Genomic DNA, 115,343 nt, shown 5'->3' on the forward strand with positions numbered 1-115,343 from the left:
TACGAAGCCGAAGTTATGGGGCAAAAGTTCCTGCTAGTCTCCTTTATTGGCGAAAGCGAATTGCGCAGGGATTCTCTCAAACATACGCTCAACCAGTTGGAAATCACAACCGCAATGCCTGTCGCATTCGCCTTCGACACCCTGAACGATTTCCAGCGAAAGAACCTAATCGAAGAAGGCGTTCCCTTTGTCACGGCATCTTCTATTTTCTACCTGCCATTCCTCGGAATCGCCTACCGCAGGAGAAAATACACCGCATCACAGAAGCCGTTGAAAAAAGGAGAAATCCTCCCGAAACTGACCGCCTCGGCCCAGGCTTTTTTCCTGTTCATGCTGTACAAGGTCAAGGAAACTCCAATTTCCAAAAGCAAAGCTGCCCGAGCAAACGGACTCACCCCGATGTCGGTTTCACGCTACTGTAAGGAACTCTTGGACCGCGGACTCATACAGGAAACCAAAGAAAGAAATACTCAACAAATCTGTTGTTCTGCAACAGGAAGGGCCCTATTCGACAAGGCTCTCCCGTATTTGATATCGCCCGTCAAAAAAGAAATCATACTTCTTCCATGCGAAGCTTTTGAAAAATATCCAAAAGCCGGAGAAACCGCCCTTTCCCAAATCACCATGCTAACGCCACCCAAAGCGGAAGTTGCCGCCTGTGGCACACATGACTCTCTTGCAAATATGAAAAGCCTTCCTAAAGAAAATCTTGGCTTTTTCAAAAACAATTTTGTACAATTGCAGGTGTGGAAATACGACCCGCAACCGCTAATGCAAAACAACCGGATAGACACGGTGTCGCTCTACATGTCTTTAAAAGACTCGCCCAACGAACGCGTTCAAGCATGCATTAAGGAAATGTTGGAGAAAGAACAATGGTAAACGGACTCAATCTGTTCAAGGAACGGTTCCAATCTTTCAACGACTGCTACACCGTAATCGGCGGCACGGCTTGTTCCGTGCTAATGGAAAATGCAGCTTTGGGATTCCGCGCAACGCAAGATATAGACATGATCCTGCTCGTCGAATCAGAACGCTTCAATGAATTTGCAGATCAGTTTTTGAAGTTTATAGCCGATGGCGGATACAGTTGCGAAGAACGCAAAAACGGTTCCAAAAGACTCTATCGTTTTATAGAGCCCAAAACCACCGGATACCCCACCATGGTAGAGCTGTTTTCTAAGAACGCATTGGACATGAAAGGAAATCGGCGCATCACTTACGTTAAAACGGACAAGGACCCCTCGGGACTCTCTGCCATGCTGCTTTCGGACGAGTATTACAATCTTGCAATGCAAGGTCGAGAACAAGTTGACGGAGTATGGACTCTACAAGCTTCTCACTTGATTCCCTTGAAAATGCATGCTTGGCTCAACTTGAATAAAGACTTCCAAAAAGGGAAGGCTATTGACGAGAACGATTTACTTAAGCATAAGTATGACGTTTTCCGACTGTTGCTCCTTTTAAGCGAAGATACAAGGGTTGCCTGCAACGCCAGGATTCGCAAGGACATAACCGCATTTATTGATTCCATGAAAAACGAGGATCTGCCAGCAGAAAGCATCTTTGGAGATTGGGCTCCGGAAGAATTCCGTGCGAACTTCAATAAGGAACAAGACCTAGAACGGTTAAGATATATCTATCTAAGGCAATAAAACCGTTTGCTGTTCAAATGATCCCCATCCGGGATTGTATCTGAGATGCTCAACAAGGCTTTCGTCAGCCCAAAGTTCCTGCGCTTTTACGTAGAACACTTCGATATTAGCGTCTGTCACTGCATTTCGAATTTCTAGATAGTCCTTGTCGGAATTACCTACAGAACTCTTTTCTAGAGCGAGAATCAGATATTCTGACGATTCATCGGGGCGGAAAACACGACCAACCAGTTTCTTAAAGTTACTTTCGACAAAGGCATTAACTTTATCAATGGTTTGCGGTTTCGTGAATAGAGCCCAGAAATAGTATTTCTCATCCAATAGCGTCAAGAAATTCTCGCGGAACTTCTCTCGGGCATCGCGCTTGAATTCATCTCGCAAAGAAGAACGCTTAGATGTGTAAGCCTTCAACACATACAAGAAATTCACATTGTACACTTGCAATAAAAGCGTGTCACGGTCAAAGAGGCGGTTCTCGAAATGACGATTGCGCAGGTCCCAAAGAGACTGTCCTTTATTGGAACCGATTGGATTGCCCTCATCGTCTATGAGCTGATAGCTATTAGAATCTTCTTCGTTCCTTATCAATTCTTCCGATGTGTCATTTCTGAAATAGGGCTCACGGAACTGCGGCGATTCCTTATCGCCATCGCTATTCGGCAGATACCCGCGGATAAAGAAGTTCGGCGTAACGCTGTAACCCTCGGTCAATTCATCGCGATAACGCAAGCCTTTGAAACCATTCCCCTTGTCCAACAGCTCGTCAATGTTATACTGAATGATGTTCTTCGCATAGGTGAACTGCTTGTATATGGAAGAACCCTCAATCTTTTTGCCATCGCTATAGTATTTGCTATCGCCAATGAACCAAATCTTCTGTTCTTCGTCAGCGAAAATGAGTTGACGGTCCTTGTAGAGGTGGTCGACTTCCTTGTTGTCTCTCTGCGATTTTAAGTACTGCATCTCGTGGGGCAACTCATCCCCCACCAGCTTGTCGATCATCGCCTCAAACACGTTGTTGTACTTGCTCGTGAGCAGGTATTCGCTGCTGTAATCGTTCGCGCTGAAGTTACCACCCCACTCGAAGAACGCCTTCACGATGTTGTAGAGTTTCAGGAACTTGTCGGCAAAATACTTGTGCTTTATGCGGCGCAGTTCCACGAGGCCGCGGTGGCCCAACAGGCGGCGGAATTCGTTCACGCGCATGGGGGCGTAGAATTCGGAATGCGGCATCTTGAAGCCGAAAGTCTCTTCGATGTAGTGCATCGCCGAAAAGTACAGCACCAGCAGGCGATCGTCCAGGTCGAAAACTTTCTTCTTGTTTTCCAGCTCCATGTAGATGGGCGCGGCACCTTGCATAAAGGGCTGCGTATGCGCCACCGTGCGGCGCCAGTCGATGCGGTTGTTGCCGCTGTGCTTGTTCTTTGCAGTGAACACAAACAGATTCCTGTTTTCGGCGTAGAACAGCTTCATCGCATTCATCACGTCGATGAGAGTCGGGGCAGCGGCATCGCTACCGAAACGGTGGACGTTCGGAGATTCTATAGCTCTGTCATTCGGATGCAGTTTCTGGTATTGCGCAATCGAGGAGCAGACCCACATCGAAAGGTTCGCTAAAAAGTCCTTGGGTGCATTTTCAAGAGCGAAATTGGCGTCACCTTTTACATCTTTGCCAAACGCCTTTCCGCCCTCTTCCAAGAACACCTTGGGCAGCACAAAAACGATTTTATCGTCAGAGTTCTTCGCGGAGCCTTTTGCGGACTTGTTATAAAGATACCCTACGCCATCCAGCACGAAATCGCCGGACTTGCTTTTTGTAACAAAACCCTTCGGCAAGTCCCAATTACCGCCCTTCTTTTCTAACGGAAGGACACTTTGCAGAAATTTTTCGCTATAGGCAAACTGTTCGAACAGGAAAATCATCTTTTTCAGCAGAAATGGCTATTTTTTTCGATTTTTTAGACATAAATCGCCTAACGTGTCTATTTTTTGCGATTTTTTAGACATAGATTGCCAAGTATGTCTAATTTTTGCGATTTTTTAGACATAGACTATCTAGCATACTTTTTCCTTTTCGGGTTATTTATCCTCTACATTTGGCTGATTTATAAACAAGTCTATTAAACGTTGATTGATATAATAATTGCTATTTCCAACTTTTTCTTTATTCAACAACCCCATTTTTACCAACTCATCAAGGTATTTTGCCGCAGTAAGGCGATAGACCTCGAGATCACGGACAATATACTCAATCTTCGTATAAGGGTGTTTGAACAAGTTGTTCAGCAGTTCATGGTTATACTTTGCACCAAAGGCCGACCGAATCTTTTGCTTGTACTCCTGCATCAGTTCTCTAATCTTCCCAACCAGGATTACGTTTTCGTTTGCGGTTTCCTCCACGCCCTTCAAAAGGAAAATAATCCACGACTCCCATTCTTTTTCATTATCGGGAGCCTTTTCCCTAATTTCTTGTATCAGGGAATAATAACGCGCCTTATTATGGTTGATATAACGACTCAGATAAAGAATAGGAAGGTCCAAAAGGCCGTTCGTAACTAAGTACAGGATATTTATTATTCTGCCTGTTCTACCATTGCCATCATAGAATGGGTGGACGCTTTCAAACTGGTGGTGAATAATTGGCAATTTGATCAACGGGTCAAGATCAGAAACTTCAGGGTCGTTAATGAACTTTTCCAAATTGGACATCAATCGTTCAATTTCATCTTTTGACTGAGGCGGAGTATAGATTGTTTCGCCATGTCCATTCTTCAATGCCGTGCCAGGAACGGCTCGAAAGCCGGCCTTGTTCTGTTCCAGCACCTGTTGAATTTGCTTGATTACTGCATTCGTAAGCAAATGGTTAGACCTGACAAGGCCAAACCCTTTATGCATAGCCTCTCGATAGCGCAAGACTTCTTTCTGCGCAGGCTTGGAAAGCGTTTCCTGAATGTCTAAATCAGCCTGATAGACTTCATCCTGCGTCGTTACGATATTCTCTACTTCGGAACTATCTTTAGCCTCTTGCAAAACCAATGTGTTCAGCAGAATGTTCTCGTTAGGAATTGTTTGCGCGACTCCCTTTAATTCGGCCAACGCTCTTGACGCTGCAGAAAGTTGCTTGTATATCGCAACGGATTCAAACTTAAAAGGTAAAGGCAAGGATGGAATCTTATAATCTGACATCGCCTACTCCTTCTTTAACAACTCGTCCATAAACAGCTTTAAAAGGTCCTTTTTCTTGTAAAGGTCCTGGAAAGTAAAGAAATCTTCCTTGTCATTGATTTTTGCACGGAAGAATGAGCCGTTCTTGTGTTCGTCTTTGCAGACCTCGTTCCAAAGGTAGAACATCACCTTGCCGAGGAAGCGTTCCTTAGAAATGACATTGCCGCTATCGGGCTTGATAAAGAATTCGCCGAGTTGCTTGTCTTCGGATTCGGTGAGGTCCAGAATCTTATCATTGACGGCTTCGACAAAATTTTGCCAAGAATACTGAGAACCGTCGATGTCGATTTGATAATTGGCGGCATCCTTGCCTTCAAAACTGATCGGCACATACTCCCAGTCAAAGCGGCGCTTGAACGCACTGTCCATGGGGAATAGCGACTGGTCGCTGGTGTTCATGGTAGCGAGAATGTTCAGGTTCGGCGGGAGCCTGAGTTTGCCATCGCCAACTTTAGTTTCGTAGTCGCTCCAAACGGTTTTCAGGACGGAATTTTCTTTGAGCCATGTTGCAAAATCGCAATCTGCATCTATAGAATATTGCGAGAAACCTTTGTCAAGGCCATCGCTAATGCGATCAAGCAATTGGAAAATATCTCCGAAGATCTGGGCGCAGTTCCCGCGGTTGATTTCTTCGATAACGAGATAGACTTGAATATCTTTCCCGCTGTCATTCTGGAGGGGCGAAGCCCCGATAGAATCACGGGAATCTCCCTTAGCTTCTAAATACAGCTTCCAAGCCGCAGCGTAAGCCTTTGCGAAAACCTGCGGAACAAAGGAATAGGTGATTTTTTCGCCCTCTTTCTTGGGCTTGTAAGCGCCTACAAATTGAGCGTAATCGTAATCCGGGTGAAACGTGGTGCGGAACTTACAGGATTCATCAACATCTTTTAAGCCATAGCCTTTTTCGGGGTCATCAATCTTGAAAGACTTACCGGTGCCAGGAGCACCAAAGAAAATCGATTGAATTGGAGTGTCGATTTCTTGATCAAATTTCTTTGATTCTTTTAACAAATCCTTTAAAAAGGAAAGAAGAACCTTGGATGCATCTGCATCGAAATATAGATTTTGGGAAACACCTCCAGTATTATTCCCCGTTGTGAGGCCGAATGACATTCCATCAACAGATATTTGTAAATCGCGAGCATCTTTCTGAGAAGACGCAGGTTGCTTATAAGAGCGTGACGCGATCGCCTGTGTTATGATTTCACCTGTAATCTTAGACATTTTGACCTCTAAATGGCTTTTCCTTAAGAAAATATACCTTTCATAATGTATTTTATGTTTAAAAGACCTTTATTTTCCAGCGCAAATATAGCTAGGACTAGCACTGCAGGCCACCCTTCGGTACGTCATCCCTTGTCATAAGACGTTTAACAAAGGCCTCTTTTTTGAAAGTAAATCTCACCCAAATAACGGGCTTTTTTTTATTTATTTAGTCATATTATCTAAATTTTTTCTAAAGAACAGATTTTCAAAGATACCCCAAATAAGAAACATATGTTGACATTTATTGATTTATTTGCTGGCGCCGGAGGCCTTTCCGAAGGCTTTATAAGAGCGGGTTTTACTCCTCTTGCTCATATTGAAATGGACAAGAATGCATGTAACACACTAAAAACAAGAGCTGCTTATCACTGGTTAAAATCAAACAATAAACTTAATTTATATAAAGAATATCTCGAGACCAAAAAAGAAAAAGACGATGGTACTTGGCTATGGGAAAAAGTGCCAAAGTCCGTCATTGACACAGTTATTCAAGAGGCTATCGGCAGCAAGACAATAAAAAAAATTTTTAAAAAGGTTGATGCACTTGTTGACTCTAATAAGGTAGATGTTATTATCGGAGGCCCTCCCTGCCAAGCATACTCTCTAGCCGGACGAGCAAGAATGGGAAAAGATGTTGAAAAGGATCCTCGAAACGAATTATATCGCTATTACGTGAGTTTCTTACGACGCTACAAACCCAAAATGTTCGTTTTTGAAAACGTAAAAGGACTATATTCTGCAACCGTAAATGGGGAAAAACCTTTAGATCGCTTGCTCGCGCTAATAAGATCATGCGGTTATAGAGTTGACTTAAAACTTCACAACGCATCTGATTATGGAGTTCTGCAAAATCGTGAAAGAATCATTATTGTTGGATGGAAGCAAAAAATCGAAGGCCGTAAAACTGATTTTAAATATCCCATTCTTACAAAAATTTTGGAAAAATATAAGATAGGCAAAGATCTTTTCTCGGATCTTCCTTCTAGATTAGCTGGGGAAGGCTCGTTAACTAAACCTATTCAGTATACAAAAAATTTAACAGACAATTCTTATCTAAAAGCTTTTGGCATTCGCACTTCAGATTTTACAACTCAGCACAAAACAAGATCCGTCAATGATAACGATCGACACATTTATAAAAAAGCAGTAAATTTGTGGCTTACTAAAAGAACTCGCTTAGACTATTCAAAGTTACCCGAAAAATTTCAAACGCATCAAAACAAAAAATGCTTTTTAGACCGCTTTAAAGTGGTCGATCCTTTTAGTTGCTCGCATACGGTTGTTGCCCACCTTTCTGTTGACGGACACTATTTTATTCATCCAACACCGAACCCAACATTGGAAACCGTGCGTTCAATCACCATTCGTGAAGCAGCCCGTATACAGTCCTTTCCTGATGACTATTTTTTTGAAGGATGTATGAGCGCTGCATACAAACAAATTGGAAACGCAGTTCCTGTTTTATTAGCTGAAAATATCGCTAACGAAATAAAAAAACAACTTTTAAATTTTGCAAACAATATGTGAGTGACTTATGAAAGATTACGCTCTTCCCAAATATGACGATTGCAGAAAATGGATAAGAAATGCCCGCGAAAAGGGTTTCTCATGGGAAAAAATCTTCTTGGCGAATAAATCCAGTGAAGAAGAGTTGATTGTATTTCTTCGTCATAAAACGGAGGATGATTTTTGGGAAGTAAGTATCGAAGATTGGAGAAATATTGTCTCTTTGCAGAAAGAGGAAGAAGAAAAAGAAGAAGAACTTGATTTGACCGGAACTCAAGCCATAATTTACAATGAAGATCGAAACAACGATTGTACAGTTCCGAGTGACCCTTATTCTTCATGGATACTTTATAAAAAGAAGTTGAAAAAAAATGGCTTTACAGAGGAATCAATAAAAGAAATAGAAAAGGCTACTATAAAAATATTAAAAAGGTTAAGTCGCGATACAACACAAAGTGGCCCAGTAAGAGGGCTTGTTGTCGGAAATGTCCAATCGGGAAAAACTGCGAACATGGCTGCATTAATGGCGATGGCTGCAGATTGGGGTTGGAATTTTTTCATAATTTTATCAGGCACAATTGAAAACTTGCGCTTGCAAACTCAAGACCGTCTTTTTGGCGATCTAAATGAAAAAGGGAATTTGAATTGGCGAGCTTTGCAGCATTTGTCAAAAAGAACAGAAATTGGGCAACAGCCGCAGCATCTGCATTTTGGCAATGGCGATCGGGACCGCTATTTTACCGTTTGCTTGAAAAATTCATCCCGTTTAATGAAATTGATTCAATGGCTGCAATACGATGTAAACAAGCAAAAACAGATGAAAATTCTGGTAATTGACGATGAAGCAGATCAAGCAGGAATTAATACGGCTGATATCTCTGAAGAAGAACGACGAAGAATAAATAAGTTGATTTGCAATTTAGTAAACGGGAAAACAGAAACATCCAAAGAAGCAAAATCCAAATACCAAGCGATGAATTACGTTGGATACACTGCAACGCCTTATGCGAATATATTAAATGAAGCCGCACTTGAATCTCTTTATCCCAGAAATTTTATATCGACTCTTAAGGTTTCAAATGAATATTTTGGGCCACAACAAATATTCGGGTTATCCAATTACGAATATGAAAAAGATGGACTGGACATTGTCCGAATAATTAGTGAAAAAGGGGTTCGCGCTATTCAAGATGTTTATGAAGGATCATTGCTACACGGTCTTCCTAAAGAATTTGAGGATTCGCTATGTTGGTTTATATGTGGCGTCGCTTGTTTAAGGGTTTGGAAACATAAAAAACCTATAAGCATGCTCGTCCATACAAGCCAAAAAACAGAGCATCACGAGACAATCGCAGAAGCCATCAAATTTTGGTTTGAACAAGATAAAGATATTATTCTAAAAAAATGCGAAAATATTTGGCATGAAGAAACAAAAAAATTCACTTTGAATGATTTCAAAGTTCAATATCCCGATTACGGTTTACTGTCAACCATAAAAAATTATCCAAAATTTGAAGAAGTTCGTAAAGAGATCGAAATTCTTCTAAGCCATGAACTGACAAATATTCCGTTAGATAATGAAAGTGAAGAACTTAAATATCATAAAGGAATTCATCTCTGCATAGACAACTGCAAAAATAGTTTCATCAAAGACGATAATGATTCAACAATGTTTGTGAGATTAGCATATCCTCCTAAAGAGAAAATGCCGTCTCCAGCACCTGCATTTATTGTAGTTGGCGGAGCAACACTATCGCGTGGATTAACTATTGAGGGGCTCATTAGTACTTTTTTCCTGCGTTCGTCCAAACAAGCAGATTCCTTGATGCAAATGGGTCGGTGGTTTGGCTATCGGAGAGATTATGAGTTAATTCCAAGAATTTGGCTTACTAACAATGCGAAAAAACAATTTGAATTTCTGTCTGTTTTAGACCAAGAGCTAAGAGATGAAATAAAAGATATGGAAATTCGAGGAATTCGGCCTTCTGAATATGGGCCGAAAGTAAAAAACTCGCCCAAATTAAGCTTTTTAAGAATTACTGCAAAAAACAAAATGCAAGAAGCTACTGCCGCAGAGATGGATTTTAGTGGTTCCTACAGTCAAACCTACCTCTTCGACAATAACAAAGATATTCTTGAAAAAAACCTTGAAGTAACGGCAGAATTTATATCGTCTTTAAAAGCTCCTGAAACTAGAAAGGAAATCAACACTCATGCAGACGGCTCTTATATTTGGCGTGATGTTGATTTTTCCTTAATCAGCGATTATTTGGAAAATTACAATTTTCAAAAGCGACAAGAAATTTTTAATGACATTGAAGCTTTGCGCAAATGGATTGACAAGTTAACAAAAAAAGAAAAACTAAAAAAATGGAATATCATTTTAGTCGGAAAAGCATATAAAAATGAATTACCATCAAATACTTGGAATTCACCCGTAGGCCCTCTACTTCCTGTCATCCGTACAAAAAAAATACGTTTTAAAGAAGACGGTATTATTGACATCGGTGTTCTAAGAGATCCATCTGACATTGTAAAAGATGTTGATCTCGAGGGACAAAGCGACGAGGTAAAAGAAGGAATAAGAAATTTCAAATCAAAATTCGCCAAAGAAATTAGACGAAAAGCGAAAATGGACCAAATCCCCCAATTGCTGATTTATGTGATTGACAAGGATTCTAAAACTCGCCCATCTTCCAAAACGGCAGACCACCCAACACGATTAGACCTTGAGGCCCCCTGCAACATTGTTGGTATATGTTTAAATATTCCCGAAACCATTGGTGAGCCTGGAGCCAATAACGTAGCGAGAATTTCTATAGATATGAGTAAATATAGAACTAGTCTAGGAGATGATTATGCAAATTGAAATTGCCGAACATGGGCGAATGACACTAACAGGTAGTTCGTTATTTGATTCTATTCAAAACAAGCATACTCCTATTTTGGATCTTTTGGTTAGAGAATCTATCCAAAACAGTCTTGATGCTGCTGTGCCAAATATAGATTGCGTAAAAGTCGGTTTTTTGTTGGGACAATTTACTCCATCTAAAGTGAATAATTTACTTGAGGGCGTATCAAGAAAGTTAGACGAACAATACCCCAACGATTCATACAGTTATATTGCCATCTGTGATTCAAATACCGTTGGTTTGACGGGGCCCTTACATATAGATGATGTTGATGATAATCAAAATTATGGCAATTTGATAAAGTTGATTTATGAAATAAGCAAACCCCAGACACAAGAAGGTGCGGGCGGTTCATGGGGCCTAGGAAAAACCATATATTTCCGAGTTGGCATCGGACTTGTTTTTTATTATAGCCGAATAAAAAATGAAAATGGCAAATATGAGTCTAGATTAGCAGTGGCTTTTGTGGAAGATGAACGGCAAGATAATTCCGTTATCCCATTGCTAGAGGGGTCTAAAATAAAAAGAGGTATCGCTTGGTGGGGGCAAGCTCGAGGTACGAATTCTACGTGCCCTCTGACAAACGAAGAAGAAATCAAAACCATTTTGTCATATTTTGGAATTAGTCCATATCAAGATGAGTCTACAGGAACAATTGTCATTATTCCTTATATCAACGAGCGAAAACTTCTTGAGAATAACCGGCCAAATGTACGGGATGAAGATGATTTTGTTGAGGAATACTATCCTGCTCCTTGGTACGATAGTATTGAAGAATACTTAAAAATAGCGGTACAGCGATGGTATGCTCCACGTTTAAATAATTCTTTATACAATGGGACATATCTAAATGTAGCCATCAACGGCAAAAGAATAAAGAAAGACGATTTCGATCCGATTTTTTCAATATTTCAAGAGCTCTATAATATTGGCATTGATCCCAAGCAAAAAGATTGCAGTGAATGTCATTGTGAAGATATATTGATTCGTACAGTCCTGTCAAAAGGATCTGTTGCTGGGCGAGTTGTTTTCAAAACGGTATCGCAACAAGATTTGAAAATGTGTAATCCAGATAACAAACAGAATCCGCAAACATATTGTAATCTTGAGATTCATAATGAAATCACAAATAAGCCATTGCTTGCTTTCACAAGAAAACCAGGAATGATTGTGGCATATAAAAATGCAGGCGCTTGGTTAGACGGCGTTCCGTCAACAGAAGAAGAACGATTCCTTATCGCATTATTCATTCTGAATTCAGATAACGCATTAAAGGATTGTAACGGCATTTCCTTGGAAGAATATATTCGTAAAAGTGAGCATGCAGACCATTCTTCATGGAACGATCACTCAAACCAAAGGATCGTTTCAAAAATAAAAAATGGCGTTAGCAAAAAATTATCAAATGCTCTTAAAAGAGACGAAAAAGAAATAGGATCTACAAAAGATTCCACATTTTCGAGAATATTAGGCGATCTAATTCTTCCTAAATCTGGATTTGGGAAAAAGCCCAATCCTGACAATAAAAGAAATAACGGAAAAGAAAAGACGTCAACTAATAGCAATTTATGCTTTTCTATTGATTTTACAAAAACAAAATACGCAGACTCTTTTATGGAAATCCATGCAGATTGGTCGTCAAACGCGCATTTAACAAATGCTATGCTTGCATTGGCTATAGAATCTGAAAGTGGGGCTATCAAAGCCGAAGAATGGGAAAATGGAATGGGCCTAAAAATGCCTTTCGAAATAGAAGAAGTTTCTTTATTCTTCTCCAAATCAAAAGGCTTTTCTTCAGAAAATAATCTTAGTGTTTCAAAAAATAAAAAAATTGACTCTATAGATTCTTGTTCTCTAGAAGTGCGACAAACGCCCAAGGGATATAGCGATGTCATAAACCTGCATTTTGACAACCCGTCGTCATTCAAAGCATCAGTCAAAATTAAAATCAAGTTTTTAGATTTAGAACGAAATAAGAAACCAACATTTTTGCTGGGAAAGGAGCAATAAATGTCCAAAGATCTCGCATTATTCCCAACATTATCAGAAGAGCTAAAACAAAAAATACAATTTCATGAAGCTCCATATGATTTTTTTTATCAAGATGGTGAAAGACGTGAACTAAAACGTAATGATTCTGACGATTCAAAAACGTTTAGCTTGTTTGAAGAAAACGGCCCTTGGAATGTTGACGCATACAACTTTGGCTTTTCAAGGACATACTCCATCAAATTTCACCATTTTTTATTCGGCGAGAACGGAATTGCTTGCAAAAACTCCGTTCTTGGTATTGCTATTATTTGGACATCTCCCGAATCAAAACAGAGAGGAGTAATCACCGCTGATGGGGAGATAAAATCAACAGACTCTTCCACAAGAATCACAATAAACCACACGTTTGAAAAGGCTCAATTAAGAGGTTGCGTCAACTTACAAACCGTTCTATATATTAAAACAAAAGGGTCTCCTAATAAGGATGAAAAACACCTAGCTAACACCTCTGGGCTCATTTTAGGCGAATTAGATAATGAAAATCTGCTTTTAGATGGCAACGGCTCATCATTTCCAGTTATTATAACACAAGAGCCAAATCAGCCGTTGTGGTGGGTAAAATGCGATTGGGAGGATCCTACTTCAGATTTATTTTCCGAATCTGTTGCAATCTATTTAAATGAAAAACACAAAAGCTATACTTTTATTGATCGTAAATCCGCGAAATATAATCCGCAAATGGTGCAAGAAATTTTCTCTCAAGCGTTACTCATTATAATAACCAAATTAAAACAGAATGAAGATTATTGGAATGATACAATTAATGAGAACCATTTGGGCCCCGGCAGCGTTTCAGAGGCAATTGCGTATTTTTCGAACGCATTAGATTGGAACCTGCAAACCATTGAAAACACTTCATTGTCCATTCGAAAATTTTTTGAAAAGGAATTGTCATGTTAATTCAATATTTAACAAAGCAACAAGCCGCCTCTGCAATGAAGGAATGGCGGGAATCCGGGAAAGGACTTCCCAAAGTAGATCATGATTATGAAGTAATCCGTGGTAAAATTGAGAAATTGTATGAAAATACTACTTGCGAAAATAATTACAAAGCAGACACCGCTCTAGGTCTAGAATTATATAAGTATTTCAGTGAACTAGATTTTTTCTCATTAAGAATCGCTGCAAACGATGATTTTTGGAGATATTTATCTGTAAAAGTAGTCCCCCATATAGTTGCAAAACGTTGGGGTGATGAAAATGACGATCACTTTTGGAAGAAAAATGTTCGTATTTGGCTAAGATCTATTTGGTGGTATGTACATCTTTCATGGCGTGGCTCGATTGAAGACACTAAAGATGTTTTGACTTCACCTAATTTTTCTACTGACTCTATTTTGAATTTGGTTGAGCGATCTGGGCGACGAGGTACATTTATTGAAGTGTATCGATATATAATGTATTTTTATAGCAATATCCCACAAGAAAAATTGAACCAATTTAATAATTCAACCCAAAAACATGATGATCTTTTTAGAATTGTAATGAAGCTAAATACAGCTCGAACCTTAGTTATTGATCCGGCGCTTTATTTGGGAGGCGAACAGGAATACGTAAAATCTCTATTTGCAGAAGCCGGATGCCCAGTATAAAACTCCCCAAAATCATCGACTTGTTTTCGGGTTGTGGTGGCCTTGCTTTAGGCTTTCAAAAAGCCGGATTTGAGATTGCTGCAGGTATAGAACTTATGCCGGAAGCATGCAATACAATAACAAGCAATCTCTGCTGGCGTTATGGACGAGATGAAACACATATATGTGGCGATATAACGCAAATGGATGGAAAATTATTTAAGGATAAATTTGGTGACGAAGGCTGTATTGTTATCGGAGGCCCTCCTTGTCAGGCATATTCATTAGCTGGTCGAGGTAAATTGAAATCTCTTGGAGAGGATCGTATCAATACCAATGATGCTCGAGGTTATTTGTATCAAGATTTTCTGCGATTTGTCTTTGACTTGAATGCAAAAGCCGTTGTCATGGAGAATGTTCCCGAATCAACCAATTACGGCGATAAAAACATACCTGAAATTGTTTGTACGACATTAGAAAAAAGAGGCTATAATGCATATTGGACTATCTTAAACGCCGCAAATTATGGAGTTCCTCAAAAAAGAGAACGCGTTTTCATAATAGCAATAAAAAAAGACGAAAATAGAAATATCGAATTGCCAATCCCTACAAACAAGCCAACTACGAAAAAATACGCCCTATATCCAAAAAAATTTACAGACACAGATGACGGTCTACATTTCAAAGAACCGATTAGACCCGACGACAATCAACCTGCTTGGGTGAGCGTTAAAGAAGCCCTTGATGATCTGCCCGCATTATTTCCTACACCCAAATCACAATATAAATTACAACCGCTAAATATTGACCTTCCATACAAATGTCCGGCACAAAACAATTTTCAACAATTAATGCGAAATTGGTATAATCAAGAAACTGAAGCCGTTTCTGCAAATGCTTTTAGGAAAAATACAAGAGATTACGAAATTTTTGACAAAATGGAACCCGGCGCGAACTATACGAAAGCAAGCGCCATTGCAGAAGAACGCTTTAAAAAAGAAGCTGCAATGTTCGGCTATGAAAAAAATTCTGCTTCATATGAACAGTTACATAATAAGATGGTCCCCCCCTATACAACTGAGTCTTTTGAAAACAAGTGGTTCCGACTAGATCCAAACAAGCCTTCGCCAACATTAGTTGCCCACTTATCAAAAGATTCCTATAGCCATATTCATCCTTGGGAACCCCGAGGAATATCCGTTAGAGAAGCAGCACGTTTGCAATCGTTTCCAGACGATTTTTATTTTAATTGTGCTATGAGCGATGCTTTTAAACAAATCGGCAATGCTGTACCTCCACTATTAGCTTATAACATTGCAAAATGTATTTCAAACGCATTCCAAAGGTAAATTATGACACTGTTGGATGAAATAAGAGAGTGCTTTGCTGCAGTAAAAGCAGGAGCAAAGAGAAAACTAAGCAGTCTTCCTGCAGATTTTCCCGCATGGATAATAAGAACCGGGAAGGACTTTGGTGTTGCTATTGAATACGAAGGCCCAATTATTTGCGAGAAATTTTCCAACTGTAAAATCCGATCTGAACAACGATCATCTACAGGAACGACACATCAATATCTTATTTTAACGTGTTCACAAGAAAAATTACGATACGAATTCGCTTCTGTTTGTGCGCAATTTGTTGATCCTGGAGAAAACGGTATTGAACGTAATAGAATATTGGCAAATCCAACGGAATGGTGGGAACAGTGGCGTTCTCTAATGGGAAATGCAGTTGTAGACCACCAAGTTTATAGTGTCATTGCGGAGATGCTTATTTTAAATCATTTATTTAAAAAAGACAAATCTATTGAATGGACAGCCGCCAAAGCAGGAAGTAAAGATATTGAGAACCCGAACGAGTCTTTTGAAGTAAAATCAACAATTGTTCGTTATGGTTCATTGATAACAATCGCAGGGCAATTCCAATTACAACAGACAAAGCCTTTACACCTTTTCTTTTGTCGAATGGAAGATTCTCCAACGGGTTATTCCATCGATGATGTCAAAGATTTGTTAGTACAAAATGGCTATGATAATAATAAGATAGAAACAGAGTTAGAACATCTAGGTTTTGAAGAGGGGACAAACGACAGAAAGAAAAAATACAGGGTCCTTGAAATTAGGGAATATAATGTTGACAAAGATTTCCCGAAAATAACACTTGACTCTTTTGTCAATAAACAAATGCCAACAGCCATTGTACAGTTTTCATATACAATAAATTTAGATACCGTGACAAATTACAGTGTAGTGTCTTTACGAAAAGACGAAGACAACTCGTTGTATTGAAAAAATGACATTCCGGAATGGCGGAAACCGCCTGACCGGAATATAGGAGCCCCCCCCTTAAACAACTCTAATCAATTCCGTCGATTTCAAGAGAGTTGAAGGCGCGCAAAATTCTCGAACTAGCTCATTTAAAAATCTGCTGCCACAACAAAAACTTTGCCGCCATACTTAACAAGTATATGCCAAATTGGACTGCAAAAAAACTCGATGAGTTTATTATTTTAGCGATAAACTAGGTATTTTGTTAGTTTTTCCTAGTCACATTTGGTGGGAAGCCGAGTGATTTCCACATTCTCGACATAATGCAAGTTTTTTCATCTTTTTGATAATTCCATGGAGTCCCAAGACAGTCGAGAGTCATTCTTTCTTCCTTAGTTTCGTCCTCAAATTTTTCGCAAAACTTACGGAAAGGACAATCAAAAGCGCTTTTGTCAAAAAGTACGTCTACGGCTGACTGTAAAGCAATCAAACCATACATATCCCCATCACCATCAAATTTGACGCCATACCCGAAATTATTTTTTCCATCACGAACCACGGGCAGCCCATTATTTTCAACAAACGAGTTAAACTCTGATGCAGGGGACAACATATTGTCTAATAAAGCAATAAACTTATCATATTCGTCATATTTTTCATTTTGCTTTGTACAAGTACTGTACCACTTGACTATTCCTGGAAAATTACACCCATATAGCCATGACATTTTCTTCAACGTTTCAGTTCTAAAATAATCCTTTATTTTCATCTTGCTCTCATACACCATTCTCATCATCAAATTTATCTCTATTTTTGGTACAAATTTAAGCATCGTATAAAAATCTATTCCAGGGAATGTATTGTTTAACGAAACAAAAGACAAACGTGCATAATCATATTTTGTCAATTTATAGCCAAAATATTCGTTAAATTTTTCCCATAGTGAATAAGGATATTCATCGCATGGGGAATATAAAGGATGTGTCGATTCACAACATTCAGCCATAATTTCTTCTATTTGATACGCACCAAATAACGTTTCACGAATACCATCAGGAGTTTCAAGCTTCAAAACAACTCCTCTTTTTTTATCCTCTATTATTTCTAATATTTTGTATTCTTTCCAGTTATAATCATCATGGCAATCCATTATCTTCTCTATTTCTTCATTTGGTCCCCATTCCTCATTTTTTATTTCATAGGGAATGAGAACTTCACTTTTTCCATGCAATTCTCGACAAAGATAATCAATTTTTGCCAACAGATTAAATAACCTTTCATATCCTGCCGTAGTTGTTATATCCTGCATAAAATGAATATATTCGTGAAATAATACATTATCAGTCAATAACGACGCAGAATATATATCTTTACACGAATTGACTTTGATATTAAAAAAACTTGGGCAATAGGAGCCTGCAAGAGAGCGTCGTTTATTTATTGATGTCATATAGAAACCTCACTAGATAAATTTTTATTTTTTATAAAAAAGACTGTCGAAGAATGCAGCTCGGTTCTCCCAAACAAAGCGTTCCGTCTTATCACTAGGTTTTTTCTCGTTCCACCAAATAAAATCTCGAATGCGACTTATAACATCGTCCCAATACACATCGAAAATTTTTTCTTTTTTCTGATTTATTATGTTAGAAATGCCTAAAAAATCAGACAAACCTTCACTATTTTCCTTATCCACACAAATAAAATAATCCGGTCGTTTCATCGCAAGCAATCTTGTCGCCGTAGACAATTTCACTCTTTCGAGTTTTCTAAATCTCTTAACAAACTCGTTATATTGTTCACGTTCTACAGCCCCCTCTCTAGGAATACATTCAAGTGCATCGGATATTTTTTCACTCTCATTAACAACGTACCAATAAAACTTTCTTGCGCCATCCATGCTTCCGAAAAGGCCCCATTCCAGTATTTTGCCGTTTTCGCCCTTCAAGTCAACATCCAAACCTGCAATCAGCTTGCGATCCTCAAGGGGGTAATCTGAAAACCGTTTGAAACGTCCGTTCGCCTCTTTCTGCTGGAACAATTCCTTCACCTTTTTCAAAAGTTGTACTCTTTTTTCGAAACGACCCTTTTCTTTTTTGTTTTCATTTAGGACATTTGCGAAAAAATCCTCCCATGACAAGTCACGTAAGAATGTAGGACGAGAAGCATTTTTTGTGGAGCCATTATCTTTACGGCCGTATTCGCTCGAAAGGCTGCGGATGCGTTTCTGTTGGTGAGCCCATGTTGCCTTATAACTTTCAAACTTTTTCCTGTCAAATGACTCTGCTTGATTTTTGTATTTGCACAATATATCCAACGCATTGTACCCAATCATATCATCATTGTCATCGTCTTTATTCTCTATATAAATACATACTTCACTATTTTCAGAAAACGCAGCATTCGTAAGATTCGCGCTTCCAACAATCAATCGCCATTCCTCATCTCTTTGAAACAAATAAATTTTGGGGTGAAATGTTCCCGATGTTTGCATGATGAATTTCACCTTTTTATCATCAATAAACTCTTTGATAAAATCAGGATGTGTTTGATAAAAATGAATGCCAACGACACCTAACTTTATTTTTTTTCTTTCTTCAAGCAATTTCTCAAACAAGCCCTTTATCGGGCTTGCCCATGCCGTTGCGAAGTACAAACTATCGCACCATTTGAGGTTATCTTGGAACAGGAACTTCAATTCTTTAGATTCTGATATGAGCTTCATACATCTAATATAACTTATTTTATATGCAATAGTCCATATCATAATTGAGTTTTTTTTGTTATCAATAGTGACAAAAAAAAACGCCCAGCCTAAAGGCTGGGCGCATATATGAGGTATAATTTAATCTTTCCAATTATTTAAGATTTCCTTGGCCATCACTTTAATCTGGATTCCACTTAAATCTATCTGATTTTTGCTCAGATTTGTTATATCCATTTCTAAAACACGCTCTAAATAGTATTTGTGCAAGTTTCGAGTCTTGATGAAAACGCTTATGCGATTTTTATAGGTTGATGTTTTTTGCCAATTAAAGTGGCTCGGTTTAATTCTTTTGTAGTAGCAGTAGGAAACAAACCAACACGCTCCCATTGTCGTGAGGTCTCCGCCACCTTGGAAAGTAAATATGTGTCTCGCCATATTAAGCCCCTTATGTTAATAGCGTCTCTATCTAAATAAGTAATAATTTGCAAATCAATTTTTTTTCCAAAAATTGCAATAGAAATGAATGTTTTTTTTTCGAGGCTTCTTCTTAACATACAAAATTTCTTTTCGCTAGGCCTCTTTTTTTAGCATTTCGGGGTTTTAGGGGCGGAGCCACTAGGCGAGGGGGTGTCCGGAAGACGGTTTGGACGCGGATTGGAAAGGAGATCCCCACCTTGGTGGCCATGCGCACTAAGCACTTCCCCAAAGAGGATAACTCTACTATGGCAACAAGTTGCCAAGTATCGTATAAAAGTGCTAAGTGCTGTCCGCCCGCCTGCGCGGGGATGACGAGAGAAAGTCGCGGGGATGACAGTCTGCGGAACCCGCGGACAAAGCGGCTGCAGGCAGGGGGAGGCTTCCCCCAACTGGATCCTTCGACTCCACTACGTTTCGCTCAGGATGACGATGCAGTCGTCCTTGTCGAAGGCGGTGCCGAAGGCTTGCCGGTAGCTCGATTCCAGCGCCTCTCCGGGGGTGCAGTTTTCCCTGAACAGGGCCATGCCGCTGTCCAGGCATTCCATGTCAAGCTCGCCGTCGGTGTCGATGCATTCCGGCCGGAACGTGGACCATAGGCAATAGTCGGTGAACCCTTCCCGAATGTCTTCTTCGAGCAGGTTGTCGCCGGTGCCCGCCTGGACTTTCAGGAACGCCTTCGCGCTCTTGACCCATGCGAGTATCGCGCCGCCGAACGTGTCGTTTTCCATAGTGCCTCCGCCCCGAAAGATAGATAATGTTTGTGACAGAAAATGTCTTTTCGAGGGCTGCGATTTTTTTGCGATTTTGCTCGGGGAGGGGGTTGACAAATTTCAAATGCGAATTTATATTTTATAGTGCACAAATGTATAGAAAGTACTATGCGGTGCCATTTTGTGCTTGTTGGTGCCGACGGAGGTATAGATGATGTTGACCGAACCTGCAAATAAATGTAGATTATGGGGGTATTATGGCTCTTGAAATAAGAAATATCCCGGTTCTTACAGGCTCTACGGCAGAGTCGTTCGTTCGTGCTGCCGAAGAACACGAAAAGAATCCGCGTCGTCTCGGGCTCAAAGTTTCCTTCGCCCAAATCGACGAGATGGCCGCCCGCGCACGTTCTTACAGAGAGGCCCATAATGGAAAGAATCCGTTTAGCATCTAATTGCACTCTTTACCCCATCGACAAGAATACCGACCTGTCCTCTTTCTGCTGCGGCGATGAGGATCTAGACGATTTCTTTCGGAACGATGCATGACAGCATCAAATCGACAATGATTCCCAAGTCTTCGCGGAACCGCCTAGAACGCAAGGTGCCCAATGCAAAGCATACGCGTACGTATCCTGCGCTCCTGATTGGACGATTGGGAGTTAACGGCCAGTTCCAACGCAGCGGCTTGCACTTGGGGAGTCAGGTCATTGATTACCTGATTTCCTGGTTTATCCACCCGGATAACAAAACTGGTTGTCGCTTTATGGTTGTCGATGCCTACAACAGGCCCGAAACGATAAATTTTTACCAAAAGAACGGTTTCCGTTTTTTGTATTCGGACGAAAATCTCGAGAAAGAAGCCTTCCGTGTTGATTCAAGCCAGTCGTTGAACACCAGGATGATGTATCTGGACTTGATCGACTTCGTGTCGTAGAGATTTTGACACCACTGGTGACAGTGGGCACGAACACGTTTTTCTTCAATCCCGATTTTAATGTTACGGGATTCACGACATTAGATAGATAATGTTCGCGACAGAAAATGACATGGTGATTATGGCGAATTCGCCACAATTAATTTTCAAGAAATCTCTTGACAGGGGCCGCGCGAGGATGTATATTTAGTGAACGGGTGTGCAGATTCATTCCTGCGCACCCAACCTGAGATTACGACAATCCCTGCGACAGTCGGCATAGGCCTTGCGGCCCGTACATGCATCCGCGGTGGGGTTCATCAACCTTCTTGTTGATGTTGTTGGATAGCTGGCAGGAGAAACAGCCTGCTCGAGTGTGTGGCGAAAGCCGCGCCAGGTAACGCCAGGCCTGCAACCACTTAGTGCTTTAGCACTTAGTGGGCCATGGTCCCCTTTAGGGGAGAAAGCCCCCGCCAACAGCACCGCAAGAGCATCCCTTATAGAAATACGATAATCTTGAAATCACAAAATGTGATTTCAAGTTGGCTTCAAAGTCACAAACGGGGATTTTGAACGAAAATCTTGCTAAAAAAGGAGTTTTTTGATGAAAAAAGAAGTGGCTGTAGCGCAAATCAAGCCGGGAGTATCCCTGATAGATGAAAACCTGCTCAAATCGCGGATTTACACCATCCGCGGGGTAAAGGTCATGCTAGATGCCGATTTAGCAGAGATTTATGGGTATGAAACAAGGTTCTTTAACCGTCAAGTAAAAAATAACATTGAGCGATTTGCAGAAGACTTTCGATTCCAGTTGACAGAAGATGAAATGCAAAACTTGATGTGCAAAAATTGCACATCAAGTTGGGGTGGAACCAGAAAACGGCCATTTGCCTTTACTGAACAAGGCATTTACATGCTCATGACCGTGTTGAAGGGTGATTTGGCGATACAACAGAGTATGGCGCTCATTCGGCTTTTTAAGAAGATGAAGGACTACATCATCCACGAAAATAGGCCTCTGCTCGAATCAGACGGCATTGCCCAGGTTGCCGCCCATACGATTCAGAATACAAAAGAAATTGCCGAAATCCGTCAAGATGTCTCCGCTATGAAAACAGATCTCCAGAAGGTCATGACGAATTTCATTGACCCGAGTACGCACAAGCATTTCTTAATTCTAAATGGCCAGAAATTGGAGGCGGATATCGCCTACACGCAAATTTACGGCATGGCGAGGAAGTCAGTGATAATCGTGGACAACTATATGGATGTCAAAACGCTTGATTTGCTGCGCTGCGTCGCGAAGGGCGTTACCATCACGATTGTCAGCGACCAATACGGTCAAACGCGTTTAACAGATAGTATGCGAGATGACTTTAAGGCTACCCGTCCAGATGTAGTGCTAGAGGATGTAAAACCGGCTGGCAATATTTTCCACGACCGATACATCTACCTAGATTGCGGAACTCCGGACGAAAAGCTGTTCCACTGCGGGGCGTCAAGCAAGGATGCCGGCAACAAGATCACGACGATTGTCCGACTAGAGGACGTCGCTGGATACAAAGCGATATTTGAGAGATTTATGACGCCTTAAATCCATCTAAACAAAAAATGAGGTAAGCAATATGAGCAAAATTCCTTCTGCCACCACGCAAGACAACAGTCGGCTGATGCAAGCCCTGTACGCGCTCAACGACGAGGCTCACAAAAACGGAACCGCCGGGATGAGCGAAGAGGAAATCGAGGCCGAAATAAAGGCGGCAAGAGCAGCCCGAAAAAAATGATCACCCCCCAAACCCTTCCAAAACCTTGTACAGCAGGGTGTAAAGCGTCTTTGCTTCGGCATCGGAGAGGTTCACGCAGCTGGCCATGGACTTGGGGATGCTCGCGGCCTTGCGCTTGAGCGATTCGCCTTCGGCGGTGAGGCTTACCGAGAGGCAGCGCTCGTCGCTCTGTTCGCGGGTGCGCTGGATGTAGCCCTTGGCTTCGAGCTTTTTTAAAAGCGGGGTGAGCGTCCCGGAATCGAGAAACAGCTTTTTGCCGAGTTCCGAGACGTTGCACTTCTTTTCTTCCCACAGCACGAGCATCACTATATACTGCGTGTACGTGAGGTCGAGCGGTTCCAGGTACGGAGCGTAGCGGCGCGTGATCTCCTTGGACGCGGCATACAGCGGGAAGCACAGCTGGTTTTCGAGTTTTAGCTGGGGGCAGTTCACGGTAGCTCCTAGAGCAACTTTTCTACACAGGCGCGCACGTCGTCCATGTCGGCGGTGGGTTCGAAGCGCGCGACCACGTTGCCTTCGCGGTCCACGACGAACTTGGTGAAGTTCCACTTGATGTCGGGATTATTCTTATAATCCTTGTCGATGCTCTTGAGCAAAAGCGCCATGGCGGCGGCCTTCACGCCAAAGCCGAATCCTTCAAAACCCTTCTGCGATTTCAGGTAGGTGTAGAGCGGCAGTTCGTCGGGGCCGTTCACGTCGGACTTTTTCATCTGCGGGAATTCGGTGCCGTAGTTGAGCGTGCAGAATTCGTGGATTTCTTCGTCGGTGCCGGGGGTCTGGCCCTTGAACTGGTTGCAGGGAATGTCGATGACTTCGAAGCCCTTGTCGTGAAAATCGGAATACATCTGCTCGATGGGCTTGTAGTGCGGGGTGAAGCCGCAGCCGGTCGCCGTGTTCACGATGAGCATCACCTTGCCCTTGAAGTTTGCGAGCGGGACCTGGTTTCCCTTGCCGTCGGTGAGGGTGAAATCATAGATGGTTGCCATAATGAGCCTCCGTTTTTGTGGGTGTTGCTGACGGTGTTTCGTCGTATTTGATTGTATACAATTCAATTTTATAAAATTCATTCTCAAAAGTCAATAGGTTTAAGCAAAAAATAAGCTTTAGACCGTCTTTTTTGCCATGGAGGGGTGATTTTCGCATTTTTCCGACGGAACGCATTATTTTATATACAAACGGGTGTACTGCCGGGCCCCGCTTAATCTATATTCAATATCATGAGACCCGCTAAACTTTCCATACTCGCGCTTTTGGCATTCTGTGCGCTGCTCCATACCGGCTGCGCGTCCGTCTTTTTTTCGACTGTCAATATCCAACCTGTCACCATCGTGGCCGACGACGATGACGAATACGACTTCTATGTCAACGGAGTGCTGAAATGCGAGAACACGAGCGAGTGCACAGTCTACCGCAGCACGTATGGACGCTGCAAGATGTCCATCGAAGCGTCACGCGACGGAGTCATCCTGGGGTCGGAGAAATACGGCTACTGGCACGAACCTTCTTTCATCGAGCAGATGTTCCGGGACAAGGATGACGACGAAAAAGAAAAAAAGTGCCCCGAGGGCTTTTTCAGCGGGGCGCAAGCGGTCGTAAGAATCGACCAGGAAATCAAGGAACGCGTGAACGCCGCCAGGGAGAAGGCCTGGAGAGAAGGCCCTAACGCCTCATGGGATACGTCGCCTTTGAGCCCGGGTTCCGGGGAATAGGCGACAGGATTACTTCGCTGCCTTCACCTGCTCGAGTTCGTCCTCGAGTTTCTTGGTCTGCGCGTTGTTCGCGTCGATGATGTTCTTCAGGTTCTCGATCTCGGTCTCTTTGTTTGAGAGCTTGTCCTCGAGTTCCTTCACCTTGGCTTCGGATTCGTGCTTCTCCTCGTTGCTCTTGCTCAGCTGGGCGAGCAGGCTGTCGGTGGAGCTGCGGAGCTTTTCGGCCGTCTCCTCGGCGTCCTTCACGGCGGAGCTGTCACAATCGGCACCTTCGGCGCACTTGCACCCGAAGAACTTCTTGTTGATGGCGATGGCGGCGACGGCACCGAGGGCGAGTCCGGAAATAAAGCTGCTGGTCTTCATAGAAAAACTCCTTGGTTCAATTTACTCATGTAATATCTATAAATTTTTCGCGGAAAACAAGTGACCCCGCGCAAAAAAAGGCCTTTTTTACACCTATGGCTCTATAAAGCACTCGTCGTATGGAATATGGCCCCTATGGATTGCCCGAACTGGTCTTTTTTTTATTTGTCGTAGCAAACATCTTTGTCAACCATAGGCAATATCGCAACACAATAACCGTCAAAACAATCTATCCTTTTCCACGCATCTGCTGGCCCATAATAATCAAAATAATCCCTCAAAGTAACAGCGGTATAGCTATACCACGCCGCTGTATCCTGTTCCGCAATTATGTTATAGTGATTTCCGTTAGCAATTTTAATCCCTATTTCAATTTCTTCGCTTCTATTACTCGAAAATATATGTACCTTCAGCTTTGACGAACCAATCGTCTTCTTATACATTTTTTCATTTATTCTGCAGTCAAAAGTCTTCCATATAGGAAACTCCTCCGACGCAACGCAACTATCAATGAACTCGTCACCAAATGACAAAGAACTATACGACTCATCCTCGGCTGAGGTTCGACATCTTATATTCTCAAAAAGATTCCCTTTTATTTTGGCACAATTTGTACATAGTCCATCTTCAATAATCAACCGTTCATAACATATTCGTTCACTGTTCAAATAAAAACGAACGCTATCTACATCCGATGTCGAATTAAGATAAAAATTGGCTCCTGGCGGAAAACAATCCGTTTCGCCCTCATAGCAACCGCAGAACAATCCGCAAAACGCGGTTGTCAAGACGAGGCTTATTATAGATAACTTTTGCACCACATTACCTCTTTTTACTTGTCGTAGCAAAATTTTTCTTTTACAATTGGCAGCGTTGCGACGCAATAGCCATCATAGCATCCATTGCGAGTTGTGCGATCAGGAACATTATCAATGAGATCTAGCGGATTATTTTTGTAACTAAACCACATAGAACTATCTTGTTCTGGGATGATATTGACATTATATCCACCCGCTACAACATAATCCGTTTCTATCCTGACTTCTTTTTCATCTGAAAAAACTTGCAAACTTAATTTACTCTTACCTAATTCAACATCATCAAACGGACCTACCTCGCAAAAAAATCCATTCCAAATAGGATAAGCCTGCGATACAACGCAATTATCAGGATTATATTCGAATGATTGCAATCGCCTTAGGCCATCATTATGTTCCATACATATCCACAATCCTGCTCGCAGTTCGCAACCACTAGGAACACTATCTGAAGATGGCTGAATATAAACCGGAACCTTTTTGGTGGAATCATTACATAAAAACCATTTTTGGTTAATACTTGTTTCTTTATTGCATACACGTTGATCATTCAGAATAAAATGTACGCTATCGATATTTGTAATTGACACAATCCTCAAGAATACATACTGATTTGAATCATAGCACTCCATTTCCCCGTCATAGCAACCACAGAACAATCCGCAAAACGCGGTTGTCAAGACGAGGCTTATTATAGATAACTTTTGCACCACATTACCTCTTTTTACTTGTCGTAGCAATATTCTTCTTCTACAATTGGAACCGTCGCAACGCAATAGCCGTCATAGCAACCGGCACGATTTGACGCAGCTGGTGAATCAAACACACTGGCAAAAGGCCTTATTGGATTTTCCTTATAACTAAACCACATAACTGAATCTTGTTCGGAAATGACATTAATATTATTTCCACCTATAGCTGGTATGATTATTTTTTGTTCTTTCCTTTGCGGTCCTTCAAATACATGCATAGAAACAAGGGTGTCTTGGGCCCTGATTTTATTAGGGGGTTTTCTCAAATAGCACCCCAAATCATACCATGAAGGACATTCTTCTAATGAGTCGCACAGATCTTCGCCACTCAGCGTCTTATGAAAATCTTCATCATAAAAATACTCATTATTTGCAGGCTTAACAAAATGATATGCGTAATCTATATGACACACTTGCTCCCCATTTAAATATATATCCACGCTATCTATCTTTGTAGTGGATAGTATGCTAATAGATATATATTCCTTTGTATCATAGCACTCCGTTTCTCCGTCATAGCAGCCACAGAACAACCCGCAAATTGCGGTCGTTAAGATGAGGCATATTTTAGACATTTTCTGCATGAGTTGCTGCTAATAATTTATATGCTTTTAATTGGATAAATCGTAGCAAAATTCTTCTTTTACAATCGGCAGCGTTGCGACGCAGTAGCCGTCATAGCAACCGCCACGATTCGACGAAGCCGGCGAATCAAACACATCAAAAAACGGTCTTATTGGATTTTCCTCATAACCAAACCATTCAGCAGTATCCTGTTCGGGAATGACATTAATATAATTCCCGCCAATTACAGTGAAGTCCGTCTCTATATTATTTATGTCTCCTTTTATAAAAATCTCTATGCTCATCTTACTTGAATCAAAATCAACATTCTCCAAAGGACCGAGACCACAGGAAAAAACACTCCATACAGGGCAATCATTCTCTGAAACCTTTAGAGTAGAATCGTCGCACTGGTATTTGTTTTCGCTTAATCCAACCACACAGACCCGCCGATTATTGAGAAAAAAATGAACACTATCAATATCTGTCATAGATATAATTTTCAAAAATACATACTGATCTGAATCATAACATTTCGTCTCAATTCCCTCATAGCAACCCCAGAACAATCCGCAAAACGCGGTTGCCAAGGCAAGGCCTATTTTGGATAACTTTTGCACCACATTACCTCTTTTTACTTGTCGTAGCAATATTCCTTATCTTTTATTGGCAACGTTGCTACACAATAACCATCATAGCAGCCAGCACGATTTGATGAAGCCGGAGACCTAAAATCTTCAGAAAAGGATATCATGGGATTGTCCTTATAACCAAACCATATAACTGAATCTTGTTCAGAAATGACATTGATATTATTCCCGCCCATAGCTGGTATGATTATATTTTGTTCTTTTTTTTGCAATCCTTCAAATAAGTGCATAGAAACAATGGTATCTTGGGTTCTGATCTTATTAGGAGGTTTTCTTAAATAACAATCCAAATTATACCATGAAGGACATTTTTCTAACGAGTCGCAAAGATCTTCACCGGTCAACACCTTATGAAAATCTTTATCATAAAAATACTCTTTACTCGCAGGCTTAACAAAGTGATATGCATTGTTTATATGACACACCTGCTCCCCATTTAAATAGATATCTGCACTATCTATCTTTGTAGTAGATAATATGTGAATAGAGATATATTCCTTTGAATCAAAGCACTCAACATCTACACCCTCATAGCAACCGCAGAACAATCCGCAAATTGCGGTTGTTAAGACAAGGCTTATTTTGGATAACTTTTGCACAACATTACCTCTTTTTACTTGTCGTAGCAAACATCCTTATCAGCCATTGGCAACGTCGCTATACAATAGCCATCATGGCATCCTACACGATTTGACGCAGCTGGTGATTCATAATCATCAAAATATGGCCTTATTGGATTTTCATCATAAGCAAACCACGAAATTGTATCATGTTCGGCAATAATGTTAACATTGCTACCTTCAAAAGATTCCAAAGGCAATTCAACTCGAGATGATTCGTTCTTATAAAAAATACGCAACCATATTTTTGCAGAGCCAACATTTACTCCATCAGATGGTTTTCCAACAAAGCAATGGACCGCTTTCCATATTGATTTTTCATCCGAAAGAATACACTTGTCAGTATCAGACTCCGTTGCAATCATTGCGGTTAAAAAAGCGTTTGAATCTTGATAACATAAAATTTGGTCATAATAAACACCAATATTTCCATCGCAAACTCTATCTTCATTTAAATAGAAATGAACGCTATCCAGTTTACCGGTCGTCAAAAAATTCAAGCTCACAAACTGGCTCGAACCGAAGCACTCCGTTTCCCCGTCATAGCAACCACAGAACGATCCGCAAAATGCGGTTGTCAAGACGAGGCTTATTATAGATAACTTTTGCACCACATTACCTCTTTTTACTTGTCGTAGCAATATTCTTCTTTTACAATTGGAAGCGTCGCAACGCAATAGCCGTCATAGCAACCGCCACGATTCGATGAAACCGGTGAATCAAACACATCAAGAAACGGTCTTATTGGATTTTCCTTATAACCAAACCATTCAGCAGTATCCGATGCTGGAATTATATTGATAATTTTTTTTCCAGAAAGCGGCTTATCAATATTGATGTTTTTTTCTTGGAGGCCATCAAACAAAAGTACAGAAACGTAATTTGCATTAACGTCAATTTTATCAGAATGACCTAGAATACATCCCGCAGATTGCCACGATAAACATTTTTCTGCTGAGTCGCAATGCTCTATGTCAGCTACTTTTTTATTTATCCCATCATCATAAAAAAATTTTTCATCTTCCCGTTTTACATATAACCGAATTTCATTCAAATAGCATTTTTGAGATCCGTTTATATTGATTATCGCGCTATCAATATTTGTAGCGGACAAAACATTTATTATCAAATATTCTCTCGTATCAAAGCATTCCGTTTCGCCGTCATAGCAGCCCCAGAACAACCCGCAGATTACCGACATGCAAAACAGAACGGTCTTACGCATAGACAATCTCCTCAAAAAAATTCTGGTTATTACCCCGCACTTTCTTGAAATATATAACTTATACGTAAAAACCGGCGTTTTTTATGCAAAAAGCCGGTAAAATATCAAAAACAAAAATCCCCCGGATTGCTCCGGGGGACCTTTGCAGCGGGAAGAGCGAGATTCGAACTCGCGATAGGATTAAGTCCTATACGTCCTTAGCAGGGACGCGCCTTCGGCCAGCTCGGCCATCTTCCCATCTTGGGGACACTAATTTTACTTAATTTTCGGCCGATTTTCAAGGGGTGACGGCAAAAAAAGCTATATTCGACTAAAAAAAGAGGCTCTGCGCAACCCGCAGGGTCCTTTTGGCGATTTGTAAGGCTCATATGGCAAAAGATAGAAAGAAGAAAAAGAGTTCCAGGCTCGTGAAGTTTTTCAAGATCGTGGCGGCTTTCGCCCTCGTGGGGCTCATCTGCTGCATCCCCGCCTACATCGTGGTGTTCAAGGTGCTCCCGGACCGAGACCCCGACAAGCAGTTCAACCGCGAGACCATCCTCCAGGTGCTCTCGGGCGAGACCCGCGTGTACTACCGCGACGGCGACAACCTGCTCGGCGCCTTCTTCGACGCGAACCACCGCCTCTACGTGCCCTACGGCGACATCCCGAAGGATATCGTGAACGCGCTCGTGGCCGCCGAGGACGCGGGCTACTGGACGCACAACGGGTTCAGCCTGCAGGGGTTCCTCCGCGCGATGGCCGCTAACATCAAGAGCGGCCACATGCGGCAGGGCGGTTCCACGCTCACCCAGCAGACGGCGAAGAACGTGCTCGGCCGCGAGGAGAGGAGCATCAAGGCCAAGTGGAAAGAACTCATCGACGCGCTCAGGCTCGAGAGGCACTTTTCCAAGGAAGACATCCTCGAATTCTACCTGAACCAGTTCCACGTCTCGGGTACGGGCAAGGGCGTGGCGATCGCCGCACAGTATTTCTTCGACAAGGAACTCAAGGACCTGACGCTCGCGGAATGCGCGTTCATCGCGGGTTCCGTGAAGGGACCGTTCAACTACGACCCGTTCATCCAGCGCACGGAGGAGCGGCGCGAGAGGGCCATCAAGCGCGGCGAGGAACGCCTCCGCTACGTGCTAGGCCGCATGGTCGAGGAAAGCTATATCGACCAGGAACAGATGGACGACGCGCTCGCGGAACCGCTGCACTTCAAGCACGGCAACTTCCGCTTCAGCGTCTCGACGACGCTCGAACGCATCGACGAGAAGCTTTCGGGCGAATATTACCAGCAGCTGTTCGAGGAAAAGGGCATCGGAGACTGGCGCAAGGCGCAGCTCGAGATCGTGACGACGCTCGACGCGAAGAGCCAGGATGCAGCCAAGCGCGCACTCCAGAACAACATCAGCAACCTGCAGATGCAGCTCGGCGGGTTCGTGCTCCCGAAGGCGCAGTTCGCGAACAAGGCGGTAAGCGCGCGCAAGGGCGACTACCTCTACGGCGCGGTCGATACGGTGCTGTACAACGAGAACGGCTCGCTCAAGGCGCTGCGGCTCGGGTTCGGGCAGCTCAAGGGCGAGGTGGGCGAGGAATCGCTCAAGGAGTTCGGCAAGCAGGTGGGCAAGGACCCGGCCGCCGTACTCGGCAACCAGATGAAGAAGGGCGCGATTCTCCTGGTGAGCGTCGCGGACGAGAACAAGGTGAACGGGTTCGTGCCCTGCAAGATAGAGACGGAACCGGTATTGCAGGGCGGCCTCGTGGCCATCCAGAACGGCAGGGTGCTCGCCTCCCAGGGCGGGTTCCACAACACGGACTTCGACCGCAGTTTCAAGGCGCTACGGCAGCTTGGTTCCAGCTGGAAGCCTATCCTGTATGCGCTCGCGCTCAAGTATAACTGGAACTACATGAACCCGCTCGAGAACGACTTCAACGTGTTCCAGTACGTGAACCAGTTCTACTTCCCGCGCCCCGACCACAAGAACAAGGGCGACGTGGTGAGCATCGCGTGGGCGGCGACCCGCTCCGAGAACATCGCGAGCATCTGGCTTCTGGACCACCTTCTCGACAGGCTCAACCAGGAACAGTTCGACGCCGTCGCCGCGGAGAACGGCTACGCGCAGCTCCCCGACGAGGATTCGAAGGCTTACTTCGCGAGGCTCCGCGACAAGTTCGGGCTCACCATGAAGGAAGACGTGAAGCGTGAAATCGAGTTCACGAAGGCACAGTACAGGCTTGCGGCTCTCTACGAGAGCGAGGACAAGTTCGACAAGGCGATGGACGTGAGGAACCTGCGCTACGGCACCTACAACGACGTGGCGATGAAGCAGGCGAAGAAGGACGAGAAGATCAAGGCGTTCATCGCGCACAACTACAAGAACTACTCCGAGATACTCCGTGCCCGCGAGATGCAGGAGCTCGACCCCGACGTCTCGGAAAAGCTCCCGCCGCTCGATTCCGTGAAACTGTTCCGGAACTTCACGCTCGCCGACATGAAGCGGCTTTCCGCCATGATCGACCCGGTGAATTCCGAAATCGACTACCTGCTGCCCGACAACATCCGCTACTGGCCGGACTTCCGCCGTTCGCTCTCGATGGCAGAATACGCGCGGTTCGCGCACGAAATCGGCATCCACCAGAAACTACAGAAGGTGTTCAGCATGCCGCTCGGCGTGAACGAGATTACGCTCGGCGAAATCAGCACGGCGTACCAGACCATCCTTTCGGGAAAGGTGTACAAGTGCAAGGACGGCGAATGGAACGAACCGTGCTTCATCAAGGAAATCCGCGACAGGAACGGACACGTCATCTTCAGGAACACGGTGGAGTCGAAGGTCGTGCTCGACGAGAACATCACTTCGCAGATGGGCGCGATGCTGCGTTCGGTGTTCACGAACGGTACGGCCAGGAGCCAGAATTCTTCCATCGCGGTGGTGAGTGCCGACGGGAAGACGAAACTGCGCTACCCCGTGGTAGGCAAGACCGGTACCACCAACGACTACAGGAACGTCGCGTTCATGGGCGGCATCCCGACGTACGTCTACGAGAAGGAGGGCTTCGCGCTCGATTCCGTGATTGCCGTCGGAAGCTACGTGGGCTTCGACAACAACAAGCCGCTGAAGTCGGGCAAGACGCGTATCGCGGGCGCCTCGGGCGGCCTTCCGCAGTGGGCGTCTTTCGCGAAGGAAGAAATCGAGATTCTGAAGATTCCCGACATGGTGGACTTCTACGACATATCGATTCTCGCGACGGGCGAGGTGCCGCTGCAGCTCGCGAACGAACGCGGCGAGATTACGGTCGACCCGATGACGGGCCTCTACGTGACCGAAGCGGGGACGGCAGGTCGCCCGCTACCCTGGCTCGAGGTTCCGGGATTCGTACCGCCGCAAGTGCAGGAGATGGCCGCCGAATCCATCGCGGAATCGGGAATCATGACGAGCCTCCCGATGCCTGCGGCCGCTGCCGTCGTGGAATCGTCGGCTAGTGCGGACGCGCAGGCGAACGCACCCGTCGGTTCCGAATCGGCGCATACTACCTTGGATTCGATTCCTGCGGTGCAGGCGGCGCAGGTCCCGGTGGCTCCGGCTGCAAAACCCGATTCGACGCCAGCTCCGGCTGCTGCATCTGCCGCAGCTTCCGTTCCGGCTGCGCCTGCTCCGGCCTCTGCGCCCGCTGCAACTCCCGCACCCGCCGAACCGAAGGCTGCCGCAATGCCCAAGGACGACGACTGGGATTTGCCGGAAGGGATGGACGGAGGTGCCTTCGTGCCTATCGAGGCGGAATAAGTAATCAGAAGCGTGTGATGTGAAATGGGAAACAAGATGAACAACAAGTTTTTTAGCAAGGTGATTCTCTCGGCCGCGACATTCATGCTCGCCGCCTGCGCAGGGAATGCCCCCTGTCCCGCCACGGATGCCACCGTGCAGCAGGCAGGAATGCCTGCCGCCCCGGCGGAATCCTCCGCCGCGCCGGGCCAGGCGGCGCCCGCGCAACAGGCTACGGCCCAGGACGCGAAAATGCAACCGGCAACCGCGACAAAGAAATCCACGGCGGAACCTTCCGCGACAAACGAAGGCCGGACATATTTTACTTCGGACGTGCTCGACAGCTACAGGCTCTCGACTCCGGATTCGCTCCCTGCCGCAAACGGCGGTGACGGAAGTGTGGATGTGAACAACGTTGTCTGTGAAAATCCGGCCGCGACGGCTGCCGCGGCTCCCGACCCCTATACCGACTTCCCGGCCCTCGCCGCCCGCGTGTTTGCACACGCCGACTCGCTCTACGCGACAGGCCTCACCGATTCCGCCAGCGCCTACCTGCAGCGCTTCCGCATCATCAAGCCGCTCTGGAACACCTGGGAAGCCCAGGCAGATTCCATGCTGAACGAGTTCGGCAAGACGCGCGCCGAGAAGGCGAAGGCGTTCGAGCCGCTGGTGCTCACCATCCAGAACATGAACCGCGTGAAGTCCGCCTACAGCATGGTGGCAGAAATTGCGGACAGCCTAATCGCGCTCGCCCCTGGCGATTCACTTGTGAACTGGGCCAAGGTCCAGAAGCAGAACGCGTTCGCCAATACGCTCGAGAAGGCGAAGAAGGAATTTGCGCAGATCAAGGCGCTGGCCGATGACCAGGCGCAATTCGCCGAAGCGCTCAAGAAGATCGAAGAATTCCGCATGCGCTATGGTGACTTCGAACAGGCGCTCCGCATCCAGGAATACACCGACCACGTCAAGGAAATGATGCAGTCCGCCGATTCCGAAGCTGCGAAGTACTGGGAATCGCATGACCCCGCACAGGCACTCGCGAAGGCCGACACCCTCATAAAGGCAAGCAAGTTCGCCGAAGCGAAGGATATCCTCACCAAGCTCAAGGCGAGCAAGCTGCGCAAGGAGGCGGGCGAGAAGTACCAGGAACTCGCCAACACGTTCTGCAATGCGCAACGCAAAACCACATCGCAGATATTCGCGAAGGCGCAGAAGCAGAAGGACGCAGCAAAGAAAAAGAAGTTGCTCCAGGACGCCATCGGGCCGCTTGACAAGTGCCTCGCGGAATACCCCGAATACACGCAGAAGCAGAAGGTCGTAGACAACAAGAGCTTCCTCGAGAAGGAACTCGCGAAATGATAGATTCCGAAGTGTGGCAATACGCGCAGTACCCCGCATTCTTTGTGCTGGGGGCAGTAGTTAGCCTCATCAACAGCATCGCGGGCGGCGGTTCCACGCTCAGCCTGCCCATCATGATTTTCCTCGGGATGCCCGCGACCGTCGCGAACGGCACGAACCGCATCGGGCTTATCATCGGGAACTTCAGCAGCGCGTTCAACCTGATGAAGCACGGCTACCTGAACAAGAAAATCTTCATGCAGCTTGCGGTTCCCACCTTCCTGGGCGCTCTCGTGGGCGCATGCTTCCTCGTGCGCATCGGTGACAAGATGTTCCAGGCGATTCTCGCGGTCGTCATCTGCGTCGTGGTGGTCATGAGCAACCTCCGCAAGGACATCCTCGGCAAGCCTCCCGCGACACCCCCCGAAAAGCTCACCTGGAAAGGCGCGCTCGGATTCTTCGGCATAGCGGTTTACGGATGCATCGTGCAGGTGGGTGTGGGGTTCGTGCAGATTTTCGGGCTCACGCGCTACACCGGAATGGACGCCGTCCACGTGAACGCGCTCAAGAACTCGCTTACCAACGTGTTCCTGCTCGTAAGCACCGTGGCACTCGGCATCATGGGGAAGATTGACTGGCCCATCGCCATCGTGATGGCGGCGGGAGCCTGGCTCGGTGGCTACCTCGGGAGCTTTACGCAGAGGAAGAAGGGGAACGCGTTTGTCCGCCGCTTCGTGAGTGTCGCGAGCGTCATCATGGCCGTATTCCTGGTCGTGGATTTAATTGTCAGCTAGTTCTTCGAGCAGCTTCTTTGCAAGTTCTGGGTCGCCCGCTGCGAGAAGTTCCTTTTGCGGCCGCGGCAGCTTCTTGATGCGCGCTTCCAGGCGCAGGGCCATGCCGTGGCTTTCGAGTTCGAACTTGCGCAATATGCATTCCGGCGGGAATGCCTTCGTGAATTTCGCGCCCTTGCCGGATTTGTGCTGCTCGAACCGCGCCTCGACATCGACAGCGTAGCCCGTGTAGATGCGGTTTCCTGCGCAGCGGAGCATGTAGACGAAATGGGGCATTCTTTCGGCGGACCTAGGCCGCTTCGCTCTTCGCCTCTTCGGTTTCGTTATGCGGCTTTGACACGATGTTCATGTATATCGTACCGAGGATTGCCGCGCAGAAGCTTCCGAGCAAGATGCCGAGTTTCGCGGAATCCTGGCGGTCGCCCACGTCGAAGGCGAGGTTCGCGACAAATAGCGCCATGGTAAAGCCGATACCCGCGAGCATACCGCCGCCCCACAGCACCTTCCAGCTGTAGCTGGGCTTCACCGACACGCCGATCTTCACGGCGAGCAGGCTGAAGAGGAATATGCCGATGGGTTTGCCGAGGATAAGCGCAAGCGCGACCGCGCCCATCACGGGGACTTCCACGCCGCCGAGCTTGATTTCGACACCCGCGTTGCTGAGCGCGAACAGCGGCATGATGAAGAAGTTCACCCACGGCACGAGTGGCTTGAAGAAGCGTTCCTGCATCGAGATGCTCTCGCGTGCGCCGCGCTTCAAGAGCGTAAACACCTCGTACTGTTCGTTGCGGTCCTTGGCCTCGCCCGAAAGCGCACCGCCGACGCTACCCGCAAAGTGGGCGAGCTTGCCCTTCGCGAGCACAGGCTTCGCCGGAACCGAGAGCCCGAGCAGCACGCCCGCGATAGTCGGGTGCACGCCGCTCTTCACGAAGAACGCCCAGACAGAAATCCCTATCAGGCCGTGCAGGAGCAGGTTGCGGACACCGATGCGGAACAGCACGTTGATAAGCACGAGCAGGGCAAAACCGGTACCGAGGGCGATGAAGTTGATGCCGTCTCCGCTCGGGTAGCCAATCGCAATAACGAGAATCGCGCCGATATCGTCGGCAATGGCGAGGGTCAGGATCATCACGCGGAGCGCATGCGGCACCTTTTTGCCGAGAATGGCCATGCAGCCCACCACGAATGCGATATCGGTCGCCGTCGGGACGCCCCATCCGTGTGTGGCGCTGTTGTCGCCATGCGGGCAAAGGAGCAGGTATATGAGTGCAGGGAAAAGCATGCCGCCCGCAGCGGCAATCACGGGCAGGCTCGCCGCCTTGGGGTTCCGGAGTTCGCCGTAGGTCATCTCGCCCTTGACTTCGAGGCCGATATTGAAGAAGAATACCGTCATCATCGCGTCGTTGATGAGCCAGTGCAGGTCGGCGGAACCGACCCAGCTGCCTATCGTGAGCGCGAACGGCATGTGCCAAAAGTGATGGTATGTTTCGGGACTCAGGTTGGCCCAGAGGAGGGCCGCTAGCGTCATGATGATAAGGACGATGCCGCCGGTCGTTTCCACCTTCATCAGGCGTTCTATCGGAGTTATAATCTTCCGGACGGGGGTTTCCGGGAACAAATCTTCAATCTTGTCGCTGCTGGTGACTCTTGCGGACATATCTACCTATAGGTGTTGGATGGTTGTTCGACCTTTCACTTACTAAAATAATCATTTTTTGGAAAGACGGTAGACGTCTCCCGTACAAATGGCGCTATTTGGGCGACAAAGCGCTACTTTGCGAGGTGCAGCTTGCGGAGTACCTTGCCCAGGAGCTCGTTCAGGATGTCCTTCGCGTCCTTGCTGCCGAGGTAGCGCTGCACGATGAGCGTGAGCGTGAAGAGCGCAAGGCCCGCCGCACAGGCATAGATGACGAGCACCACGAGACTTGTATTGCGGACAAACTCTCCCGACACGCGGTCGAGGCCCACGGCGGCACAGATCATGATACCGAAGGCGACAAGCGCGCGGAGCATGTTGAGGAGGGCGTCCTTCATGCCGTCGGTCCCGTTTTTCTTGGCCCACATGAAAATCATCGAGATGACCTGGAGGATTGCTCCCGTGGCGCCGACGATGGGGACGCTCTTGATGCCGAGCCCCGCTTCGGGAGCGCCGAGCAGAATATAGGCGGGGATGGTTGCCGCGAAGATGCCGGTGTTGAGCAGCGTCGGCACCCACATGCGCTCGCAGGCGTAGAAACTGCGGACGAGCACCGCCTGGAGGCAGAGCCCGAGGCTCACGGGCAGGTACCAGCGGAGGATTTCGGAAATGGCTTCGGTAGTTTCGCGCTGGAAGGCACCACGCTCGAAGAGGATGCGCACCGCAGGGAAGCTGAGCGCCCACACGGCAACCACTGCCGGAATCAAAATGCAGAACATGCGCGAGAGGCTCTTCCAGATTTTGCGGTTGAGTTGCCCGAAATCGCCTTCCTTGACGAGGCGCGCCATGTCGGGGTAGCTCGTGACGGATACGGAGAACCCGAATACCGCCACCAGCGTGTACATGACGCGGTAGGCGTAGTTGAGGCTCGAGATGCCTCCCGTGCCGAAGTTCGCGCCGAAACTACGGATGATGAATTCGAGCCCGAACATGGAGCCCACGCCCAGTGACATCGGCAACATCATCTTGAAGTAGCGCACGATATCCGGGTGTGTCGGCTGGATGATGAGGTCGTAGTGCACGCCTCCGCGCTTTGCGCCGAAAATCTGGAGCGCGAAGAACCCGATGAACGCTCCGACCGGGACGCCCCAGGCGAACCCTTCGAGGCCGTAGTCTGTTCCGGTGTACCTGGTGAGCGCGATGCCCGCGGCGCCGCCCCCGACAATCGCCACGTTGTAGATGAGGCCGGTGAGCGATGGGATCAGGAACTGCTTGCGGGTGTGCTGCACGGCGACAAGGATGCTCCCCACGAAGATGAACACCTGGCCCGGCAGGATGATGCGGCCGTAGTAGGAGGCGCGCTCGATGAGTTCCGGGGTGGCGCCCTCGACGGTCAGGAGCTGCAGGAGTTCCTTCATCCAGATGAATGCAGGAACCACGAGGATTAGGAGCACGAGGCCGAAGGTGTTCAGCACGTTGCTGAAAAATTTCCATCCGCCCTTCTCGTCGCCCGCGACCTTGTAGCCCGTGAAGATCGGGATGAAGATGATGGAGAGGAACCCGGTACTCACCACATGGTTCAGGATGTCGGGAATCATGAAGGCGAGGTCGAGCGCGTTCTTCTCGAGCGAGACGCCCGCGGCGTGGGCCAGGAGCATTTCGCGGAAGATTCCGAGCACGCGGCTCAGGAGCATGGATACGGCAACGATGATGGCAGCTTTGTTCATAAAAAATTTTTGCCTATACGGCAACCTTGAAATCGTTCAGGAGAGTGCGACGCGGAAGCTTCCCCTGCTGCTGCAGGCGTTCCACGAGGATTCCGGGGCGCACGCGGAGCGTACGGGAGAAATAGCGGATGCAGCGGTCTTCCTCGAAACGGCCGCAGCAGATGAGCCTGCATTCGTCGGCTTCGGGAAGCAGCAGGTCGCCTGCAAACTTCTGTGCTTCGGCGTCCTGGGTATTTTGCGTCGGGGATGCTGGGGCGTTGCATGGGGCGACAAGGAAGGAGGAACGCCTGCGCGGGTGTGCAGCGATATGCCATGCGGTACGGCATATGCTTTCGAGCAACACAGAATCGTTTATCCTCGATGTGGAAGCCTGGATAAAGGGGGCATCTCCGATCCAGAAGCTAGCGCAGGTGGGGTATGGCGCGGCGATGAATGGTTCCACCTCGATGTATCCGATGCCGCTGTCGCGCAGTGCTTTTGCGATCGCGGAACGCAGGCCGACTCCCGAATTGCGCGTGAGCGTTTTCAGGTTGCGGGCGAGGAGGTCCTTGTCGACCGCGAATGTCGATTTGGACTTGGCGGCATCTGCGGATGCGAGCGTTTCTCCGATGCGGATCCATGCGGCGTAGACCTGGGGCGCCACGCTGTCGAGCGTAAAGGCGTAAGTCTTGTCGAAGCCTTCGCGTCCGCCGACTCCCATGAACCGGAGTACGTCGCGCACGGAGCCTGCCCCGCACGTTCCGTGCGGGAGGAGCCCGCGTTTCTGGAGGGCCTTCACGGGGAACCTGCGTATCCAGGGGAGCAGCTGTTCGGCCCAGGCCCTCTCCTCGCGGGAGGAACGCGGCTCGTAGCCTTCGAGCTTTGCTCCGAAGGCTACCCAGGCTCCGTGCGCGATTCGCGACCAGTTTCCGGCATACCGCAGTTCGCTCATGGTACACCCGAGACGCTGGCAGAACATTTCTTGCGAAATGCGCTCCCGTTTGCAACAGTCTTGGATGCTCCTTTTAAAATCCATGGCTAAAAAATACCTTTTTTTGAAGATTATCGGACAAGTGATGCTCCACTATTGCTTTTTTTGTTTGTATTTTATGGATATGAAAAAGACTCTCGCTTTCGTCGTTTCGATGGCCGCGGCAGCCTTCGCTGCCGATGTTCAAGTTGTTGCCCCATCCGGAGCCGATTTCTCTCCCGATGCTCCCCAGATCGTGAACTCGCTCGTGCGTGCAGCAGTGAGCCAGTCCGGAAACACTCCGGTGGAAGACAGCACCGAGATTCAGCTCCGCACGAATATCATGACGATGGGTTCCTCCTATATCGTCGTATGCGAGCAGGCCAAGGCGGGCGTGGTTGTCGGTTCGGGAAAGCAGAAGGCGGCGAGCGTCGATGCCCTCGACGCGGCAATCGAGCAGGCGGTACTTTCGGCGCTGGGCGAAAAGAAGCCCGAAGCCCCGGCTGGACCCGCGCCTGAACCGGTCGCGGTGGCACCTGCTCCGCAGCCTGCCGCAGATTCTGCCACCGCGCCGAAAAAGGAACCGCTCCCCGTGAACACTTCTGTCGTCACTGTCGAGGTCGAGGAAGCCCCTGCCGCGAAAACCGAGGAACCTGTCGGCGAAAAACGCCCGACACGCAACTACAACAGTTTCGGCGTGGGTGCCGCGATATGGCATAACTACGACTACTTCGCAAATCCCAAGGATATAAAGGACGGCAAGGACAGGGACGAGGAACGCTCCTGGAACGCTACCTTCGCTTTCCACTACGCAAGGATTTTCGAGGTCTCCGCGCATGCGGCCATCACCATGGTGAACAACACGAACTTTGTCGTCGGCAAGGGCTGGGAACTTCACGACGTGTTCCTTATCGGCGCCCGCTACTACACGAGCACAGGAGCCGTTTCTCCGTTCTTCGGGGGCGGCTTCGGCATCGGAGGACAGCTGGACTTCCACTACGAGAATTTTGACGAAGTCGTCGCCTTGGGCCTGGCTGGCGGACTCGAAGCCGGTATCGTCCTCTTCCGCAATTCGGCGCTGCAGCTGGAACTCGGCGTGGCATGGGACGCCCTGTGGGATGAATTTGAGTCGTTCAAGCGCCGTTTCGGTTCCGGTACGGCCTATATCGCCCTGAACTATTAGACCTTAAATAGGCCCGAAATAGGCCCCCAAAAGTCCACATTTGACAATCCCCAGTTGTTAGGGTATATTTATAATCAGGCTATGTAAAATAACATGGCGCAAGAAAGGGATTGGTTTATGAAAAAAAGGAATTTTGGAGTATCCGGTGCGGTTCTGGCGATGTCGGCGTTTGTCGCGGGCCTCGCGGGTATCGTTTCTCCCGCACATGCCCAAACGAAGGTCGTTGTCGACCCTGGCAAAAAGTATCAGGTTTTCGAGGGCTGGGGCACGAGTCTTTGCTGGTGGGCCGTAAAGGCGGGCGCCTGGAGCGAGGCGAACCGCAGCAAGCTTCTGGGTGCGATTGCCGACCCCGATACGGGCCTCGGCTATACGATTTTCCGCTACAACATCGGCGGCGGCGACCAGCCGGGCCATAATCACCTCACGAAGGGCGACGGCGGCGCGAACGTTCCTGGCTACAAGCCCACGGAAAAGGGAAGCTACGACTGGACGGCGGACCCGTACCAGCGTACGATTGCGATTGAACTTTCCAAGCGCGTAAAGGACCCGATTTTCGAGGCGTTCAGCAATTCGCCCCCGTGGTGGATGACGAAGAGCGGCTGCGTCTCGGGCTCTAGCGACGGCAGCGACAACCTCAAGGAAGACTATTTCGACGACTTCGCGGACTACCTCTCCGAAGTGGCGCTGCACTTCAAGAAGGAATGGGGAATTACGTTCCGTACGGTGGAACCGTTCAACGAGCCGAGTGCCGGCTGGTGGAAGTCCAATGGCGGGCAGGAAGGTTGCGGGTTCAAGAACAACCAGACGAAGATGATTGTGGAACTCGGCAAGGCGCTTCAGAAGAAGGGCCTGTTCCCAGAGACTTCGGTGAGTGCCGCCGACGAGACGAACATTGGCGATGCCCTGAACCAGTTCAACAAGTACAGCGGCGAAGCGCTCTCTTACATGTTCCAGGTGAACACGCACAGCTATTCCGGCGGCGATAACCGCGCCAAACTTTTCAATGCGGCGTTCGCGAAAGACAAGAAGGTTTGGCAGTCCGAAACGGGCCCGCTTCACAAGAGCGGCGACGAGAACATTGCGCTCTGGATGGCGGGCGTGATTCTTGCGGACCTGCGCGACATGAAGGCGAGCGCCTGGGTGGACTGGCAGATTGGCGACCCGGCCGAAAACTGGCGCAGTCTCGCGCTGAACCACAGCAAGCAGACTTTCAGCCCGAACGCGCGTTACTACATGCATGCCGCATTCAGCCGCTACATCCGTCCGGGTTCGCGCATTATCGATAGCGACAACGGCAACACGCTTGCGGCACTCACGCCCGAGGGAGCGCTGGTGCTTATCGTGCGCAACAGCGGCTCAAGCGACGTGAAGTATGAATTTGATTTGGGTGAATTCGTGAAGATTGGCACGAGCGCGAAGGTGGTGCGCTTTGAACTGCCGGGCAGCCTCACCAAGCAATCCGATATCGTGGTTTCGGGCAAGGCGCTTTCGATGACCGCGAAGTCCAACACGATTACCACGATGGTGATCGAAGGCGCCGAAGGTGGCGCATGCAAGCCGGATTCCATCATCCCGTATTCGAAGATCAACAATAACGAGGGTTGGTCCACCGCGACCGAGATTTCGCTTTCCAAGGGCGATTCGCTCTCGATTGGCCCGCATCCGTGGGAAGGCGGACGCTGGGTGTGGAGCGGCCCGAAGGGCTTTACCTCCACGAACCGTGAAATCCACATCGGCAAGATGGACGGCACCATGAGCGGCTACTACAAGGCGGTCCACACGAACGCCTCGGGCTGCGAAGGCTCCGTGACCTTCAAGGTCATCGTAGACGATCCGGCGCACCCCTTCGTGGAACCGGATACGAGCGTGAACGACACCGGCGTCACGGACACTTCGGTGGCGATAGGCCTACGCGGTCTTGCCGGTGAACTGGACGCAAGCAAGCTCAATGCGAACGAGCCTGTCCAGGTATTTGACATGCAGGGACGCTTCCTCGGCACGTCGCTGAAGCGGATCCGGCTCCCCGGCGTGTACATCGTGAGGCAGGGCGTGCAAATCCACCGCGTCCGGATACAGTAAAAACCGGTCCGTAGTTTTTTTGCTATTCTTTTGCGCATGTTTTTGGAGAGCGTTGCGCAAAGGGTGATTCTTGCCTTGATGGCCGTGTTTCTTGTCGTCACTACGGGCAAGGACTGGTATGATTTCTACACCTGCGGCGCCGTTGGCCAGTGCCTTGCCGATGCGGGGACGCTGCAATTCATTACCAAGTTTTCCATGTCGCTGCTGCTTACGGTTCTCGCGTTCGTCGTGTCGCGCGACGCCTTTTCGCAACGCGACGGCAGGCTGCTCCGGATAGCGTTCGTCTTCTCCTTTCTTGCCGACACGAGCTTCAGTGTTATCAAGCTTGTCGTGCCTTCCGAGCACGACCTCAGCGACGTCCTCGGTATCGCGCTCTTCATGGTCTTCCAGACGCTGCTTATCTACAGGCATTCGCGAAAATCCGATTCCGACACTAGCAGACCCTCGGGTCACCTGTTCCTTTGCGGGTTGCTGGGGGCCGCGTCGGGCATTTTCGGCGGGGGAGTGCTTGAACTTACGCTCGAAAACGTGACGATCGTAACTGTCGCCGTCTATGGCGTAATCCTTACCATGTCGATGGTGGTGGGCATCCTCGCCCCGCGTAAGGGTTACTTCCCTGCGAAGAACGCAAGGTGCATCCGCTGGGGCATGGTCGCGTTCTTCGTGGGCGATGTCCTCGTTGGCCTCTCGCTGCTTTCGGGTGAAGACCACGGTGCGTTGCAGACGGTTTCCGCAATTTCGAAGAACTTCATCTGGTGGTTCTACGTCCCGGCGCAGCTCATGATTATCCGCGCCTGCCAGAAGCCGAAGGCATGACCTTGGGCAAGTTCAGGGTACAAAAAAAGGCATCCGTCACGGTGGAACACTCGAAGCTACTATTCTGAAAAGATAGCAGTGCCTTGTTGTTTCGTTTTTCACGTCGAAGCGCGCCTAAACTGGACACCAAGAGCCACGAGCTGATTATATCTTGTTAGATCGGGCGTTAATCCGTGCGATGCCTTATATCCCAAATATACCTTTATGGGGGCATAAAATCAAGCGAAAAAAGCGCTTAATTTGTATTTTGTCTGTCAGAGTATTGTAAAAATAGGCAAATGGCCGCCTACATCCAGTCGTCAGCTTTCTCGGGGCGGTCGAGCCCTTCGTCGAGTAGGGCCGCCATTTCCTTGATGCTGTTGTTGAGCTCGTCGCGTTCCACCTTGACCTGGTGCAGCAGTTTCCGCATCTCGAAAAGTTGCTGTCCGAGTTCCAGGGCGAGCAGCGCCATCTTCTTGCCCGCTTCTAGCTTGAACCGATCGTAGCTGGCATAGCGCTCGTCGATGAAGTCGACGATTTCCTTGATGTCCCCGTCGGGAAGGTCAGTCTTGATCTGCAGCCGTTCCTTGGCGACAGTCACGCTGACGGGCCTGTGTAGATTCAATTCTGCCATTATTTCATTCCTACGCCGAATGGATCGTCATCCATCAGCCACCTTAGCCGAAAAAACCGGATTGCGAGCCTCCATTGCTCGCGAAAAGGTCCGGTTCCTTCTCATTGGCGGGGTGGATTTCGATGGGTTCCTCTTCTTCAGCGGCCGCATTGTCGGCGGGCTGTTCTGTGACGGCTTCGGCCGGGCTCTCTGCGCTTTCCGCCCCGGCGCCTTCCTCGGCGGCTGCTTCGGCGTCTTCGGAGAAGGCTACCCGCACCGGAATCTCGGTGCCGAGTTCGGTCTCGATGGTCGAAACCATCTGCTTGAAGCGTTCCTGTGCCTGCAGGATTTCGTCACCCTGGGCCTGGATGGTCTCGTTGAGCCCCGCCTTTTCGGCATTGAGCGCTTCGATGGCGGCGTCCTTATCGGCGATGGCCTTGTTCAGTTCCTCGATTTTCCCGTTCAGGATGGACTCGTTCGCTTTCGACGCGGCAAGGTCTATCCGCAACTGGTTTTCCTGTTCCTGTAACTGTCCCGCCTGCTCGTCGCGCGAAGCGATTTCTCCGTTGAGCCTCGAAATCTCGTTCTTCGCGTTTTCCAGGTTCTCGTTGCCCTGGTTCACCAGGTTCTGCAGTTCGAGGACTTTCGCGTTCATGTCCTCGAGGCTGCGGTTGAGGTCGTCGATGGCGCCCTGTTTCTGGTTGATGGCGTCGTCCTGTGCGGCGGCCTGGTTGGCTCGGGCTTCAAGGGCAGCCTTGCAGTCCGCCAGTTCGGCGTTCGCGTTTTCCAGCAGGATGTTCTTGTCCTGGAGTTCGGCTCGTGCCCCGTCCAGGGCCCCTTTCAGGGAGGCGACCTCTTGGCGGAGGTTGCGGACGGTCGCGAGGACCCCGTCAACCTTTTGCGAGAGGAGATTGATGTTTTCTAGGTTCATTTTGACTCCGTGAAAAAATCGATGGAACAGTTTCCATAAAAAAAGATATATAAAAAAATTGCGCAAATGTAACAAAAAAAAGAGAAAAAATATCGTTGCGGCTAGTGCGGGTCCGGGAAATAAATTTTACCTTGTAGGTCAGTGATTCCCGTTAGCGAACATATCGAGCGCAGGCTTGCCGAACTCCCCGCGTTGCCGGGCGTCTACATCATGCGTAACGCCCAGGGGAAGATTATCTACATCGGCAAGGCGAAGGTGCTCAAGAACCGCGTGCGGAGCTACTTCGACGGGAGCGACCACGCAGGTCACCGCGCGGCGACGCTCATGCTGCCCTATATACGCGATATCGAGTGGATTATTACCGAGAGCGAGTCCGAGGCGCTAATCCTGGAGGCGAACCTCATCCGCAAGCACACGCCCAAGTACAACGTGCTGCTGAAGGACGACAAGCATTTCCCCTACCTCGCGTTCTCGGTGAACGAGCCGTTCCCGAGGCTGTTCCTTTCCCGCGCGGTGCGTAAGGACGGCTGCCAGTACTACGGGCCCTACATGAATTCCCGCATGATAGGCCAGCTGCAGGACATTGCCGCCCGCCTGTTCAAGATACGCGAGTGCAAGCTGAAGCTCCCGCTGGCAAAACCCGCGAGGCCCTGCCTCAACTACCACATAGGGCGGTGTGGCGCCCCGTGCGCGGGGCTCGTTACGCAGGAGGAATACCACCAGGCGGTACTCCAGACGCAGATGCTCTTGAACGGGAAACGCGACGACCTGATTGCCCAGTGGGAACGGGAAATGCAGGAGGCGAGCGAGAGGCTGGATTTCGAGGCCGCGATGAAGAAGCGCGACGCCATCCAGGCCCTGAAGGCGACGGGCGTGCACCAGAAGACCGACGTGACGGATGCGCGCCTGTGCATGGACGTGCTGAGCCTGCGCCGGAACGGCACGATGGCGGCCGCAGTGATTTTCGAGTACAGGAACGGCGTGCTCTGCGGGCGCCGCCACTACCGACTGGAATGCAAGCTGGAAGAGGACGAGACCGAGATTTTCCGGCAGATGCTTTTGCAGTGGTACATGGACTTGGAGTTTATCCCGGGCGAAATCGCGACTGACGTTCCCCTCGGGCTTGGCGACGAGGGCGGCATTGCCGGAGACTCGCCGGATACGGAACCGCTCGCGCAGGCCCTGACCGAGAAGGCGGGCCACAAGGTGGCAATCACGAACCCGCAACGTGGCGAGAAACTCGGGTTCCTGAAGCTTGCGGGCGCGAACGCCGACATGATTCTGGTGGAGATGCGCGCCGAGGTGCAAAAATACAGCGAAATCGACCAGAGTGTCTTTGAACTGCAGAAGGTGCTGGGCCTCAAGAAGACCCCCTTCCGTATCGAGTGCGTGGACATTTCGCACCTCTCGGGCACGAACACGGTGGCAAGTCTCGTCGCCTTCAAGAACGGCAAGCCTGACAAGAGCAACTACCGCAAGTTTATCATCAAGACGGTAACGGGTGTGGACGACTTCGCGAGCATGCGCGAGGTGATGACGCGACGCATCCGCAGGCTCGAAGACGAAGGTACGCCCATGCCCGACCTGTGGGTATGCGACGGCGGTAAGGGCCAGGTGGATGCCACCATGCAGATTCTGAAGGAACTCGGGCACGACAAGGACCTGCCGCTCATCGGGCTTGCGAAGCGCCTCGAAGAAATCGTGTTTCCCGACGACCGCAAGAGCATCGTGCTGCACCGCACGAGCCCCGCTTTGAAACTATTGCAGAACGCCCGCGACGAGGCGCACCGCTTCGCCATCACGTACCAGCGGAGCAAGCGCAAGAAGGATTTGGAAGTGGAATGGCTCAAGATGCCAGGCGTGGGGCACGAGACCCGCGTGAAGATTCTCTCCAGATACAAAAGCGCGGAGGCCTTTATGGCTGCTCCGCTTGAAGATATCGTCGATTTGCTCGGAAAAGTCCGTGGCAACAGCGTCCGCGAACAGGTCGCGAAATACTGCGCCGACTTTATTATTCCTGCACGCAGCGCACGCTGAAGAACTTGGTCTTGGAGTCGACCTGGAAGAACTTCTGATCGGCTCCTTCTCCGGCGTACTCAGGCTCCTTCTCCACGATGATGACCGCGTAGCTGTCACCCTTGTTCGAGTCGAAGTTCTTGTCGCCGTCCTGCGGGGTGGCGCTGGTCCAGTGGAAGCCCATCTTTTCCGTAAAGTCGCAGTTGCCGTCCTTGCAGCGACCGCTGTAGCTCCACGGGTAGGTGTCATCGGCAAAGAGTGTCGTCACTTCGTTTCGGTTCGGGAGTCTCCAGCCCGGAGGGCAGGCCTTCGTGGCGGCGACATAAGCGTAGAGTCTTCCGTACTTTTCGCACATCGCATCGTTGTCGTCGAAGCACATGCTGTTTCCGCTCTTGAAGGCGAGGTCCTGGGCCATCCACAGCTTGCCGCCCACGTTCTTGAGCTGGTAGCTCTTGCCGTCGCGGTTGTCGACCATGGTGTTGCCGTTCACGGTCGGCGGTTCGACGGATGCGGACGAAGCCGCGATGATAATCTCGTCGCTAGAACTGGATTCGGCCGAAGAGGAGGAGATGAAGTCCTTCTCGCAACCTTCGGTCCAGCAGAAGATGCCGCTGCTGTAGTAGCTGAGTTCTTCGCTTTTCCCCGAGGTGTCCTTCACGTGCTGTACGATGGTGACGGTGTCCTTCGAGGTGGACGAAGCTGGCTTGGAACTGTCGCTGGACGTGCTGCCGGCGGAACTCTTGGGGGAACTGGAATCGGAGGATTCGATTTCGGAGGTGCCGTCATCGATCGGGGGGGTGACCGGGCCGCTCGCGGTATCGGAGCAACCCCAGAAAAGCGCCACTGCGCCTATAACCACACATGCAAATAGTCTTTTCATATCCCCAAATATACTTTACATAAGGGGAGGTTAACAGAAAAAAGTTTTTTACTATATTTTTTATCACTATGAGTAATGTTGAAGTTTTCGACACGACGTTCGCCATGACCATCCTGGTCATCATGGCCCTCTGCATTCCCGCAATCCTCCTGCTTGCCAACTGGTTTTTGCACCCGGGCAAGATCAAGAACGTGCTTATCAAGGGGTCTGCCTACGAGTGCGGCCTTGCCCATGTCTCGGGTACCGCGAACGAGCGCTATCCCGTGAAATACTACATGGTGGCCATGCTTTTCCTCGTTTTTGACCTGGAAGTGGCGTTCCTCTACCCCTGGACGGTCCAGTTCCTCGCCGGCGGCTGGGAGCTTTTGATCGTGCTCCTCGGGTTCCTGTTCATCCTCGAAGCGGGCTACATCTACCTCTACAAGAAGGGCGTGCTCGACTGGACGAGCATCAAGGACTAGGGTCTTTCAAGCTATTCTATCTCAAAATAAAAAGCGCGGATTCCACCCCGGAGTCCGCGTTTTTCTGTATACAGGTGTCTTCAGGTGCGCGCTTCGCCCCGTGATTTAAATCACCTTAAAACGCTTCGCGGAAGTAGAACGTCATGCCGAGGCTCTTGAAGTCGACCCACGAGAATTCGGCGCGGGCGTAAAGGCGCTCGCTCTTGTTGAGCGCGAACTTGCCGCCGAATCCGACGGAACGGTGCCACTCGTTGCGCAACAGCTGGCTGAAATACGGCCCGACCTTGCCGCCTTCGAAGAAGATGTCGCCCGCAAGCCTCCAGAAGAGTTCCTTGCGGAGTTCCACCTGCATGATGAGTGCCTGGTTGTCGCGGAAGTACTTCATCTCCACGCCACGGAATCGCTTGATGCCGTCGGGGCCCGCCATGTACTCGAAGGGGACGTCGCCGTCGGAGCGTTGCCACACGAGGCCTACCGCCATCGAGGTGTTCCAGATGGTCTCGCCGTAGGTGCGCAGGTCAAGTTCCTGGTACGTGAACCCGAAGTCGCCGATGGCGTCGGTGTAGAACCGGTGTTCCCACTGCAGGTACATGCCGTGGCGCGCCCAGTTGGGGTTGTCGCGCGTGTCTACCGTGAGGTGGTAGCCGAGGGCGGTGCGCCAGCCGTCCGCGTTTGCGGGGAGCGCGATTTCGCCGTCGTATTCCTTGAACTCCATCGTGCTGTGGTTGATGTCGAGCACCATGCCGTAGCGGAAAAACTGGAGTGAAGGCGGAAGCCCGAGGTTCGATTCCACGAGCGCCATGAAGAAGAACGTCTCGCGGTCGAAGCTGATGTAGTCGTCCATGTCGACGTCGTTCCCGATGCCGAAAAAGTGCCCCACCCAGTTCTGGTAGCGGAAGTCGAGCCAGCCCGAGATGCGGTCGTGCGCGAGGTAGAAGTAGGGAGTTGCCGCGAACTGGAACTGCTTGCGCGTGGAACCGTAGGCGGCGATGTCTATCTCCTGCGAGTTGCCGCCCTTGAACGAGGAGGGAATGAAGAAGTTCACCATCGCGCCGTACTGCAGTTCCGTCTCCTCGGTATAGCCGAGTACGGGCACGGCGCTCCACCACTGGAAATGCGATGTGTCGGCAGCGGCGGAGTCGGTGGCTACGTTCGCAGAATCGGCCTGTGCGTACGCGGAGGATATTGCGAGTGCGAGGCCGACTGCGGCGGATATTTTTTTGACGGGGACAATCACGCTAGGCAATTTAGAAAAAAAAGAACCCTGCCCGGGAAAGGGGTCCGTTCCTGTTTTTACAAAATGTCAACATATTTTGTTCGCACTGCATGCGCTTTTTGCGGGAAAAAAGATTAGATTAAGGCATGTCGGGTGAAACCCGTATTTTGGGGGAATGGGCGGTTTTGCTGTTTGGTTAAAGGAGTGATAATGAACAAAGTAATTTCTTCGGTGCCCTTGATGGCGCTTGTTTTGTGCATCCTGGCCGCGGCCGGTTTTGCGCAGGACCCAAACCTCCACATCTACCTGGCCTACGGGCAGTCCAACATGTCGGGGCAGGCGACTGTCACCGACAAGGACCGCGTGCAGGACCCCCGCTTCCTCGTGTTGCGCGCGGCGAACCATTCGAACCAGAAGGTGGGCGAGTTCTACCCGGCGGCACCCCCGATGGGTCACAGCCAGTCCAAGGTGGGCATTGCCGATATATTCGGGCGCACCATGGTCGCTAACCTCCCGGACAGCATCAAGGTGGCGGTGGCGAACGTCGCGATTGGCGGGCAGAGCATAGACCTGTTCGACAAGGACCGCAACAAGGCCTATGTGCAGAACGCGAAGAACAAGGGCGATACCTGGTGGATCCAGTACCTGGACGAATACGGTGGCGACGTGTACAAGCGCATCGTCGAGATGGGCAAGATTGCCAAGCAGAAGGGCGTCATCAAGGGGTTCCTTTTCCACCAGGGAGAGGCGGACTACCAGATGAGCGACTGGCCCAAGCGCGTGAAGAAGGTGTACGACGACCTGATTGCCGAACTGGAACTCGACCCGGAAAAGACCCCGATACTCATTGGCGAACTTGCGCCCACGGGCGATTTGGGCTGGCGTAACGACGCCGTGAAGCAGGCGGCGGACCTTATCCCGAACGGCCACCTGATTTCGGCGCAGGGCTGCCCCGCACTGAAGGAGGCGAGCTACACGCTGCACTTCACTCGCGAAGGCTACGAGACGTTCGGCAAGCGCTACGCCGAAAAGATGCTTGAAATCCTCAAGTCGCAGGAGCCGCCTCCGGATACGAATTCTGCCGACACCACGGTTGCCGATACTTCTGCACAGGATACGATGACGAACGATTCCATACCGGATTTGGTGCGCGGCATGGGAATGCCCTACGGCATCGCGATGCATGTCTCGGGAAGGTTCCTTGCGGTTTCCGGTGCTCCGGTGGATGCCCGTGTTAAGTTGTTTGACATACAGGGCAACTTGCTCGGTGTGCTCGGCGCGCAGGGTGGCTCCATGCCGCAAATCCGTGCGGGTCGTGTCCTTGCCATTGTCGAAAGCGCTTCGGGCATGCGCCTTATGACCAGGATGTTCGATATTACCGGATTGTAGGCGTCCCCATTTTTCTAAATTATAGTGCAGATGCCAATCCTGTCTGCACAGAATATTTCTCTACGTTTTAGCGGCCCGCCGCTCTTGGACAACGCCTCGTTCGATATCGAAGCGGGTGAACGTATTTGCCTTGTAGGCCGTAACGGCGAAGGCAAGAGCACGCTGCTCAAGATAATCCAGGGCGAGATGGGCATGGACAGCGGCGAGATTGTGAAGCGCACTGGCCTGAAGGTTTCCCGCATGGTGCAGGAAATCCCCGCCCACATGGAAGGCACCGTGCGCGACGTGGTGATGGCAGGCATTGCGCAGGACGGCCACCACGATGCCCACGCCGAGGCGATCCTCGGCAAGACGGGCATCGCGGCCGACGCTTTGTTCGACGGGCTTTCCGGCGGACAGAAGCGTCGCGTGCTGTTCGCACGGGCCGTCGCCGAGAATCCGGACTTGCTTTTGCTCGATGAACCCACGAACCACCTGGATATCCCTGCCATCCAGTGGCTGGAGGGTATCGTTTCGCGTTTGGAATGTGCGGTGCTTTTCGTGAGCCACGACCGCGCCTTCGTGCGGCGTGTGGCGACCCGCATCTTCGAACTCGACCGCGGGCGCGTCCGCACGTGGAATTATCCGTACGACAAGTTCGTGCAGTTCAGGGACCAGGCACTCGCCGAAGAGGAGAAGGCGAACAGGCTCTTTGACAAGCGGCTCGCCGAAGAGGAAGTCTGGATCCGCAAGGGAATCCAGGCGCGCCGTACCAGGAACGAGGGACGCGTGCGTGCGCTCATCAAGATGCGGCAGGAACGTGCGGAAAGGCGCACGCGGACCGGATCGGTGAACATGCAGATTACCGAGGCCGAGCGCTCCGGCCGCCTTGTGGCCCGCCTCACCGATGTGAGCTTTGCCTACGAGGGCGCCCCGCTGATATCGCATTTCAGTACCGAGGTCTCCCGCGGGGACCGCATCGGCATCGTGGGCCCGAACGGTTCCGGCAAGACGACGCTGCTCAAGCTTATCCTCGGCGAGATCCAGCCCGACGAGGGCGAAGTCCGGCTGGGGACGAACCTGCAGATTGCCTACTTCGACCAGATGCGCACCCGCCTGCGCGAAGACAAGAGCCTTGTCGAGAATGTAGGTGACGGCCAGGCCTATATCACGCTCAACGGTGTCCGGCGCCATGTGTTAAGTTATCTGCAGGACTTCCTGTTTTCGGCGGAACGCGCCCGCGGGCCCATCAGCGCCTTGAGCGGCGGCGAAAGGAACCGCCTGCTGCTCGCCTGCCTGTTCAGCCACCCGAGCAACGTGCTCGTGCTCGACGAGCCCACGAACGACCTCGACATGGAAACGCTCGACCTCCTGGCCGAACTTCTGGCCGATTTCAACGGCACGGTTATCGTCGTAAGCCACGACAGGGCCTTCCTGGATTCCGTCGCTACGGGTATTTTTGCCATAGAAGACGGCGGAAACGTGTTTGAAGCAGTCGGCGGCTATACGGATTATGAAAATAATCGCAAGATTCGTGAAAAAGAAGCGGCAAATGCGGCGAGAATAGCCGAAGAAAAGGCAAATTTGCAGAAATCCGGAATGCAAATGGGTGCAAATAAAGGTCAAAGTGTGCAGGTTTCGTCGATTCAGACGAAAAAGAAGAAACGTTCCTATAACGAGGAACGTGAATATGCGTCACTTCCGGACAAAATTGAGAAGCTGGAATCCGAAATTGCCGGTTTCCAGACGGAACTTTCGAAACCGGAAGTCTATACCGATGCAAAACGTATCGTAGAACTGCAAAAAGAGATTGCGACCCGAGAGTCGGAACTCGAAAAGGCCTACGAACGCTACGAAGAACTGGATTTGCTCGGCGGCTAGCCTATTTTGGACGAAATGTCTATGGAATCCGGCAAAAAACCGGGGTTTCGCTGTTGCAAAAAACAAGCGGATTGTTTATTTTATTATTACATTACTCTTCATAACCTTTTGGTAGGAGGCTTTATGAACGTGAAGAATTCTGCATTGGCTCTGGCGCTTTTGGGTAGCGCCGCCATGGCCGCAACGGCGACAGTCTGGACGGAAGATGGCCCGGGTACAATGGCCCCGGCCTCCTGGTATACCTATACGAGCGGGACGGGTGCCTCGGTCGATACGACGACAACGGCGGACAATGTCAAGGTGGCTACATTCAGTGTGACTCCGGGCAAGACAGAGAACAGCGCTGGCCTTGGCCTCACCTGGAAACAGGATCCCGACAATGGCTACAAGGATGTTCCCGTTTCGCTTGCGAACTACAAGGGCGTCTGCTTCACCTATAGGGCGACCGCTCCCTTCCGTATGGACTTCAAACAGTCCACCATCGCGGACTACAACTATTATGGTGCGGAACTCGCCGCGGGTGCCAAGAGGACCTTCGTCGCGTTCAGCAGCCTGAAGCAGGGGTGGACTTCCAAGACGACTGTCGCCTGGAACGCGAACTCGCAGACGGGTGTCCAGTTTGCCTACAAGAACACCCACGCGACTACGACCGTCAGCACCAACACGGTCGAAATAGTGAGCTTTATCCTGGCCGACGAGTGCGTGAACCACGCCCCGAACCTAGTCGACGGCGTTTCCGCTGCCGTTACCAAGGACCTCTACGAAGGTGATACGCTCCAGGTCGCTTTCAAGGAAATCTTCGAGGATGCCGACGGCGACGACCTGAACATCACGATGGCCCTCTCCGGCTATGCGCAAGATCTCGTGGGCTCGAAGAGCTACTCCATGAGCGATATCGCAAAGATCAAGAGCAAGGCGAACCCGATCGACAGCACGGAAGCCACGGCGACCTTCACCGCCAAGGATCCGGCAGGCAAATCCGTCACCTACACCGTCAAGCTTAACCTCATCGACCGCAAGAACGCGCCGGTGGCCGTAGACGACAACTACGAAATGAACGAGGACGAGACTCTCACGGTCAAGGACAGGGATGTCATGGCCAACGACTACGATGCCGATGACAACGGCTTCACGGCGACTGTCAAGGACGAACCGTCCCATGGAACGCTCGGATCGTTCAACGGTCTGACGGGCAAGTTCTCCTATACCCCCAACGCCGACTTCTACGGAACGGACTCCTTCACCTACACGATTACCGACGATGGCGGCCTGGAAAGCGAACCGGCGACCGTCACCATCACTGTCAAGAACGTGAACGACCCGGCGACCCTCTCCATCACCGATTCGCTGTTCTACATAGACGATTACACTGGCGACGCGAACAAGTTTTCCGACGGCATCGCCCTAAAGGAAGACTTTGCCGAATTCGACCTGTTCATCCCCACCGCCGACATCGTGTTCACCGACCCTGACGTGGTTGGCGCTGAATTCAACGTCCTCGCGAGAAGCACGAAGGGCAGCGTCGAGACCCTCCTGAAGAAGCGCGGCGGCTACTACATCGTCTCCGTATCCCCGGTTGCCGATGCGTACGGCGAGGACGCCATCCAGCTGTTCATCATCGATGACAAGGATACCGTGGGATTCTCCATCCCGCTCATGATTGAAGCCGTGGCCGACAAGCCCAAGGCGGTGGACGATACCTACTCCGTCCTCCAGGATACCGTGACTGTCGTTTCGGCCGCGAAGGGCGTGCTCAAGAACGACCTGAACCCCGATGATGCCGCATCCGCGCTGAAGGCCTTCCTTTCGACGGATGCTTCGCATGGCAAGGTCACTCTCGATACGACGGGTGCCTTCCGCTATGAAGTGGGCGCCTACGAGGGAGAGGATTCCTTCACCTACTTCATCGTCAATGCCGAAGGCGATACGTCGGATGTGGCTACGGTGACGTTGGATGTCGCCTACAGGAACCGCGCCCCGCAGGTTGTCGCTGGAATTGCGGATTCCCTCAAGGCTCGCTTTGCCGACCTCAAGGAAGATTTTACTAGCCAGTTCTCGTACACCCTCATGGAAATGAAGGGCTGGTTTGCCGATCCCGACGGTGATGCCTTCGATGTGACAGTCGCGAATCCCGACAGCATCCTGCATGTGGAGGTGAATACCTCGAAGATGACCGTCAAGTCCGTGAAGGACGCCTGTGGCGATGCTACACTCGTCGTGACCGCTACGGACAAGAACAAGAATTCGACGGCCCTCCAGATTCCGGTTCCGGTTGCCTGCGTCAACGACAGGCCGACGCGCTACGGCCTGAAGGATACGGTCTATGTCCCGATTTCCGGCTGGCAGAAGGTGTTCTATGTGTTCGATCTCTTCGAAGACGTGGACGATTCGGTGCTGGTCATGAAAACGACGAAAGTCCATCCGTTCCTGTTCGCAGAAATTGTCGGCGACTCCCTGTATGTCAGGCTGATCGAAGAACGCCTGGCGCTTCAGTATAATGTTGCTTACGAAGTCAGGGTGACGGCAACGGATGAAGCGGGCGAAACTTCCCCTGCGAAGGAGCTGGTGTTCGTCTCCAATCCGACTCCGATACCTGTTGTCGCGAATGCGCCCAAGGCCGGTTGGCAAGGTGCCGTCGCTGCCGACCATGGCAATGCGGTCATCTTCGACATGCAGGGCCGCGTGATGTGGCAGCACAGGCTCCCGGTAAGCGAAGACGCCGTGCGTAACGCCGCCGCTCAGGTGCAGGGCCGCAAGATCCTGCAAGTGAACAGGCAGACCTGGACGATTAAGTAATACGCTCCCGTGTCATTCCCGCGAAGGCGGGAATTTCTTATAAAATTGAAGGCCCCGCAGATTGCGGGGCCTATTGCACAAATAGATTAATTTATTTAGATTATAATTAGGGAAAGAAAGGAGGTTCAGAATGAAAAGACTCATGTTCTTGACGGGGGCGTTGTCGCTCGCCCTGCTCGCCTGCTCGGGAGACGATGTTTCCGGGACATCCGACAGCCTGGAATCTTCGGCTGCAGAGGACGAATCGTCGTCAAGCCTTCTTGTTGAAGAATCAAGTTCTTCGCTTGAGACATCATCCTCATCTTTGCAGGAATCATCGTCGAGTGCCAATTTTGCACTTTGCAAAGTTAGGGGTGATTGGGGATCGCGTGGCGGATGTGCNNGAAACTCCGCCTAGTGGTCACGGAGACCTATGGTCTACAGGCAATCTTAAGGTAAAAACAGCTTCTCTTATTGACCCTGCCTCTTTGGGTGACGGGGCGGGCCAGTTCTTTTTCGAAACAGATTCCGCAGAAGGAGGAGCATCTCGAATTATTTGGGGCGACAACCATATTATTTGGCCAGAATTCAGAGGATTACTTTTTGCCAATCTCCAGTTAGTGAAACAGAACCTTCCATACAATCCTTTCTGCAATATAGGTTTCAATGTGGCGGGATTTGATTCTAGCGGCAATGCGATATCCGCAGATGTTTCTGACTGGAACGGAATATGCATCCTTTACGAAGGTTCTATCAGTCCGACCATACAGCTGGACCTAGGTGATTCTCTCAATCAAAAGATAGGTCACTCATTGCCGTCTGTAAAAACGGTCTCTCAAAAGGAACCTCAATGCTACGAATGGAGCCAATTTAAGCAAATCGACCTTGACGAGGAATACGAGGCTATCTCGGGAGAAGAAGCGGCAAAAAAAGTTGTTAGAATCATATTTCATTTCCAAGACCAACCGGATGAAGAATTTGATGGGTACGAAATAATCGAGTTTATCGCCATCGGAACCAACCGGGAAGAGTAAACAAATACGAAAAGAGGCCGTGCGAATATGCGGGGACTTTAGAAAAGGAGGGTTAGAATGAAAAGATACATGTTCTTGACGGGAGCGTTGTCGCTCGCCCTGCTCGCCTGCTCGGGAGACGATGTTTCCGGGACATCCGACAGCCTGGAATCTTCGGCTGCAGAAAACGAATCGTCGTCAAGCCTTCTTGTTGAAGAATCAAGTTCCTCGCTTGAGGCATCATCCTCATCTATGCAGGAATCGTCGTCAAGCACCGATTTCGCACTCTGCAAAGTTAGGGGTGATTGGGGATCGCGTGGCGGATGTGCAGAAACTCCGCCTAGTGGTCACGGAGACCTATGGTCTACAGGCAATCTTAAGGTAAAAACAGCTTCTCTTATTGACCCTGCCTCTTTGGGTGATAGGGCAGGAGAGTTCTTTTTTGAAACGGATTCTGCAGAAGGCGGCGGTTCGGAAATAATTTGGACGGAACGGATTTTCGTTATACCTGAATTTAAAGGACTTCTTGAAGCCAATATTCATCTGGTTACAGGAACCCTTCCGTACAATCCTTTCTGCAATATAGGCTTCAATGTGGCGGGCTTCGATTCCAGCGGCAATGCGATTTCCGCAGATGTTTCTGACTGGAACGGAATATGCGTCCTTTACGAAGGTTCTATCAGTCCGACCATACAGTTAGATTTAGGCGATTCCCTCAACCAAAAGATGGGCCACTCCTTGCCGTCTGTAAAAATGGTCTCGCAAAAGGAACCCCAATGCTACGAATGGAGCCAATTTAAACAACCCGATCTTGAAGAAGGATACGAGGCTATTTCGGGGGAAGAAGCTGCAAAGAAAGTCGTCAGAATCGTATTCCATTTTCAAGAACAGCCGAATGAAGAATTTTATGGTCATGAGGATATCGAGTTTATTGCCATCGGCACCAATCGGGATGAATAAAGAAAAAAGGCTTGAAATGAAAGGATTCATGTTCTTGACGGGAGCGTTGTCGCTCGCCCTGCTCGCCTGCTCGGGTGACGATGTTTCCGGGACATCCGACAACCCGGAATCTTCGGCAGCAGAAAACGAATCGTCGTCAAGCCTTCTTGTTGAAGAATCAAGTTCCTCGCTTGAGGCGTCATCCTCATCTATGCAGGAATCATCGTCAAGTGCTTTCCATGCCCTGTGCAAGGTGAGCGGTGATTGGGGAAATCGTGGACAAGGTTGCGTTCGACGTGATCCGCATGGCGATGGAGACTTGTGGTCAAGGGGAAATCTTAAGGTAAACACGAGTATTTATATGGACAATCCTATCTCTTTAGGAGAAAAGGCTGGAGAGTTTTTTTTCGAGACGGATTCCGCAGAAGGCGGCGGTTCAGAAATAATTTGGGGAGATTGGATTTACGTTGTACCTGAATTTAAAGGACTTCTTGAAGCCAACATTCATCTGGTTACAGGAACCCTTCCGTACAATCCTTTCTGTAATATAGGCTTCAATGTGGCGGGCTTCGATTCTAGCGGGCATGTGATGTCAGCTGATATTTCTAACTGGAATGGGATATGCGCTCTTTATCATGGGTCTATCAGCCCGACCATACAGTTGGATTTAGGCGATTCTCTCAATCAGATAATCGGTTATTCTTTACCGTCCGTGAAGATGACTTCGCAACAGGAATCCCAATGCTACGAATGGAGCCAATTTAAACAACCCAATCTTGAAGAAGGATACGAGGCTATTTCGGGGGAAGAAGCTGCAAAGAAAGTCGTCAGAATCGTATTCCATTTTCAAGAACAGCCGAATGAAGAATTTGATGGATATGAAAATATTGAATTCATTGCCATTGGCACCAATCGGGATGAGTAAATAGAAGCGAAAAGAGGCCCCGCGGATTGCGGGGCCTTTGCTGTAATTTGGACTGGATGGGGCTTTGCGTCACTTCACCAGTGCTTCGGTGTCGAGGGCAATCAGCAGTTCTTCGTTGGTGGCGACGACCATCGCGGTCGGGGTGCCGTCCTTGCTAATGATGTGGCCGGATTCCTTGCCGTTCTTCTCGTTGCGGGCTTCGTCGATCTGGTAGCCGAGAATTTTGAGGTTGTCCATCGCCATCTTGCGGACAAGCTTGCTGTTCTCGCCGATGCCGCCGGTGAACACGAGCGCGTCGATGCGCGGGAGTGCCATGGCGATGCCACCGATTTCGCGGGTGAGCCTGTAGGCGAACGTTTCGAGGGCAATCTGTGCGCCCACATGGCCTTCGCTTGCGGCCTGCGTCAGGGTGCGCATGTCGTTAGAAAGTCCGGAGAGGCCGAGCAGGCCCGATTCCTTGTTCACGAGCTTGTCGAGGCGGTCGATGTCGTAGCCGTACTTCTTGCTGATGAAGAAGAGGATGGCCGGGTCAAGGGAGCCGGAGCGGGTGCCCATGATGAGGCCCTCGAGCGGAGTGAAGCCCATGGTGGTATCAACGCACTGGCCGTTCAGGATGGCAGAGCAGCTGGAACCGTTACCGAGGTGGGCCGTGATGAGGCAGACTTCTTCGGGCTTCTTGCCCAAAATCTTGGCGGCCTCGCCGGTCACGAAGCGGTGGCTCGTACCGTGTGCGCCGTAACGGCGGATCTTGTCTTCTTCGTAGAACTTGTAGGGGATGCCGTAGAGGTAGGCCTTGCGCGGCATGGTCTGGTGGAAGGCGGTGTCGAACACGGCGACCTGCGGGAGGCCCGGGAAGAACTTGGTGGCGCATTCCATGCCGGTGGCGTGCGCGGGTTCGTGCAGCGGGGCGAACAGCGTGATGCTGCGGATGTAGTCAATGACTTCCTGCGTGACGCGCTCGCTCTTGACGTACTTGCCGCCGTGCACCACGCGGTGGCCGATGGCTTCAATCGTGTCGGTGAGCTTCTGTTCGGCGAGGAACTTCTGTACCTCGGCGACGGCTTCGGCGTGGGTCGGGCAGTCGAAATTGAAGTCGATGTTGCCTTCGGGGCCCTTGGCCTTGACGTGGCCGTTCACGCCGATATTTTCGACGAGGCCGCTGGCGATGGACTGTTTGGTCTGGGTGTCGATAACGGCGAACTTGACCGAGGAGCTGCCGCAATTAAGAACGAGTACGCGCATAATGCTTCCTTTATAATTTAACTCGCAAAAAAATAGGAATTTTATTAACTACATTTGTGGCGATGTTCAAGAGAATAGCAGAATTTGACAATCGCGTGTCGGAGTACTGGACGAACCACCATTTTTCCGGACGTGCGAACAGAATCCTCAGGTTCTACGTGCGCCTGGGGGACGGCTATATCTGGGCCCTGTTCATTGCGTTCCTTTTCTGGAGGGTCGGGCTCGACAATTTTCTGCCGATTCTTTGGCATGCGCTGACGGCTCTTGCGATAAGCCTGCTTGGCTACTGGGTGATAAAGCTTTGGATAAAGCGTCCGCGCCCGTTTGACGCCAATCCGGCAATCAAGGCGGAGGTCCCGCCGCTCGACAAGTACAGCTTCCCGTCGGGGCACACGATGAACAACCTCGCGGTCGCATCGGCGGTGTTCTATAGCGTCCCGCAATATGGCTGGGTGATGGTCCTCTTGCCCCTCACGTGGGGACTCTTGCGCGTGTATTTTGGCGTCCACTGGCTTTCGGATGTGGTGGGTGGATTCCTGCTCGGCATTTTGAGCTATGTCATCGGACACGCGATATGGATCCTGGTGACTGCGACTTTCGGAATCGGCTGATGGATTTTGTTCTGGCTCCGGAATTCTTTTCTGCCATTGCATCCGATGAACGCGTTTTCCTTTTGATTCGCCACGGGGAGCGTCGGCATATTACGCCTGACGACCCGGATTTCGGGGCGCACGTGGGGCTCACGGAAAGGGGCCGCGAACAGGCTTTGACACTTGGCAGATGCATCCCTGCGGAAGGCGGGATGTCGCTTTTCTCGAGTCCGGTCGGACGTTGCATGGAAACTGCCGGATTTATAGAAAGGGGCCGGACGGCTGCACTCGGCATACAGGTCCCGAAAGAACCGGTTGTAGAACCGCTCGACTGCCTGGCGGAATACTTTGTCCAAAATTACGACGAGTACCTGAATGTGCTGCGTGCCGGTTTCTACGAGGGCATCTGCGAGTGGCTTGCTAGCGAGACTGCGGGTAGGCCACGCGGCGACAAAGAAGCGTTCGCGCCGCTGTCTGCCCGTTCCGAAGAGATGCTTTCGATGATGCTCGAAAAGGGGAATGCCCGTTTCAACATCTTCGCGACGCACGACGCCTGGGTGGTTCCGTGTCTCACGCATTTCTGCAAGATGCGCTTCACGCCGCAGCGCTGGATGAACTACCTCACCGGGATGGCTGTCGTGACGGATTCGCATAAGGCTGTCCGCCGCATCGTCCCTGTGACGGCGCTTGAAAACGGCTGGCTGGAATTTACGTAAGGCGGTTGGAGGCAGAGTCCGTTAGGTAGCCCATCGGCGGAAATCGGCGATTTTTTCGGATCCGTCGTTGTAGTGGATTCTTAGAACGGTTCCGTAACAGTTGTCCGTGCATTCATATTCGTCGATGGGTTCGACTTCTTCAAAATAGTATACCACCTTCACGCCGGCGGATCTCAGTGCATCGCCTGTTTCGGGGCGACCTAGACGCAAAGCCAAGTCCAATGTCGTGTAGGGCTTGTCGTCAACGATGTCAACTGCTGTGGCAAGGTCTGCTTCTAGCTTGTTGAGCCGGGACATCAGACGGATGAAATCGGCCAAGGCCTTGTCGCTGATATTCTTGTTGTTGAGTAGGCCGAAGATTATGTAAGGGGAGATGCTGTCGAGCAGGTTCCTTTGGGCGTAGAGGGTGGCAATTCGCAGGGAGCCGTCGTCGGTGTCATCGCGAGTAAGGAGATTGTAGTGTGCCCACTGTTCACCCACATAGGGGTAGCATTCGGGTTCGCATAGGAATGAACAAACGGTGGACCTTGCGTATGCATCGGCGCCCGCATCGAACAATATCTGAACCATTTTGTCCCGCTTGAGCCTTGTCGCAATATATAGTGGCGTAAAACTCTCCTCAAAAGGGTCCTGTACTCCGTAATTTGGGTCTGTAGTACAATCGTCCTTGTAGTCTTCCCAGAGGCATTCGTTTGTCATTGTCTTCACGGGGGAATTCGGGTCTGTCCGTATCTTGCATGTCGCGTTGACGTTGGCTCCCTTTTTAAGGGCCTGCCTTAATGCGTCGGCATCGTCAGAGACGATTGCCCTGAACTGGTCTTGGTTGGGGCCAGAGAAATAGAAGGTATGTTGCGCAAAGGCAAGAGTGGAGCAGAGGAGAAAAACGGGGAAAATAAGCCTTGACATGCAATGAATATATATATTTTCGATAGAGATGGAATCTGTGCGCTTGATTTTTTTACTCACCCTTTGGGGAATGGCGTTTTGCTTCGGAACGGAGGATTATCCTTTCGCGGGACTTCCGCGCCTTTTCATAAGCACGGAAAAATCCGTTCCCGTCATGGATCGGGAAAATGAAATCGAAGGGATGCTGGAAATCCAGGAAGATTCTGCTGTCGGGCCGAAAGACGCGCGGGCGATAACGATCCGTTGTCGTGGAAATTCGAGCTTCAAGGACATGCCCAAGCACAGTTTCAGGCTTCATTCCAAGAAGGCTTTTTCCCTCCTGGGGCTTCCGGCCCATAAGAATTGGGTCCTTGTCACGAACTATGCGGACCGTTCCCTCGTAAGGAACAAGGTGACCTATGCCCTGGCGAGCGCCCTGGGGGCAAAAGGGAGCCCGATGACGCTCGATGTAGAACTGTTCATCAACGGATCCTACGAGGGGGTTTATCTCCTGACGGAAACGCCCAAGGATGTTGCCAGGCGCACGGGCCTTGACGAAACCGACTACCTTGTGGAAATCGATGCGAAATACCATCCCGACGATATCGTCTTTTTCGACCGCGCGAAGCGCCCTTTCAATGTCAAGTCCCCGAAATCGGCGACTCCGGAACAGGTCGCAAAGATCCAGCGGCAGGTCGATGAATTTGAGAAGTTCCTGTCCGGGGCCTATCCGGATGCCGATGGCGTGGGGAAATTGTCCCGGTGGATTGACCTTGAAGGGTATTTGCGGTATTATTGGATACATGAGTTCTCCAAGAACCCGGATATATTCCTTACGAGTACATATTTTACCTGGAAGGAGGGTGAGCCTTTCTACATGGGACCCGTTTGGGATTTCGACGTTGCCTACGGGATCTTCCCGAAAGAGACGACCTACAGGGGATGGCTTGCACGAGGAAACGGGTGGAACCGCGCCCTTTTCAAGAATCCGGCTTTTCGGGAGGCGGCGTGGGATTACTGGAAAAGGTACCGTGCGGTATTTGAGTCGGTGCTGGATTCGGTTGGAGTATTTGCGGAAAGGCTTGCTCCCGCGGCGGAAAATAATTATAGGCGCTGGCCCATTTTGCAAGATACGCAAAACAGGTTCCACAGCGGCAGGTTCAAAAACTACGGGGAGGCGGTTCTTTCCCTGAAAAGGTGGATCAGGTTTCGGCTAAATTGGATTGATGAAATGCAAAAGAGTGCTCTCTTGTGCAGTTCTTGCGCGCTCTAGTGTCGGCTTTGTGTGAGCGATTTAACATGCGGATTTGCGGGGGGCGGCTTTATTTCTATTTTTACACATCATGAACTACAATACCAAGATTCTTTGCATTGGCGCGGGCTATGTCGGCGGCCCCACTATGACTGTTATCGCCGACAAGTGCCCCGATGTTAAAGTGACCGTAGTCGATATCAACCAGGCCCGTATCGACGCCTGGAACAGCGACAACCTTCCGATTTTTGAACCCGGCCTCGACGACGTGGTGAAGCGTGCCCGCGGCCGTAACCTCTTCTTCAGCACGGACATCCCGGCTGCGATTAAGGAAGCGGACATCATTTTCGTTTCCGTGAACACCCCGACCAAGACGTTTGGCCATGGCGCCGGCAAGGCTTCCGACCTGCAGTACTGGGAAAAGACCGCACGCAACATTCTGGAAATTGCCGACGAAGGCAAGATTATCGTGGAAAAGTCGACACTTCCCGTGCGTACCGCCGCCGCGATGGAACGCATCCTGAATTCTAACGACAAGGGCCTGCATTTCGAAGTGCTCTCTAACCCCGAGTTCCTCGCTGAAGGCACCGCCATCAACGACCTGTTTGAGCCCGATCGGGTGCTCATTGGCTCCCACCAGACGGAATCGGGCCTCGCCGCCTGCCAGAAGCTGGTGGATGTGTATGCCCACTGGGTGCCGCGTGACCGCATCCTCACGACGAACCTCTGGAGTTCCGAGCTCACGAAGCTCACCGCGAACGCCTTCCTGGCGCAGCGCATCAGCTCCATCAACTCCATCAGCGCCCTCTGCGAAAAGACCGGCGCCGACGTGGACGAGGTCGCCTACGTGATGGGCAAGGACCGTCGTATCGGCCCGAAGTTCCTCAAGGCCTCCATCGGTTTCGGTGGCTCCTGCTTCAAGAAGGATATTTTGAACCTCGTGTACCTGTGTGGCTACTACGGCCTCCCCGAAGTCGCCGCCTACTGGGAAAGCGTCGTGAAGATCAACGAGTGGCAGACTCACCGCGTGGTGGACCGCATGCTCGAGACCATGTTCAACACGATTGCAGGGAAGAAGATTGCTGTGTTCGGGTTTGCTTTCAAGGCGAACACCGGCGATACCCGCGAAAGCCCCGCGAACCTCGTGGTGCGCGATTTGCTCGCCGAACATGCACAGCCGGTCGTGACCGACCCGAAGGCTATTCCCGATGCCAAGCGCGACCTGAAGGACGTGATTGAACAGGTTGAGTTCGAAGAAGACCCCTACAAGGCTGCCGAGGGCGCCCATGCCGTGGTTGTGTGCACCGAATGGAAGTGCTTTGCCGAACTTGACTGGAACCGCATCTACAAGGGCATGGCGAAGCCCGCTTTCGTGTTTGACGGCCGCAATATCCTGGATGCCGACGCCCTCCGCAAGATCGGCTTTGAAGTGTCCAGCATCGGCAAGGGCAAGGCGGAATAGTTTTTAACCGGGACGACTGGTATGGCTTCTATTAGTGTTTTTGGGTTGGGATACGTTGGATGCGTAGGTATTGCCTGTTTGGCCAAGCTCGGCCATCGCGTCATTGGCTGTGACGTGGACTTCAACAAGGTCTCGCGAATCGCCATGGGACTTCCGACGATTGTCGAACGCGATATCGACGAAGTGATGATGGAAGGCTTCAAGGCCGGACTCATCTCGGCGACGTCTTCTGCCGAGGAAGCCGTGCTCAAGTCCGAAATCTCGTTCCTTTGTGTCGGCACTCCGAATGCTTCGGATGGCCGCCTGGATACGTCGTTCCTTGTTTCGGCGGTTCGTTCCATTGCGAACGCGATCCGCTCCAAGTCGACGTTCCATATCGTGGTTATCCGCAGTACGGTCCCTCCCGGAACGAACGCCATGGTGAGCGAGATTATCGAGAAGGTTTCGGGCAAGCGTGACGGCATCAACTTTACGGTCGTCTCCAACCCGGAGTTCCTGCGCGAAGGCATGGCCGTCGCGGACTTCTTGAACCCGCCCCTCACGGTTATCGGCAGTCTTCACCGTCGCGCCCTCAACAAGCTCAAGGAACTCTATTCCGGCCTCGGCAGCGAGATCGTGGAAGTCGACCCGAAGGTCGCCGAGATCATCAAGTTTGTCAACAATTCCTACCATGCGCTCAAGGTCGCTTTCGGTAACGAGATTGGCGCTATCTGCAAGAAGCTCGATATCGACAGCCACCAGGTGATGGACCTGTTCTGCAAGGATACGCAGCTCAATATCTCTCCGTACTACTTCAAGCCGGGCTTCGCCTATGGCGGCTCGTGCCTTCCGAAGGATTTGCGCGGACTGAACTTCCTTGCCGAATCGAACCAGGTGGAAGTGCCTATCCTCGGTTCTATCGAGAACAGCAACAACCTCCACATCCAGCGCGTGCTGGAACGCGTGCAGCAGATTGGCGTGCGCTCCGTGGGTATCGTGGGTCTCACCTTCAAGGCAGGGACCGATGACCTCCGCAATTCGGCCGCCATACGCCTGGCAGAAGCGGTGCTCGGCAAGGGCTGTGCGCTCCGCATCTATGACCGCTACTTGAATATCGCGCGCGAGAAGGAAACGAATTTGAAGGAACTGAACCATCGCATTCCGCATTTGCTTCCGCTTCTGGACAAGGACGTAGAATCGGTGGTGAGCAAGGTCTCTCTCGTAATCGTGACTGTCAAGAATCCCGAAATACCAGATTTGATCCGCAAGTATCCGGAAATCCATTTCCTGGATTTGGTCCGCTTGAAGGATTCGTCCGTGGAAACGCTCCCGAACTACGAAGGATTCTGCTGGTAATAGTGTCATGGAACTTGCGAATAAAAAAGTCTGTATCGTTGTCGAAAACCTACCCGTTCCGTTTGACCGCCGCGTGTGGCAGGAGTCGCTCGCCCTGAAAGAGGCGGGTGCCGAAGTGACGGTCATCTGCCCTCAGACGAAGACCTACCCGCTCGAATACGAGGAACTCGAAGGCATCAGGATTTATCGTCATCCGCTGCCGGAGGCGAACCGTTCCATCGAGTATATCAAGGAATACCTCGGGGCGCTCTATCACGAAACCCGCCTCCTGTTCAAGGTGTTCCGCAAGCAGGGCGTGCAGGACGTAATCCATGCCTGCAACCCGCCCGACCTGATTTTCATTGCGGCGGCCCCGTTCTTCTTCTTTACGCGCTGCCGGTTCCTTTTCGACCACCACGACATCAACCCGGAACTCTGGATTGCGAAATTCGGCAAGAAGGGGCTGGGCTACAAGGCGATGCTCTTGGTGGAACGCCTCACGTACCACTTTGCAAGGCATGCCATCGTGACGAACGAATCCTACAAGGAAATCGCCATGCGCCGCGGGCACAAGCGCGAAGAGGATGTGACCATCGTGCGTAGCGGCCCGAACATCTCGAAGCTGAAGGTGGGCCCGGCGAAACCCGAAGTCAAGAAGGGCTTCAAGCACTTGGTGGGCTATATTGGCGTGATGGGCAAGCAGGAAGGTATCGACCTGTTGCTGCAATCCGTCGACTACATCGTGAACAGGAAGGGCCGCAAGGATATCCGCTTCTGCATCATGGGCGGAGGCCCCGCGCTTGACGAGTTGCGCGAGATGAACGAGAAGATGGGGCTTACGGACTATGTGGAGTTCCCGGGGCGTGTGTCGGACGAATATCTGGCCGATGTGCTCAATACCGCCGATGTTTGCGTGAATCCCGACTTGCCATCCGAAATGAACGACAAGTCCACCATGAACAAGATCATGGAATACATGGCGTTCGGGAAGCCCATCGTGCAGTTCACGCTCAAGGAAGGGAAGTTCAGTGCCCAGGAAGCCTCGCTCTATGCGAAGAATACTGACACGGACGACTTTGCCGAAAAGATCCTGTGGCTGCTCGAAAATCCGGAGAAGGCTTCCGAGATGGGCAAGTTTGGCCGCGAGCGCGTGGTGAACGAACTCAGCTGGGATTTCGAGAAGCCGAAGCTGATCGGTGCCTACAAGAAGCTGCTCGGGCTGTAGTTTTACTCTTTGCTTGAAAAGTCGATGTCCAGCGTCTGGATGAGAGAATCTAGACGGCGGGAAATTTTTTCGGCGCCTAGGGATCCTAGATGGTCCCTGTCATAGGCCATGTCGTCCGTATAGTCGTGTTCGCCCATCTTGTTTTCGTCCATGAATACGACGTGGGGATAGTCCTGCGAAATGTTTTGGATTGATTCTAGCAATGCGGGGGCTTCGCTTCTAAGTATTCCGTTCTTGCCGTATGCCCCGGTATTTCGAAATGACGGACTCTGCGGTGGCTCCAGGATGATGACACGGATTCCTTTGTCGGCTGTAAGGCGTGCAATTTCTTTGAGCAGTTCGAGGTTCTCGTTGAAAGGTGTCGGGTCGTTGACGTGCCAACTGCTGTCGCCATTGACGGACGGGATGGAATCGCCCCATCCGCGGTTTTTTTGTGATTTGTAGCCTCTTGTCTGGAGAATCGTCTCTTTCATTGTCTTGGATTTTCCTAGGGACTGTTCTGTTGCCTTTAGCATTTTTTTGGGGATGACGTCTTTCCAATAATCGTGACTCTGGTCATAGACCCATCCGGGATAGGTCCATGCTTCCGAATCCCAGAAACTGTCGAGGTATTTGAGCCTGTCCATGCCGGCTTCGACGACGATACACTTGAGATTCGAGAAATGCGGCAATACGTAGTTCTTGAAGAGGAAGAACGAGCCTATGAGCGTGTTGTGGTCGTTTGCCATGTTCAAGGCGAAATGCGGTTTTCGGATTAGTTCGGGGATCACCGAGTGAAATGTCCGGGAAGAACCGAGGATGACGACGGTGGCTGAATCTCTGTATTGCCACAGGAGTTGCATTTTGTACCTAAACTTTTCGGCGTCTTCGCTTCCTCCGACGGTGTAGTATATTCCTGCGCTGTCCGGATCGAGTTCGAAGTCGATTCCCGCTTCGGGAGTTTCGGTTGTTTGCGAGGAATCTTCGCTGCCTGCTGGACCTTTTACTTTGCGCTCGACCCAAAGACACGGGTGCCAGAGTTCATCGCCTTCGGCAAGTTCGATGGTGCTGCTGTCGGATGGGCTTGCGAGTACGATTTTCGTATGCGCGCCGTCCGTATTCGTGATGGTGGCGACGATATTCGAGGTTTCGCCGTCGCTGGCCCATTCGCTGTGATCGAAGGTGAAACCCGCGGGCGCCTTGATGGTCTGCTGCAGTTTGCCGTTGCTGTCGGCGATGAGAATGCGCTCGTGCGTGGCATAGTTTTCGCCGGCGAATGTCCTGCCGGGCTTTCCGCCGAAGTCGAGGAAGAGCGTGCGCTTGCTGCCGTCCTGGGCGAGCGATGCGTTGCAGGCCTGGGCCGTGTCGTACCAGATGGCGTTTGCCGCCTTGCCCGTAAGCGTGGAGGCGGAATCGGCGATGCGTGCGCGGAGCAGACGCGCTCCCGTTACGGCGAGCATGTTGTCTTCGCTGATGCCGCCGTGGAACGCTCCGTCGAAGAGCTTTTCCGGAGTGCCGAACTTGCCGCCCGCAAATTTCACCTGCCAGGTGGATGAGTTCTTGAAGGCGGCTTCGTCCTTGTTGTTGCCTGCGTCGGTTACGTAGACAATCACGGTGTCGCCGTTCCTGAGCACGCGCCATCGCGGGATGGCTGCGCTTTCAACGTCGAGCTTTTTGAGGTTCGTGCCTTCGGCGTTGAGGTCGCGCACGTAGAGCGATGATTTTCCCGAGACGCCCTCGGGCTTGGTGCAGAACGCCACGAGCTTGCCGTCGGGGGAAATATCGGGGTGGTAGACTTCTAGGGTGTCGTCGATTTCGGTCTCGGATAGATTGCCTTCGCCGTAGTCGATGTAGGCGAGGTTCCCGCTGACATCGTTGCGGAAGGCGAGCAGCATGTTGTAGGTCCCGGTGTAGGATTTTAGCGTGGCCACGTTGGAAAGCGGCGTGACGATGCTTCCTTTCACGTTGCCGCTCGCGTCGAGCCATACGGGATTCGGGATGGCGCCGAAAGCAAGCCTGAAGCCGATGCGGTCGGCGTGCGATGACGCCTCTACGGTGTATTCGTCCCCGCGTGCGACGATATTCAGTTCGGATGCGCGGTCCGAGAAGTAGCCACCCTTCAGCACGCGTTCGCCGAGGTCGCCTCCGTCGGGAGCGCCCAGGTAGTTCGTGACGGACGTGTCGCGGAAACTTCCGGCCCAGTCGTTGACCCATTCCTTCACGTTGCCCGCAAGGTCGCAGAAGCCGAGCGTGTCCTTGCCGATGCTGCAGACGTCGTGCGTGCGGAATCCGGAATTGTCCGCGTTCCAGCTTTTGCTTTCGGGATTCCATCCCTGCGATGCGGCGAGAACCCATTCCGCCTCGGTCGGCAGGCGGTAGGCTTTGGCCTCGGGGTGGAACGCGAAGCTTTCCAGATAGGTGCAGTGGCCTTCGCTGTCGAAGGCCGCCTTGCTGTAGGTGTAGGCGGTATCGCGGTTCTCGAGTTTGCCCTTGGCGTTCGCGAAGAGCGCCGCGTCGTAGTAGGTGATGTCGGCGAGCGGGAGGCTGTCGCCGTCGCAATTGCCAAAATCCTTGAGACTCATTTTCGTTGCGATTTCGCTGTATTCCCCGCAAGTGACTTCATGCTTCCCGAGATAGAAATCGTAGTCGAGGATGACCTTCATGGCGGGGCGCTCCGATGTCCTGTATTTGGAATCGTTGCTGCCGAGCGTTGCCGTGCCTGCATGGACGAGAATCATACCGTCTATTTCGGGAACGTCCGTTGTTTCTTCCATGTATTCCTGCGTGCTGTTGCTGCATGCGAGGAGCAACAGGGAGCTCAGGTATATTGCTAGGAAACGGTTCATACAAACATCCTTCTTCGTTGTAATAATATATATTTATCGTGTGAGTCTATCGTGGTATTTAAAGCGGCTGCGGACATTTTCTGCGGGCGAAGTCTTTTTTCGGGTTCGCCAACGCGTCCGGACCCATATTTTGGACAATTTAAGGCAGGATGGTTCTGGCACCCAGTTGTCGATTCCCGATTCCGAAATCGTGAAGAATCCTGACGCGCACTGCTATTATCCGGTTTTTGACCAGAAGCTCGATATTTTCAAGGAAATCGACTGGCATCTTGATCTTTCGACAGGGAAACGGTTCCCGCAGACATTTGCCCACAAGATAGACATCCGCAGTGACCGCTACGGGAGTGCCAAGCACGTGTGGGAAGTGAATCGCATGCAGTTCCTGCTCTACCTTGCTGGGCTTTACAAGTCGGGCGGTGACCTAAAACATCTCGTGCTGTTCTGCCACCATCTGGGAATGTGGCGCAATGCGAACCCTTACATGGTGGGCGTGAACTGGTACAGCAATATCGAGGTGAACCTGCGGCTTATCTGCTGGGCTTTTTGCTGGCAGCTGCTGGATATTGACAGCCTGCGCAAGGAAAACAGCGCTATCGAGGAGTTCGTAACGGAAGCGTGGTGGCCGATGATCTGTGAACACGCGGAATATTCCTACAGGCATCCGTCGCTCTGTTCCTCGGCGAATAACCACCTGATTTCGGAATATGCGGGCCTGTTCGTTGCGGCCTGCAAGTGGAATATCCCGCACCGCAATGCGCGCCTGAAATATGCGAAGGCGGGGCTCGAACGCGAAATCCTCAAGCAGAATACGGCCGAGGGGGTGAACCGCGAGGAGGCTGCGGAATATATCCAGTTTATCGACGACTTCTTCTTGATTGCCGCTGTGGTGGGCGATGCAACGGGGCATCCGTTCTCTGCCACATACAAGGAACGCCTGCACGCCATGGCAAATTACATGAATGCCATGCTCGACGTGAATTTCAATTACCCGATGTACGGCGACGGCGACGACGGGTTCGTGCTGCGCCCCGATGCGGGCGGGCATTTCAACAACTTCAAGTCGCTGCTCGTCTCGTTTGCGACATACTTCGGCGCTTCCTCGTTCAAGCGTGCGGGCCTCGTATGGGACGAGAAAAACGAGGTCCTGTTCGGCAGTGCGGGCCGCGAGAAGTTTGACGCCTTGCAGGTGACCCCGCTTGCGGATGGCAACAGGTTCTTTGCAGGGAGCGGGCATTTTATATTCAGGAAAAATGAGGGCCGCGAAACCTACCTGCATTTCGATGCCGCCCCGCTCGGGTTCCTGAGCATTGCGGCGCATGGCCATGCGGATGCGCTTTCGTTTATTCTGCATGTGGATGGAAAACCTGTCATCGTTGACCCCGGTACGTTCACCTACCACACGCACAAGGAACTGCGTGCCTATTTCGTGAGCACGCTTGCGCACAATACGGTTTGCGTGAACGGCAGGAACCAGGCCGAGCAGGCGGGCCCCACGATGTGGCTCAACCATTACAAGGCGACGGTGCTAAGCTACGACGAGGCGAAGGGCTTTGTCGAGGCGACCCACGACGGTTACAGGGCCGAGGGCGTTTCGCATACGCGCCGTGTAGAATTCAATCGAGATGCGGATGAATTTGTTATCACGGATAAGCTGCGCTGCGCAAAGTCGGCGACTCTCGAAATCTCGTTCCACCTGCATCCGGCCGCCGTTGTAGATTTGCGCGGGACGGTCGCCGAGGTCTCCGTGCCGGGGAGCCGCCGCGTTTCGATTGTGCTTGATGGAAAACTCGCATACGCCGTCCGCGAAGACGGCTGGTATTCGGAACACTTTGGCGAAAAGGTCCCGACGAAATACCTATATGCAAAAGCCGACTGCGAAGGCGAAATGGAATTCGTGACCAGGATTAAGGTGCTCGGATGATTGAATGTATTTGTCACATAGGTCCTGCGCTCGACGTGCAGGGCGGCATCAGCTCCGTGCTGGTGAGCTATACGAAACTGTTCGGTCTCCCGCGCAAGAACTTCATCGCGAGCTACAACGGCTCGTTCGTGAAGTCGCTCCCGATGTTTACTTTGCTTTGCCTTAAGCTCTTGCTGTGCCCGCCGAAGGCTCCGCTTGTCCAGATACATACGTCGTTCAACGGGAGCTTTTTTCGCAAGTACCTGATTAGCCTCTGCCTCCGCCTGCGCGGCAAACGCTACATCGCGCACATTCACGGAAGCCAGTTCAAGAGGATGTGCTCGACGGCGCCTTCGATAGTGAAGGGTTTTATCCGTAGTTACTTCAGGCATTCCGCGATGGTCATCTGCATTACACCCGACATGCAGGAATTTTTGGATGAATTTGTCGGCAAGGGAATTTGCCGCTACAGTGTCGTCCCGAATCCGTGCGATACGCTGGCGGATGCTCCCGCAAACTTGGAACGCCCCGAAGGCTCTCCGGTCCGCATCCTCTTTGCGGGCCGCTACGGCCACCGCAAGGGGGTCTACGACTTGCTTGTCGCATTTAAGAATGCGAATTTCAATGTTCCCGCGGAACTGTGCCTGTTCGGTGACGGCGAAGTCGAGAAGGTAAAGCAGATTGCCGAACGCGACAATGCGGAATTTGCGGATTGCGGCAAGAAAATTTCTGTTTCGGGCTGGGTGAGCCGTGGCGATTACCTGGAGATGATTCGCGGTTACGACCTGCTCGCTCTGCCTTCGTATTCCGAGACTTTCGGCATGAGCCTGGTGGAAGCGATGGGCCAGGGCCTGCCCGTGATTTCGACATTCTCCGGCGGCGTTCCCTACGTGGTGCGCAACGGCGAAGACGGCATATTGTTCGAGGCGGGTGACCTGCCGGCGTTGCAGAACGCGCTGGAGCGACTTGTGAATGACCGCGCTCTGCGCATGCAGATGGGTAAGGCCGCCTGGAAGGATTGTACGGAACGATTTGCGGGTGGAATAGTTTTGCAGGGACTCGAATCGGTGTATGCGCAGTTGAAATAGTTTTTATATTTCTATGGTACTAGATGGAAGCCCGATGAAAAAAGAAACCAGCAACATAGATGTCGAAAAACTCAGGCCGATCAAGTCCGTGAAGGAACTTCAGGGAGTCTTGCTGGGTATAGCCAAGGTCTTCCACCAGATTTGCGTAGAAGAGAATATCCCCTACTACATGGTGGGCGGAACGATGCTCGGATCCATCCGTCACGGCGGCTTTATCCCCTGGGATGACGATATGGATTTCGCCGTGTCCAGGAAGGATTTCGAACGCCTGCTGATGATTCTGCCCGAGCGGCTGCCCGCGCCCTACAGGATGCTCACCCGCAAGGATACCGCGTCCGTCACCGGCTTCCTGAAAATTTCCGACGAGCGAACCCTGCATGTGTATCGCTGGACGGACGGACAGGAACGCGATTACGGTGTTGATATCGACATCTTCCAGCTCGACCCCGCGACGAGCAAGACGCGCGGGCGCATCAAGGATTTTATCTTGAAGATGCGCGGCTACAGGGTGCTGAGCGCGAGGAATCGCTCGCTTTCGAAGAAGATTCTTGCCTATTTAATCAAGACGGTGTTCTTCTTTGTCAGCAGGGACATGATTTACAATTTCATCGAGCGCCACCTGGTAGAAAAGAAGGGTGACCTTATTGCGAATACATATGGCGGGACCGCGAAGGCCGAAACGATGCCCAGGGAATACATGGGCGAACCCAGACTCTACAAGTTCGAAGATACTCAGTTTTATGGAGTGGCCATGCCCGAGGAATACCTCACGTCGCTTTACGGAGACTGGAAAACGCTGCCGCCCGAAGACAAACGGCATGACCACATTGTTTCCATGTACTGGCGGGACGAAGAATGAAGAAGGTCATCACATACGGCACATTCGATTTGCTGCATCAGGGGCATATCAACCTGTTGCGTAGGGCGAAGGAACTCGGTGACTACCTGATTGTCGGGGTTACCAACGACAATTTCGACCGCGAACGCGGAAAGCTGAATGTCCGCAACAACGTGCTCGAACGCGTCGAAGCCGTGCGTGCTACGGGCTTTGCCGACCTGGTGATTATCGAGGACTATGTCGGGCAGAAAATTGACGATATCCAGAAATACGATGTCGATATCTTCGCGATAGGTTCCGATTGGGAAGGCAAGTTCGATTACCTCAATGAATTCTGCGATGTCGTGTACCTGCCCCGCACGGAAGGCATCTCCTCGACGCAGCTGCGCGACCAGGACCAGGAAACGGTGCCTGTCGGCATTGTTGGCTGCGGCCGTGTTGCCCAGCGCTTCCCGCAGGAAGCCGACGTGGTGAATGGCGTGCGCGTCGTTGCCGCATACGATGCCGATATCGAAGTCGCGAGGGAATTCTGCAAGAACCACTTGGCCGATGGCGCTTGCTGCAAGTCTTACGACGAATTGCTTTCCAGGGTTTCCGCCGTATATATCGCGACTCCGCACCTTTCGCACTATGAATGCATCAAGAAGGCGCTGGAAGCGGGGAAGCACGTGCTTTGCGAAACGCCCATGGTTCTGAAGAAGGACGAGGCGAAGGAACTCTACAAGTATGCCGAGGAACATAGCCTCGTGCTGATGGAAGCGAACAAGACGGCGCACTGCCCGGCGTTCAACCACCTGATGGTAATGATCAAATCCGGGCTGATTGGCGACGTGGTGGATATCGAGGCCTCGCTTTCGCAGTTGCTCGACAAGAGCGGTCGCGAATTTGACAGCAAGCAGGCGGGCGGTTCCCTGTACGAGGAAGGCAGCTACCCGCTGCTCCCCATTTTCAAGCTGATGGGAATCGATTACGAGGAACTGCGCCTGTTTTCCCGCATCGAGAACGGGATTGACGTCTATACGCACGGAATTTTTAGGTACCCGAAGGCGGTGTGCTCCTTCAAGGTCGGGCTTGGCGTCAAAACCGAAGGCAACCTGGTGATTTCGGGAACGAAGGGCTACGCCTATGTGCCGGCTCCCTGGTGGAAGACGGACTATTTCGAGCTCCGCTACGAAGACCAGAACGATAACAAGAAGTTCTTCTACAAGTGGGATGGCTTCGGGCTCCGCTACGAAATTCAGGAATTTGTCAGCTGTATCGTGAACAGGCGTTTCTCTTCGGCTCGCCTGCGTCGCAGGGAAAGTATCGCCATGGCGGAAGTCATGGAGCAGTTTTCCGACAGGAAAAACTTTACGGAGATTTGACGGATGCTCAATTTTACAGTAGGTCCGGTGCAGTCGAGCGAAACCGTAAGGGAGATTGGCTCCCATCAGGTTCCCTATTTCAGGACGGCCGAGTTTTCCGATGTCATGTTCGAGAACGAAGCCTTGGTCAAAAAATTCGCGAAGGCTCCGGAAGGCTCCCGGGTCGTATTCATCACGGGTTCGGGTTCGGCCTCGATGGAAGCGTCCATCATGAATACGCTTGCCTCTGCGGACAAGGTGCTCGTTGTTAATGGCGGAAGCTTCGGCCACCGCTTTGTGGAACTACTCCAGCTGCACCAGGTGCCGTTCGAGGAGATTGCGCTGGAGGCCGGGACTCCGCTTGCCGCGAATCATCTGGCACCGTTCGAGAACAAGGGCTTCACGGCGTTCGTCGTCAACATGCACGAGACGTCGACGGGCATCCTGTACGACATGGACATGATAAGTGCGTTCTGCAAGAGGAACGGTTTGTTTCTGATTGTGGACTGCATCAGCTCTTTCTTGACCGATCCGTTCGATATGGGGGCATTGGGCGCCGATATCATGATTACGGGTTCGCAGAAGGCACTTGCCTGCCCGCCGGGAATCTCCGTCATGGTGCTTTCGCCGCGGGCGCTTGAACGCGTGTCGAAGACAAAGTGCGTCTGCCAGTATCTCGACTTGCAGATTGCGCTCAGGAACGCGGAACGCGGTCAGACCCCGTGGACGCCCGCTGTCGGGACACTGTTGCAGATAAACGCGCGACTTAAGGAAATCGATGCCGCAGGCGGTGTCGAAACTGAAATTGCCCGTACGGCGCATCTTGCTCGGTACTTCAGGGACCGAATCAAGGCGTTCCCGTTCAAGGAATTTTCTTGTTCCCCCTCCAACGCGGTGACGGCGCTCTGTCCGACGACGGTTTCGGCGAACGACCTGTTCCTGAAACTGAAGGACGAGTATGGAATCTGGATTTGCCCCAACGGCGGCGACCTGAAGGAAAAGGTTTTCCGCGTCGGCCATATCGGGTGCCTGACGGAGAAGGATTACGATTGCCTGCTCGCCGCCTTTGCCGACCTACAGAAGAAGGGATTCATCTGATGGATTTTGTCCTGATTTGGGTTGACGGCGGTGACGAGGAGTGGCTGAAGGAAAAGGCCAAGTATTCCGGCACGCCTGTCGACAATGCCGCGGCGCGCTTTAGGGACTGGGGCCTGCTCAAGTACTGGTTCCGGGGCGTGGAACAGTTTGCCCCTTGGGTGGACAAGGTCCATTTCGTGACGTGCGGACACACGCCCGCGTGGCTAAACCTGGATCACCCCAAGATCAACTTTGTCAGGCATTCGGAGTATATTCCGGCGAAATACCTGCCGACATTCAATTCGCACACGATTGAGCTCAACCTGCACAGGATAAAGGATCTTTCGGAAGAGTTCGTCTATTTCAACGACGACATGTTCCTTGTCGCTCCGGCGAAGCCGACGGATTTTTTCAGAAACGGCCTGCCTTGCGATGAAGCCTCCATGCAGTTCCTGCTGCCCAAGCGTTACAATATTTCCAAGTCCATCGACGGTCACAACATGGGTGTGCTGAACAGGAATTTTTCGAAGAAGAAGTCCGTTCGCAAGCATCCGTTCAAGTTCTTTCATCCCGCTTACGGCCTGAAGAACAATCTCTATACCCTCTACACGATGGCGTCGCCCGTTTTCCCGGGTTTCAAGCGGACGCATACGGCGCAGTCGTTTTTGAAGAGCACATTCGTGGATCTCTGGGAAAAGGAACCCGAGGTTCTCGATGCGACATGTGCCTGCAAGTTCAGGTCGTTCTTCAACGTGAACCAGTACCTGTTCAGGTACTGGCAGATCGCCCAGGGACGTTTTGCACCTGTGAACATGCATTCGGTGCGACAGCGCTTCGACCTGGATGTCGACGATGCGGGCGATATCGCGAAGGCGATTTGCGAAAGGAAGTACAAGGCGATTTGCATTAACGAGGACGAAAACGAGAACCTGGACGTGTTCGAGAACATCCAGAAAAAACTTGTCGCCGCGTTCGAGCAGATCCTGCCCCAGAAGTCAACATTCGAGAAGTAACTATGCGTGAATTATCGGGTGATGAAATTAGGCAGAAGCAGATAGAAATCCTGGATGCTTTTGTCGATACCTGCGAAAAGAACGGCCTGCAGTATTACCTCTGCGGAGGCACGCTGCTCGGTGCAATCCGTCACAAGGGCTTTATCCCGTGGGACGACGACATCGACGTGTTCATGCCCCGCCCGGACTTCGAGAAAATCCAGAACCTGACGATGGATGCTCCGTTTGAAATCCATTTCTACAAGAACGGGAAGTCGCACAAGCCGTTCTTGAAGGTCGTGAACGCGAACACGGAGGCGTGCGAGAAGAACAACCGTTCCCGCACGGCGCTCTGGATTGATGTATTTGCGATTGACAGCCTGTTCGAGAACAATTTCCTCAACAGGTTGCATTACAAGGTGACACTCTTTTTGCGCAAGGGCGTGTATTTCGGTTTCCGCCCGCGCACTGGGTTGTTCGGAAAGATTGCGCTCCCGATTCTCAAGGTGCTGCACATCTCTCCCGAGCGCGTGAACGATTTCGCGTCGGCATGCATCGACCGCATCAGCAAGATACGGCGCTACGAGAAGGGACGCTATCTCGGCGGCATCAACTGGGGCTACGGCCCGCACGAGCGTATGGAACGCGCCGACCTGGAATCTGCCGTGAAGGTAGAATTCGAGGGCAAGATGTATAACGCGCCCGTCGCCTATGACAAGTATTTGCACAATCTGTATGGCGACTACATGAAGTTGCCTCCCGAAGAGAAACGCCGTACGCACGGGTTGCTCGTGTGGGAAAAGTAGTCTAGTTTTCGTCGGAGGCGCTTTCGCCTTCTGCCATGTTCTCCAGTTCCGGCACAGTTTTGCCGTCGTCACCTTGCATCGGGGCTTTCGGTTCGTCCGGGTCCTCTTTCTGGCTAAGGTAGAGAATTCCCATGAAGAACGAGCTGATGATGGAGAAGTTCGATACCATCGAATCGCTGATGAAGAAACTCACGATGTTGAAGATGAGCCAGCAGCTGACGACCATTCGGAGCTTCGTGTTGCCGGTAAACTTCTGCGAGATTGCAAAGAACAGGAGTATCATGAAGAGCAGGTAGCAGATGGTGCCTGCAAAACCTGTCTGGCCTATAATCGAAGAAAAGCCGGAGTCGCCATAGACGGAATCGCGCTCGTCGGCCCAGAGAAAATAATAGTAGTAGTCGCTGAAGACGGGCGAGTTATAGCGGTAGGCGTTCCAGGTTCCGATGGTGCACCATCCGGCTCCCAGGGGGTTGTATTTGAGCGCGAGCATTGTTGCCACCACGTAGAACGTGGCGCGGATGGAGTCGTCGTCGGTGTAGTAGAGAATCTTCTGGTAGGAAATCGCGCCGGCAATGATCCCGATGAGGAATAGCAACGGGATGAACAGCTTTATGTTGAAGGTGTTGCTCCGGTAAACGATCGCAAAGGCGATGAACAGCAGCAGGAACATGTAGCCGCGGTCTCTGGCCGAAAGCAGGCAGAGCGCGCAGAGGATGAACGTGTAGAGATTGCGTTCCTTGTAGAGAAGCAGAAACGAGAAGGCGACGACGGTGATGAGGTAGGTGCCGTGGTAGTAAATGAACTCGTAGGGCGGGAAAAGTCGGTGCGCTGCGTCGTGCGAGGTCATCCCGAGCCCGAAAGCCTGTTCGAGGAACCAGAATAGCAGAGTTGCGACGGTCAGTCCCTTGACGAAGAATATCGTCGGCTCGAGCCATTCCTTCAGCCGCTCCTTCGGCGTGTCCTGGAAATAGCAGATGGTACCGTAGAACCCCAGAATGAACGAACTGTAGTTCACGACGTCCATGATTTGCGGGTAGAGTTTCATGTGCTCGTCGGAGAAAACGGAACTCAGGGATCCGCAGGCGATAAATAGCCCGAAAGCCACGAACATGAGTTTTTCTGTCAGAGAGAAGTTGATAAGTCGCTTGCCGTGGATGGCGCGCAGGAAAATGCCGAAGAGAATGACGATGAGAATGATTTTAGGCGGGATATTGACCACTTCGCCTCCAAAGCCCAAGGCGTCCTGGAGGTAGCGGACCTTGCCGAAGACAAGGACAAGCATCAGACCTAGAAATACGAATCTCATTTCTGTCTAAAAGATAAAAAAAAGAGGTCTTAAAAAACTAATATTGCCATATGAAGTCGTTGAAAGCGCTTGCCTTGCTAGCTGTTCTGTTTTTGGTGACGGTATCCCGTGCGGAACCGTTCCTTGTCGCGACATGGAACATCCGCTGCGTCGATGTCAAGGATTCGCTTCGGGGTGATGCCTGGAGCAAGCGTGCCCCCGAAATCGCGAAGGTCGTGCGGTTCAGGAATTTCGACGTGGTGGGCATGCAGGAGGTGGATTCCACGCAGAGGACCATGCTCGAGAACCTGCTGCCGGAATATGAATGGGTGCTCGACCGCAGTACGGAAGGCAACCCTATCGCGTTTCGCAAGGACCGCCTTGAGCTTCTCGACAACGGGGTGTTCTGGTATTCGCGTTCGATGGTTCCCGGCGTGAAGGATTGGGACTCGAAACACCCGCGCTATTGCAATTGGGTCCGCCTGGTCGATAAGGAGACCCGCAAGGAACTGTTCGTGTTCAATACGCACTGGGACAACAAGGGCGACACGGCGAGGATGGAGAGTGCCCGCATGGCAAGAAACCTTGTCCCGCGCATTGCGGGCGACGCACCGACAATCTTTATGGGGGATTTGAACATCAAGCCGGGAAGGAAACCTATCCAGATTCTGAAGGAGGATTCGCTTTTCCGCGAAGCGCTGGAAATCTCCCCGGTCGTCTCCATTCCCGAGGGCTCCTTCACGAAGTTCCGTACGGATAGGCACAGCGAGGAAACGCTCGACCACATGTTCTGTCGTGGCGGGGTCGATATCCTGCGTTACGGAATCCTGCGCGAGACGTATTTCGACGGCGAGAATTATCGGTTCCCGTCGGACCATCATCCGGTCATGATTGAAATAGAAGTGCGCTAAGAATGGAATCGGGTTGGTGCAGGGCCCGGTTACCACTCGATATAGAACTTGGTATGCGTCGTGTAGATGGAACCGTAGTGGAAGAACCTGAAAAGGAGATTCTTCAGCTTCCCGAATTTTGACTTGCGGTTTTTGTAGTAGACGCTCAGGTGGTCCAGCTGCTGCAACTGCGAACGGTTGAGTTTGCCCTGTAGCCTTGTCTTGACGGATTCGGCGATGCAGAGCCTGTCCGGACGGACGGGGTTGCGCTTGAAGTGGATGAACCCGAGATAGGTCGGCCAGTGCGTGCGGCGCGATGCGTTCATGTCGTGGCGGCGGTGCAGCGTAATGACCTGCGGCGTGAAGGCGAAACCCTTGCTATAGCAGGCGATGACGGTGAGCCACGTGTCGTGATAGTCGATTCCTTCGGGGAGCGGGAGCGCGACATCCAGCAGCGATTTCCGGATGAGCATCGATGCGCCCTGGAAGCATCCGTTGTTGTAGAAGATGCGGAGCGGAATCTTGCGGTAGTCCTTCGGGCAATGGTAGAGAAAATCTACTTCGCTGAGCTTTGCCCCGAGAAGCTTGCCTTCGCCGTCGATGAGTTCCGCATCTCCGCAGGCGATGTCGCGGTCGCCGATTGTTTCCGCGAGAGTTTTCAGGTGGTCTTCTTTCCAGATGTCGTCCTGGTCGGAGAGCGCGACGAATTCGCCTTCGCAGAGGCGCATGGCCTTCTCGAAGTTCGCCTTGAACCCGAGATTCTTCTCGTTCCTGAAACATCGAATGGACGGAAATTTGGACTGGTATTCCTGAAGGATGTCCCACGTGCCGTCGGTGGAACAGTCGTCGCATACTACGATTTCGAAATCCTGAACGTTCTGGTTCAGGATGGAGTCGAGCTGCTGTCGAATGTAGCGCTCGCCGTTGTATGTTGCCATCGCGACGGATATCATGCGGAATACCTGCTTGTAGCTACAATGTATAAATTATTGTGCAGCCGCAGTTCCCGCTTTGGAAAAAACTATCTTTGCTATGGTGAAGAATTTTCTTTTTAGCAAGCCTGTCCTGTTTATCCTGATTGCCTTCGGGATAAGGTTCCTGCAAATTCTGCAACTGTATTTTACCGAGACGCCGTCGGGCGGAAGCTTTATCGAACGTCCCGTGAACGGGATTATATGTGCGACCATCGTGAATATCGCCGCGTTCGCATTTCTGGGAGCGCTATTCTCCCTGGCTACGCTTCTGAAGGGAAAGGCTGCAAGATGGGTGTGCGTGCTGGTGGCCGCGCTCACCTGGTTCCATCTGGTCATATGCGCCATCGACGACCAGATCATGCGCTGGATGGGGCAGCACCTGACCATGTCCTTCCTTTCCACGTATTCGGTCTTCCGCCTGGATCCGACGATGGCGTCGAACGTTGCGCTCGACGGGCTCCCGAACTTCCTGCTGTCCGTGTTCCTGGTGCTGCTTGCGGGTGCATTGTTTTTCGTGATGCTTGCAAAGTTGCGCCAGCGTCCGCTTTCCCTGTGGGTGACCTGCGTGCTTGCGGGCGTCCTTGTGGTAATTGCCGTCGCGAGCGGGAATGCGCACCACTACTACAAGCCCTGCCGCATCCGCTGGCAGACTATTGAGCCCACGTACCTGACAATCCTGGACGAGTACATCTACCAGCGCGAACACAGCGTCCGCCCGCAGCGCCTTGAGCAGGGAATCTCGATGCTGGGCGGGAACCCGGAATCGGAATACCCTTTCTACCATCCAGTTGAAAATGAGGATTCCCTGATGGAAGAATTCAGGAACCGTCCGCTCGACCAGAAGAAGGATGTGATTCTCCTTTCCCTGGAAAGCTTCCGCGGCTGGGTGGGAGACTTCCGCATTGGCCAGAACTGCGAACGCATGCCGAACCTTTGCGCCCTGGGCAAGGCCGGCACGACGTTCCCCTATACCTACAGCGTAGGCTACCCTTCGACCGAAGGTATGCTTGGCCTGCAGCTTGGAATTTGGAGCCATCCGAGCAAGGTGTTCCTGAGCAGCCTCATGAATACGCGAACCCGCTCCCTGCCCGATATCTTAGGCGAGGCGGGCTACTACCGTGTCGTCCTTACCGCCGCCGAGCCCAGCTTCGACAACTTTACGCCCTGGTTTAGCAAGTGGTTCGATTTTGCCGAATACGACCCGAAAAGGTCTGCGGATATTCCGCTTGCAGAGAGGTTCAGGGAAGTCTATGCGGGTCGCCCCAAGGATAAGCCTCTCTACTTCGAGTGGATAAACTTCGTGACGCACACTCCCTTCACGGTGCCGAAATCCTATGCGGAGCCGGCTGCGACATCCGACCAACGCTACGCCCAGGCCGTCGCCTACCTAGACAGTGCCATCGGGATTGTGCTGGATGCCGTGCGGAATGGCCCGCGCGCGAACGAGACAATCATTGTCGTTACGGGCGACCACTCCATCGCCAATGCGAAGGCCCAGAAAAAGCAGGATGAACTCGGGGAGGCGAACAGCACCTACACGTGGACCACGTTCATCTGGGCGGGCGCCGGGATCCCTGCCGACAGCCTGGTTTTGGAACCGCGTTCGCACGTAGACTATGCGCCCACCATATTGTCACAGCTGGGGCTGCGGGCGACAAACCACTTCGTCGGGGAGAACCTCTTTGGCGAATCGCACCGGAGGGTGTTCTCGTTCCGGCATTCCGACGCCGTGATGCGCGGGGATTCCGTGGCGGTATTTGCCCGCGCGGGGAACGCTTCTTTCTCGCATGCGCGCAGGCAGAGCCGTGCCGTCGATTGGGATACGACCGAGACGGTGGGCGGTTTTGTCGCTGAAGAAAAATGCCCTCTCGATGTGAAGGTCTCTGCGGACAGCCTCCTGGATGCGGCGGATGCCTGGATGTGGGTTCTCGACCAGAATTTGCTGATGCCCGAAGAATAGCCGCAGTCCTGATTCCGGCGCTTTTCTGCGAGGCGGAATCCCGCACTTTCCTGTACTAGTTCCTGTGCGTAATCTTCGCGATTAGCTTGCCTGCAATCTTGCGAGTTTCCTTGCGCGAATCCCCGTCGAGGATAATCAGGTAGCCGAACGCGCCGCCCACCACGCAGCAGGCAAGCCCGCTTACGCAGAGCATTGCCCAGCTCGGGTCCGTGATGAACTGCTTGATGTAGAACAGCGGAGCGAGCGTGACGGCGAACGCGATGAGGCTGCGTATGGTGCAGGCGTAGAGCAGGCGTGCCTTGAGCCCCACGCAGTGTGCTCCGTAGAGCGGCAGGAACGTGAGTGCCTTGATGGCGTTGAATATGGCGCTTGTGCAGGCGATAATCATCAGGTGTGTCGTCTCGCCTTCCGTAACGTTCAGACCGATGACCACGACTACGAAGGTGAGCGAAAAGAGCCCGAGCCCGAACAGCGAATTTGCCCTAATCCTGTTTACAATGGGGTAGATGTTGTAGATAGGCTGCAGGGGCATCGCAATCGGAAGGTCGACGCAGGCGCCAACGGTCAGGATGTAGAGCAGGTGCGCGTCCTGCGTTGGCATCCATAGCTGGTAGAAGTGGTCGCTGAACACGAAGATGAACGCCGTGGGAATGATGCTGATGATGCCGAAGAATCGGAGCGAAGAGATGATGCCCCGGTGCAGTTCCTTCGTGTTTCCTTCGGCGTAGAGCTTGGTCCAGGGCGGTGCGAAGATGGAGTTGATGCGTTCGTAGAACGTGAGCGTGAGCTCCGGGATGCGGCGCGTGATGGAGAGGATCCCCATGGGGCCTGCACCGATAAAGAGGTTCGCGAGAAGCAGGTTGAAACCGGTGCCGAGAATCGTGTTGAATTTCGATACAATGTTCCAGACGCCTGCCGAAAGCAGTTCCTTGATAGACTTGGTGTCGAAATACTTGAACGAAATCCGGAGCTCCGGAGTGAGCTTCCGCTTGAACATGATGTTTGTGCCGATGGTATAGACGGTGCTGATGACGGTCGCAAGGCCGATGAGCCATACGGCAGGGTCGAAGAAGTAGAAGAGAGCGATAAGCAGCAGGGCCTTCAGGGCGTGGGCGACAATCGACCTGGTAGAAGAGAGATCGAGGCGGTTACGGATGAAGGTGCTTACGCTATAGACGTTGAAGATCAGGCTGATGAAGAAGTTCAGGAAGATGCAGCCGAAAAGCAGCTTGACATCCCCGATAATTTCTTCCGGAATCTTGACGATGTATTCGAGCTTGTAGAGGACGCCTATGGCGATGCAGTTGATGAACAGGACGAGGATGATGTTCGAGAAGAAAACCGAACTGAAGTACTTGCGCGCGTCCTCGATCTGGTTCTTATGTACGCTTATGGTGATAAAGCGCCCCGCCATCGAGTTGAGCGCGATCGTGATAATCTGCGCGTAGCTCACGAAGTTGCTCGCGAGGCCCACAAAACCGTATGCGGCGGCACCCAGGCGGGCGACAATGTAGGGGGTCAGGAAAAACGTGATGCCGATGCTCACCAGGAAGGCAAACACTTGCGCAAAGCCGTTGATGGCAAATCGTTTCTTCGAACCCATTGCATATAATAATAGAATTTTCCGTGTCCGCAGGGCACTTGTAAACGGGGGATAAATGCTATATTGTCCTTTTGAAATAAAGCAGGTGGGCCGATAGCTTATGACAGGAATTGAATCTTCTCGGGATAGCTTCTTGCAGGGAGATGTGGAACGCATCGCGAATTCTGCGTGCATCCCGTGGGACAAACTTGGCGGATGCTCCGTCCTCGTGACGGGTGCTACCGGCCTTATCGGCTCGCTTCTGGTGCGTGCTCTTGCCTGCCGCAACAGGCTGTTCAATCAGGATATCAGGATCAAGGCTCTCGTCCGCAACAGGGAAAAAGCCGAACGCGTGTTCGGGAGCCTTCTTGGCAGGCCCGGATTCGAGATTGTCGAAGGCGATGTGACCGCGCCCATTGAAGGTGCCGGCGAAGTCGACTACATTGTCCACACGGCGAGTGCCACAAGCTCGAAGTATTTCGTGACGAACCCTGTGGAAACCATCGCGACGGCAATCGACGGCACGCGCAACGTGCTGGAACTTGCACGCCGCAGCAAGGTGAAGGGATTCCTCTACCTCTCTTCGCTCGAAGTCTATGGCGTCCCGGCCGAAGGCCACGTGAAGATGCTGGAATCCGAGGCGGGCTACATTGACTCGATGAAGGTCCGCAGCTGCTACTCCGAAGGCAAGCGCATGGTGGAATGCCTCTGCGCCTCTTACGCCTCGGAATACGGCGTGCCTATAAAGGTCGCGCGCCTTTCGCAGACATTCGGTGCGGGGGTTGCGTATGCGGACGGGCGCGTGTTCGCACAGTTTGCCCGCAGCGCCATCGAAGGAACCGATATCGTCCTCAAGACGAAGGGCGAGACGCTCCGTAACTATTGCTACACGGCGGACGCGGTGACGGCGCTCCTGCTTGTGCTCGTGAATGGCTCGGTCGGGGAGGCCTACAACGTCGCGAACAAGGATACCGCGATTTCCATCGCCGACATGGCGAAGTTTGTCTGCGACAAGTTCTCGGGCGGCAGGAGCAAGGTCGTGTTCGACATCGCGGAAGACGCCACAAAGCTCGGCTACAATCCCGTGGTGAAAATCTGCCTCGATACAACGAAACTTGAAGGCCTCGGCTGGAAGGCGGAATTCGGCCTGGAAGAGATGTTCCGGCGCACCATCGAAAGCATGAAACTGGAACGGGTGTAATACGGTTCGGCAATGTCCTCCCTAGTTGAAAAGATACGAAAGCGTCTTGACCGCAAGTTCCTGAAAATGGTCAAGGAAGACAGGCTCCATTGGCTGCCGGATAAGCTGTTCCTGTCCTGGATGTTCCGCATAAAGATGGGCTACAAGCTGAATTGGAAGAATCCGCGGACGCTCAACGAAAAACTGCAGTGGCTCAAGTTCTACAACAAAAATCCGCAATATACGGAAATGGTGGACAAGTACGGAGTCCGCGAATACGTCAAGAAGACCATTGGCGAGGAGTACCTCATTCCGCTTCTCGGTGTATGGGATAAGTTCGACGATATCGATTTCGATAAGCTGCCTAAAGAATTTGTCTTGAAATGTTCGCATGATTCCGGCGGTCTTGTCATCTGCCGCAACAAGGATGAACTCGACAAGGCTGCAGCCCGAGAAAAGATTGGGAAGAGCCTTGCGCGGAATTATTACTACCGTTGGCGCGAATGGCCTTATAGGAATATCCGCCCGCGCATTATTGCAGAACAATTTATGGAAGACGACCTTCTGGGAGGGCTCCCGGATTACAAGTTTTTCTGTTTTGACGGACGCGTTGATTGTGTCATGGTCTGCGTAGACCGTCACCTGCACGATGTCAAGTTCTACTTTTTCGACCGCGACTGGAAATTCCTGAAGCCGAACATCGAGGTTCAGGATTTGCCCGATGACTTCACGATTCCGAAGCCGCCCTGCATTGACGAGATGTTCGGTATTGCTGCGAAACTTTCAAAAGGACTCCCGTTTTCGCGAATAGATCTGTATTGTGTTTCCGGGAAAGTCTATTTTGGAGAAATCACGTTTTTCCCGGATAGCGGGTACGATACGACTTTCCTGAAAGAAGCGGATTTGAAATGGGGCGACATGATTACGCTCCCGCCCAAGAGGCGCTAACCCCTACTTCCCGAACCCGACCAGCTTGCGGTAGACAAATCGCCCGATACGGTTCAGGCTTTTTCCCCAGATGTTCTTTTCGCGCTTGTGCTGTTCCATGTAGAGCCACGGGCAGTTTCGCGCGTTCTCGTTTTCGGGGAGCAGGTAGTCGAACGCGATTCCCGATTTCCAGAGCGTGTAGGGGTACGAAAGCTGGTCGCGGCGCGAATACGTGTTTATCATCTTCCACCACATCTCGCATTGCCTGCGCACCTTCTCGCTGTCGTGCCTGCGCAAGATGATGTTCGCCTCGTACATGCCGAAGCGCCTGGGCAGGCCTTCCTTGCGGATGAATCGCATCTCTTTCACGATAGTCGAAAACTTGTCTAGCCCGTAGGTGAATACCACATAGCCTTCGACGTAGCAGCAGTTCCTGAACGGGTGCTTCACGCCCGAAAGTTCTACGCCTGTATCGATCTTCTGCATCACGGCATTGTAGAAGTCGGCAGTCTCGATGCGGATGTTCGCGTCCATGTAGACACTGTAATCGTAATCGGACAGCACTGTGTACGGGTGCATTTTCGGGTAGCGCGACTCGATCTGCTTTGAAGAGAACTCGCCTTCGAACTTGCGGACCTTCCAGATTCCGATGGTATCCTTCTCGATGTCGTTCGAGAAGCAGAAGTAGTCGAAGCGCTCGTCGATGACCTTGGGCTGTTCGAGCGTGTCGTATCCGCCGGTGAGAACCGTGTAGATGGCAACCTTAGCCATTGCCGCCTCCCGGAATCTCGTCATTCTGAATTTCGTTCAGGGGCGCAGAATTCCCCTTGATGAATTCGTTGATTACGGTTGCGATGTCCTTTGCGGCATGCCCTGTCTCGTGCAGGCCGACCTTTTCCGTAAAGGCCTTCCATGTGGCGTTGTATTCTTCTGCGTTGAAGTTCCGCACACGTTCCAAAAGCTCATCGTTGTTCCTGCCGCAGGGGAAGGGAAGGTCCTCAAGTTCGTAATACACGCCGCGGTCCTGCCTGTATTCCTCGAAGTCGGTCGCGAACATGAAGCAGGGCATTGCAAGCATCGCCGCATCGAATATGCAGCTGGAGTAGTCCGAGAGCATCGCGTCGGTCGCCATGATGAGTTCCTGCATGTCGGGGTAGCGTGTCGCGTCGATAACCGAGCTGCCGTATATCTCGGCGACATCCTTCATGCTGTTTGCCATGACCGGATGCCAGCGGACAAGGATTTTCCAATCGCCGCCGAACCGTTCCTGCAGTGCGCTTTGCAACTTGTCGAAATGGATGTCGAATGGCCCCCGGTCAAAACCGGCCTCGTTGAAATTGTCGCGGAACGTGGGGGCGTACAGCAGGATTCTCGTGTCTTGCGGGATGCCGTAGAGGTCGCGGATTTTCTTCCGGAATGGCCCGCGTTCCTGGAACAGGGCGTCGTTTTTTGGGTAACCCGCCTTCCAGACCTTGCCGTGATAGTTGAATGCGCTGCGGTAGATCCTGGTGAGGTGCGTGGAGTTGGAAATGAACAGGTCGGCCAGTGCGGATGTCTTGTTGACTTCGCGGACGACTCGCTTCATCTCGCGGAACTTGGGCACGTCGAGGTCGAGTTTTTTGATGCCGAGCCCGCCGTGCCATGTCTCGATGACCAGCTGGCCCTTGCGCTTGCGGGCGTTGCCCGGGAACCGGTGCGTGTCGAGCCAGACTTTGGCCGTCGCGTATTCGTAGGCGGTGCACCAGTGCGCAAAGTGCGAGACGACCTTCATGTAGCCGGGCACGTCGTACTTGTACTTGAAATTGCGAATCCAGGCAATCTTTGCGCCGGGGTTAATCCGGTGCAGTTCTTCGAGCACGAACTGTGTGTTGTCGCCGTACTTTCGCCCCCAGAAGGTGGAGCCGACAATCTTGTCCTGGAGCGGGAGCAGCCTGCAGAGGTAATAGACAATGCCGGATGTCGTAAGCGAGATTCTGTCCGCTGCGTGGTGGATGGACTTGCGGAGCCCTAGCAGTCCTTTTATCAGGGGAAAGTCGGAGTTCCTGACGCTATTGCGGATAGCCTTGAGGGACATTTACTCGATTCCGTAGATCTGTGCGTCTTCCTTGACCTGGAGGATTGCGCGCATCGTGTAGAAATCGTCCGGGGTCGTAATCTTGATGTTCTCGTACGGACCGTCGGTCATGTGGAGCTTGAATCCGTAATGCTGCATCATGGTGCACGAATCGATGAAGTCCTCTCGCCCTTCGGCGAGAGCCTTCTGGTGCGCTCCGAGAATGTCGTCGAGCCAGAAACACTGCGGCGCCTTAGCTACCCTGGAATGCGCACGGTCGGGCACCAGCTTGATGGCTCCCTCGTCGTCGATTTCCACGATGGTCTCCTTCACGATTCCGCTCGTGATGGAGGTCCCGTATTTCTTCACGCATTCGATGTTCCTGGTCAGGAGATCGCTGTTGATGAGCGGGCGCACACCGTCGTGGATGAGCACGATGCTCTTCTCGTTTCCGGCGACTTCCTTTGCGGCGACAAGCCCGTTGTAGATGGAAAGCTGGCCGGTCTTTCCGCCCGGAACGACCTTCCTCACCTTGGTCAGGTGGTACTGTTCGACCAGCTTGCCGAAATAGTCCATCCATTCGGCGACGCAGACCACGACCACGGCGTCGATTTCGGGATTCCGCTCGAAATGCTCGATGGTGTGGACCATGATGGGCCTGTCATGGATGCGCAGGAACTGCTTGGGCAATTCCTTGCTGTGCATCCTGGAGCCGACTCCGCCGGCGAAAATGAGCCCGATATTCATCGCTAGTATTTTCCGTACTTGTAGCCGTAACCGTCGCTATGGCCGTGTTCGTACTTGTTGATGACGAAGCTTGCGTGGGCGGTGCTGTTGCCCTTGAGCAGCTGGTTCATGCCGTCCTGGATGGCGTCGATGCTGTGCCTGTTGTACTCGATGACCATCACGATTTGCGATGCGACGCGGCAGGCGAGGGCGGCGTCGGTGACGAGCATGATAGGCGGCGTGTCGATGATGATGAGGTCGTAGTCGCTTTCCATCGACGAAATCAGGCTCGTGAAGTGGTGCGAACCGAGGAGCTCGGAGGGGTTCGGGGGAACGTTTCCGCACTGCATGATGAAGAGGTTGTCCACTTCGGTCGGTTTCACGACATCGCTTGCCGTGGCTTCGCCCAGGAGGATCTGCGAAAGCCCGTTGCCGCGCTTGATGCCGAATTCCTTGTGCAGGCGGCCCTTGCGGAGGTCTGCGTCGATGAGGAGGACCTTCTTGCCGAGACCCGCATAGAGGGCGGCAAGGTTCACGGAGATAAAGCTCTTGCCCACGCCGGGGATAAGTCCGCTCACGCCGATGATGGGCTTGCTGCCTTCGCTCATCGAGAATTCAAGCGAACTGCGGAGGGCGCGTAGTGATTCCACGGCCACGTCGTCGGGTTCCACCACGGCGAGCGGGCGCGTGCCCTTGGTCCCGTTCGGGTTTCCTTTCGGGACCTTTGCGTAGACGCTGAACCCGGTCTCGCGTTCGATGAAGTGCGCATCGCGGACGCCGTTGCTGAGCTTGCTTTTCAGGAGGACGAGTGCCGCGCCGAATGCAAAGCCGATGACGAGGGCGATGAGCACGATAATCTTCTTGTTCGGCTTGGATGGCTTGTTTACCTGTTCCGCGAAGTCGATAATGCGGACGGAACCCACTTCTCCGGCAGATACGAGTTTCAGCTGCTGGATGTTGTTGAGCATCGTCGTGTACAGGATCTTGCTCGTTTCCACTTCGTTCGTGAGCTTGAGAACTTCCTGCTGGGTGGCGGGGAGCTTCTTGGTCGCGCTGCTGTTGGCGGCAAGTTCACGCTTGAGCGTCGCTTCCTGCTCTTCGAGCGTCTTGATGGTCGGATGTTCCGGCTGGAAAAGCCTGATGGCGCTCTGCTTCTTCTGCTGGAGTGCGAGCAGGTCCTGCTGCAGCTTGGTTCTGTTCTCGAGAACGATGCGCGTTTCCGCATTGATATCGACGGATCCGACCTTGTTCCTGTAGGTATTGAACTTCAGGAGCGAACTGTCCATCTGCGCCTTGACTTCGGGCAGCTGCTTTTCCAGAAATTCTAGCGTCTTCTGTGCTTCGGCATTGCGCTGTTCCACGTTCTGCCGCAGGTAGGTCGTGGCGATTTCGTTCAGGATGGTGGTCGCGCGGTCAGGGTAGATATCCTGGTAGCTGAATTCCAGGATGCCAGTTTTCTTGCCTTTTTCCTTGACGGAGAAGGCTCCCTTGAACGAACCGATGGCATTCAGGCGATTTTTCTTGGTGATGGCGAACTTCTGGCCCGGCTGGACTTCCATCGAATAGACGCTGAAGGAGACGGTGTCGCCCGCGTAGGGAGTCCTGTAGGTCTGCCCGGGAGTTCCCGTCAGGACCTTCTTTCCATTGTGGTCGAGAAGGTCGAAGGTCACGCTGTCCTTTGCCACGGCGAACCAGGGCTTGCCCATTTCTTCGGCGGGTAACTTGCTCCAGGGGACTTCGAACTGGTGCACTTCCATCCTGCCTTCACGGTGGAGCAGCCTGTCGAGTTTGTTCAGCGGTTCCGCATCATACTGCAGGTGCATCTTCTCGACGGCTTCGCCGATAATCTGGCGGCTCATGATGAGCTCGATTTCCGTCTCTGCCGGGCTGGCTGTCGCGAAAAGGCTCCCGAGTCCGGCCATCATTCCCATGTTCTTGTTGTTTTTCGTCTCGATCTGTAAAAGGGCGTCGACCTTATAGACGGGGCGGATCCACAATGCGACGAATACACCGACAACTCCTGCGATGAATAGGCAGGGGAGGAGTATTTTCCAGTTTTTCACCATGTCCTTGAAAAATTCGACGTAGTCCGAATCTTCTTTTTTCTTTGATGACGCCATGATACAACCGTTAATTTTTAGATAGTTATAATTATGAATATAGAAAAATTGCTAAAATAAAAGCGATGAAGAAATTCCTTGCACTGTTTTTCGCCTTTGCGGCGCTTTCTTTTGCTTACATCCCCGGCGAATCGGGCTTTGTGTCGCTTGAATACGAACACGGCATCTTCGGGAACCCCGCCGGTGTTTCCGCGTTCGATTCGAGGGGAGCCCTGCTCGACTACCAATACGACAACGGGATTTCGGCATTCCGCGTCGGGGGAAACCTCGAACGGCTCGCTGTCGGATTTGATTACCGCACCGATGGAGAAGGCTTTGACGAATCGCGATGGAACGCCGCGTTTTCGTTCCCGATGTTTAGCCGCATGCTCTTTTCCGGATCGCGCGTGACCGCGCTCCGCAGCGCCGATTTCGAAGGCACGGAGTGGACTTTTACGCAGGGGTTCCTGCTCCGTCCGCTACGGTTCTTCTCGCTGGGATATTCCTGCGAGAACCTGCTCTATCTGGGGCCGCAGTCGCAGGAACGCATCCACAACCTGGGCGCGACTATCCGCCTTGGAAGTCATTTCTCCGTGAGCTACGACTGGGAAAACTGGGAAAGCCACCGCCTGCTCCTGGAACTCGGAATATACGGTTTCCGTTTCGGTTTCCGGATGCCCCTCTATGGCGATGACGAATGGAAACTGACGGTTGCCACGTCGCTTGGCGGCTACAACGATTTTGCGCTCACCTTCTTCGACGACATGCTCCCGAAACGCGGGGCGTGGGGCTACCATTCCGCAAGGAACCCGAAGGCGTCGCGCTTTGCGCAGGTCGTGCGCGTTCCCCTCAATACCGACGTGGTGGAAAAGAGCGAAGCCATACCGTTTATCGGGAGCCGCGACATCGGACTTTCCAAGGTGCGTAATTTGTTCAAACACCTGATGCTCGACCCGGCTGCTGGTCTCGTGATTCTCGACTTTTCGGGCTACCGCGGGAACCTGGGGGTCTCGAGTGAAATCTATGGTTACGTCATGAGACTCAAGGCCCGTGGCACGAAGGTGGTCGCCTATGTCGATGATATTCGTTTGTCTGTGCTCGTGGCTGCGGCGTCGGTCGACCGCATTGTTGCAGAACCTTCGGCGCACCTGACCTGGCGCGGTCTCGGCGGGAATACGCTTTTTTACAAGGGCCTCCTCGACAAGCTGGGCGTGAAGGTGGAGTTCCTCAAGCATGGTGACTACAAGTCGGCGGTGGAACCCTACGTGGCCGATTCCATGTCTGCGGAAGCCCGCGAGAACAGGACCGTACTCTACAAGGACCTTTGGGACTTCACCTCCATGCTGGTTGCGGGCCGCAAGTCGAACAATGCCCATGATGCCTACGCGACGAAGAAACCGCTCGATTCTCTCGCCACGATTCCGGTAATCTCCGCTTCGGCGGCGAAAAAGGCCGGCCTCGTGGATACGCTCCTCTACATCGACCAGGTCCCCGCCTATGCGCTCAAGACTTTCTTCGATGTCGATGCCCCGCAGGCGCGCTACAGGGACTGGAACCCGACATCCAGGAAGATCTTTACCGAAAGCTGGTCGCGCCGCTCGAAAATCGCGCTCCTGAATATCGACGGCACCATTGATTCCCGCATGGAAGCGGAAGTCTCGGCGGCGCTCAACCGCCTGCCCGGCGTGGCCGACGCGCTTGTGCTCCGCATCTCTTCCCCGGGAGGGAGCGCACTTGCGTCCGACAAAATCTGGGCCGCCCTCGAAGCCGTGAAGGCCCGCGGGATTCCCGTGGTTGCAAGCATCGGCAGTGTCGGGGCCTCGGGCGCCTACTATATCGCTTGCGGTGCGGACGCGATTTTCGCGGAGCCGTTTTCCATTGTCGGGAGCATCGGCATCTACGGCGGGAAGATCGACGCTTCCGGGCTCATGAGCAAGCTTGGCCTGAAGGTGGAAACGGTCAAGACGCACGAGCATGCCGATGCCGAAACCTTCACGCGCCCGTGGACGGACGACGAGAGGAAGGCCCTCCAGGATTACATGGACGAGTTTTACGCAAGGTTCGTGGGCGTCGTCTCGAAGGCGACCGGGATTGCCGACGCAACTGTCGATAGCGCCTATGGCGGCGGCCGCGTGTTTGTCGGCTGGAAGGCTCACAAATACGGCCTCGTGCAGGGAATCGGAGGCATCGAAAATGCCATCGAAGAAGCCCGTAGGCTCGCAGGAATTAGCGAGCGCTCCGAAATAGAGCTTGTTTCGCTTTCGACCGGGAAATCGGACATCGTGCCGGACGTCTCCGCGAAGGCTCTCCTCGAAACGCTTTCGGACCTGGATCGTGTGCAGTTCTGGGCGGTTGATCCTGCGCTCTTGGAACAATCGCTGTTGGGAGGGGGCCTCTAGCCGCCGGACGCGAATATGCTAGCCATTGTCGTTACAGTCCTCTGTTGCCTTGCCGCCTCGGCGTTCTGTTCCGTGACGGAAGCTTCTTTCTATAGTGTGCCGCCTGCGACGGTTGAGTTCCTGCAGAAGAACAAGAAGTTTACGGCCAAGTACCTCACGCACGTTAAGGAAAATATCGATCGCTACATCGCCTCGGTGCTTATCGTGAATACGGTCGCGAACACGGTGGGAGCCTCGCTTGCGACGGCGCTCGCGGTGAAGCGCCTCTCCTCTACCGGCGCGATGGCGCTCCCGATTGTCCTCACGATTCTCATTCTCCTCTTCGGTGAAATCACTCCCAAGACGCTCGGCGTGAAACAGGCGAAGACGTTCGCCCCGCTCGTCGCGGTGCCGTTCTACTACATTACGAAGATTCTCGGGTGGACGGGGCTCATCTGGCTGTGCCTTACGCTCACCAAGCACTGGACGCACGAGGACGAGGAGAAGAAGGACGTGAGCGTCGAGGACATCAACAGCCTCGTGAGTCTCGGGCTCCGCGAAGATGTCATCGACCGCCAGCAGGCATCCGTTATCAAGAATATCCTGTCGCTCAAGTCCGTGCCCGCGCGCAAGGTGATGACGCCCCGCCAGGTGGTGTTCAGCCTCCCTGCCGACAAGACCATCGGCGAGACGCTCGACGAGCGCGGCAACTGGCCTTTCTCCCGCATCCCGCTCCATGGCGAAAAGAAGGACGAGTGGATCGGGATCGTGCTCAGGCGCGATGCCTACAACCAGCTTGCCGAGGGAAACCGCGACGTGAAGCTCCGCAAGCTCATGCGTCCCTTGCAGCTCATTCCCGACAGCGTCATGCTCGACAAGCTCTTGCTCCGGTTCTTGAAGCAGCGCGGACACATGGTGGGCGTGGTGGACGAGTTCGGCGCCATCGCGGGCATCGTGAGTCTCGAGGACGTGCTCGAAGAAATCCTCGGCCGCGAAATCGTGGACGAGTACGACGAATCCGTGAACCTGCAGGAGACCGCCCGCCGCCGGAGCAAGGCCCTGGCGTTCATCCGCAAGAACCGCCCTAAGAAATGACGTTTTTTTGTAAAATGTTGATATAATTCTACTAATTCATGCAATTAGTAGAATAAAAATTGCCGATTTTACGGACTTTTCTTGAAAAATTCGATTTTTTACCCTTGATTCCCTTGCCGAATCCATCTATATTTGTCTTGCTTTTCCTGGGCGCCGATGTCCGGGAATCTAATTCACCTAGAGGATTTACATGAAGACCATTACGGTAAACCCGAAGTCCGTCACCCGCAAGTGGAAGCTTGTGGATGCCGCTGACAAGCCGATGGGACGCGTTGCAAGCGAAGTTGCTCGCCTCCTCATGGGCAAGCATAAGGCCATCTATTCCCCGAACGTCGACACTGGTGACTTCGTTGTTGTCATCAACGCCGGCAAGGTTGCCGTTTCCGGCAACAAGAACCTGCAGAAGGAATACTTCCACCACACCGGTCACATCGCCGGCGAACGCTGGATCAACTTTGCCGACCTCATGGCTAAGGATCCGACCGCCCCGCTGACCGCTGCCATCTGGGGTATGCTCCCTCACAGCGCTCTTGGCCACAAGATGGTTAAGAAACTCAAAATCTATGCCGGCGCCGAACATCCGCACGCTGCGCAGAACCCCGAAGTCGTTGACTTCTAATCTTTAGAACGGAGGATACCTCTATCGCTACCGCAAAGAACAAGAAGATCTACCGTGGCACGGGCCGCCGCAAGAACGCCATCGCCGCTGTGATCCTGAAGCCGGGTACCGGCAAGCGCACTATCAATGGTCGTGATTTCAAGGATTACTTCCATTCCGAAGTGCAGAACATGATTGCCAACCTTCCGTTCGCCATCCTCGGCAACGCGGAAGAATGGGACGTCGAAGTCACCGCTCGCGGCGGTGGAATCGCCGGCCAGATGGGCGCTGTCCGTCTTGGCATTTCTCGCGCTCTCGTCGCCAACGACGCCGAAGTGAAGCCCGCCCTCAAGAAGGAAGGCCTCATGACTCGTGACGCCCGTGCCGTTGAACGTAAGAAGTTCGGCCGCAAGAAGGCCCGTAAGCACTTCCAGTTCAGCAAGCGCTAATCTGCGAAATCGCTTTTACGGAAAACCCTGGCAGACGCCAGGGTTTTTCTTTTTGCACACCGCAGGTGTGCGCGAGGCAGGCTTTGCTTGCCGAAGTTCTTTATTATAGTTATTCCAGGACGAACCGCTTGAAGAACTTGGGATCGTGGGCAAGAGCCTGGAGTTCCTTTTCGAGCGAATCCGCGCCGAAGATTTCGAGCAGGGTCTTCTCTTCCGAGTACAGCGATACTCCCAGCCCGAACCGGTGCTCGGCGATATCGAAACCCATCGCTTCGAGTATTGTCGGCGCGATGTCGATGGAGGTGAATTGCCTGCGCCTGGTTTCGGAATTCTTGGTCGGGTTTATCAGGATGGTGACCCACTTGCGGTTGTTTATGTTCGGCCTGGCCAGGAACTTGCCGGGGAACTTGTTCGGGAAGAGGTGGTCGCCGACGATGACGATGAGCGTGTTTTCGGCGAAGTCCTGCTTTTGGCACCACTCCACGAACTCATTCACCTCGCGCGAGGCGCAGCGCAGGGTCGCCTTGTAGTAGTCTTCGTCCGAACCGGATTCCGGCTTCTCCAGGCATTCCTTGTCGTAGAATCCATAGGGGAAATGAGTGTTGATGGTTGCGATGGAGACCGAGAAGGGCGAGCCGTTCCTTGCGATGGAATCGATGTAGGCCCTCGATGCCGCATAGAGGCTCCTGTCCGTGAGGCCGGCCTCGAATGAGCGCATGTTCCTGAACTTCTCGTCGACATCCTGCTTGCTTTTCATGGAGACCATGTCGTAGATGACGTCAACGCCATGCTGTTCCAGAAACCAGTTTTGCATGTTGAACCGGGAATCGGTTCCCATCACGAAGTAGTTGGTGTAGCCGTACTTGTGCAGCGATTCCCAGAAACTCTTTGCTCCGGGAATGAACTTGTTGTTGAGGCGCAGGCGTGACAGTAGCGGGATGCCCGTCGTCTTGGAAAATGTCCCGGTGATGGTGTTGCGCGAGCCGAGCATGTCGTTTCCACCGCCGAACCTGTCGGAATGCGAGAAGCCCGTGTTCTTTTCGAAGAGCTGGGTGATTTCGGGAATGTAGTTCGTTGCCGCCTCGCCGCCGCTTGCCGTGTCTGCGAACGTGCTTTCCATGGATTCCATCAAAATCCAGATGAGGTTGCGCGGTTTTTCGGGCGCGGTTATGTGCAGGGAATCGGCGTCGATGAAGTATTTCTCCAGCAGGTCGCTTTCCATGACGGCAGTTTCGTTCTGGATGGCATCGATATACCTGGAAACGGGGACTTTCTCGATGAAGAGCGCGAGAAAGGCGATGACGCCGACGGCGGTCAACGCGGCGCAGGTGGCCCTGGGCTTCCTGAGTACGGTGCAGAGTTCGCCGAAGAAGTAGGAAAGTACTGCGGTCAGGGCGACAATGGGCAACAGGGCGCGTAGCAGGTAGCTTTTGACGAATATCGCGGTGAAGCCGTCAAGCGGGAGGTCGAGTGTCGTGATGACCGACTCCACGTCGTTTACCGGGAACGTACGCAATGTCCAGATGGCAGAAATGCGGACAAACAGGATTATGAATAGGGAGATGGGGAACGCGAACGACCACTTGCATGAGGGCTGCGCACCGGTTTTCTTGAAGGTGACGAACTTCCATGCGAATATGGCGCCCCAGAGGATTGCTGCGAACAGCACGTGCTTTGTCGAGGGGGGCGGGTTCCCGGTGAAGTACGACATTACCCAGGTAAGCGCAAGCATCTCGGCGCAAACGCGGATACTGTTGAATGCAGTCTGCCTGCGGGTTTCCAACCTGTAGAACAGCTTGCCGCGGAGCAGCACGAAAAAGAGCGAAACGCAGATATAGGCGGCAATCAGTTTCATCGCTAAAAACCAGAGTTTCTAGAAGTTGTCCGGGCGGTCGAACATGTGCGTGACGAACTCGGTCACGAGCGTCACGTAGGCATCGTCGCTGAAGATGGGCTTCTGCATCAGGTCGATTGCTTCCTGCGAGAGTTTGCCGGTAGTTGCAAGTTCTGCGCCGCCCTTGCGGTACTTTTCACGAAGCATGTTGAGGCGGCGCGGGCCACCGCGGTGGTCGAGTGCGCGCATCTGCGGGCAGGCGATGAGCGTGTATCCCTCGTGCCCGAGAATGATGTCGAACTGCTTGCGGATGGGCTCGTAAACCACGTCGATATCCATCCAGGCGCAGCTCGAAAGCAGGATGATTTTCTGGCCTTCTTTCTGGAACTGGAGCCCATGCAGGTGCGAGTTGAGTGCGTTCGCGCCATCCTTGAGCTTCTGGCCCATGTAGGGGTGGACCATGCCCACGATGCGGTCCATCAGGACCTTCATCTGCCCGGGGATGCTGAACAGGAACAGCGGGAAACTCCAGATGACGATATCGGAGTTGATGAGCTTCTCGCGCACCATCGGGATGTCGTCGTCCTTGATGAAACAGCTTCCGTCGGGGCGGCCCCAGCAGCTGAGGCACCCGCGGCAGGGCTTGATGTTCAGGCGGTCGATGAAGAGGTACTCGGTTTCGTAGTCGCCGTTCTCTTCGAGCCCCTGCACGAACGCCTTCGTGGGGATAAGCGTCCCGCTGCGTTCGTTCTTCGGGCTTGCGACCATCACGAGAATCTTCTTCTTTTCTGTCATGCGCCCAAATTTAGAAAAAAACAGCAAGAAGGAGATTGCATGCGCAGGTTCCCGAGTGTTTTTTAGAGGTTTGAAAAAAAGCTAAAGTCATTTGACATTTTATGACATCCTGACGATACTATATTTGAAGTGATAAAGAACTCCGGCTCCGGGCCGGAAAGGAAGAACATGAAGTTCATACACACAGCCGACTGGCACCTGGGCAATTCGATGCACGACATCGACCGCCAAAAAGAAACCGAGCAGTTCCTCGCCTGGCTCAAGGAACGCATCGTGGAACTCGGGGCGCAGTGCCTTGTGGTGGCGGGGGACATCTTCGATACCACCAACCCGCCCGTCGAGGCGCGCAGGCAGTATTTCCGGTTTCTCGCCTCCCTGCTCGAAACGGACTGCAAGAATATCGTCCTCATCGGCGGGAACCACGACTCGGGCGCACTGCTCGACGCCCCGCGCGACCTGCTCGACGCCCTCAATATCCAGATGGTAGGCTCCCTCGGGGAACGCCCCGTAGAAGAACTCGTAAAGGAATTGACGGATGCCAGCGGGAACGTCGTGGGCATCGGCGCCGCAGTCCCGTATGTACGCGAAACGGAACTGCGCCGTTTCAAGCCCGAAGACGCAGTGGATTTCGCCCAAAGCACATACAGCGGGCTCTACAGTGCCGTTTATGATGCCGCCGAAAAGCTGCGCGCCGGCCGCGATATCCCCATTATGGCTACAGGCCACCTGTACGCCTCCAGGCTGGAAGGCCGCCCCGAAAACGACGAGGGCAAGGATGCGAAGGAACACGGCATGCGCGACATCGTCGGGAACCTCGGTACAATCCCCGTCTCCGTTTTCCCGGAAGGCTTCGACTATGTGGCCCTTGGGCATATCCACTACACCACCAAGGTGGCACAAAATCCGAAGGTGCGTTATTCTGGCTCGCCGTTCGTGCTCGGCTTTGACGAGGCAAGCATCCCGCACCATATCCTCTGTGTCGACCTGCAGAAGGGCGCAGAACCCGCTGTGCAGAAAATCGAGACCCCGCAGTACTTCAAGTTCCTGCGCGTATCGGGCTCTGTCGGGGATATCGTCATGCAGCTGAACCAGCTGAAAAATGCGCCCGCAGAAAAGCCCCTGATGGTGGAAGTCGTGTACGACTACGCACCGGGCGTGAGCATCAACGAAGCGCTCGAATCCGTGCTGGAAGGCGCCCCGTTCGAGGTCGTGAGCAAGAAGGTGAAACGCGCCGACACCCTTGCTGCAGATACTTTCTCGGACGATACGCTCGAATCGGTCGACGTCCTTACCGATGAGGAAGTGTTCAAGCGTCTCGTGATGAGCAGGATGGGTGCGCCCGAAATGGACGAAAGTATCCAGAAGGCCCTCGATGAATATCTCCCGCTCTTCAGGCAAGTGGTCGAAGAAGTCAACAACGAAACCGGCAGCGAGGAGGCCTAATATATGAAGATTCTGAAAGTCGAATTCGAAAATATCAACAGTCTCGCCGGCAAGTGGTGCATCGACTTTACCGACCCCTCCTACAGCGAACTGGACCACAGCCTTTTCGTCATCAGCGGAAAGACGGGCATGGGCAAGACGAGCATTCTCGATGCCATCACGATTGCCCTCTACGGCGCCACCCCGCGCCAGGGAACGATCTACAGCGGCAATGACGGTAATGCCGTCATGACATCGGACAAGGGCACCTGTTTCGCCCGCGTCACGTACCGCTGCCGCAAGGGCACCTACGTGTCGGAATGGAACCAGCGCCGCGCCCGCGACAAGGCCGATGGCAACCTGCAGCCCGCCCATGGAAAAGTCTGGTCTATCGAGAGTCCGGAAAACCCGGTTTTTGACGGCAATACCGGCAAGAACGGCGAACTGGGCAAGGCGAATGCCGAAGTCATCCAGCTGGACTACTCGCAGTTCTGCCGTTCCATCATGCTCGCGCAGGGCGAATTCAGCAAGTTCCTCACCAGCGACGAAAGAGAACGCGCCGACATCCTCGAAAAACTGAATGGTACCGAAAAGTACCGCCGCATCGGAAAGAAGGTGGGCGATCACAGGCGCGAGGCGAAGGCGACAAAGGACGCTTCGCAGGCGGCATTCGATTCGCTGAACAACACCATGCCCAAGGCCGAGGACATCGCGAAGGACAAAGCCCTGCTTGCAGAAGTCGCGGACAAGGAAAAGGCACTCACGGACAAGAAGAAGGATTTCGAAGCCCGAATCACCTGGCGCAACTCGATGAACGAATGCATCCGCAGCCTGGAAAGCGCGGAAACCGAACTTGCAAGCGCGAACAAGGACAAGAGCGAATTCGCCGGCAACGAGAAGCGGCTTGCAGATGCCGAGAAGGCCCGCGAATGCGCGACGCTCCATACGGAACTGCAGGGATTCCGCAAGCACGAGGCAGACGAAAAGGCGAAACTCGAAAATTTCCAGAAGCAGCTCCCGCAGGTGGCAAGCGACCTGAAAACCGCAGGCGATAACAAGGCCATCGCCGAAAAGGAGAAGACGGCCGCCGAGCAGTTTATCGCCGAAAACGAAGCGCTCTGGAACGAAATCCGCAAGCTCGATCAGGACGTGAAAAATGCGACAAGCGTGAAGGCCAATGCCGAAAGCCGCAAGAAGACCGCAGCACAGACTCTTTCCGAGGCAGAAGCGGAACTGAAAAAGGCGCAGGACGCCATCAAGTCGCTCGAACCGCAGGTCGAATCCCTCGCACAGTCCCAAGAAGCGAACGCGAAGGATGCGGAACTCGCAGGAATCATCCCGCAGAGCGAAACGCTTGTCGCAAGCATCCGCGGGTTCGACAAGAAAATCGCCGACGAGGAGAAGGCGAAAAAGGTCGCCGCAGAAGACTTGAAAAAGGCAGAAGAAGGTCTCAATGACGCAAACGCGCTCAAGCAGGAACTTCTCGAACAGCAGAACGAACTGTTCCGGAACGATATCCTCGCGCTCGCCAACGTCATCCAGAATCACCTGGAAGAAGGCAAGGCATGCCCGGTATGCGGTTCTACGGAACATCCCGCCTGCGGACACTCGGAGGAAACGGAAGCCGACAAATCCCGCGTGCGCAACACCGCCGAGAAGATTCACGAACTGCACACGAAGATGCTGGACGTGGATGCAAAACTCGGGAAGTACGAAAATGCCCGGAGCCGCGCGTCGACCGCCGAAAATGCGGCAAGCGAAAACATCGAATCGCTGACCGGCCAGAAAAACGAGGCGAGCGAAAAGGTGGCGGAACTCTGGAAGCCCTGGGCTGAATTTGACCTTGCGAAAGCGGACAGCATTCTTGCCGACCTGAAATTGCGCCAGCAGCAGTTCACCGCAAACAAGACCAAGTTTGATAAACTTTCGAATGATCTTGCCATTACCCGCAACAACGTAGAAATGTACGGCAGGAAGGTCCAGAACGAAAAGGACAATCTCGAAAAGGAATCCGCAACCTTTGAAGATGCCTCCCGCAAACTGGACGAGCTCCGCAAATCCCGCAGCGAGAAGTTCGGCGACAAGGACGTGGAAGCTGTCGCGAAGGAAGCGGCTACCCGCAAGAATGCGGCCGTCAGCAAGTATGACGCTGCCGACAAGGCGTTCCGCAATATCGAAAACAGGCTCAACGAACTCAATACGCAAATCGCGGCGCTCAAGGGTTCACTCGAAAAGACCGCGGGCGAGATCAAGACTGCAACCGAAAAGTTCATGAATGCAATCGCCGCGAAGGGTTTCGCCGACGAAGCCGCCTTCCAGGCCGCATTGCTGCAAGAAGCCGAATTCACGAAGTTGCAGAACGAAAAGAAGCGCATCGACGCTGCCATCGCTACCGCAACCGGCAAGAAGCAGGCGGCAACCGAGGCCCTCGAAAAACTGAAGGCGGAACGCTCCGACGAGACGCCCCTGCAGGCCCTTACCGAAGGGAAGGCTGCCGTCGAAAAGGAACTCGGCGAACTGCAAGGCTCATCGGGTGCGGCACGCGCCCGCGTGAAAGCCTATACAGAAAACGTCGCCCAGTTGCAGATTCTGCAGAAGGATCTCGACGCGAAGAAGGCGGAACTTTCCCGCTGGGAGGCGATGGGAGAATGGTTCGGCGTAATGGACGGCAGCGACTTCGCCACTTTCGTGCAGGGGCTAACCTTCAAGTCGCTCCTGAAGCTCGCCAACAAGCACCTGGCGATTGTCAAGGACCGCTTCAGGCTTGTCGCCGAAGGAAACCTCGGCTTCAAGGTGGTCGATTCGGAATTCGACAGTGCCCGCCGTATCTCGAACCTCTCCGGTGGCGAAAAGTTCCTGGTGAGTCTCTCGCTTGCCCTCGGGATTGCCGACTTCGCGAGCCGCAACGTGCGCGTGGAATCACTCTTCATGGACGAAGGCTTCGGCACGCTGGACGACGTCACCCTGGAAGACGTGATGAGCTGCCTCCGCTGCCAGCAACGCGAAGGAAAGATGCTCGGAATCATCACCCACGTGGAATCGGTGGTGAACAGCATCAACCAGAAAATCATGCTGGATCGCAGTACCAGCCAGAAGGGCCACAGCACGATAACCGGCCCCGGCGTCACGCGGGTGGCGTAACGGAGCCTGCGCTGGCGCCTATATCCTGTGCCTTTGCCGGAACACGACCAGGTGCTCCTTGGCCCTTGTCGCTCCGACCAGGATCAGGTGTGCGTTGCTGTGGGGGTATCCCGGGCCGTTCTTGGAGGGTTCCAGGTCCGTCAGGATAACCACGCGCTTGTCGAGTCCCTTGTAGCGGTAGGCCGATACGATGTTGATGACGGCCCCGTTCAGGGAATCGCTGATGTCGCTCCATCGGAAAGTGTCGTTGTTCAGGGAGGCAAGTCCTGAATTCTTGCGGCTGCGTAGCGAGACGACGAGGATGTCCTCGGAGGTTACTCCCTTCTTGTGGAGCCGCTCGATTTCCTTGAGCAGCAGTTCCTCTTGTTCCTTGGGCTCGGTGTATGTCCGCACATCCACGGGCCGCCCTTCCGGGGTGTTCTCGTAGCACGGGATCCTGATGTCGGTTGTGTCGTGGACCCATTCCAGGATTCGCTTGGTGCAGCGGAAACCGCGCTTGAGTACCATCACGGGCATTGCGCCGATGGTCCTGTTTCCCAGCACGTCCCGGTCCTTGTAGATGGTCTGGTTCGGGTCGTAGAAAAAGCGGACGGTTCCCTTTTGCGGATCCTTCAGGAGTTGCAGGACCGAATCGAGCCACCTATTCTCGAAATCCTGCCCCTCGTCGATGACGAGCGCGTCAAAGAACAGGTTCTTCTTTTTGTCCCGGAGAGTCTTTAGCGCACCGGGCAGGCTTGCGACGACGGCGTCGTAATATTCCGATTTGGCGGCATCGTCTTCCGGTTCGCGGCGGGGGACTCCCGCTACCTTTGCGATGCGTGCGTACTTGGCGGCCAGCTTGTGGAAACTTGTCGCCACGGCCTGGCTCTCGTCGAGTCCCAGGTTCTTGAAGTTCTGCCGCATCTGTTCTGCCAGCAGGTCGTTGTAGCAGAGCACGGCGACGCGCTTTCCTTCGCGTGCGAGGCGGCGGGTTTCCCATTGCACCAGCAGGGACTTGCCCGATCCGGCGACCCCTTCGATCTGCATGCGCGGATTGCGGGTGATGGATTCCATCAGCATTTCCTGGAAGGCGGTGGGTGCCACGCGGGCCCTGGATTCCATTTCCCAGAGTTCGGGCCAGCTGGGTTCGTCGAAGCAGCCCAAAAAACTGATAAGTCTGTCATAGTCTTCGTCGCTCAGCTCGTCGTTCGGGAAGGGCTTTCCGCCATATGACAGTTCCCCTGTCTCGAGAATCTTCCTGACCTTGCGTTCGAGGGTGTTGTAGCTCTTGAGGTCGGACTTTAAAATGGCGTGCCGGGGCTGCAGCGCGTTGTTGCCGATCCTTCCCGTGCTGTCCATGTCGGGGAAGCATACCGCCCACTGCACGCGGATCCTGTTGTACTGGTGGCCGGCCTTGGGGAACATCTCGCTGAAGTAGTCGTGGAGCGGATGGGTGCTTGCCTTGATTTGTTCGATGGGGGAGCGCTCCATGATGCGGTTCCCCTGTTTCCAGATGACCCCCTTTTCGGTGCCTTGGGCTTCCTCCGTGGATATGTGCCCGTCCTTGCATTCGATCAGGAGCATCCCGTATTTCCGGTGGTACAGGATGCAGTCCACCTCGTGGTCTATGCTCGTGCCGCTCTTCTTGACGGCGAAGTTCAGTTGGACGTTCATCCAGACATCCCAGGCGTCATTCAGGCAGACGGCGGTGTCGAAGAGGGTTTGTTCCGAACGGGACGTGGAATTCGAGGAAATTCTTTTGCGGATAGTGGACATGGGGGCTCTTTTTACGGCTTTTTCGTTCAAATATACATTAGACACCACTCCTTCGATTTTCTATATTTGCACCCGCTCGGGCAATTTCGCCCGGGTAAAACCAATCACCGGTTTGCGAGAGTCGCTTCGGTGGCGCGGTCCTGGGCCTGAGGTTCACCCCAAGTCAGGGCATCGCTTCGCGGCTTATTTGCATGCCGGGTAGTAACAACCGAAAAGGAATACATTATGGCAAATCTGCCTTCCGTTGAAGATCTGCTTGCAGCAGGCTCCCACTTTGGTCACCAGACTCAGCGCTGGAACCCGAAAATGAAACCCTACATCTTGGCCGAGAAGAACGGTATCTACGTTCTCAACCTGTCCAAGACTCGCGACCTCCTCGAAGAAGCCGCCAAGGCCGCCGCCAAGATTTCTGAATCTGGCAAGACCGTGCTCTTCGTCGGCACCAAGCCCACTGCCCGTCAGTGCGTGCTCGACGCCGCTGCCGCCTGCAACCAGTTCTCCGTTACCAACCGCTGGCTCGGCGGTATGCTCACCAACTTCCAGACGGTCCGCAAGTCCATCAAGAAGATCGACAAGATCGACGCCATGGAACAGGATGGTACGTTCCAGGCCCTCTCCAAGAAGGAAGTGCTCGACAAGAACCGCGAACGCGAAAAGCTCCTTTCCGTGTTCGGTGGCATCCGTGAAATGGTGAACCTTCCGGGTCTCCTGGTCGTGACCGACCTCGCCCACGAAAAGATTGCCGTGGCCGAAGCCCGTCGCCTCCACATTCCTATCATCGGCATCTGCGACACGAACGTCGATCCGACCCTCGTGGATTACCCCGTGCCGGCTAACGACGACGCCGTGAAGTCCATCAAGCTCATTGTGGACTACATCGCCGCCAACGTCAAGGCCCGCGTCGCCAACGACAAGAAGGCCGACAAGGAAGAACCCAAGAAGTTCGACAACGGCGAGGACAAGTAATATGCAGATTACCGCTTCCCTCGTTAACGAACTCCGCCAGAAGACTGGCGTGGGCATGATGCAGTGCAAGAAGGCCCTCACCGAAACTGACGGTGACATGGACAAGGCCGTCGAGCTCCTCCGCAAGCAGGGTGCCGCCGTTGCTGCAAAGCGCGCCGACAAGGCTGCCAAGGAAGGCCGCATCTACCTCGTGGAAACTGCCGACAAGGCTGCTGCGTTCGAACTCTCTTGCGAAACCGAACCGGTTTCCAACAACGATGACTTCGTCGCTCTCGCAAACCTCGCCGTCAAGGCCGTGGAAACGCAGGCCATCTCCTCCGTCGAAGACCTCAAGAACGCTGTCGTCGACGGCGTGAAGATTGCCGACCGCCTCGCCGACGTTCTCGTGAAGATCCAGGAAAACATCGACTTCCGCAAGTTCGGCGAACTCAAGAAGGTCCCGAATTCCGTGTTCGGTGTCTACAGCCACATGAAGGGCAAGATCGGTGTGATTACCGAGCTCGCTTTCGAAGGCTCTGCCGACGAAGCCGCCCTCAAGGCTGCCGCCAAGGACATCGCTATGCAGGCTGCCGCATTTGCTCCGGTTGCCCTGAACGATGCTTCCGTTCCGGCCGAAACGATCGAGAAGGAAAAGGAAATTGCCAAGGCCCAGATCGAAGCTTCCGGCAAGCAGACCAAGCCTGAGTTCATGCAGCGCCAGATCGATGGCCGCGTGGCTAAGGTCCTCAAGGAAATCGTTCTCGAAGATCAGGAATTCTTCATGTCCGAAAAGAACCCGAAGAAGCTCAGCGTCAAGGACTACCTCCAGGAAGTCGTTGCCAAGCAGCTCGGTCTTTCCAGCCTGAAGGTCGTGAACTTCATCCGCTTCGAACGCGGTAACTAAGAGCTTGTCATTGCGAACCCCGTAGGGGTGAAGCAATCTCTGGCTACAGTTTAAAGTGGTCGTCCCGTCCGGGGCGGCCACTTTTTATGAGAAGGGGGGAGGTGTCCCCCTCGCTCCAGCCCCGGCCCCGCCCTTATAGTCACTCCCTTCGGGAATATTGTTCCAAGCCCACCCCGGTCAGGTATTCCGCTACCCCCACTGCTGGGTGCTCAGTCGCCGCACTCGCAACGCCCGGGCTTATCAAGGATGTTGATGAGGCCAACAAGCAAGGGGTTTATCCGTATTTATTGACGAGTGATGAACGTATCCTATCCATTCGTGTGCTTGCAGACAACGTTTCGAACTGTCGCAAATGGAAGCCGACCATATCACGCCATGGTGCGGAGGCGGCCTGGCCGTCGACATGAACTGCCAAATGTTATGTAGGGATTGCAACAGAAGGAAAAGTAACAAGTAGGGGCTAGATTAGAAGAATGAGCTAAATCTAAAGGATTGGGTAAAGGTAAAAACGGACTTTGGCTAGGATGGAACACTTGCAGGACGCAAGTGCCGTTGGCGTGCATCCTGTTTTGGCAAGTTCGCCTAGATTGAAGAAATCGTCCTCTGCTGTACTTGATTTTGTATAAAATATAGAGTATATTTACATGTGATTGTCGTCGCATATTCCCGAACTGTTCCTGGTCTTGGACTGGTGGTAAAGGAGGTCTCCTTTATGATGGTTGAAATTAGAAGGCTACGCGTTGTTGCTTTGGCTGTGCTTGCATGTGTATGCATGTGGGGGTGTTGGAATGAATCTGTTGGAGATGCTTCACGTGGCAAATTGATTGGGTTTATTTCAGATTCACTTGCGGTTTATGTAACAGATGAAATCGAGGAAACGTGTATTCATAAACCACTTGGAGAAGAATGTTCGGATAAAGATATGGGGTTGTTCCTATCAGTTGAAAATTTTTATACAAACAATGTCGTTTGGAAAAGTTGGCGTACGGATAAAATGGATTTTTTTGATGTATATGATTTGGTTGATGATTCAACGGTCATTGTTTTCAGGAAATCTGATGGCTCTTTTTTTAAATGGACGATTGGTGAAAATTTTGAAAAACTTGGTGCTTTTTCTTGGTCTGGATGTAATACGCAAGAGAAAATAAAATCGATTCGAATTTGGGGAGATGGGAAATGGCGCTTGGTGGGGAGTACTGAAAATTGCGGTTATGCAATTGTGGATGTAAAAAGAAAGGAAATAATGGGATATGAAAAACTTGATGATTTTGCTGAAGGCTGTTCTGATTTGTGGGTGCACGAAGGGGTTGAGTATTGTGTAGGTGCTGTTAAGAAGGATACAGTAATGTCTTATTATGAGCGATTCCTTGCAGGAGCGTTTGTAAAAAATAGTGATGGAATGGGCGATACATTATGGAATAATCAAATTGAAGGGGCTAGTTTGAATTCTTACCATGCGGTTGAATATAAGAATTCATTTGTTTGCTATTTAGGTCATTATTACAAAGTTGATTACGAAGCCGTAAAAATGGTATTTGATCATTAATTGGAACAATGAATGAAAAAGATTGTTAGCTGCATTATATCAATAGCTTGTTCATTGGTTTTGGCAAAGCCAATGGAAAGCATAGAACGTTACAATATAATTTTAGTCCATGGCGCTGCGGATAGTTTACAGGGGATTGATTGTTCGTTGAATGCACCAGGGAATCCGCTTGATTACTGGGAATACAAAAATAATGCTGATACGCTGAAACGTATAGAAGGATATGTGCGCTATTCGCTGTTAGGTGAAAAAACAACATCTAATGCCACCGGTATGATGAAAACCTTAACTCGCTGGATCGCAAAAAAGATATTGGATGATGATATTAAGGACAGAAGAAGTGTCTATCTAAATAGGCCGTTTGTTAATCCGGCTAATACCCCACTTGTCAATGGTGACGAAATTGGAAGTAGGGTGTGGAAGGGACGAAATCAATGTAAGATCAGGCGCTCGTTGACGGAAGAAGCTGAAGAAATACATAATCTTGGCCGAGATTCCTTGCTGCTATGGCGAAAAGATGCCTCCATTTATAGGGGGTATGATGATTCAGTTGGTTATCGAACTCATCGCAATATCATCATATCCCATAGCATGGGAGGTCTTGCTTCCCGAGAATATGTTCAGGGAGATGGCTACAACGACGATGTTGACAAAATCATTACCTTGGATAGTCCGCATAGGGGCACATATTCGCTAGATGGGCTCCTTTATATGAAACAATATGCCCTGGTCAAGTCTGCCGAGGCCATTGCGCAAATGTCTTTTTTATACGGCCTTCGCTGGGTTTTGAACAAAAATGACGTTACTATGAACCAGACGGCGCTTAATGCCGTTGCAACGGGGTTGGTGGGGCTTGATGTCTTGAATGGCGTCGTAGATGCAATTGTTGATTTGGCTTTGAATTATGGATTCACGTACGAAGATTCGTTGGCGGGTTATATTTATCCAGAATCCCCAAGCTTGATAAGGCTTAACGGAAGAGGCTGGAATTCGACGTCTCCGATGTACAGGGTACTATATAGCACAGGAGGATTGACGTTTGGGTCGGAAAAAGAGTATCACCAGAAATATTTTTCCATTCTTATCCCGGATGGCCTTTTCGCCATGGTAAAGAATTTTATTGCACAGATTTCGCACACTGAAATAGACAATCCTGCTTATTGGAATAATATTTGGTCAAGTGGAGTGTTGGGGCTTCTTGGTGGCTTGAGCCTTACGGACCATGGAAGCATTTTGATTCCTCATTGGTCGGGAGCAGGGGAGAATGTCGCAATATTTGAAGATCCACAAACGGACTTGGTTAAGGTTCCTTTTGCTGCAAATGAGCATGTGGATAATTACAATACGGTTGCAAATGTAGTTGGTATTAATGTGGCCGCAATCGCCGCCTTGTATACAAGTGAAGCCTTGAACGCCGTTTCTCCTGCGGCGGTGACTGCCGCTAAAACGGGTATTGCCATATCAGCCGGAGCTGCATTGGCTGCATTTGTCGGCCCTGCTACGATTGAGGCCGTCAAGGATATGACGGAAAATCATAAAAATCCCTCGCAAGCGGATTGGCAGGAGAAACAGAAATCGAGAAATAATTCATATACTAAAGTTAATGGAACAAAGGAGACTGTAGAATCGTATTTGCTTGAAGATTTGTTGTATGAGAAACCCTTTGTTAATCTATCTGTACATAATATAAATGATTGGACTGAATCTATTGATTCTACGAAGATGGACTCTTTGGGATTGTATGGAGCAAATGGCAGTCTTGCGGTCTTGCCGATGAAAGCGACCCGCAGAAATCTCCTCAAATTTACAAATCGTGCGGATTGGGAGAAAATTGGTGTAAAAACTGAGCGTTGGAATCGTGTGGATGGATTGGACGAAAACGATACTCTTGCCCCAAAGTCTGTTCCCATTCGTCATGTGGAACGTTATGAAGTCCCTGCGATAACGGTTGAAGGTTGGATTGAAAAGTACTCTTTTGTTGTTGACGATTTGATGCCGCATCGTTTGCGTCAAATAACCATGAATTTCAATTTTCAGACAGAAATAAAATGGGAATGTAATGTCAAAATAGACCCGAAACTGGATTCTGCCTGCGCTGTGTATGCCGACAAGAATGATGGCAACGGGCTTCAACAAATAGGCAAGGTTCCGCATCCGGTAGACAAGAATGGTGATTTTACCTTTATTCCTGCTAATTTGCCGGATTCTGCGTTCAAGAACCTGTCCTATTTCCAGAAAGATAACCAGAATGTAGTCACCATCAGTACAGTGAATAAAATCGGGCTTACCAATACGCAAAGGTTCTTCTATTTGGCGAAGATGACAGAGGATCTATACGAAGCCAAGTGGCCTTTGCCGAACATTGTTGTTACGGGGGTTGACAACTTTAAATTGACTGCAAGTACTCTAGATTATCAAGGATTCCGTATTGACTCTTTGAGTACGGACACCATATTTGTAGATACAGCATTTACCAAGGACTCCACTGTTGCCGCAAATGCAAGATTTGCGGAGCTTCGTATGGGCTTCTCTTCCGATGGTAAGGGAGCCACGTTGACATCGGCACAGAAAAACTCGAATGTTCCCGAGGGACATTATATCTGGAAAATCAATATTTCGGTGGCCAACGATTCGGATCATAGCGTTGTTCCTTATATCGTTCCTTTTTCTGTTGACAGTACTCCGCCGCAGGTATCCCTTTCCAGGGAGCATGGCCGACTGAATCCTAACCGAACCAATATTTTAGCCCGAGTTGTTAATGCTGATTCTACGCCGGATATTCGTGCCATGCGGGCATATATCAGTAAATGGAATGGAAACCGCTTTGAATTCCACGCCAAACTTCCGTCGCTTTATGATGTTTCCAATCCAAATTTCGCAATCTTCCGTGATAGCAGCATTCATCTTGACGATGGCAAGTATCGTTTGAATATTTTCGCGATAGACCGGGCTCTTCCCGATTATGATGCGTACGAAAAGGTTGCTGGACTTGTGAACAAGATTGTAACAGGAACCGATACGGAAAATGACTGGAATAAAATTGATTCGTTGGCACTGAACAAGACCCGTGATTCTGTAGAGTTCTATGTGGATACGACCCCTCCTGTTTTTACTTTCAGCGATGTTCAGGCTGAAAAGTTAAATTCTGAGTCGTCTCCGTTTACAGGGCCAGAAACAGTAGATTCTCTCTTGTATATAGGTGCCGATGACAGGTTGAAAATATCCTTCAATGTGAAGGAAAATAATATAGATAGTGCCAGTGCGGTTAAACTCTATTATTCGTTCATGCATTGGCCTGATACCTCTGCTGCCGATCGAATGGGGGACTCTGTAACGATTGATTCTGCTGATGGTTATAATGGGAACTGGCTAGAAAATGACTATATGCTTATCTCGGATGGCGATTATAGAATTAAGGTGGTTGCTGTAGATGAAGCCGATAATGAGTCCGAAAAGAAATACAATAAAATTGTACGTGTTGATAGGATTTCTCCAAATATTGAAACCTTGGTGGCGACGAAACTTGTTTATCCAAAGGGTGATACCGCATTTGGCGCAAAGCTTGTCGTGAATCAAAAACATGATGCCGATGGCAACCGCACCGGGTTCCGTTGCTATAGACGTGTAACGGGCGCGAAAAAGACTAGTTCTTGGGAATATATTGACAATGCTTTTGTTAAAGATACCGTTCGTTTTAATATTAAGGCTTCGGATGTAGATACAACTACAGGAAAACGTTATCTGGAAGTAGGTTGTACAGATGCCGCCGGCAATATAAGCTATATGACAGATTTGTTCTATGTGGGAACTCAATATCCTGAAATTACATCTCCTACAGATACGACGAAAGGACTTGACGGGGCTATTCTTGCAATCAAGGGCGTCGCTGCCGCTCCCAGTGCCAAGTATGAGATTACCGCGCGTTATGAACTTTCATACAAGTGTCTCAATCCTGGCTGTGATAATTCATGGCATACGGAGGGAATCTCTAGAAGGGATTCCAATAGGACTCAGCCTATAGAGGGTGTTTTGGGCTTCTGGAATCGAAAGGCTCTCAGCGGAAATTACATGCTGAAATTGGACATGATTCCCTGCGATACATGTGCTATATTGTCCGACTCGACAAGAATATATTTGGCAACCTACGTGCCAGATTCTTCTGACCCGCTGATGAATTTGCAGGTGCAAGACACCGTGTATGTTGATTCGATAAAATCTAAGATTTTGTATTCCATGCAGGGAGATAACCTGTCCAATTACAGTGTCCGGGTCTATGGCTATGACGCGAAGGGTGTTGCCTTGTTCGATGCCGGCACGAACCGTATCAAGGGAAATCCGTTCTATGGAAATCCGGTGGATGAGTCTAAGACGCAAGGTATTTGGTTTTACGGAGATTCTGTGAAGTGGACTTTGAAGTGGAACGGACTGAAGGCTGATTCGCTAGTCTTGCGCTATGATTCTACTTCTACAGTGATTTCTTGTGTTGCGGCTAATAAATGTGAAAAAAGGCTAGATTCCAGTAGTTCAGTAACATCGCCGTCTTTGCTAGATTCGTTAATATCTCCCATTCCTGAAATGAATCCGATTGTGAATGCGAATGCTATGATGATTTTGACGGGAGAATCAGGAAATGTGACCATTCAGAGTAATTCGGCATTTTCTGTGAATCAGGCGATAGATACGCTGACTGTGCTTCCTGTTTATTTTGGTTCGCGTTCCGAGAGCGGTTTCCCTGGGGTGGGGGCTGTGCCTGTGTATTCCTGGTCGGTGGATCGAGAAAACTATATGTTCAAAAAGGAATGGAACGGCCTGAGTGACGCAGGAACGTATCCGGCAGAAGGGTTCGCTACAATCTATGCGGAAGCCGTTGAAAAACAGGCTATCGGGAGTGCACGCGTATTCCTGGATTCTGCAAAAGTGTTTCTTGCTTTGCCCGGTTTGAAGGTTGTTTTGCCGTCAGACACCTTGCCTCCGTTCAAACTTTTTAAATTGCCGAAAACAGTAAGCGCATTGCCGGATAGCGTATCCTATGTGGTGGGGAAAATGTCTGCCGATTACGGAATTCGAGGACGTAAAGCCTATGTGAATGCCTATGTTACGGCCCCTGATGGAACCAAGATAGATGTATTCGAAAATGAACTGAAAAATGCCGGACCGAATAATGCGGCCTATACACTTATATGGAATGGCATGAAGGAAAAGGATCACCCTGTAACGAATACGGGGACTTATACGCTGACAATCAAGGCGGTGGAAGCGTATCCTGTAGATACGGAGAATGTGCAGGTGGATTCTATTGTGGTCCCGTTTGAACTTGTGGTCGCCAATAATCTGAATCTCGTAGAGTTGAAAAACGAAAATTCTAATGGGCTGTGGTTCGACATTCGTGAGGCTGTGGACGATACGATGCATAAAGGCGAGAAACGCTATGAGCCGATTGCCGATTATCTGGTGACGGCGGATGTGTCGGGTTACTACCTTCCTGAAGAGTATCAAAAGCCTTACGAACTTAAATCAACAATTATAGGAACGCAAAATGCAATCGGATTCAAGCTGGAACGTTTCAGTCTCGGAATCAAGAGACAGAGAGAACGGCTGGATTTGGTGTACTTGACCATGGTGGATCGTCATACAGAGAAAATTACTGGTTCGAATCGATGGACTTGTGGTGATCGACATGCTAGAACGGATACGGTAATAACGCAGGGTGTTGTAAGTTTTAGCACTAGTGCAAAGACAAATTTTGTTTTGGTTGATATTGTAGCTCAGGATGAAATGGGTTATGACAACGATAGGGATGGCGAAACAAAAATTGATTTCTTTGTCATGCTTTTAAAAGACTGGAATGAATTTAAACCAGCAAAAAATGGTGAGATTTCTGTCAAAGAATTTATGGATTTAAAGAATAACAAAGCTGTTTGGAAATTGACCGATTATGTTGATACGAATAGCTCGCAATACTCTGCGAATAGCAACGGAATCCATATTCCGAGACCTGACGGCAACTCCCATCGCTTTACAATTATCTCTAACAAAGATATAAATTGTGAAGTAAATATGACGATGAATGAAGATTCTCTGAGAATTTGCTCTTATGATAATAAGGCCTATAATCCTGAGGCGAAATTGTTTGAAGTCTCCATGTTTGGCAGGAGCGATGAGAATGTGTTTTACGAACACTATATACCATTAAATCCAAGTTGTTCACATGAACGATGGAGGGAAATCGCTTTTTACATACAGCT

General features: G+C 51.6%; 93 protein-coding genes and 1 tRNA gene (1 of these 94 running past the window's edge). 55 read left to right on the forward strand and 39 right to left on the reverse strand.

Features of this window, described 5'->3' with window-relative positions; genetic code table 11:
- Both B4B27_RS06060 and B4B27_RS06065 read left to right on the forward strand, forming a co-directional pair.
- On the forward strand, positions 1 to 882 hold an 882-nt coding region (locus B4B27_RS06060; RefSeq protein WP_290724676.1), incomplete at its 5' end, for a hypothetical protein.
- Positions 876 to 1,655, forward strand: coding sequence for a hypothetical protein (locus B4B27_RS06065; protein WP_290724678.1), 780 nt, complete (start codon positions 876 to 878; stop codon positions 1,653 to 1,655). The genes B4B27_RS06060 and B4B27_RS06065, both read left to right, overlap by 7 nt.
- Here the strand turns inward: B4B27_RS06065 and B4B27_RS06070 are convergent.
- The 3 genes from B4B27_RS06070 to B4B27_RS06080 form a co-directional block, all read right to left on the reverse strand.
- Positions 1,644 to 3,578 carry an LlaJI family restriction endonuclease gene (locus B4B27_RS06070; protein WP_290724680.1) on the reverse strand — a complete coding sequence of 645 codons (1,935 nt, stop codon included), beginning with the start codon at positions 3,576 to 3,578 and terminating at the stop codon, positions 1,644 to 1,646. The two genes, B4B27_RS06065 and B4B27_RS06070, sit on opposite strands and share 12 nt — an antisense overlap.
- Positions 3,579 to 3,734: 156 nt before the next feature.
- Complete coding sequence (locus B4B27_RS06075; protein WP_163415409.1) at positions 3,735 to 4,841, reverse strand: Fic family protein; 1,107 nt, start codon at positions 4,839 to 4,841, stop codon at positions 3,735 to 3,737.
- 3 nt (positions 4,842 to 4,844) lie between these two features.
- Positions 4,845 to 6,104: an McrB family protein gene (locus B4B27_RS06080; protein WP_290724683.1), complete on the reverse strand. Its 1,260-nt coding sequence runs from the start codon at positions 6,102 to 6,104 to the stop codon at positions 4,845 to 4,847.
- Positions 6,105 to 6,377: 273 nt separating this feature from the next.
- On the opposite strand from B4B27_RS06080, the gene B4B27_RS06085 reads away from it, so the two are divergent.
- Genes B4B27_RS06085 through B4B27_RS06115 form a run of 7 tightly spaced genes read left to right on the forward strand, consistent with a single transcriptional unit; the run spans position 6,378 to position 16,475 of the window.
- Entirely contained in the window at positions 6,378 to 7,673 is a 1,296-nt protein-coding gene (locus B4B27_RS06085; RefSeq protein ID WP_290724686.1) for a DNA cytosine methyltransferase, read from the forward strand.
- A gap of 7 nt (positions 7,674 to 7,680) precedes the next feature.
- A complete protein-coding gene (locus B4B27_RS06090; RefSeq protein WP_290724689.1) occupies positions 7,681 to 10,521 on the forward strand; it encodes a Z1 domain-containing protein in 2,841 nt (946 codons plus the stop codon).
- Complete coding sequence (locus B4B27_RS06095; protein ID WP_290724692.1) at positions 10,511 to 12,574, forward strand: hypothetical protein; 2,064 nt, start codon at positions 10,511 to 10,513, stop codon at positions 12,572 to 12,574. The genes B4B27_RS06090 and B4B27_RS06095 overlap by 11 nt, the downstream gene beginning before the upstream one ends.
- Positions 12,575 to 13,516 carry a hypothetical protein gene (locus B4B27_RS06100; protein WP_290724694.1) on the forward strand — a complete coding sequence of 314 codons (942 nt, stop codon included), beginning with the start codon at positions 12,575 to 12,577 and terminating at the stop codon, positions 13,514 to 13,516.
- The gene (locus tag B4B27_RS06105) at positions 13,510 to 14,208 is read left to right on the forward strand and encodes a hypothetical protein (RefSeq protein ID WP_290724697.1); all 699 of its coding nucleotides are present in this window, start codon (positions 13,510 to 13,512) and stop codon (positions 14,206 to 14,208) included. The genes B4B27_RS06100 and B4B27_RS06105 overlap by 7 nt, the downstream gene beginning before the upstream one ends.
- Positions 14,196 to 15,536, forward strand: coding sequence for a DNA cytosine methyltransferase (locus B4B27_RS06110; protein WP_290724700.1), 1,341 nt, complete (start codon positions 14,196 to 14,198; stop codon positions 15,534 to 15,536). Before B4B27_RS06105 ends, B4B27_RS06110 begins: the two co-directional genes overlap by 13 nt.
- A gap of 3 nt (positions 15,537 to 15,539) precedes the next feature.
- A complete protein-coding gene (locus B4B27_RS06115; RefSeq protein ID WP_290724703.1) occupies positions 15,540 to 16,475 on the forward strand; it encodes a PD-(D/E)XK motif protein in 936 nt (311 codons plus the stop codon).
- Positions 16,476 to 16,719: 244 nt separating this feature from the next.
- On the opposite strand, the gene B4B27_RS06120 is transcribed toward B4B27_RS06115, so the two are convergent.
- The 4 genes from B4B27_RS06120 to B4B27_RS06135 form a co-directional block, all read right to left on the reverse strand.
- On the reverse strand, positions 16,720 to 17,763 hold the full coding sequence (locus B4B27_RS06120; protein WP_290724707.1) for a hypothetical protein: 1,044 nt from the start codon (positions 17,761 to 17,763) through the stop codon (positions 16,720 to 16,722).
- A gap of 165 nt (positions 17,764 to 17,928) precedes the next feature.
- Positions 17,929 to 19,176 carry a phospholipase D family protein gene (locus tag B4B27_RS06125; RefSeq protein ID WP_290724709.1) on the reverse strand — a complete coding sequence of 416 codons (1,248 nt, stop codon included), beginning with the start codon at positions 19,174 to 19,176 and terminating at the stop codon, positions 17,929 to 17,931.
- 272 nt (positions 19,177 to 19,448) lie between these two features.
- Positions 19,449 to 19,712, reverse strand: a complete 264-nt coding sequence (locus B4B27_RS06130; RefSeq protein ID WP_290724711.1) for a hypothetical protein — start codon at positions 19,710 to 19,712, stop codon at positions 19,449 to 19,451.
- A 330-nt stretch (positions 19,713 to 20,042) separates the two neighbouring features.
- Entirely contained in the window at positions 20,043 to 20,363 is a 321-nt protein-coding gene (locus B4B27_RS06135) for a hypothetical protein (protein ID WP_290724714.1), read from the reverse strand.
- A gap of 239 nt (positions 20,364 to 20,602) precedes the next feature.
- On the opposite strand from B4B27_RS06135, the gene B4B27_RS06140 reads away from it, so the two are divergent.
- From B4B27_RS06140 to B4B27_RS06155, 4 genes are all read left to right on the forward strand, one after another.
- A complete protein-coding gene (locus B4B27_RS06140; protein WP_073058087.1) occupies positions 20,603 to 20,797 on the forward strand; it encodes a hypothetical protein in 195 nt (64 codons plus the stop codon).
- Between the two features lie 86 nt (positions 20,798 to 20,883).
- Positions 20,884 to 21,279 (forward strand): GNAT family N-acetyltransferase, encoded by a 396-nt coding sequence (locus B4B27_RS06145; protein WP_173354244.1) that lies wholly within the window; start codon positions 20,884 to 20,886, stop codon positions 21,277 to 21,279.
- Between the two features lie 583 nt (positions 21,280 to 21,862).
- Entirely contained in the window at positions 21,863 to 22,852 is a 990-nt protein-coding gene (locus tag B4B27_RS06150) for an ORF6N domain-containing protein (protein WP_290724726.1), read from the forward strand.
- Positions 22,853 to 22,883: 31 nt separating this feature from the next.
- Positions 22,884 to 23,042, forward strand: a complete 159-nt coding sequence (locus tag B4B27_RS06155) for a hypothetical protein (protein WP_290724729.1) — start codon at positions 22,884 to 22,886, stop codon at positions 23,040 to 23,042.
- Here the strand turns inward: B4B27_RS06155 and B4B27_RS06160 are convergent, their stop codons facing one another.
- Both B4B27_RS06160 and B4B27_RS06165 read right to left on the reverse strand, forming a co-directional pair.
- The gene (locus B4B27_RS06160) at positions 23,043 to 23,474 is read right to left on the reverse strand and encodes a MarR family winged helix-turn-helix transcriptional regulator (RefSeq protein WP_290724732.1); all 432 of its coding nucleotides are present in this window, start codon (positions 23,472 to 23,474) and stop codon (positions 23,043 to 23,045) included.
- An 8-nt stretch (positions 23,475 to 23,482) separates the two neighbouring features.
- Positions 23,483 to 24,028 (reverse strand): glutathione peroxidase, encoded by a 546-nt coding sequence (locus B4B27_RS06165; RefSeq protein WP_290724735.1) that lies wholly within the window; start codon positions 24,026 to 24,028, stop codon positions 23,483 to 23,485.
- 231 nt (positions 24,029 to 24,259) lie between these two features.
- Between B4B27_RS06165 and B4B27_RS06170 the strand changes: the two genes are divergently transcribed.
- Positions 24,260 to 24,751 (forward strand): hypothetical protein, encoded by a 492-nt coding sequence (locus B4B27_RS06170; RefSeq protein WP_290724738.1) that lies wholly within the window; start codon positions 24,260 to 24,262, stop codon positions 24,749 to 24,751.
- Between the two features lie 9 nt (positions 24,752 to 24,760).
- Here the strand turns inward: B4B27_RS06170 and B4B27_RS06175 are convergent, their stop codons facing one another.
- The 9 genes from B4B27_RS06175 to B4B27_RS06215 form a co-directional block, all read right to left on the reverse strand.
- Positions 24,761 to 25,114, reverse strand: a complete 354-nt coding sequence (locus tag B4B27_RS06175) for a hypothetical protein (RefSeq protein ID WP_290724740.1) — start codon at positions 25,112 to 25,114, stop codon at positions 24,761 to 24,763.
- 161 nt (positions 25,115 to 25,275) lie between these two features.
- Complete coding sequence (locus B4B27_RS06180; protein ID WP_290724742.1) at positions 25,276 to 25,557, reverse strand: hypothetical protein; 282 nt, start codon at positions 25,555 to 25,557, stop codon at positions 25,276 to 25,278.
- A 389-nt stretch (positions 25,558 to 25,946) separates the two neighbouring features.
- Positions 25,947 to 26,642, reverse strand: coding sequence for a hypothetical protein (locus B4B27_RS06185; protein WP_290724746.1), 696 nt, complete (start codon positions 26,640 to 26,642; stop codon positions 25,947 to 25,949).
- A gap of 14 nt (positions 26,643 to 26,656) precedes the next feature.
- A complete protein-coding gene (locus tag B4B27_RS06190; RefSeq protein WP_290724748.1) occupies positions 26,657 to 27,268 on the reverse strand; it encodes a hypothetical protein in 612 nt (203 codons plus the stop codon).
- 27 nt (positions 27,269 to 27,295) lie between these two features.
- Entirely contained in the window at positions 27,296 to 27,739 is a 444-nt protein-coding gene (locus tag B4B27_RS06195; protein WP_290724751.1) for a hypothetical protein, read from the reverse strand.
- 143 nt (positions 27,740 to 27,882) lie between these two features.
- A complete protein-coding gene (locus B4B27_RS06200; RefSeq protein WP_290724753.1) occupies positions 27,883 to 28,497 on the reverse strand; it encodes a hypothetical protein in 615 nt (204 codons plus the stop codon).
- 14 nt (positions 28,498 to 28,511) lie between these two features.
- Positions 28,512 to 29,024, reverse strand: coding sequence for a hypothetical protein (locus B4B27_RS06205; RefSeq protein WP_290724756.1), 513 nt, complete (start codon positions 29,022 to 29,024; stop codon positions 28,512 to 28,514).
- 119 nt (positions 29,025 to 29,143) lie between these two features.
- Entirely contained in the window at positions 29,144 to 29,743 is a 600-nt protein-coding gene (locus B4B27_RS06210) for a hypothetical protein (RefSeq protein ID WP_290724758.1), read from the reverse strand.
- A 148-nt stretch (positions 29,744 to 29,891) separates the two neighbouring features.
- Positions 29,892 to 29,980: transfer RNA gene (locus tag B4B27_RS06215), tRNA-Ser, on the reverse strand.
- 131 nt (positions 29,981 to 30,111) lie between these two features.
- On the opposite strand from B4B27_RS06215, the gene B4B27_RS06220 reads away from it, so the two are divergent.
- The 3 genes from B4B27_RS06220 to B4B27_RS06230 are packed head-to-tail and all read left to right on the forward strand — an operon-like array spanning position 30,112 to position 35,621.
- Entirely contained in the window at positions 30,112 to 33,510 is a 3,399-nt protein-coding gene (locus B4B27_RS06220; protein WP_290724761.1) for a transglycosylase domain-containing protein, read from the forward strand.
- A gap of 36 nt (positions 33,511 to 33,546) precedes the next feature.
- On the forward strand, positions 33,547 to 34,848 hold the full coding sequence (locus tag B4B27_RS06225) for a hypothetical protein (RefSeq protein WP_290724763.1): 1,302 nt from the start codon (positions 33,547 to 33,549) through the stop codon (positions 34,846 to 34,848).
- Complete coding sequence (locus B4B27_RS06230; RefSeq protein WP_290724766.1) at positions 34,845 to 35,621, forward strand: sulfite exporter TauE/SafE family protein; 777 nt, start codon at positions 34,845 to 34,847, stop codon at positions 35,619 to 35,621. Before B4B27_RS06225 ends, B4B27_RS06230 begins: the two co-directional genes overlap by 4 nt.
- On the opposite strand, the gene B4B27_RS06235 is transcribed toward B4B27_RS06230, so the two are convergent.
- The 4 genes from B4B27_RS06235 to B4B27_RS06250 form a co-directional block, all read right to left on the reverse strand.
- Positions 35,607 to 35,894 carry a GIY-YIG nuclease family protein gene (locus B4B27_RS06235; protein ID WP_173382453.1) on the reverse strand — a complete coding sequence of 96 codons (288 nt, stop codon included), beginning with the start codon at positions 35,892 to 35,894 and terminating at the stop codon, positions 35,607 to 35,609. The genes B4B27_RS06230 and B4B27_RS06235 overlap by 15 nt on opposite strands.
- A gap of 13 nt (positions 35,895 to 35,907) precedes the next feature.
- The gene (gene nhaA, locus B4B27_RS06240) at positions 35,908 to 37,275 is read right to left on the reverse strand and encodes a Na+/H+ antiporter NhaA (protein WP_290724768.1); all 1,368 of its coding nucleotides are present in this window, start codon (positions 37,273 to 37,275) and stop codon (positions 35,908 to 35,910) included.
- 113 nt (positions 37,276 to 37,388) lie between these two features.
- Complete coding sequence (gene murJ / locus B4B27_RS06245) at positions 37,389 to 38,981, reverse strand: murein biosynthesis integral membrane protein MurJ (RefSeq protein WP_290724771.1); 1,593 nt, start codon at positions 38,979 to 38,981, stop codon at positions 37,389 to 37,391.
- Between the two features lie 13 nt (positions 38,982 to 38,994).
- Positions 38,995 to 39,996 (reverse strand): hypothetical protein, encoded by a 1,002-nt coding sequence (locus tag B4B27_RS06250; protein WP_290724774.1) that lies wholly within the window; start codon positions 39,994 to 39,996, stop codon positions 38,995 to 38,997.
- Between the two features lie 79 nt (positions 39,997 to 40,075).
- Between B4B27_RS06250 and B4B27_RS06255 the strand changes: the two genes are divergently transcribed.
- The 3 genes from B4B27_RS06255 to B4B27_RS06265 all read left to right on the forward strand — a co-directional run bounded on the left by B4B27_RS06255 (position 40,076) and on the right by B4B27_RS06265 (position 44,008).
- Complete coding sequence (locus B4B27_RS06255) at positions 40,076 to 41,113, forward strand: hypothetical protein (protein ID WP_290724776.1); 1,038 nt, start codon at positions 40,076 to 40,078, stop codon at positions 41,111 to 41,113.
- A 117-nt stretch (positions 41,114 to 41,230) separates the two neighbouring features.
- Positions 41,231 to 43,192 carry a glycoside hydrolase family 30 protein gene (locus tag B4B27_RS06260; protein ID WP_290724777.1) on the forward strand — a complete coding sequence of 654 codons (1,962 nt, stop codon included), beginning with the start codon at positions 41,231 to 41,233 and terminating at the stop codon, positions 43,190 to 43,192.
- 78 nt (positions 43,193 to 43,270) lie between these two features.
- Complete coding sequence (locus B4B27_RS06265) at positions 43,271 to 44,008, forward strand: lysoplasmalogenase family protein (RefSeq protein ID WP_290724780.1); 738 nt, start codon at positions 43,271 to 43,273, stop codon at positions 44,006 to 44,008.
- Positions 44,009 to 44,294: 286 nt separating this feature from the next.
- Here B4B27_RS06265 and B4B27_RS06270 read toward each other — a convergent pair whose 3' ends face one another.
- Complete coding sequence (locus tag B4B27_RS06270; RefSeq protein ID WP_173366933.1) at positions 44,295 to 44,621, reverse strand: hypothetical protein; 327 nt, start codon at positions 44,619 to 44,621, stop codon at positions 44,295 to 44,297.
- 43 nt (positions 44,622 to 44,664) lie between these two features.
- Complete coding sequence (locus tag B4B27_RS06275; protein ID WP_173366932.1) at positions 44,665 to 45,531, reverse strand: hypothetical protein; 867 nt, start codon at positions 45,529 to 45,531, stop codon at positions 44,665 to 44,667.
- A gap of 141 nt (positions 45,532 to 45,672) precedes the next feature.
- On the opposite strand from B4B27_RS06275, the gene uvrC reads away from it, so the two are divergent.
- A complete protein-coding gene (uvrC, locus tag B4B27_RS06280; protein WP_290724784.1) occupies positions 45,673 to 47,568 on the forward strand; it encodes an excinuclease ABC subunit UvrC in 1,896 nt (631 codons plus the stop codon).
- Here the strand turns inward: uvrC and B4B27_RS06285 are convergent.
- A complete protein-coding gene (locus B4B27_RS06285) occupies positions 47,543 to 48,427 on the reverse strand; it encodes an FISUMP domain-containing protein (protein WP_290724786.1) in 885 nt (294 codons plus the stop codon). The genes uvrC and B4B27_RS06285 overlap by 26 nt on opposite strands.
- Before the next feature lie 68 nt (positions 48,428 to 48,495).
- Here B4B27_RS06285 and B4B27_RS06290 point away from each other — a divergent pair, with 68 nt between their 5' ends.
- Positions 48,496 to 48,888: an NADH-quinone oxidoreductase subunit A gene (locus B4B27_RS06290; RefSeq protein WP_173382462.1), complete on the forward strand. Its 393-nt coding sequence runs from the start codon at positions 48,496 to 48,498 to the stop codon at positions 48,886 to 48,888.
- Between the two features lie 115 nt (positions 48,889 to 49,003).
- Here the strand turns inward: B4B27_RS06290 and B4B27_RS06295 are convergent, their stop codons facing one another.
- Positions 49,004 to 50,125, reverse strand: coding sequence for a hypothetical protein (locus tag B4B27_RS06295; protein ID WP_290724789.1), 1,122 nt, complete (start codon positions 50,123 to 50,125; stop codon positions 49,004 to 49,006).
- 189 nt (positions 50,126 to 50,314) lie between these two features.
- On the opposite strand from B4B27_RS06295, the gene B4B27_RS06300 reads away from it, so the two are divergent.
- The 5 genes from B4B27_RS06300 to B4B27_RS06320 all read left to right on the forward strand — a co-directional run bounded on the left by B4B27_RS06300 (position 50,315) and on the right by B4B27_RS06320 (position 59,005).
- The gene (locus B4B27_RS06300; RefSeq protein WP_290724791.1) at positions 50,315 to 51,493 is read left to right on the forward strand and encodes a sialate O-acetylesterase; all 1,179 of its coding nucleotides are present in this window, start codon (positions 50,315 to 50,317) and stop codon (positions 51,491 to 51,493) included.
- A 30-nt stretch (positions 51,494 to 51,523) separates the two neighbouring features.
- Positions 51,524 to 53,353 carry an ATP-binding cassette domain-containing protein gene (locus B4B27_RS06305; protein WP_290724795.1) on the forward strand — a complete coding sequence of 610 codons (1,830 nt, stop codon included), beginning with the start codon at positions 51,524 to 51,526 and terminating at the stop codon, positions 53,351 to 53,353.
- A 123-nt stretch (positions 53,354 to 53,476) separates the two neighbouring features.
- Positions 53,477 to 56,149 carry a cadherin-like domain-containing protein gene (locus B4B27_RS06310; protein ID WP_290724797.1) on the forward strand — a complete coding sequence of 891 codons (2,673 nt, stop codon included), beginning with the start codon at positions 53,477 to 53,479 and terminating at the stop codon, positions 56,147 to 56,149.
- Positions 56,150 to 57,219: 1,070 nt separating this feature from the next.
- The gene (locus tag B4B27_RS06315) at positions 57,220 to 58,101 is read left to right on the forward strand and encodes a hypothetical protein (protein WP_290724799.1); all 882 of its coding nucleotides are present in this window, start codon (positions 57,220 to 57,222) and stop codon (positions 58,099 to 58,101) included.
- Positions 58,037 to 59,005, forward strand: coding sequence for a hypothetical protein (locus tag B4B27_RS06320; RefSeq protein ID WP_290724801.1), 969 nt, complete (start codon positions 58,037 to 58,039; stop codon positions 59,003 to 59,005). Before B4B27_RS06315 ends, B4B27_RS06320 begins: the two co-directional genes overlap by 65 nt.
- A gap of 69 nt (positions 59,006 to 59,074) precedes the next feature.
- On the opposite strand, the gene B4B27_RS06325 is transcribed toward B4B27_RS06320, so the two are convergent.
- Positions 59,075 to 60,247: an acetate/propionate family kinase gene (locus B4B27_RS06325; RefSeq protein ID WP_290724803.1), complete on the reverse strand. Its 1,173-nt coding sequence runs from the start codon at positions 60,245 to 60,247 to the stop codon at positions 59,075 to 59,077.
- A 62-nt stretch (positions 60,248 to 60,309) separates the two neighbouring features.
- Between B4B27_RS06325 and B4B27_RS06330 the strand changes: the two genes are divergently transcribed.
- Together B4B27_RS06330 and B4B27_RS06335 are read left to right on the forward strand one after the other, a co-directional pair.
- Positions 60,310 to 60,858 (forward strand): phosphatase PAP2 family protein, encoded by a 549-nt coding sequence (locus B4B27_RS06330; RefSeq protein WP_173380863.1) that lies wholly within the window; start codon positions 60,310 to 60,312, stop codon positions 60,856 to 60,858.
- A complete protein-coding gene (locus tag B4B27_RS06335; RefSeq protein WP_290724805.1) occupies positions 60,858 to 61,553 on the forward strand; it encodes a histidine phosphatase family protein in 696 nt (231 codons plus the stop codon). The genes B4B27_RS06330 and B4B27_RS06335 overlap by 1 nt, the downstream gene beginning before the upstream one ends.
- A gap of 21 nt (positions 61,554 to 61,574) precedes the next feature.
- Here B4B27_RS06335 and B4B27_RS06340 read toward each other — a convergent pair whose 3' ends face one another.
- Positions 61,575 to 62,459 carry a hypothetical protein gene (locus tag B4B27_RS06340; RefSeq protein ID WP_290724807.1) on the reverse strand — a complete coding sequence of 295 codons (885 nt, stop codon included), beginning with the start codon at positions 62,457 to 62,459 and terminating at the stop codon, positions 61,575 to 61,577.
- Positions 62,460 to 62,529: 70 nt separating this feature from the next.
- Between B4B27_RS06340 and B4B27_RS06345 the strand changes: the two genes are divergently transcribed.
- The 4 genes from B4B27_RS06345 (at position 62,530) to B4B27_RS06360 (ending at position 67,691) form a co-directional block, all read left to right on the forward strand.
- Positions 62,530 to 63,711 (forward strand): CotH kinase family protein, encoded by a 1,182-nt coding sequence (locus B4B27_RS06345; protein ID WP_290724809.1) that lies wholly within the window; start codon positions 62,530 to 62,532, stop codon positions 63,709 to 63,711.
- 70 nt (positions 63,712 to 63,781) lie between these two features.
- Positions 63,782 to 65,152 carry a nucleotide sugar dehydrogenase gene (locus B4B27_RS06350; protein WP_173380865.1) on the forward strand — a complete coding sequence of 457 codons (1,371 nt, stop codon included), beginning with the start codon at positions 63,782 to 63,784 and terminating at the stop codon, positions 65,150 to 65,152.
- 21 nt (positions 65,153 to 65,173) lie between these two features.
- Complete coding sequence (locus B4B27_RS06355) at positions 65,174 to 66,487, forward strand: nucleotide sugar dehydrogenase (RefSeq protein ID WP_173380866.1); 1,314 nt, start codon at positions 65,174 to 65,176, stop codon at positions 66,485 to 66,487.
- Between the two features lie 7 nt (positions 66,488 to 66,494).
- Complete coding sequence (locus B4B27_RS06360) at positions 66,495 to 67,691, forward strand: glycosyltransferase family 4 protein (RefSeq protein WP_290724814.1); 1,197 nt, start codon at positions 66,495 to 66,497, stop codon at positions 67,689 to 67,691.
- A gap of 2 nt (positions 67,692 to 67,693) precedes the next feature.
- Here the strand turns inward: B4B27_RS06360 and B4B27_RS06365 are convergent, their stop codons facing one another.
- Entirely contained in the window at positions 67,694 to 70,516 is a 2,823-nt protein-coding gene (locus B4B27_RS06365) for a TIGR02171 family lipoprotein (protein WP_290724816.1), read from the reverse strand.
- On the opposite strand from B4B27_RS06365, the gene B4B27_RS06370 reads away from it, so the two are divergent.
- From B4B27_RS06370 to B4B27_RS06405, 7 genes are read left to right on the forward strand one after another with little or no spacing between them, the layout of a single operon-like run.
- The gene (locus B4B27_RS06370) at positions 70,443 to 72,437 is read left to right on the forward strand and encodes a heparinase II/III family protein (RefSeq protein ID WP_290724818.1); all 1,995 of its coding nucleotides are present in this window, start codon (positions 70,443 to 70,445) and stop codon (positions 72,435 to 72,437) included. The genes B4B27_RS06365 and B4B27_RS06370 overlap by 74 nt on opposite strands.
- Positions 72,434 to 73,504 carry a glycosyltransferase family 4 protein gene (locus B4B27_RS06375; protein ID WP_290724821.1) on the forward strand — a complete coding sequence of 357 codons (1,071 nt, stop codon included), beginning with the start codon at positions 72,434 to 72,436 and terminating at the stop codon, positions 73,502 to 73,504. The genes B4B27_RS06370 and B4B27_RS06375 overlap by 4 nt, the downstream gene beginning before the upstream one ends.
- Positions 73,505 to 73,538: 34 nt before the next feature.
- Positions 73,539 to 74,363 carry a LicD family protein gene (locus B4B27_RS06380; RefSeq protein WP_290724823.1) on the forward strand — a complete coding sequence of 275 codons (825 nt, stop codon included), beginning with the start codon at positions 73,539 to 73,541 and terminating at the stop codon, positions 74,361 to 74,363.
- Positions 74,360 to 75,706, forward strand: coding sequence for a Gfo/Idh/MocA family oxidoreductase (locus tag B4B27_RS06390; protein ID WP_349678231.1), 1,347 nt, complete (start codon positions 74,360 to 74,362; stop codon positions 75,704 to 75,706). The genes B4B27_RS06380 and B4B27_RS06390 overlap by 4 nt, the downstream gene beginning before the upstream one ends.
- A 3-nt stretch (positions 75,707 to 75,709) precedes the next feature.
- Complete coding sequence (locus B4B27_RS06395; protein WP_173380870.1) at positions 75,710 to 76,783, forward strand: pyridoxal-phosphate-dependent aminotransferase family protein; 1,074 nt, start codon at positions 75,710 to 75,712, stop codon at positions 76,781 to 76,783.
- Positions 76,783 to 77,775 (forward strand): stealth family protein, encoded by a 993-nt coding sequence (locus B4B27_RS06400; RefSeq protein ID WP_290724825.1) that lies wholly within the window; start codon positions 76,783 to 76,785, stop codon positions 77,773 to 77,775. The genes B4B27_RS06395 and B4B27_RS06400 overlap by 1 nt, the downstream gene beginning before the upstream one ends.
- Before the next feature lie 2 nt (positions 77,776 to 77,777).
- A complete protein-coding gene (locus tag B4B27_RS06405) occupies positions 77,778 to 78,560 on the forward strand; it encodes a LicD family protein (RefSeq protein WP_290724828.1) in 783 nt (260 codons plus the stop codon).
- A 1-nt stretch (position 78,561) separates the two neighbouring features.
- On the opposite strand, the gene B4B27_RS06410 is transcribed toward B4B27_RS06405, so the two are convergent.
- Entirely contained in the window at positions 78,562 to 79,866 is a 1,305-nt protein-coding gene (locus B4B27_RS06410; protein WP_290724830.1) for a hypothetical protein, read from the reverse strand.
- Positions 79,867 to 79,916: 50 nt separating this feature from the next.
- Here B4B27_RS06410 and B4B27_RS06415 point away from each other — a divergent pair, with 50 nt between their 5' ends.
- The gene (locus B4B27_RS06415) at positions 79,917 to 80,756 is read left to right on the forward strand and encodes an endonuclease/exonuclease/phosphatase family protein (RefSeq protein WP_290724831.1); all 840 of its coding nucleotides are present in this window, start codon (positions 79,917 to 79,919) and stop codon (positions 80,754 to 80,756) included.
- A gap of 29 nt (positions 80,757 to 80,785) precedes the next feature.
- Here B4B27_RS06415 and B4B27_RS06420 read toward each other — a convergent pair whose 3' ends face one another.
- Positions 80,786 to 81,673, reverse strand: a complete 888-nt coding sequence (locus B4B27_RS06420) for a glycosyltransferase family 2 protein (RefSeq protein ID WP_414654299.1) — start codon at positions 81,671 to 81,673, stop codon at positions 80,786 to 80,788.
- A 94-nt stretch (positions 81,674 to 81,767) separates the two neighbouring features.
- Here B4B27_RS06420 and B4B27_RS06425 point away from each other — a divergent pair, with 94 nt between their 5' ends.
- Entirely contained in the window at positions 81,768 to 83,669 is a 1,902-nt protein-coding gene (locus B4B27_RS06425; RefSeq protein WP_290724836.1) for an LTA synthase family protein, read from the forward strand.
- 55 nt (positions 83,670 to 83,724) lie between these two features.
- Here B4B27_RS06425 and B4B27_RS06430 read toward each other — a convergent pair whose 3' ends face one another.
- The gene (locus tag B4B27_RS06430; RefSeq protein ID WP_290724839.1) at positions 83,725 to 85,272 is read right to left on the reverse strand and encodes a lipopolysaccharide biosynthesis protein; all 1,548 of its coding nucleotides are present in this window, start codon (positions 85,270 to 85,272) and stop codon (positions 83,725 to 83,727) included.
- Between the two features lie 100 nt (positions 85,273 to 85,372).
- On the opposite strand from B4B27_RS06430, the gene B4B27_RS06435 reads away from it, so the two are divergent.
- Positions 85,373 to 86,452 (forward strand): NAD-dependent epimerase/dehydratase family protein, encoded by a 1,080-nt coding sequence (locus tag B4B27_RS06435; protein ID WP_290724841.1) that lies wholly within the window; start codon positions 85,373 to 85,375, stop codon positions 86,450 to 86,452.
- A gap of 12 nt (positions 86,453 to 86,464) precedes the next feature.
- Positions 86,465 to 87,379 (forward strand): ATP-grasp fold amidoligase family protein, encoded by a 915-nt coding sequence (locus B4B27_RS06440; protein WP_290724844.1) that lies wholly within the window; start codon positions 86,465 to 86,467, stop codon positions 87,377 to 87,379.
- Between the two features lie 3 nt (positions 87,380 to 87,382).
- Here B4B27_RS06440 and B4B27_RS06445 read toward each other — a convergent pair whose 3' ends face one another.
- The 4 genes from B4B27_RS06445 to B4B27_RS06460 are packed head-to-tail and all read right to left on the reverse strand — an operon-like array spanning position 87,383 to position 92,257.
- Positions 87,383 to 88,129, reverse strand: a complete 747-nt coding sequence (locus B4B27_RS06445; RefSeq protein WP_290724846.1) for a glycosyltransferase domain-containing protein — start codon at positions 88,127 to 88,129, stop codon at positions 87,383 to 87,385.
- Positions 88,122 to 89,432 (reverse strand): CDP-glycerol glycerophosphotransferase family protein, encoded by a 1,311-nt coding sequence (locus B4B27_RS06450; RefSeq protein ID WP_290724848.1) that lies wholly within the window; start codon positions 89,430 to 89,432, stop codon positions 88,122 to 88,124. Before B4B27_RS06450 ends, B4B27_RS06445 begins: the two co-directional genes overlap by 8 nt.
- A complete protein-coding gene (locus B4B27_RS06455; protein WP_290724850.1) occupies positions 89,433 to 90,158 on the reverse strand; it encodes an IspD/TarI family cytidylyltransferase in 726 nt (241 codons plus the stop codon).
- A gap of 2 nt (positions 90,159 to 90,160) precedes the next feature.
- Positions 90,161 to 92,257 (reverse strand): polysaccharide biosynthesis tyrosine autokinase, encoded by a 2,097-nt coding sequence (locus B4B27_RS06460; protein WP_290724852.1) that lies wholly within the window; start codon positions 92,255 to 92,257, stop codon positions 90,161 to 90,163.
- Positions 92,258 to 92,322: 65 nt separating this feature from the next.
- On the opposite strand from B4B27_RS06460, the gene sppA reads away from it, so the two are divergent.
- From sppA to rpsI, 4 genes are all read left to right on the forward strand, one after another.
- Positions 92,323 to 94,635 (forward strand): signal peptide peptidase SppA, encoded by a 2,313-nt coding sequence (gene sppA, locus B4B27_RS06465; RefSeq protein ID WP_290724854.1) that lies wholly within the window; start codon positions 92,323 to 92,325, stop codon positions 94,633 to 94,635.
- Between the two features lie 15 nt (positions 94,636 to 94,650).
- Positions 94,651 to 95,709 carry a hemolysin family protein gene (locus B4B27_RS06470; RefSeq protein WP_290724856.1) on the forward strand — a complete coding sequence of 353 codons (1,059 nt, stop codon included), beginning with the start codon at positions 94,651 to 94,653 and terminating at the stop codon, positions 95,707 to 95,709.
- 190 nt (positions 95,710 to 95,899) lie between these two features.
- Positions 95,900 to 96,328, forward strand: a complete 429-nt coding sequence (gene rplM / locus B4B27_RS06475) for a 50S ribosomal protein L13 (RefSeq protein WP_173380878.1) — start codon at positions 95,900 to 95,902, stop codon at positions 96,326 to 96,328.
- Between the two features lie 23 nt (positions 96,329 to 96,351).
- A complete protein-coding gene (gene rpsI, locus B4B27_RS06480) occupies positions 96,352 to 96,756 on the forward strand; it encodes a 30S ribosomal protein S9 (protein WP_088636612.1) in 405 nt (134 codons plus the stop codon).
- A 109-nt stretch (positions 96,757 to 96,865) separates the two neighbouring features.
- Here rpsI and B4B27_RS06485 read toward each other — a convergent pair whose 3' ends face one another.
- Both B4B27_RS06485 and B4B27_RS06490 read right to left on the reverse strand, forming a co-directional pair.
- Entirely contained in the window at positions 96,866 to 98,611 is a 1,746-nt protein-coding gene (locus B4B27_RS06485) for an LTA synthase family protein (RefSeq protein WP_290724860.1), read from the reverse strand.
- Between the two features lie 18 nt (positions 98,612 to 98,629).
- The gene (locus B4B27_RS06490) at positions 98,630 to 99,385 is read right to left on the reverse strand and encodes a flavodoxin family protein (protein ID WP_290724862.1); all 756 of its coding nucleotides are present in this window, start codon (positions 99,383 to 99,385) and stop codon (positions 98,630 to 98,632) included.
- Between the two features lie 168 nt (positions 99,386 to 99,553).
- Between B4B27_RS06490 and sbcD the strand changes: the two genes are divergently transcribed.
- Positions 99,554 to 100,828 carry an exonuclease subunit SbcD gene (sbcD, locus tag B4B27_RS06495; protein ID WP_290724864.1) on the forward strand — a complete coding sequence of 425 codons (1,275 nt, stop codon included), beginning with the start codon at positions 99,554 to 99,556 and terminating at the stop codon, positions 100,826 to 100,828.
- Between the two features lie 3 nt (positions 100,829 to 100,831).
- A complete protein-coding gene (locus B4B27_RS06500) occupies positions 100,832 to 103,948 on the forward strand; it encodes an SbcC/MukB-like Walker B domain-containing protein (RefSeq protein ID WP_290724866.1) in 3,117 nt (1,038 codons plus the stop codon).
- Positions 103,949 to 103,966: 18 nt separating this feature from the next.
- Here B4B27_RS06500 and B4B27_RS06505 read toward each other — a convergent pair whose 3' ends face one another.
- Positions 103,967 to 105,703, reverse strand: coding sequence for a nuclease-related domain-containing DEAD/DEAH box helicase (locus B4B27_RS06505; protein ID WP_290724869.1), 1,737 nt, complete (start codon positions 105,701 to 105,703; stop codon positions 103,967 to 103,969).
- A gap of 225 nt (positions 105,704 to 105,928) precedes the next feature.
- On the opposite strand from B4B27_RS06505, the gene rpsB reads away from it, so the two are divergent.
- The 5 genes from rpsB to B4B27_RS06525 all read left to right on the forward strand — a co-directional run.
- Positions 105,929 to 106,669, forward strand: coding sequence for a 30S ribosomal protein S2 (gene rpsB, locus B4B27_RS06510; protein WP_088636615.1), 741 nt, complete (start codon positions 105,929 to 105,931; stop codon positions 106,667 to 106,669).
- Position 106,670: 1 nt separating this feature from the next.
- A complete protein-coding gene (gene tsf / locus B4B27_RS06515; protein WP_072807889.1) occupies positions 106,671 to 107,552 on the forward strand; it encodes a translation elongation factor Ts in 882 nt (293 codons plus the stop codon).
- A 352-nt stretch (positions 107,553 to 107,904) separates the two neighbouring features.
- On the forward strand, positions 107,905 to 108,009 hold the full coding sequence (locus B4B27_RS14640) for an HNH endonuclease signature motif containing protein (protein ID WP_349678234.1): 105 nt from the start codon (positions 107,905 to 107,907) through the stop codon (positions 108,007 to 108,009).
- 255 nt (positions 108,010 to 108,264) lie between these two features.
- Positions 108,265 to 109,098, forward strand: coding sequence for a hypothetical protein (locus B4B27_RS06520; protein ID WP_290724874.1), 834 nt, complete (start codon positions 108,265 to 108,267; stop codon positions 109,096 to 109,098).
- Positions 109,099 to 109,110: 12 nt separating this feature from the next.
- Positions 109,111 to 115,343, forward strand: partial view of a LamG-like jellyroll fold domain-containing protein gene (locus B4B27_RS06525; protein ID WP_290724877.1) — the 5' portion only. It continues 5,245 nt past the right edge of the window; only the first 6,233 of its 11,478 coding nucleotides appear in the window; it begins with the start codon at positions 109,111 to 109,113; its stop codon lies off the right edge, out of view.

This window comes from Fibrobacter sp. UBA2449 (assembly GCF_002342555.1).
In the GTDB taxonomy this organism is placed as follows: domain Bacteria; phylum Fibrobacterota; class Fibrobacteria; order Fibrobacterales; family Fibrobacteraceae; genus Fibrobacter.

Excerpts from the sequence above, each read along its gene's own strand:
- B4B27_RS06065 (WP_290724678.1), top strand. The coding sequence starts at position 876 with ATGGTAAACGGACTCAATCTGTTCAAGGAACGGTTCCAATCTTTCAAC.
- B4B27_RS06070 (WP_290724680.1), bottom strand. The coding sequence starts at position 3,578 with ATGATTTTCCTGTTCGAACAGTTTGCCTATAGCGAAAAATTTCTGCAA.
- B4B27_RS06075 (WP_163415409.1), bottom strand. The coding sequence starts at position 4,841 with ATGTCAGATTATAAGATTCCATCCTTGCCTTTACCTTTTAAGTTTGAA.
- B4B27_RS06080 (WP_290724683.1), bottom strand. The coding sequence starts at position 6,104 with ATGTCTAAGATTACAGGTGAAATCATAACACAGGCGATCGCGTCACGC.
- B4B27_RS06085 (WP_290724686.1), top strand. The coding sequence starts at position 6,378 with ATGTTGACATTTATTGATTTATTTGCTGGCGCCGGAGGCCTTTCCGAA.
- B4B27_RS06090 (WP_290724689.1), top strand. The coding sequence starts at position 7,681 with ATGAAAGATTACGCTCTTCCCAAATATGACGATTGCAGAAAATGGATA.
- B4B27_RS06095 (WP_290724692.1), top strand. The coding sequence starts at position 10,511 with ATGCAAATTGAAATTGCCGAACATGGGCGAATGACACTAACAGGTAGT.
- B4B27_RS06100 (WP_290724694.1), top strand. The coding sequence starts at position 12,575 with ATGTCCAAAGATCTCGCATTATTCCCAACATTATCAGAAGAGCTAAAA.
- B4B27_RS06105 (WP_290724697.1), top strand. The coding sequence starts at position 13,510 with ATGTTAATTCAATATTTAACAAAGCAACAAGCCGCCTCTGCAATGAAG.
- B4B27_RS06110 (WP_290724700.1), top strand. The coding sequence starts at position 14,196 with ATGCCCAGTATAAAACTCCCCAAAATCATCGACTTGTTTTCGGGTTGT.
- B4B27_RS06115 (WP_290724703.1), top strand. The coding sequence starts at position 15,540 with ATGACACTGTTGGATGAAATAAGAGAGTGCTTTGCTGCAGTAAAAGCA.
- B4B27_RS06120 (WP_290724707.1), bottom strand. The coding sequence starts at position 17,763 with ATGCAGGATATAACAACTACGGCAGGATATGAAAGGTTATTTAATCTG.
- B4B27_RS06125 (WP_290724709.1), bottom strand. The coding sequence starts at position 19,176 with ATGAAGCTCATATCAGAATCTAAAGAATTGAAGTTCCTGTTCCAAGAT.
- B4B27_RS06130 (WP_290724711.1), bottom strand. The coding sequence starts at position 19,712 with ATGTTAAGAAGAAGCCTCGAAAAAAAAACATTCATTTCTATTGCAATT.
- B4B27_RS06135 (WP_290724714.1), bottom strand. The coding sequence starts at position 20,363 with ATGGAAAACGACACGTTCGGCGGCGCGATACTCGCATGGGTCAAGAGC.
- B4B27_RS06140 (WP_073058087.1), top strand. The coding sequence starts at position 20,603 with ATGGCTCTTGAAATAAGAAATATCCCGGTTCTTACAGGCTCTACGGCA.
- B4B27_RS06145 (WP_173354244.1), top strand. The coding sequence starts at position 20,884 with ATGCATGACAGCATCAAATCGACAATGATTCCCAAGTCTTCGCGGAAC.
- B4B27_RS06150 (WP_290724726.1), top strand. The coding sequence starts at position 21,863 with ATGAAAAAAGAAGTGGCTGTAGCGCAAATCAAGCCGGGAGTATCCCTG.
- B4B27_RS06155 (WP_290724729.1), top strand. The coding sequence starts at position 22,884 with ATGAGCAAAATTCCTTCTGCCACCACGCAAGACAACAGTCGGCTGATG.
- B4B27_RS06165 (WP_290724735.1), bottom strand. The coding sequence starts at position 24,028 with ATGGCAACCATCTATGATTTCACCCTCACCGACGGCAAGGGAAACCAG.
- B4B27_RS06170 (WP_290724738.1), top strand. The coding sequence starts at position 24,260 with ATGAGACCCGCTAAACTTTCCATACTCGCGCTTTTGGCATTCTGTGCG.
- B4B27_RS06175 (WP_290724740.1), bottom strand. The coding sequence starts at position 25,114 with ATGAAGACCAGCAGCTTTATTTCCGGACTCGCCCTCGGTGCCGTCGCC.
- B4B27_RS06180 (WP_290724742.1), bottom strand. The coding sequence starts at position 25,557 with ATGTATAAGAAGACGATTGGTTCGTCAAAGCTGAAGGTACATATATTT.
- B4B27_RS06190 (WP_290724748.1), bottom strand. The coding sequence starts at position 27,268 with ATGCAGAAAATGTCTAAAATATGCCTCATCTTAACGACCGCAATTTGC.
- B4B27_RS06195 (WP_290724751.1), bottom strand. The coding sequence starts at position 27,739 with ATGACAGATATTGATAGTGTTCATTTTTTTCTCAATAATCGGCGGGTC.
- B4B27_RS06210 (WP_290724758.1), bottom strand. The coding sequence starts at position 29,743 with ATGCGTAAGACCGTTCTGTTTTGCATGTCGGTAATCTGCGGGTTGTTC.
- B4B27_RS06220 (WP_290724761.1), top strand. The coding sequence starts at position 30,112 with ATGGCAAAAGATAGAAAGAAGAAAAAGAGTTCCAGGCTCGTGAAGTTT.
- B4B27_RS06225 (WP_290724763.1), top strand. The coding sequence starts at position 33,547 with ATGAACAACAAGTTTTTTAGCAAGGTGATTCTCTCGGCCGCGACATTC.
- B4B27_RS06230 (WP_290724766.1), top strand. The coding sequence starts at position 34,845 with ATGATAGATTCCGAAGTGTGGCAATACGCGCAGTACCCCGCATTCTTT.
- B4B27_RS06235 (WP_173382453.1), bottom strand. The coding sequence starts at position 35,894 with ATGCCCCATTTCGTCTACATGCTCCGCTGCGCAGGAAACCGCATCTAC.
- nhaA (WP_290724768.1), bottom strand. The coding sequence starts at position 37,275 with ATGTCCGCAAGAGTCACCAGCAGCGACAAGATTGAAGATTTGTTCCCG.
- murJ (WP_290724771.1), bottom strand. The coding sequence starts at position 38,981 with ATGAACAAAGCTGCCATCATCGTTGCCGTATCCATGCTCCTGAGCCGC.
- B4B27_RS06250 (WP_290724774.1), bottom strand. The coding sequence starts at position 39,996 with ATGGATTTTAAAAGGAGCATCCAAGACTGTTGCAAACGGGAGCGCATT.
- B4B27_RS06255 (WP_290724776.1), top strand. The coding sequence starts at position 40,076 with ATGAAAAAGACTCTCGCTTTCGTCGTTTCGATGGCCGCGGCAGCCTTC.
- B4B27_RS06260 (WP_290724777.1), top strand. The coding sequence starts at position 41,231 with ATGAAAAAAAGGAATTTTGGAGTATCCGGTGCGGTTCTGGCGATGTCG.
- B4B27_RS06265 (WP_290724780.1), top strand. The coding sequence starts at position 43,271 with ATGGCCGTGTTTCTTGTCGTCACTACGGGCAAGGACTGGTATGATTTC.
- B4B27_RS06270 (WP_173366933.1), bottom strand. The coding sequence starts at position 44,621 with ATGGCAGAATTGAATCTACACAGGCCCGTCAGCGTGACTGTCGCCAAG.
- B4B27_RS06275 (WP_173366932.1), bottom strand. The coding sequence starts at position 45,531 with ATGAACCTAGAAAACATCAATCTCCTCTCGCAAAAGGTTGACGGGGTC.
- B4B27_RS06285 (WP_290724786.1), bottom strand. The coding sequence starts at position 48,427 with ATGAAAAGACTATTTGCATGTGTGGTTATAGGCGCAGTGGCGCTTTTC.
- B4B27_RS06290 (WP_173382462.1), top strand. The coding sequence starts at position 48,496 with ATGAGTAATGTTGAAGTTTTCGACACGACGTTCGCCATGACCATCCTG.
- B4B27_RS06300 (WP_290724791.1), top strand. The coding sequence starts at position 50,315 with ATGAACAAAGTAATTTCTTCGGTGCCCTTGATGGCGCTTGTTTTGTGC.
- B4B27_RS06305 (WP_290724795.1), top strand. The coding sequence starts at position 51,524 with ATGCCAATCCTGTCTGCACAGAATATTTCTCTACGTTTTAGCGGCCCG.
- B4B27_RS06310 (WP_290724797.1), top strand. The coding sequence starts at position 53,477 with ATGAACGTGAAGAATTCTGCATTGGCTCTGGCGCTTTTGGGTAGCGCC.
- B4B27_RS06315 (WP_290724799.1), top strand. The coding sequence starts at position 57,220 with ATGAAAAGATACATGTTCTTGACGGGAGCGTTGTCGCTCGCCCTGCTC.
- B4B27_RS06320 (WP_290724801.1), top strand. The coding sequence starts at position 58,037 with ATGAAGAATTTTATGGTCATGAGGATATCGAGTTTATTGCCATCGGCA.
- B4B27_RS06325 (WP_290724803.1), bottom strand. The coding sequence starts at position 60,247 with ATGCGCGTACTCGTTCTTAATTGCGGCAGCTCCTCGGTCAAGTTCGCC.
- B4B27_RS06330 (WP_173380863.1), top strand. The coding sequence starts at position 60,310 with ATGTTCAAGAGAATAGCAGAATTTGACAATCGCGTGTCGGAGTACTGG.
- B4B27_RS06335 (WP_290724805.1), top strand. The coding sequence starts at position 60,858 with ATGGATTTTGTTCTGGCTCCGGAATTCTTTTCTGCCATTGCATCCGAT.
- B4B27_RS06340 (WP_290724807.1), bottom strand. The coding sequence starts at position 62,459 with ATGTCAAGGCTTATTTTCCCCGTTTTTCTCCTCTGCTCCACTCTTGCC.
- B4B27_RS06345 (WP_290724809.1), top strand. The coding sequence starts at position 62,530 with ATGGCGTTTTGCTTCGGAACGGAGGATTATCCTTTCGCGGGACTTCCG.
- B4B27_RS06350 (WP_173380865.1), top strand. The coding sequence starts at position 63,782 with ATGAACTACAATACCAAGATTCTTTGCATTGGCGCGGGCTATGTCGGC.
- B4B27_RS06355 (WP_173380866.1), top strand. The coding sequence starts at position 65,174 with ATGGCTTCTATTAGTGTTTTTGGGTTGGGATACGTTGGATGCGTAGGT.
- B4B27_RS06360 (WP_290724814.1), top strand. The coding sequence starts at position 66,495 with ATGGAACTTGCGAATAAAAAAGTCTGTATCGTTGTCGAAAACCTACCC.
- B4B27_RS06370 (WP_290724818.1), top strand. The coding sequence starts at position 70,443 with ATGTATTCCTGCGTGCTGTTGCTGCATGCGAGGAGCAACAGGGAGCTC.
- B4B27_RS06365 (WP_290724816.1), bottom strand. The coding sequence starts at position 70,516 with ATGAACCGTTTCCTAGCAATATACCTGAGCTCCCTGTTGCTCCTCGCA.
- B4B27_RS06375 (WP_290724821.1), top strand. The coding sequence starts at position 72,434 with ATGATTGAATGTATTTGTCACATAGGTCCTGCGCTCGACGTGCAGGGC.
- B4B27_RS06380 (WP_290724823.1), top strand. The coding sequence starts at position 73,539 with ATGAAAAAAGAAACCAGCAACATAGATGTCGAAAAACTCAGGCCGATC.
- B4B27_RS06390 (WP_349678231.1), top strand. The coding sequence starts at position 74,360 with ATGAAGAAGGTCATCACATACGGCACATTCGATTTGCTGCATCAGGGG.
- B4B27_RS06395 (WP_173380870.1), top strand. The coding sequence starts at position 75,710 with ATGCTCAATTTTACAGTAGGTCCGGTGCAGTCGAGCGAAACCGTAAGG.
- B4B27_RS06400 (WP_290724825.1), top strand. The coding sequence starts at position 76,783 with ATGGATTTTGTCCTGATTTGGGTTGACGGCGGTGACGAGGAGTGGCTG.
- B4B27_RS06405 (WP_290724828.1), top strand. The coding sequence starts at position 77,778 with ATGCGTGAATTATCGGGTGATGAAATTAGGCAGAAGCAGATAGAAATC.
- B4B27_RS06410 (WP_290724830.1), bottom strand. The coding sequence starts at position 79,866 with ATGAGATTCGTATTTCTAGGTCTGATGCTTGTCCTTGTCTTCGGCAAG.
- B4B27_RS06415 (WP_290724831.1), top strand. The coding sequence starts at position 79,917 with ATGAAGTCGTTGAAAGCGCTTGCCTTGCTAGCTGTTCTGTTTTTGGTG.
- B4B27_RS06420 (WP_414654299.1), bottom strand. The coding sequence starts at position 81,673 with ATGGCAACATACAACGGCGAGCGCTACATTCGACAGCAGCTCGACTCC.
- B4B27_RS06425 (WP_290724836.1), top strand. The coding sequence starts at position 81,768 with ATGGTGAAGAATTTTCTTTTTAGCAAGCCTGTCCTGTTTATCCTGATT.
- B4B27_RS06430 (WP_290724839.1), bottom strand. The coding sequence starts at position 85,272 with ATGGGTTCGAAGAAACGATTTGCCATCAACGGCTTTGCGCAAGTGTTT.
- B4B27_RS06435 (WP_290724841.1), top strand. The coding sequence starts at position 85,373 with ATGACAGGAATTGAATCTTCTCGGGATAGCTTCTTGCAGGGAGATGTG.
- B4B27_RS06440 (WP_290724844.1), top strand. The coding sequence starts at position 86,465 with ATGTCCTCCCTAGTTGAAAAGATACGAAAGCGTCTTGACCGCAAGTTC.
- B4B27_RS06445 (WP_290724846.1), bottom strand. The coding sequence starts at position 88,129 with ATGGCTAAGGTTGCCATCTACACGGTTCTCACCGGCGGATACGACACG.
- B4B27_RS06450 (WP_290724848.1), bottom strand. The coding sequence starts at position 89,432 with ATGTCCCTCAAGGCTATCCGCAATAGCGTCAGGAACTCCGACTTTCCC.
- B4B27_RS06455 (WP_290724850.1), bottom strand. The coding sequence starts at position 90,158 with ATGAATATCGGGCTCATTTTCGCCGGCGGAGTCGGCTCCAGGATGCAC.
- B4B27_RS06460 (WP_290724852.1), bottom strand. The coding sequence starts at position 92,257 with ATGGCGTCATCAAAGAAAAAAGAAGATTCGGACTACGTCGAATTTTTC.
- sppA (WP_290724854.1), top strand. The coding sequence starts at position 92,323 with ATGAAGAAATTCCTTGCACTGTTTTTCGCCTTTGCGGCGCTTTCTTTT.
- B4B27_RS06470 (WP_290724856.1), top strand. The coding sequence starts at position 94,651 with ATGCTAGCCATTGTCGTTACAGTCCTCTGTTGCCTTGCCGCCTCGGCG.
- rplM (WP_173380878.1), top strand. The coding sequence starts at position 95,900 with ATGAAGACCATTACGGTAAACCCGAAGTCCGTCACCCGCAAGTGGAAG.
- B4B27_RS06485 (WP_290724860.1), bottom strand. The coding sequence starts at position 98,611 with ATGAAACTGATTGCCGCCTATATCTGCGTTTCGCTCTTTTTCGTGCTG.
- B4B27_RS06490 (WP_290724862.1), bottom strand. The coding sequence starts at position 99,385 with ATGACAGAAAAGAAGAAGATTCTCGTGATGGTCGCAAGCCCGAAGAAC.
- sbcD (WP_290724864.1), top strand. The coding sequence starts at position 99,554 with ATGAAGTTCATACACACAGCCGACTGGCACCTGGGCAATTCGATGCAC.
- B4B27_RS06500 (WP_290724866.1), top strand. The coding sequence starts at position 100,832 with ATGAAGATTCTGAAAGTCGAATTCGAAAATATCAACAGTCTCGCCGGC.
- B4B27_RS06505 (WP_290724869.1), bottom strand. The coding sequence starts at position 105,703 with ATGTCCACTATCCGCAAAAGAATTTCCTCGAATTCCACGTCCCGTTCG.
- rpsB (WP_088636615.1), top strand. The coding sequence starts at position 105,929 with ATGGCAAATCTGCCTTCCGTTGAAGATCTGCTTGCAGCAGGCTCCCAC.
- tsf (WP_072807889.1), top strand. The coding sequence starts at position 106,671 with ATGCAGATTACCGCTTCCCTCGTTAACGAACTCCGCCAGAAGACTGGC.
- B4B27_RS14640 (WP_349678234.1), top strand. The coding sequence starts at position 107,905 with ATGGAAGCCGACCATATCACGCCATGGTGCGGAGGCGGCCTGGCCGTC.
- B4B27_RS06520 (WP_290724874.1), top strand. The coding sequence starts at position 108,265 with ATGATGGTTGAAATTAGAAGGCTACGCGTTGTTGCTTTGGCTGTGCTT.